Origin of the sequence: Tsukamurella ocularis (genome assembly GCF_024807615.1) — a bacterium.
GTDB classification, from domain to species: Bacteria; Actinomycetota; Actinomycetes; order Mycobacteriales; family Mycobacteriaceae; genus Tsukamurella; species Tsukamurella ocularis.
In genome coordinates this window covers 57,395-172,430 of sequence record NZ_JANUCJ010000004.1, presented here as the reverse complement: position 1 = coordinate 172,430, position 115,036 = coordinate 57,395, and the positions used below count along the sequence as shown (strand labels likewise).

Below are 115,036 nucleotides of genomic sequence, written 5' to 3'. Positions count from 1 at the left end.
ACCAGGGTCTGATTGCCCTCGCGGATCTTGCCGGTCAGCGAATCGATCTCGCGCCGGTGCATGAGCAGCTTCCGCGTGCGGCGCGGCGTGTGGTTGGTCCACGATCCGTTGCCGTACTCGGGGATGTGCAGGCCACGCAGCCAGACCTCGCCGTCGTCGATCGTCGCGTACGCGTCCACCAGGGAGGCCTTGCCCTCGCGGAGCGCCTTCACCTCGGTACCCACCAGCACGACGCCGGCCTCGAAGGTGTCGAGGATGGCGTAGTTGTGGCGCGCCTTGCGGTTGCTCGCGATCACCGAGCGCCCCTTCTCCTTCGCCATCGTCGTTTCCCTTCTCTTTCGGCCGCCGGAGCGGCTGGACAACCACTCCATCGTACGGGGATGCGACGGTGCGCGGAAAGCGACTTATCGGCGGGGCTACTCCCGCACGTAGAAGCGCAGCGTCACGTACGCGGTGATGGCGGCGAAGCCGGCGCCCACGAGGAGCAGCCATGGAGAGACCAGCAGCACGTCGGTGTTCGTGATCCGCGCCAGGATGTTCACGCCGTACATCTCGCGCAGGGCCCGGTCGAAGAACAGGGCCTTGCCCGCGAACAGGCCGGCGATCGCGAGGACCGCGCCGATGACAGCGCCGATCACCGCCTCCAGCAGGAAGGGCAGCTGGGTGTACCAACGGGACGCGCCAACCAGGCGCATGATCGAGACCTCGGTACGCCGCGTGTACGCGGCCACCTGCACCATGTTCGCGATCAGCAGCACCGCGGCGACGGCCTGGATCAGGGCCACGAAGAAGGCTGCGTTCCGCGCGCCGTTGAGCACGGAGAAGACGCGCTCCACCAGCTCGCGTTGGTCCTGCACTCCGGCCACGCCGGGCTGCCCCTTCACCGCGTCGATCACCGCGGAGAACTTCGTCTCGTCGCCCACGCGCACCTTGAAGGACGCGGGCAGCACCCCCGGCCGCACCAGCTCGGCGAGCTCGGGCTGGTCGGCGAAGGTCTTGGTCTTCGCGGTCTCCAGGGCCTTGTCCTGCGAGATGTAGTCCAGTGAGTCGACGCCCGGCTGCGCCTTGATCTTCGACTCGATCGCCTGGCACACGGCCTTCTGGCAGTTCGGATCGTCGGCGGCGACCTTGTCGTCGACGAACACCTGGATCTCGACGCGCTGCAGGAAGATGTCCTGGCTCTTGTCCGCCATCCGCACCACGAGCAGGCCGCCGCCGAACAGGCCGAGCGAGATCGCGGTGGTGAGGATCATGGCGATCGTCATGCTCACGTTCCGGCGGAGGCCCGTGAAGACCTCGCTGGTGATGAAACTGGCTCGCACTGGAATTCAGTCCTTCGGTTCGTCGTCGGCGGCGGGGGCGGCGGGCGCCGTCAGCGGCCCAGCCCGTACACGCCGGTGGCGTCGTCGCGCACCATCTCGCCCATGCGGAACTCGATGACGCGGCGACGCATCGAGTCCACGATGTGGCGGTCGTGCGTGGCCATGACCACGGTGGTCCCGGCGCGGTTGATCCGGTCGAGCACGTCCACGATCTCCGCGGACGTGTCGGGGTCGAGGTTGCCGGTCGGCTCGTCGGCGAGCAGCAGCAGCGGCCGGTTGGCGATGGCGCGGGCGATGGCCACGCGCTGCTTCTCGCCGCCCGACAGCTCGCTGGGCATGCGGTTCGCCTTACCGCCGAGGCCCACGTAATCGAGCACCTGCGGGACCGTCCGGTCGATAACATTGCGAGGCTTGCCGATGACCTCCAGGGCGAAGGCCACGTTCTCGGCCACCGTCTTCTGCTGGAGCAGGCGGAAGTCCTGAAAGACGCAACCCAGCGACTGCCGCAGTTGCGGCACGCGCCGCCCCGACAGCTTGTTGACGTGGTACTCACCCACGTAGACGTCGCCGCTCGTCGGCTTGTCCTCCTTGAGCAGGAGCCGGAAGAACGTCGACTTCCCGGAACCCGAGGGCCCGATCAGGAAGGCGAACTCACCCTTGCCGATCTCGAGCGACAGGTCGTGGAGCGCCGGCCGGGCCGACGCCTTGTACATCATCGTGACGTTCTGGAGCGTGATCACGAGCGCCCAGTCTACTGACGCCGCGGACTACCCCGGCGGAAGCGTCGTCGTCGGTGCGCCGCCGGTGGTGGGCGACTCGGTCGTCGTGCCCGGAATCCCCGACGGCGTCACCCCGCCCGGCAGCACGATCCCACCCGGCGCGGAGGTGGTCGTCGAGCCCCCGGTGGTGGCCGTGCCCGGTTCGCCCGAGCGCCCCGGCACCGTCGACGACGGTGCGCCGGACTCACCCGCCACGCCGCTGGACGGAACCGCGCTCGACGGTGCCCGCGGGGGCGTGGTCGTGACCGGCGCGTCGTAGGCGGGCTTCTCCTGCGCGGGCGCCGTCGTGGTGGCGACCGGCGTCTGCCCGGTGCGGCGCTGCTCCTCGGGAACGAACTGCGCGTACAGGTCGAGGTACCACCACATCAGCCCCAGGAACAACAGCCCCAGAACAACGGTGCTGGTGCGCGCGCGGGTGTGCGGGATCGTTTTCGGAATCCGCTCCCACGCGGTCGGGAGCGCGCGGGTGGGCTCGGACGGCGCGGGAAGCGGCACCTTCTGGGCGCGGATCTCCGTCGTGGCCTCGGCGTCGTTCTCAGACCTGTCCTGCGGCCCCTTCGGAACGTCGGTCACTGCGGCTTCACCTCCTCCTCGTCCTCGACGGTGTCGGTCACGGGCGCGACGTCGATGCCGGCTGTCGCGAGACTGCGGACGATGCGTTCGCGCAGGTTGCGCCCCACCTCGAACTGCTTGCCGGGCAGGGTGCGCGCGACCATACGCAGGTTCACCTGATCCAGATCGATCGACTCGATGCCCATCAGGGTGGGCTCGTCGAGCAGCAGGGTCGACATCGTCGGGTCGTGGTAAGCCCGTTCGCCGACGCGGTGCAACAGCGTGTTGACCTTCCCCATGTCGACGGTCTTCGGCAGCGGGATGTCGACCACAGCGCGTGCCCAGTCCTTCGAGAGGTTCGTGGCCTTGACGATCTGCCCGTTCGGCACGGTGATGACCTCGCCGTCGGTGTTGCGCAGCTTGGTCACCCGCAGCGTGACGTCGGAGACGGTGCCCTCCGCCGTCGAGCCGCCGGTGAGCGCGAGGTTGACCACGTCGCCGAAGCCGTACTGCCGCTCGGTGATGAGGAAGAACCCCGCGAGAAGGTCCTGCACGATCCGTTGCGCACCGAAGCCGAGGGCCGCGCCGATGACGGTGGCCGGCGCGACGAGGGCGTTGATCGGCACGCCGAGCGCCTTGACGACCTGGTACGTCGCGAAAAGGTAGATCGCGGCGATCGCCACCCAGCTGATCACCTGGATCAGGGCATGCTGGTGCTTCGCGGACTCCGAGCGCACCAGCGAGTCGCTGTTCTTGAACTGGGCGTCGATCCGCATGGTGACGCGCGCCGAGAACCAGTTGACGAATCGGTTCGCCAGGATAGCGGCGAGCGCCCACAGCACGATCGGCAGCAGCCGCTCGAACATGAGGAGCCGCCACCCGATGACGTCGGGGAGGATCGAGTTCGCGAGCAGCGCGCTACTCGTCATCGCCGCGCATCCGCCAGCGGATGCCCGCCTCGATGAATCCGTCCAGGTCGCCGTCGAGCACGGCCGACGGGTTGTTCACCTCGTACTCGGTGCGCAGGTCCTTGACCATCTGGTACGGGTGCAGCACGTAGGAGCGCATCTGGTTGCCCCAGGACGCGCCCTCGTTGGTCTTGAGCGCGTCCATCTGCGCGCGCTCCTCCTGGCGCTTGCGCTCGAGGAGCTTGGCCTGCAGGACCTTCATGGCCGAGACCTTGTTCTGCAGCTGGCTCTTCTCGTTCTGGCAGGTGACGACGATGCCCGTGGGGATGTGGGTGAGCCGCACCGCGGAGTCGGTGGTGTTGACCGACTGGCCGCCCGGGCCCGACGAGCGGTACACGTCGACGCGCACCTCGTTCTCGTCAACGTCGATGTGGTCGGTGGTCTCCACCACGGGCAGCACCTCGACCTCGGCGAAGGAGGTCTGGCGGCGGCCCTGGTTGTCGAAGGGGCTGATCCGCACGAGGCGGTGAGTGCCCATCTCGACGGAGAGGGTGCCGTAGGCGTAGTCGGTCTTGACCGCGAAGGTCGCGGACTTCAAGCCCGCCTCTTCGGCGTAGCTGGTGTCGTAGACCTCGACGCCGTAGCCGTGCTTCTCGGCCCACCGGATGTACATGCGCATGAGCATCTCGGCCCAGTCCGCGGCGTCGACACCGCCGGCGCCGGAGCGGATGTTGATCAGGGCGTCGCGGGCGTCGTACTCGCCCGAGAGCATGGTCTTGACCTCCATGGCCTCGATCTCGGTGCGCAGCTGGGCGCGGTCGCCGTCGGCGTCCTCGAGCGCCACCGCCTTGTCGTCGCCCTCCTCCGCGTCGGCCAGCTCATAGAGCACGGGCAGGTCGTCGAGGCGCTGTCGCAGGTCGGTGACGCGACGCAGCTCCGCCTGGGCGTACGACAGCTCGCTGGTGACCCGCTGGGCGTTGGCCTGGTCGTTCCACAGCTCGGGGTCGGACGCCTTGTGTTCCAGCTCGTCGACGCGCCGGCGCAGCTCATCGAGGTCGATCACCTTCTCCACCGTCTGCAGGGTGGTGTCGAGGCTCTCGATGTCTGCGGCTACGTCAGGATGCACAGTCACCCAGGATACTGCGCCGCCGCGCCCGACGAGGCCGGCGGCGTTCAGTCACCTTTCCGAAAGTCGGGTTCTACGAAGGTCCGTGGCAGGATTTGGCCTCGAATGCCCGTAGAACCCGCGTTTCGAAGGCGGGAAAGTGGTGTTGAGACCGGCGGCGATCGCTCAGATCGCGGGCGGCTGCAGCGAGCCGAGCTGCCAGGAGCTGTCGACCTTGCCCACCTTGTAGTAGACGGGCAGGCGGTCGCCGACCTCCGGCCAGCGCTCGGTGAAGTCCACGATCAGCCGCCGATAGACATGGGTCGGCGGGGTGGTCGGGCCCTCGACGGTGCCGGAGACCGTGACGAAGGCCTGCCCCTTCTGGTCGGGTTCGACGGGCCGCGGGCTCACGCCGCTGAGGGTGAGCATCCCGTCCTCCATACCGGGGCCCGCTGGCGCGGTCCCGAGCGTGCCTCGCTTGGAGCGCTGCCACATGACGACGAGCGCACCCAGCATGGCGGCGAGCATGAGCACCCAGATCCATTCCATATGTCCAGATTACCGACGGGGACCGCCCCGCGCCCGCGACTGGCCTCCGCTACCGTTCTCGCATGTCGAGCGCACCGTCGAACCCTGTGAATCCCGACCTCACCCTGGCCCTCGCCCTCGCGGACGAGGCCGACGAGCTGACCATGGCGCGGTTCGGCGCGCTGGACCTGAAGGTCGATGCCAAGCCCGATCTCACGCCCGTCTCCGACGCCGACCTCGCGACCGAGACGCTCATTCGCGAGCGGCTCGCCGCGGAGCGCCCTGGCGACGCGGTCCTCGGCGAGGAGTTCGGCGGCGAGGCCGTCTTCGAGGGCCGACAGTGGGTGCTCGATCCCATCGACGGCACGAAGAACTACGTGCGCGCAGTGCCGGTCTGGTGCACGCTGATCGCCCTGCTCGAGGACGGTGTACCCGTGGTGGGCGTGGTCTCGGCCCCCGCGCTCAAGCGCCGCTGGTTCGCCAGCGCGGGCGCCGGCTCGTTCGTCTCCTTCGACGGTGCCGAGCCGCGCCGTATCGCGGTCTCGGGCGTGCAAGAGATCGCGGACTCGTCGATCTCTTTCTCCGACCTCTCGTACTTCCCCGACGCAGAATCGCGCGGGCGCTTCCTGGCGCTGGCCGCCGACGCCTGGCGCCTGCGCGGTTATGGCGATTTCTGGAGCTACTGCCTGGTCGCGGAGGGCGCGGTGGACATCGCGGTGGAGCCGGAGGTCTCGCTGTGGGACCTGGCCGCGGTCGAGATCGTGGTCCGCGAGGCCGGGGGCCTGTTCACCGGCACCGACGGGACACCGGGTCCGCACGCGGGCTCGGCCGTGGCCGCGAACCCGGTGCTGCACCCGCAGGTGCTGGCACGTCTCACTCCCTGACACGCCGACACAGTTTTCGTCCCATCTCTTGGCACATAACTTACCGAGGAGTAAGGTCTCATCTGACTGATGAGTAAGTTGGCGGCGAAGACGCTGGGAACAGCCCCTCGACCTGCGCCGCCACGACGACGAGATGGTGGAGATGAGCACGTCAACCGATCCCCGGGACACCAGCGCCATCGGGAAGAACCCGATCCGGCGGAACCCCACGGGCCAGCTGATCCGCGCCCTGATGGCCGTGGTGCAGACGCCCTTCGTGCAGAACCGCGGTCTGCAGGACGTGGTGAACCGCGTCGCCTACGAAGGCACCAAGCACGGATTCAAGGCGCTCGGCGCTGCGAACCGGACCTTCAAGGTGGTCGCCGGCACCGGTAAGCCGAAGCGACTGAGCTCGAGCACGAAGTCGAACTACGACCTCACCCCGGACGACGAGCAGCAGATGATCGTCGACACGGTGCGGGACTTCGCGGCCGAGATCGTCCGCCCCGCGGCCTTCGACGCCGACGCGGCGACCGAGGCCCCCGCTTCGCTCCTCGGTCGCGCGACCGAGCTCGGCATCACCATGATCAACGTGCCTGAAGAGCTCGACGGCGCCGGCAGCGACCGCGGCGCGGTGACCAACGCCCTCGTGGCCGCGGCCCTCGCCCACGGCGACATGGGCCTCGCACTGCCGATCCTCGCCCCCAGCGGCGTCGCGGTGACACTGTCGCAGTTCGGTTCCGACGGCCAGCAGCAGACCTACCTCAAGGAGTACGCGGGCGAGTCCGTGCCGCAGTCCTCCGTGGTGATCGCCGAGCCCGGAGCGCTCTTCAACCCGTTCGCGCTGTCCACCAAAGCCACTCGCACCGCGGGCGGCTACGTCCTCAACGGCGTGAAGTCGATGGTGCCGCAGGCCGGTTCGGCCGAGCTGTTCGTGGTCGGCGCCGAGCTGGACGGCAAGCCCGCCCTGTTCATCGTCGAGTCCGGCACCGACGGCGTGATCGTCGAGGGCGACCCGAGCATGGGCCTGCGCGCCGCCTCGCTCGGCCGCCTGAACCTCACCAACGTCAAGGTCCCCGCGACCGCGCTGCTGGGCGAGGTCGACCTCGACACCGCCACCCAGAACTACACCGACGTGGTGCGCCTGGCCCGCCTCGGCTGGTCGGCGCTCGCGCTCGGCACCTCTCGCGCCGTGCTCGACTACGTGACCCCGTACGTCAAGGAGCGCGAGGCCTTCGGTGAGCCGATCGCGCACCGTCAGGCGGTGGCCTTCGCCGTGGCCGACATGGCGACCGAGATCGAGGGCCTCGAGCTGCTCGTGTGGCGCGGCGCCGCGCGCGCCGACCAGGGCGTGTCCTTCGGCCGCGAGGCCGCGCTCGCGCGGAAGTTCGCCACCGACAAGGGCATGCGGATCGGTCTGGACGGCGTCCAGCTCCTCGGCGGGCACGGCTTCACCAAGGAGCACCCCGTGGAGCGCTGGTACCGCGACCTGCGCGCCGTCGGCATCGCCGAGGGCGTCGTCGTCCTCTAGGCCCCTTCGACTTCAGAGCAGAAGAAAGAACCCTCATGGCAATCAATCTGGAACTCCCCAAGAAGCTGAAGGCATCGGCCGAGATGTCGCACCAGGGCGCGGCCGAGATCTTCCGCCCCATCTCGCGCAAGTACGACCTCGCCGAGCACGAGTACCCCAAGGAGCTCGACACCATCGCGGCCCTCTACGACGGGCTGGCGGATGCGGGCCAGGCCCCGTCTGCCGCCACGGGCGACCGCAAGAAGGGTGAGGGCGAGGAGAAGCCCAAGCCCAAGCCGGCCGACATCACCGCGGGCAGCCGCAACGGCGGCACCATGGAGTCGATCATCAATGCGATCGAGATGTGCTGGGGCGATGCCGGGCTCATGCTCGCCTTCCCGTACCAGGGCCTCGGGAACGCCGCCATCGCCGCGGTCGCGACCGACGAGCAGCTCGAGCGCTTCGGCAAGGTGTGGGCGTCGATGGCGATCACCGAGCCGTCGTTCGGTTCGGACTCGGCCGCCGTCACCGCGACCGCCACCCGCGACGGCGACGAGTGGGTCCTCAACGGCACCAAGATCTTCGTGACCTCGGGCTCGCGCGCCGACCACATCGTGGTCTGGGCGACCGTGGACAAGAGCGCCGGCCGCGCCGCGATCAAGTCCTTCGTCGTGCCCCGCGAGCACCCCGGCGTCACCGTGGCCCGGCTCGAGCACAAGCTGGGTATCCGCGCCTCGGACACCGCGGAGATCCGCTTCGAAGACTGCCGCATCCCCTTCGAGAACATCCTCGGCAGCCCCGAGGTGAACGTCGAGAAGGGCTTCGCCGGGGTCATGCAGACCTTCGACAACACCCGTCCGCTGGTGGCCGCCATGGCCATCGGCGTCGCGCGGGCGTCGCTCGAGGAGCTGCGCACCGTCCTCGAGAACGCGGGCATCGTCATCGACTACGACGCGCCGGTGAACACCCTGCCGCACGCCGCGGCGGAGTTCATCCGCCTTGAGTCGGACTGGGAGGCCGCCTACCAGCTGACGCTGAAGTCGGGCTGGATGGCCGACAACAAGCTCCCGAACTCGATGAACGCGTCGATGGCGAAGGCCAAGGCGGGCCGGGTGGGCTCGGACGTCACGCTCAAGGCCGTGGAACTGGCCGGCGCGCTGGGCTACTCGGAGCGCACGCTGCTCGAGAAGTGGGCCCGTGATTCGAAGATCCTCGACATCTTCGAGGGCACGCAGCAGATCCAGCAATTGATCATCGCGCGCCGCCACCTGGACCTCACGAGCTCGCAGCTCAAGTAACGGGGGAAGGTTCGATGGGGCGTCGTCGCGGGAGAGCCGCGGCGGCGCCCCGTTCGCGTGAGCAACCACAGTCCACGTGGCTGGCCTCCGACGAAAGTCGTAGGCGCCGGCGCTCCGGTCGCGACGTTCGACGGCTCCACTCCGGCTCCGTCCGCCAGTACCGTGGACGCATGGATTCGAGCGCGGCCGGGCCGCGGTGGCAGCGGTGGTGGATCGCACCGCGCCTCCGGGACGGCGCATGCGTGCTGCTGTCCATGCTGGTCGCGCTCGGCACGGCGGCGGTGGAGTGGCGGGGCGGCTCCATCGCCTACGGCAATCTCGCGCTCGTCGTGGGCCTGGCCGGTTCCGTGCTCCTGTGGTGGCGCCGGCGTTGGCCCCTCGAGATCACGGTGATCGGCGGGCTCCTCACCGCGGGCATCGGATTCCCCGGCGCAGCCCTTCTCGGCCTGTTCACCCTCGCGGTGCGGCGGCGTGACCGCGTGCTGGTGATCGCGACCGCCTTCGTCGCCGCCTGCCTCGCCGTGCCGCACCCGTGGTCGAGCGTCCCGTGGCAGCTCGGGGACACCCTCACCAGCGTGGCGCTCGCCGCGGCCTTCGCGCTCTGGGGGTCCTACGTCGGGGCGCGCCGGGACCTCATCGAGTCGCTGCGCGAGCGCGCCGTGCGGGCCGAGGCCGAACGCGAGCTGCGCGCCGTCCAGGCCCGCACCGCCGAGCGCTCCCGCATCGCGCGGGAGATGCACGACGTCCTGGCGCATCGGGTCTCGCTCATCGCTCTGCAGGCCGGCGCGCTCGAGGTCAACGCCGACGCGGCGTCCGGCACCGTCGAACGGGCGGCGGCGGAGATCCGCACCACGGCGCACGAGACCCTCGAGGACCTGCGGGGCGTGCTCGGCGTACTGCGCGGGACCGACACCGAGCCCCTTGCGCCGCAGCCGGACCTTTCCGACCTCGGTCGCCTGGTCGAGGAGTCTCGAGTGGGCGGCGCCACCGTCGATCTGCTGATCGACGAGGCCGCCGCCGCGCCGCACGCGGTGCCGGACACCCTGGGCCGCACGGCCTACCGCATCGTGCAGGAGAGCCTGACCAACGTCCGCAAGCACGCCGGTCCGGCCGCCGTCCGGGTCGCCGTGCGACTGCACGCGCACCGACTCTCGATCGAGGTGGTCAACGATCGCCCCCGCTCACCCGCGCCCCCACTGCCCGGGTCCGGCTCCGGCTTGATCGGCCTGGCCGAACGGGTGCATCTCGCCGGCGGCGAGATCAGCTCCGCCGCCACCGGTGCCGGCGGGTGGCGCGTGTACGCCGAGCTGCCCGTCCCCGTCGACCGGGCCTGACTCGCCGGGGCACCGTGGCAGGATGGTCACGACCCCAGGAGGCCTCGTGACCCGCATCGTCATCATCGACGACGACCCGCTCGTGCGGTCCGGCCTGCGCATGATCATCGAGTCCGCCGAGGACCTGACGATCGTCGGCGAGGGTGGCGACGGCACCGAGGCCGTGGGCCTGGTCCGCGAGTTCCATCCCGACGTGGTGCTCATGGACATCCGCATGCCGTCGGTCGACGGCCTGGCCGCCACCGCGCTGGTGCGCGCAGAGCCGGAGCCGCCGCAGGTCATCGTGCTCACCACGTTCGACCTCGACGACTACGTGATGCGCGCCCTGCAGGCGGGCGCCGCCGGCTTCATGCTCAAGGACACCCCGCCGCGCCAGCTGCTCGACGGCGTCCGCGTGGTCGCCTCGGGCGAGGCGATGCTCTCCCCCAGTGTGACCCGCAAGCTCATCGCGCGGTTCGCCGACGATCCGCGTGAGGACCGCCGCCGCACCGCGCTCGCCCGGATCGCGGTGCTCACCGACCGCGAGCACGAGGTCTTCCTCGGCATCGCCGGAGGCGGGTCCAATGCGCAGATCGGCCGCGAGCTGTTCATGAGCGAGGCCACCGTGAAGACCCATGTCTCGCGGCTTCTGGACAAGCTCGACGTGACCAACCGCGTGCAGCTCGCGATCCTCGCGCACGACGGCGGGCTCACGCCCCGCTAGGCCGACGGTGCCGCCTGTCCGACTTTCGTAGGGGGTCGCTGACGCCCCGGTCCGACCATCGTCTAGGAAGTAAACATCGGTCGTCCACAAGACCTTTCGAGGCCTACCGCAGGTCGCCCCCGGTCGTCACACTGGACGTCATGGCATCACTTCTCTACAAGGTCGGACGGTTCTGCTACCGGAAATGGTGGCTCGTCCTCGTGCTCTGGATCGTCGCCTTCCTCGCGATCGGAGCCGCGGGATCGTCGCTGTCCAAGCCCTTCAAGGACGACTTCAACCTCCCCGGCAGCCGAGCCGTCGAGGCGCAGAACGTCTTGCAGGAGAAGTTTCCCGAGACCGCCAAGACGCAGGCGCCCACCGCCACCGTCGTGCTGCAGTCCACGAACGGACAGCGACTGGACCAGGGCGGCAACGCCGCGGCGGTGAATGCCGTGGTCGACAAGCTACGCCAGGTGCCGCAGCTCACCACCGCCGAGAAGGCCTCGGTGCCCAACCCCACCATGGGGGCGGCCGCTGCCGAGAACCTCAGCAGCGACGGCCGGACGGCGCAGATCCACTTCTCCTTCGGCGACGTCAAAGAGGTCTCGGAGGAGTCCATCGAGGCCGTAGCGGCGGCGAAGAAGGCGGGCACCGATGCCGGGCTGAAGGTCGAAAGTGCCGGCTCGGCGAACGAGACGGAGGCCGAACCACCGGCGGAGATGATCGGCATCGCGGTGGCGGTGATCGTCATGATCATCACCTTCGCGGCGCTGCTCGCGGCGCTGATGCCGCTGGGGGCCGCACTCATCGGCATCGGCCTCTCGACGTCGATCATCGCGATCGGCACGTCCTTCCTCACGCTCAGCACCTCCACCACCGGCCTGTCGATGATGATCGGGCTCGCGGTGGGCATCGACTACTCGCTGTTCGTGATCTCCCGGTACCGCCAGGAGCTGATGACCACGTCCGATCGATCACACGCCGCCGGCCTCGCGGTTGGCACCGCCGGCAGCGCCGTGGTCTTCGCCGGCGCCACCGTGATCATCGCGCTGTGCGGGCTGTCGATCACGGGCATGTCCTTCCTCTCGCAGATGGGGCTCGGCGCCGCGGTCACTGTCGCGCTGGCTGTGCTCGTCGCGCTGACGGTGCTACCGGCCCTGCTGGGCCTCTTCAAGTCGAAGGTCTTCACGCCGCGACTGCCACTGCTGTGGACGCCCGAGCAGACCGAGCGCCGCCCCATGGGGCAGCGTATCGGCGAGCTCCTCACCCGCAAGCCGCTTCCCTTCCTCGTGGGAGCCGTCGCGATCCTCGCGCTCGCGGCCATCCCGATCGGCAAGCTCGAGCTCGGCCTGGACTTCGCGGCACCGTCGGACAAGGCGGCCGTGCAGATGCAGAGCGAGGCCTTCGGCGCCGGCAAGTCGTCGCCGCTCGTCGCCGTCGTCGACACGCAGGGTAAGGGCGACCTGAAGGCGGCGACGCAGCGCTTCGCCGAGCAGGCACGCGCCCTGCCCGGGATCGCCCACGACGGCGTGATCGGTCCCGTGCCCAACGTGACCGGCGATGCGGCACAGTTCATCATCGTCCCCGAGTCCGGACCGTCGACGAAGCAGACCGCGGCCCTCCTCGACGAGCTGCGGGACCGCGCCGAGACCGTGGGCGGCGCCACGTCCACCTACATCGGCATCGGTGGCGCCGCGGCGATCAATGCCGATTTCTCCGAGACGCTCACCTCGAAGCTGCCGCTGTACCTCATCGTGGTGGTCGGCCTGGCGATCCTGTTGCTGATGATCGTCTTCCGGTCGGTGATCATCCCCGTGATCGCATCCCTGGGCTTCCTTCTCTCGATCGCGGCCACGTTCGGCGTCACCGTCGGCTTCTTCCAGGACGGTTGGCTCGGCTGGATCGCGCCCGAGGAACGCGGCCCGATCCTGGTGTTCATGCCGATCTTCCTCATCGGCATCGTCTTCGGCCTCGCCATGGACTACCAAGTCTTCCTGGTGAGTCGGATGCGGGAGGAGCACTACCACGGCGCGCCGGCCCTGGAGGCGATCCGGATCGGCTACCGGTCGGGGGCCCGCGTCGTGACTGCGGCGGCGATCATCATGATCTCCGTCTTCGCCGGATTCACGCTCTCCTCCATGACCTTCCTGAAACTGATGGGCTTCTCGATGGCGGCGGCCATCGTCTTCGACGCCTTCCTCGTGCGGATGATCATCATGCCCACGGCGATGGCGGTGCTCGGCGAGCGCGCCTGGTGGATCCCGCGCTGGCTTGATAAGGCACTCCCCCGCATCGACGTGGAGGGCGACGGGCTGCGCGCGATGAACGTCGGCGCGGATGCGGACACCGCACCCGTGCAGCAGAACCCGGCGATCGCGGCCGCCGAGCGAACCGCGGATCCGACTCGCGTTCCGGCACCGCGCCCGCCGGCCGCTGGAGCCGCCCCGGCGCTGATTCCCACACGGGCGCGCACGGGCGCGGGAGCCGGTGCTCCGCAAGCCCGCCGGAGCACGGCCGAACTGGCAGAGCTGCGCGCGAGCAATCGCGCACTGGCGGCGGAGCTCTCCGAGCTGCGTTCGGACTATCGATCACTCTCCGCGCACGCCCGACTGCAGGCCGACTCCGTGACCGACCCGGTGCGCTTCGAGGTCACCGGCGGATCGGACGCCGCCCGATCGGGGACGCTGCACACGGCCCAACGGACGATCGCCACACCGGCTTTCGTGGCTTCAGCGCCGCTCGGCGCGATCCCGGGCGTCGATCCCGCATCGGCCGAGAGACTCGGCGCAGGCGCGATCACCGTCGACGGGGCCCGGCTGGCGCTCCACCCCGGCGCCGAAACCATCGAGGAGGCCGGCGGCCTCGCCGCGGTTACCGGCTCGGATCTGTCTCTGTTCGTGGATGTCTCGGCCCCCTCCTCCGATCCGGCGGCGGCAGTCACCGCTGCGTACCAGCTGGGCGGCGACGTCGTCTTCGCACCTGCGGCGGCAAGCGGCGTCCGGCGCGCCCTCGCCGAGCACAACTGGCTCACGGCGTTGCGGCGGGGCGAGATGTCACTGTGGGCCAGCGTCCCCGTGCGCCTCGTCCACGACCGGGCCGCGCTGCGCGATCTCCTCGCCCGCCACGAGGAAGACGTGCGTTCCGGCGGACTGGGATTCGGCGGCGTCCGGATCATCGGCGCCGCGAGCGATCCACAGGCCGGCGAGGCACTCGTGCAGCTCACCACGGCGCTGAATGCAGCACTGCCGCGGTACCTCACCGCAGTCCGCGGCCCCGAGGACCTCTTGCACGCCATCGGCGCGGGCGTCGACCTCGTCGAATCCGCTGCGCCGCAGGACCTCGCGAATCGCGGGATCGCGTTGACCGCCGAAGGCGCGATCGCGGTGTCGACCCCCGCCTTCCGCGACGACGTGCGCCCCCTCGACGCCACCCCCGTACAGGACAGGGTTGCACCGTCGCCGATCCGCGCGTACGTGCACCACCTCTACCGCACCGACGCCCCGTCGGCGGTGCAGGCGGTGACCCGCCACAACCTGCGGTTCCTGACTGCGCTCACCGAAGGTGCCCGACGGGCCATCGACGAGGGACGGTTCCCCGCGTACCGCGATGCCTTTCTGCAGCGGTTCAGCGGCGGTGACGCTACCCGCGACGGGCGTGTGGACGACCACGACGGCGACGTCGCGGCGACCGCGCACTAGCGACGGAGAGTAGCGCCACCGGACGGCGGCGGTGACGGCATGATTGCCGTCACCGCCGCCGTTCGTCGTCGGTCGAGACGCGAGCCGGCGCGCTCACGTACACCGTTTCGCAACCTCCTATCCGTGACGGGGACCACATTTGCGGTGTGATTGCCATCACTTTTCGCAGGTCATTGCCTATGCGAGCTATTGCTAGCGATCTCAGGCGTGACCTGGTCTTACGGTCCTCACAGCCGATCGTGACCGAAGCGTTATCAAACCGCGACCGTCCCGCAGCGGGGATGACACCGCGCCGATAGGCCCCTAGTGTTCTTCTCGACCCGGTCAACGGGAACACAATTGAATCCACGAACCACCGCGTATGTGTGGGCCCGCCGCCGAACGAGAGCATTTTCCTCGGGCGCCGGACCGCTTCCAGCGTGACGCACCACGTCGCCGAAGCCGGTTGAGCGATCGTCCTCAGCCCACCGCCGTGCCCGACAGAGAAGGCACGGTCCATGTCTTTCCCCGACACCTCCGCCCCAATCGGGCTGTGTCCTGGCATGCGCAACGGCGAAAGGAACACCTTGAAGAACATCCGTAAGACCCTGGGCATGATGGCCGTCACCGGCGCGATCGTCGCCGCTCCCGTTGCCTTCGGCACCGGTGCTGCGAACGCCGACAGCGTGAACTGGGACGCCATCGCGGCCTGCGAGTCGGGTGGCAACTGGAACATCAACACCGGCAACGGCTACTACGGCGGCCTGCAGTTCAGCCCGTCGACCTGGCGCGCCAACGGCGGCTCGGGCCTGCCGCACAACGCCTCGCGCGCCGAGCAGATCCGCGTCGCGGAGAACGTCCTCGCTTCGCAGGGCATCGGCGCGTGGCCGAGCTGCGGTGGGCGCGGCTAAGCCGCACCCATTGCACAGAGACTGACGCCTGTGGCGGTCGATTCCTCGTGAATCGGCCGCCACAGGCGTTTTCGCGTCCCGTCCGATGGGCCTCATCGCTCCTCCTCGGACGCGAACTGCCAGAATCACCGAGTGCGACTGCGCGTGCTCCTCCTACTGACGGGGCTTTACTTCGCCCAAGGGCTCCCGTTCGGCTTCTTCACGCAGGCGATCCCAGTCCTGCTCCGCGATGCGGGCCTGTCCCTCACCGCCATCAGCCTCACCTCCTTCCTCTACCTGCCCTGGGCACTGAAGTTCCTCTGGGCGCCCGCGGTCGACCGGATCGGCACGCGTCGGCAGTGGCTGCTCGCCACGCAGCTCGGTTCCGCGGGTGTCGCCTTCGCCCTGGCCGCCACTGACCTCACCGGGTCCCTGCGGTGGTTGTTCGTCGCCATCGCCGCCATCAACCTGCTCTCGGCCACCCAGGACGTCGCCACCGACGGCCTCGCCGTGCGGCTCCTCGGCCCCCGCGACCGCGGCCTCGGCAACGGCATCCAGACGGGCGCCTACCGGCTCGGAATGATCGCCGGCGGCGGCGGGCTGCTGTGGATCTACGCGGAGAGCGGCTGGCGTGTCCTCCTGCTCACCCTCGGCGGACTGATCCTGCTGTGCACGGTCCCCGTCGTCCTTCTGGCCCAGGACGAGCCCTCCGACAGTGCACCCCGCCCGGTCGAACTGGGCCGCCGCGGGGGCCTGAGCACGGCGTGGTGGCGCCGGCTGCGCCGACCCGGGGTGATCCCCCTGATCGGTCTCCTCGTGGCCTACAAGTTCGGCAACGCCATGGCGTCGTCAATCTCCGGCCCGTTCCTGCACGACGCGGGCCTGGGCCTGCGGGAGATCGCGGTGGTGAGCGGCGCGCTGAGCTCGGCGGGCGCCCTCGCCGGTTCGGCTGTGGGCGGTTGGCTGACCTTCCAGCACGGACGGCGCACGGCGCTGCTGTTCGGCGGCGCCAGCCAGAGCCTGGCGGTGGGGCTGTACGTGATCGCGGCGCTCGGGATCGGCGGTGGCGCCATGGTGATCACGGCGACGGTGCTTGAGCACGTCTTCGGCGGCGCCGCGCTGGTGGCGTTGTGCACGCTGATGATGGACGCGTGCGAGCGCGACGACGCTGGCGCCGACTACACGCTGCTTGCGAGCGCCGTGGTTGCGACACAGGGGCTCGCCGGATTCGCCGGCGGCGCCCTGGGCGACGCCCTCGGCTACTCCGCCGTGTTCACCGTCGGAACGGTGCTCTCGGGCATCGGCTGCGCCGTCCTCGTGCGCGGCCTCGACCGGGGCGTCGGGCCCACCACGATCACGACGTGGCGGCGGGGCTCGGCTCCCACACCATGAGCTCGTCCGCCGCGCGGAAACCCGTGCGGCGGTATAACGGAATCGACTCCGCGCTCGGCGAGAGCACCAGTCGCCGGTAGCCGCGGTCGCGGGCGGCGTGCTGCACCGCCTCGATCAGCGCCCGGTCGTGCCCCTCGCCCCGCGCCGCGGGCAGGACGAACAGGTGGCCGAGGTACCCCCACGCCGACGGGGCCGCGCCCGGCATCGGCATCCGGCGGTACTCGTGCAGGGTCGCCATCCCGGCGGCTCCGCCACCGGTGAGTGAGAACTCACCCGCCAGGAAGACGGTGCGCTTGTCGCGAATCCACCAGTCGCGGACCAGATCCACGAAATCGTCGTCCATGGGATCGGCGGTCGCTCCGGAGGTCCGCGCCCAGGCGTAGCGCATCGTCGCCACCAGGTCGGCGTCGCGCTGCGGGTTCGCGATCCAGACGTCCATGGTCTCCAGCCTACGGACGGAAGGACGAAGCAACGCGGTGGATCGCTCCCCGAGGAGAGGACACGATCCACCGCGCCGGGTTACGGCCATCAGGCCGGGACCGGCTCCTTCGGGTCCTCGGTCGCGCCGGCGTTGCGGGCAGCCAGATAGCTGATGGAATCGGCGGACTCGAGGACCGAGTCACGTCGGTACTGCACGAAGGAGTACGCGAACGCGGCGATCCAGCCTGCGACGATGAGGATGTACACGACGCGCTGCGTCCCCGGATCGAGCGCGAGGCCGCTCTTGCCGACGAGGGTCCGGGCGTTGGTGAGGATGATCAGGCCGCCGACCGAGGCACCGAGGAGGCGGGGCGGGAAGTGCCGCACCAGCCAGGCAGCGAAGGGCGCCGCGATGACTCCGCCGAGCAGGATGGCACCGGCATACGCGAAGTTCACACCCTCCCCGCCGAGGTTCGCCAGGAAGCCGAGCGACGCGGCGAGCGCGATGAGGAACTCACTGGTGTCGATCGTGCCGACCACCTTGCGGGGCTCCATCCGGCCCGAGGCCAGCAGCGCCGGCGTGCCGACGGGGCCCCAGCCTCCGCCACCGGTGGCATCGACAAAGCCGCCGAACAGGCCCAGCGGGGCGAGGAAGCGCGACTTGAGCGGCTTGCCCAGGTTCTTGGTGTCGATGCCACGGAAGGTGAAGCGCAGCAGCACGTACAGGCCGAGCAGCAGCAGGATAATGGACATCAGCGGCTTGGCGACCTCGGTAGAGAGATTCGAGAGCACCGTCGCACCGACGAAGGCGCCGATCGCGCCGGGGATGCCGATGCGGCGCACGACCTTCCAGTCGACGTTGCCGAAGCGCCAGTGCGAGGCGCCCGAGACGGCGCTGGTGCCGATCTCGGCGAGGTGGATCGTCGCACTGATGGCGGCGGGCGAGAGCGTCGTGAGCGCGACCAAGAAGGTCGTCGCCGTCACGCCGAAGGCCATCCCGAGGCTGCCGTCGACGAGCTGCCCGAGCAGTCCGACGAAGGCGACGATGACGAGGGTGGGCATGCTGGTCTCCTGCGGCTGAGGCGGACGAGGGGACTCGTCCGGATATGACAGGCCACTCTGCCGATCGCGTCACAGGATCGGAACTGTCCCGATCAACGTGATCCGAAACCGGCACTGTCCGGTTCGCACCGATCGCACGTTTGCAGAAGGACGAACCCGACATGCGCAAGCTCCTCGCCCGTTCCGCCGCAGCCGCAGCCGCAGCCGTACTCACCAGCTCGGTCATCGCACCGACGGCCTCCGCCCGGATCGACCTCTTCGGTCACGATCAGGTGCGGACGCTGCCCTGCAACGACGACGTCAAACTCGTCGGCTCCGATAACGCGATCGTCCTCACCTCCGCCTGCAAGCGCATCGAGGTCAACGGCCACGACAACACCATCACCTGCGGCGCCGGCAAGAAGCCCACCGTAAAGTCGATCGGCAGCGACAACTCCTACCGCTGCTGACCGGCGCGGCTACGCGGACCGTTCGCCGAGGAAGAACCAGGTCAGCTGATCCGGCTTGCCCTTGACGGCGATGAGGCCCCACTCCTCGAAGGCGAAGGTCGCCCGAGCCGGTCGTGCACCGACGAGGTCACCTGGATGCGGCCGACGATCCCCGTCGACTCCATCCGAGACGCGACGTTGACGGCATCGCCCCAGACATCGAAGAAGAACTTCTTCGATCCGACGATGCCTGCGACCACGGGCCGTCCGCGAGGCCGAGGCGGAGCGGCGTCGCCCGGCCGCCGGCGTTCGTCACTCCAGCCGCGGCGCCCTGGAGCGCCACCGCGAACCGAACCAGCTCCTCGAGGTGATCGGGGCGCGGTTCGGGGTCGCCGCTCACCACCACGTAAGAGTCCCCGGTGGTCTTGATCCTCTCGAGCCCGGGGCGCTCCACCAGCGCGTCGAGGGTGGTGTAGAGCCGGTCGAGGTACCGGACGACGTCCGCGGGCGCGGTGCGACTGGACATCTCGGTGAACCCGGAGATGTCCACGAACAGGACCGAGGCGTCGTCGTAAGAGTCCGCGTCCTCCGCATGGCCGGGCTTTTTGAGGCACTCCATGTCCGCCTGTGCCGACCGCCGCAGGACCACACCGGTAATGCGAAAGACCCCCGGATTTCTCCGGGGGCCTTCGATCTAGTAGCGGGGACAGGATTTGAACCTGCGACCTCTGGGTTATGAGCCCAGCGAGCTACCGAGCTGCTCCACCCCGCGTCGGGTAAACACCACGTTACTGGAATGCGCTCACGATGTGCAAATCAGTTGAACGTGACGCTCGTCTCCCTGACCGAGGCGGGCGTCGCCACCCCGGCCAGGGAGCTGAGATCAGTTGCCGCCCCGCGCCTTCGCCTCGGCCGCCTGCAGCTTGGTGATCGCGTCACCGAGCTGCTTCATTGCCTGGCCGACGGCGACCTGGTCACCGGAGCGCTGCGACGAGAGCACCGAACTCCAGGCGTCGGAGACAGCCTTCACCGCGGCCTGCACCTCGGGGGTGTCGCCGCCGGGCACTGTCGCCTGCGTGGGCGGTTGGTCCGGGCCCGGCTGCGTCGCCCCCGGCACCGTCTGGCCCTGGGTCGGGCCGGAGACGCCCGTCGCCGCCGTCGCGAGCGCCGCGTCGACGCCCCGGTAGCCCGCGTCGGTCAGCGAGGCCGCGACCGTCGTGCGGTAGCCCGCGCCACCCGTGACCGGATTGAGGCTGAGCACCTTGATCAGCTTCGGCGCCGTGTTCCCGCCCTGAGCCTGCGCGTACATCGGCCAGACGTACGTCAGCCCACCGTTGGCGAGACTGATCGCTTGCAGGTTGCCGAACTTCGGGTTGAGGGCCTGGATGTTGGCGTTGTCCGCCGTGTACGGCGGCGACCCCTTGATGAGGTCGACGGCCCAGACCGGTCCGGGCGTCTGCCGACCCGGCAACCCGCGAACGTCACGCACCACGAGCCGACCCGCGTCCCCGCCCTCCGACGCCACCGACACGTACGCCGCCATGTACGGCTGATCCTTCGCCTGCAGGATCGAGGACAGCTGGAACCGCGCGGCACCGCCGCCGGGTCCTGCCGCCACCGAATAGTAGGGCGACTGGAGGCCGTCCTTGTCGGGCGTCTCCTTCGGCGCCGCGGCGATCTGCCACAGGTCGTTCTGCTGCCGGAACGTGTTCGGGTCCGTCGTGTGGTACTTCTGCAGCAGGAAGCGCTGGACCTCGAACAGGTCCTGGGGATAGCGGAACTGCTGCGCCACCTCGGCGGGCACCGCGCTCTTCGGCTCGATCACGCCGGGGAAGACGTTCTTCCAGGCGTTGAGAACGGGATCGTTCTCGTCGACCTGGTACAGGTGCACGGAACCGTCGTAGGCGTCGACGGTGGCCTTGACCGAGTTCCGGATGTAGCCCACCTTCTCGTCGACCTGGCGGCGCTGCGCCTGCTGGCCGGGCGCGACCTGCTGCCTGCTCCCCGTGGCGTCCGACAGCGAGGTCTGCTGCGCGTACGGGTACTTCGGCAGCGTGGTGTAACCATCGACCACCCATAGAATCCGGCCCGTCCGGGAATCCACCATGGGGTAGGTCTTCGTATCCACCGTGAGGAAGGGCGCGAGCTGCTTGATCCGGTCGCGGGGGTCGCGCTGGTAGATGATCTTCGAGTCCGGCCCGATGTTCCCGTTGAGCAGGATGTTCCGCTCGGTGAACTTGATAGCGTAAGCCAGGCGGGTGAACCAGTTGCCGATGCCGACGCCGCCGTCGCCCTCGTAGCGCGAGCGCTCGGTGTCGCTGTCGAGCTCGCGCGGGTCGCCGGTACTGCCCACGACCGAGTAGAAGTTCGGATCCGAGCCGATGATCTCGCCGAAGTAGATGCGTGGCTGCGACACGGTGGCCTTGCCCGCGATGCCGTTGCGGGTGAACACAGGCTGGCCGCCCGCGTTGGCATTGGCGACCGCGTCCTTACCGCTCTCGCTGACCACCTGGTCGACCTGGCCGGCCGGCGCGGTGATCAGCCCGTTGCCGTGGGTGTAGACCATGTGCCGCGAGGTCCAGTCGGTGGGCGTCTTGTCCGGATTCAGCTCGATGGGCGCGAGCAGCACGTTGGTGAGGTTGCCGCCCACGTCGTAGCGGTCCACGGACAGGTTGTCGGTGAGCTTGTAGTAGTCCTTGAGCTTGCCGAAGTTGGAGAAGGCCGGCGAGACCACGTTCGGGTCGAGTAGTCGAACGTTCTGGAGCGACGGCGCATCCTGGGCCGTCAGGGTCTGCAGGGCCTCCGGGGAGGCCTTCGAATCGGAGGTCTCGTACTTCGCGTCCGTCAGCCCGTACGCCTCCCTGGTCGCGGCGATGTTGCGCGCGATGTACGGCAGCTCCTTCTCCGCGTTGGGACCGACGGAGAAGGTCTGCACCGCGGTGGGCCAGCCGACGCCGACCACCAGCGAGGAGAACAGCATCAGCACCGTCGCCACGGCCGGCACCCGCAGGTCGCGCAGCACGATCCCGAAGAAGAACGCGGCGGCGCAGATGATGGCGATGCCGGTGAGGATCGCCTTCGCCGGGAGCATCGCGTGGATGTCGGTGTAGCTAGCGCCGGTGAACATCGGTGACCGGTTCGAGTACACCAGCGCGTACCGGTCGAACCAGTACGCGACGGCCTTGGCCAGCAGGAAGACACCGGCGATCGCAGCGAGCTGGATGCGCGCGCCGCGCGACAGCGAGCCCTCACGTCCGGCGAGCCGGATGCCGCCGAAGACGTAGTGCGCGACCAGGTTCGCCAGGAACATGACGATCAGGCCGGCGAACAGGAAGCCGAGGACGAACTCGATGAACGGCAGCGTGAAGGCGTAGAAGCCGATGTCCATGCCGAACTCGGCGTCGGTCTCGCCGAAGGGCTGGCGATTGAAGAAGAGCAGCACCTGCTGCCACGCCGACTGTCCGAAGATGCCGGCGATAAGCCCGATCAACAGGGAGGGCACGATCGCGAAGGTCTTCAGCTTGCTCGTCACCACGGCGCGGTAGCGCACCACCGGATCGTCCGTCGGCGAGGGCAGGAACGCGGGCCGCACCCGGTAAGCCAGCCACATCCCGGCGAACGTGAACAGCGCCAGCACCACGCCCGTGATCACGAACAGGCCGAGGCGCGAGAGCAGCACCGTCCGGAGCACGCCGGCGTGGCCCAGCGAGCCGTACCAGAGGAAGGCGGTGATCACGTCCACCACCCGCGGTCCGATGAGCAGCAGCGCCAGGAGAACCACGGCGAGCGCGATGAGGATCTTTGCCCGGCGGGACAGCGTAGGAATGCCCGCGGCACGAGGTGTCGTCACGACAACCACTGTACGGATTGCCCGAGATGGGATCCGCGCGTGCTCACCGACGTGGTACCGCGCGCCCCGGGATGCGATCATGGGCGCCGTGACCTACGACGAGCCGGAGCAGGTATTCGACGAGGCGGCCCTGGGCCGCGCGGCCCGCGAGGCCATCGAGTTCGTGGAACCGCAGGGCTGGGGCCAGCCGCCCCAGCTGTTCGGGCTCGTCCCGACTTCGCTGCTCGCCACCAGTCAGCCGGAGTGGGCCGACATCCTCGACGACGGTGCCTCGCTCACCGTGATCGAGCAGGAGCCGCTGCCCGGTGACCCGCGGGGCGGTAGCACCGAGCTGAACCACGTCCTCGCCACCACCACCTGGCCCGATGAGGTCGTCGGGTGTGCGCTGGTGCAGGAGATCATCGTGCTGCCGCCGAACGCGGAGGCGGATCTCGACGGCGCGCTCGAGCCCCATCTGGCCGACGTGGACGCCGCGGACCGGGCCGGCCGCGCCGCCGCTGAGAGTCACCCGGGACGGCGCACGGCGCGGATGGTCGCGGCGGTGCTGCGCGACGGCCACCGGATCACGTTGCTCATGCTGCAGCCCGAGGACGACGATCCGTTCGCGGACTCCGACCTGCTGCGCGCCGATCAGCTCGCGCCGGGCCTGATCCAGGGGCTGCTCGCCACCTTCGACGAGGACTGACCCCGCTCCGCAGCTGGCGGGGCGCTCAGCAGGACGGCGCGGGGCGCCCCTCGCGGACGTCCGCGAGGGCCTGGATCGCGCCGTCGAGCGTCTCGACCTTGACCAGCTGCAGGTCCGCTGGCGGCGAGGACTTCGCGGCGTCGCAGTTGGCGGCCGGCACGAGGAAGACGGAGGCACCGTCGCGTTTGGCGCCCTGGAGCTTGTGCTCGATGCCGCCGATGGGCCCGACCTTGCCGTCCGAGGCGATCTCCCCGGTCCCGGCGACATTCTTTCCGCCCGTGAGGTCGCCCGGTTCGACCAGGTCGACGATGCCGAGCGAGAGCATCAGGCCCGCCGACGGCCCGCCGACCTGCTGCACGCCGAAGCCGATGCGGATCTTCGGGTCCGCGGGGACCTGCCCCACGACGATCCCCAGGCGCGGCTTACCCTCGGACTCGGCGAGCGTCACGGGGACCTGCGCGGCACCGTCGGCGCGCCGCACGGTAACGGTGACGACGTCGCCCTTCTTCTTGCCCTCGAGGGCCTTGGCTACCTGGTCGGGGGCGGCGACGGGCGCACCGTCGACCGCCTCGAGGACGTCGCCCTCCCGCAGCTTGCCCTGCGACGGTCCGCCCGCGCTGAGGCCGACGACGCCGACGGCCGTCGGGATCTTCAGGTACCGCAGGGCGGCGACGGTGGCGGAGGATTCGGAGCCGGTGAACTGCTCGCGATTGCCGGCCTCGATCTGCTCGCGGGTGGCGCCGGGCGGGTAGTACGCGTCGCGGGGCGCGATCTGCGCGCCGCCCACCCACTGGGCGAGCGCACCGTAGAGATTGAGGCCGTCGGTCACGGCGATGGTGGTGAAGCGCAGCTGTCCGGCGGGCTGATGCACGGGCAGCCCGTCGATGGTGATGACCTTGCGGTCGACGACCTTGCCGTCAGGGTCGCGCTCGGCGTAGGTGGTGAGCGTGTCGGCGGTGTCCCCCGGGCCGACGGCGACGTACGGCACCGTCACGAACATCCCCAGCAACGCGAGCACCAGAAGCGGCACCAGGGCGGCGAGAGCTGTCGTGATCCTGCGTTCCGTCACGGGCCACAGCGTAGTCGCCGCTCGCACGGGGTGTTCGCGCAGAGCGTGACGGACGGAACGGCCCGGAGTGGACCGGCGCAGTACCGTGGAGTCATGAATGACCTGCCCTTCGGATTCTCCTCCGGCGACGACGGCGGTGACGACGGCAAAGGCCGACGGGACCAGCCCTTCGGCGCCGGTCAGCCCTTCGACATGTCGCAGCTGGGCGACATGCTGAGCCAGCTCGGCCAGATGATCTCCGGCATGGGTGCCGGCATGGCCGGACCGGGCGCCGGCACCGGCGAGCCCGTCAACTACACCCTCGCGGCGCAGCTCGCGCGCCAGACGCTCGGCAAGCACGAGCCCGTCTCCGAGGGCCAGCGCAAGGCGGTCGAGGAGTCGATGCACCTCGCGCAGCTCTGGCTCGACGGCGCCACCGTGCTCCCGGCCGGCCCGCAGAAGACGGCGGCGTGGACCCCCGTCGACTGGCAGGAGAAGACCCTGCCCACGTGGAAGCGGCTCGTGAACCCCGTCGCGGAGAAGATCTCCGGCTCATGGATGCAGAGCATGCCCGAGGAGGCGCGCGAGATGGCCGCGCCAATGATGGGGATGTTCAGCCAGATCGGCTCGATGTCCTTCGGCACGCAGCTCGGCCAGGCGCTGGGCTCGCTGTCCAAGGAGGTGCTCACCAGCACCGACATCGGCCTGCCCCTCGGCCCGGAGGACACCGCGGCGCTGCTGCCCGAGGCGATCGAGGCGTTCAGCAAGGACCTCGACGTCAAGGACCAGGAGATCCTCGTCTTCCTCTCGGCGCGCGAGGCCGCGCATCAGCGGCTGTTCTCCCACGTGCCGTGGCTGCGCGCCCGGGTGCTCGACACCGTCGAGCAGTACGCCCGCGGCATCACCATCGACATGTCGGGCATCGAGGAGCTCTCCCGCAACCTGGACCCGACCGCGCTGCAGGACCCGTCGAAGCTCGAGGAGCTGATGGCCGCCCAGGGCGCCGCGCTGCAGCCCAAGGCCACGCCGGAGCAGACCGCCGCCCTCGAGCGCCTCGAGACGCTGCTGGCTCTCATCGAGGGTTGGGTCGAGGCCGTCGTACACGCGGCGATCGCCGACCGGCTGCCCAGCGCCGCCGCGCTGCGCGAGACGATGCGCCGCCGGCGCGCGTCGGGTGGCCCGGCCGAGCAGACCTTCGCCACGCTCGTCGGCCTGGAACTGCGCCCCCGCAAGGTGCGCGAGGCCGCCGACCTGTGGGAACGGATCCTGAACGCCACCTCGATGGACGAACGCGACGGCATCTGGGCCCACCCCGACCTGATCCCCGACGCCGCCGACCTGGACGCGCCGGCAGCCTTCATCGACCGCCTGCTGGGTGACGCGTCCAGCGCGGAGCCGTCTGACCTCGACGATCCGATCGCCGCGATCGAGCGGCTGGGTCGCGAGTCCGGCGAGGAGTAGTTCCCGCGGGCGTGCATCATGCCCGGTCAGGCCCGGTATCCCCCTGTGGATAACCGGGCCTTCCGGCGCTCCGCCCACCGGGCGACGTGGTCGACTGGAACCATGCGGCATCGTCTGAACCCGTACCTCACCGTGGCCGTCCGGCCGCCCACGCTGGTCCAGTTGGGCGCCTCGGCGACCGGCGCGCCCGTCCTGCAGCCGCCGCCTTGGCTGGCGCCGGACGCGACCGCGGGACTGCTGCGCTGGCTGCAGTCCTTCCGCACCGCCCGCGAGCTGGAGCGCCGCGCCGCCGACCTGGGCATGACGCCGTCCGACGTCACCGACCTGCTGGACGCGCTCCGCGGCCACGGACTGCTGGAGGCGGAGCCGCCGCACGCACCCCTGCAGGTCCACCTGCACGGTCGGGGGCCGGTCTCGGACACGGTGCTCGGCGAACTCGCCGCCCTCGACTCAGTCCGGGTGACCGCGGGGACCGCGCGGAGTTGGACTCCGGCAGGCCGCGGCGTCGACCTCGTCGTGCTGGCGGACGCCCTCGCCCCCGATCCCGTACTGGTGGCGCGGCTGATGCGGGAACGGGTGCCGCACCTGCCGGTGGTCCTGCGCGACGGCGCCGGGATCGTCGGGCCGCTGGTCCTGCCGGGCGCAGGCCCGTGCTTGCGGTGCCTGGACCGCGCCCGGGCCGACGCTGATCCCGGGTGGCCGACGCTCGCCTGCCAGCTGTTCGGCCGTGCAGGACGGGCCTCGGCGCAGATCCTGCGGATCACGGGTGCTGTGGCCGCACACCAGGTCGAGGCCGTCGCCGCCGGGCGGTGGGACTCGGCGGAGCCGCCAGACGCCCTCGGCTGTACGTTGGAGGTCGAGGGCAGCGCGATCGCCGTCCGACGATGGTTCATGCACCCCGGGTGCGGATGCGGGGTCCCCGCCCCCGCGGCCGAGGCGGCAGGCTGACTCCAGGGGGCCAGATGTCCGAGATCACCCGTGGCAGTGCGAAGCGCACGGCCAAGCTGGCAGGGCTGCCGCTGGGGATGGCCAGCCGTACCGCGGTGGGCTGGGGCAAGCGGCTCGCCGGCGCCGACAGGGACGAGGTGAACGCTGAGCTGCAGGCGAAGGCCGCGGAGCAGCTCTTCGAGGTCCTAGGGCAGCTCAAGGGCGGCGCGATGAAGCTCGGCCAGGCCATGAGCGTGATGGAGGCGGCCGTGCCGGCGGAGTACGCCGCCCCTTACCGCGACGCCCTCGCGAAGCTGCAGAACGAGGCGCCGCCCATGCCGGCGGCTACCGTGCACAAGGTGCTCGACCAGCAGTTGGGCACGGGCTGGCGGGACCGGTTCATCTCCTTCGACGACGAGGCCGCGGCGTCCGCGTCCATCGGCCAGGTGCACCGCGGCGTGTGGTCCGATGGCCGGGAGGTCGCGGTCAAGGTCCAGTACCCGGGTGCCGACGAGGCTCTGCGCGCCGACCTCAAGGCACTCGGCCGGCTCAGCTCCGTGCTCAAGCCGCTCACGCCGGGCGCCGACGTGAAGTCGCTGGTGCAAGAGCTCACCGACCGCACCGAGGCCGAGCTCGACTACCGGTACGAGGCCACCAACCAGCGCAAGTTCGCCAAGGCCTTCGACGGTGACCCGAACGTCCGGGTGCCCAAGGTGTTCGCCAGCGCTCCCACCGTAATCATCAGCGAGTGGGTCACCGGTCGGCCGCTGCGCGACGTGATCGCGAACGGCACCCAGAAGGAGCGGAACGACGCCGCGTCGAAGCTCACTGAGTTCGAGGTGAGCGCACCCGCCCGCACAGGCCTGCTACACGGCGACCCGCACCCCGGGAACTTCATGATCGCGCCCGACGGGCGGCTCGTCGCCCTCGACTTCGGCGCCGTCGCCGAGTACCCGGGGGGCATCCCACCAGCGGTCGGCAAGATCCTGCGCCTCGCCCGCGACGAGGACTACGAGGCCCTGTTCCCGCTGCTGCGCAGCCAGGGCTTCATCCCACCGCGGCTCGAGATCACGCCCGAGGACATCCGCGGCTATCTCGCGCCGTACGTGGATCCGCTGCGGTCCGAGAGCTTCCACTTCACCCGCAAGTGGTTGATGAAGGCCGCGTACACCGCGACCGATGTGCGCGGTGAGCAGTTCCAGACCGGGCGCAAACTCGCGCTGCCGCCCGAGTACGTGATGCTCTTCCGCGTCCTGCTCGGCATGGTCGGCATCTGCTCGCAGATGGAGGCTGAAGCGCCTTACCGCGCCATCGTCGAGCACTGGGTGCCGCTACTCGACGGCGACGAATGATCATCCCTTAAGCAGGTACCTGAACACCGGCAGCACCGTCGCGAGGTCGACAGCGCCGAGCTCCGCGGACCTACGGGCCGCCCACTCCGCGCGGCGGGCTCGATCTCCCCGAAGGTCGCCCGCCCCCGGTCCCGGGCGGATGCCCTCCGCCAGGACTTCGGGCACCCTGGAATCACCACCGGGCGGCAGAGCCGCGCTTCCCCGGAAACGAGTGAGCCCCGATCCTCTCGGATCGGGGCTCACTGCGCTCAGGCCGCATTCTTCCGCGGCCGGCCGCGCGGGCGCTTGCGCGCGATCACGACGCCCTGCTCGAAGATCTGGCCGCCCCACACGCCCCAGGGCTCGCCGCGCTCGAGGGCGGCGGCCAGGCAGGCACGCTGGAGGGGGCAGGTCTCGCAGAGGGTCTTGGCCCGCTCGAGGTCCGACGGGGCCTCGGCGAACCAGAGGTCGGGATCCCCGGCCCGGCAGGGCACGCGGCTCTCGATACTGGTCGTCCTGGTGATACTGATCGAATCGATGGTGCGGACGACTGGTCGTTCGTCCATGATGGTCGGCACTTCTGGTCACCATTCCACCTGTGGTTCAGGTGGCCTCGGTAGCGGCGCCCGGTCAGGCGCACGGAATGTTTCTTCCGGGTGGGTGCGCGAACCGTGTGGCGGTCCTCGATCCCCGACAGGGCGGGGGTGACGAGAAACCGCGAATCCACGGGTTCCGCGCTGCTGCGGGTCCCGTGGTGAATGTGAAGAGGTGGGTCTTGAGACCTAACCTCGTCGCGAAAGACACACGGGGCGCGTGAGCGGTTCGTGATCGACGGCGTACGTCGCCCGCTCCTGGCGCAGTCGCCACAAACGTGGCGACATGCCGGGCAGGGCGTGGGAGGCCTCGATACGAACCGCTACTGCAGCGAACACTCCACCCTCTGCTGCGGTGAACTGCTTGCTTGCGTTGATGATTGCGTTGTTCATTTCGTTTGCCTCCTTTCGCGCGCTGGTCAATCACGTTCCGGCGGCGAGGCAGTACCTCGCGCGTCATCCCGTGCGGTCGTGTTCCACAGTATGCGCACGAAACTATTCGCACAAGTTATTTTTGACCTGCGCGTTTCCGGTTTCCGCGCAGCTAGTGTGCGGACTATCGAAATGATTTAGGGTAGCCTTTGTTCTGAGCTGCTCCATCACGACGAGAGGACCCCCGATGACGGACCGCCCCGATGACGCCGGCGAGCTGACCGAGGATCGCGCCCGCGCCGTCCTCGCGAGCGAGGGCCACGCCACCCGCGAGATCCAGGCGCTCACCCTGGCGGTCCTCGCCGTCACCGAGGCAGCCGGCCCGTTCGTCCGGATCCGGGGCGCGCTGCGCGGCACCGTCGTCCACTCGGACTGGACGCTGCCCAATCTCGCGGTGCGGCTGACCGTACCCGCGCTCGACGGCGGCGAGCCGGCGTCGCGCATCTACACGGTCCGCACCTTCGACCCGGCCACCGAGACGATCGAGCTCGACGTTCTGCGGCACGGCCACGACTCCCCCATGATGCGGTGGATCGAGGCGGTCCGGCCCGGCGACGTGGTGCCGCTCGTCGGGCCGCGGCCGCATTTCGTCCCCGACCACGAGTCCGGGCGTCCCGCCCTGCTCCTCGCCGACGACTCCGCCGTCGCGGCGCTGTACTCCATCTTTCGCCAGTGGCCCGACGGTGCCCACGGCATCGCATACGTGCGCACCGCGGACCAAGAGGTGATCGACGAGATCGACGCACCCGCGGGCGTCGAGGTGATCCGCATCGGCGGCCCGCTGCTCGACGCGGCGCGGGAGGCACCGTCGGGCAGCACTCTGTGGGCGGCCGGCGAGAGGACGGAGATGCGCGCCATCCGCGACCACTTCCGGGGCGAGCGTGGGTTGCCGCGCGGCGAGGTGCGGCCTTACGGCTATTGGCAAGCCGCCACGGATTCGACGGCGGTGGACAAGCGGCGGCTCGCGCACTTCGGCGTGCTCATGGAGCGCGGCGAGTCCTTCGCCGAGGTCGACGACCTCGACATCTGAACCCGCCCGACGGGCCGGACGCCGCCGCGCGTCAGGCGTGTTCAGAGACGAGCGCGAGTACCTCGTCGCCGTACTTGTCGATCTTCGTCGACCCGATGCCGTTGATCCGCACCAGCTGCGCGCGCGTGCGCGGTAGGTGCTCGGCGATCGCGAACAGGGTGGCATTGGAGAAGATCGTGTACGGCGGGACCTGCTGGTCGCGAGCCTGCCCGGTGCGCCAGATCTTCAGCGCCTCCACCAGCGCGTCGTTGAGGTCGGACGGGCAGTCCTCGCAGCGCGAGCGGAGCTTCTCCTCGCGGGTGTCGAGGATGCCGCCGCACACGCGACAGACGTCCGAGGTGCGTCGCTTGCCCTTGCTCGGCCCGGACTCGGTGCGCGGCCGGCCCGCGTCGGCCTGGCCGGCGACGACGTCGAGAAAGCGGGTGCGCTTGCGGGTCTTGCGCCCGCCCTCGTTGCGGGCCAGCGCCCACGACAGGTGCAGGTGCTCCCGGGCGCGGGTGACGCCGACGTAGAGCAAGCGGCGCTCCTCCTCGATCGGCTCGGGATCGCCCTTCGCGATGGCCTGCGAGATCGGCACCGAACCCTCGGTGAGGCCGACGAGGAAGACCGCGTCCCACTCCAGGCCCTTCGCCGCGTGCAGCGACGAGAGCGTGACCCCTTGCATCGTGGGCGGGTGCTTGGCCTCGGCGCGGGCACGGAGTTCACCGATCAGCTCGGCCAGCGTGAGGCCCGGCCGCTCCTTCGCGAGGTCGGCCGTCAGCTCGACGAGCGCGCCGAGCGCCTGCCAGCGCTCGAGGGCGCGCGCACCGTCGGGCGGCTCCGGGGTGAGACCCAGCGGCTCGAGCGCGCCCTTCACCAGGGCGAGCAGTTCCTCGCCCGCGACGCCACCGAACTGGCTCGCGCGTTCCATGAGCGCGCGCACGGCCTGGCCGATCTCGGGCCGCTCGAAGAAGGCGCTGCCGCCGCGCACCTGGTACGGGACGCCCGCCTCGGTGAGCGCGGCCTCGTGGACGGCCGAGTGGGCGTTGATGCGGTAGAGGATGGCGATCTCGCTGGCGGGGACGCCGCGGGCGAGCAGCTCGCGGATCCGCTTCGCGACGAGCTTCGCCTCGGCGGGCTCGTCGTCGACCTCGGCGTAGATCGGGGCGGGCCCCTCGGGGCGCTGGCCGATCAGTTCGAGGCGGGTGCCGGCGACGCGGCCCTGCGCCGCGCCGATCACCTTGTTGGCGAGCGCCACGACCTGCGGGGTGGAGCGGTAGTCGCGCTGCAGCCGGACGATGGTGGCGTCCTCGAAGCGGCGGGTGAAGTCGAGCAGGTAGTTCGGGGTGGCGCCGGTGAAGGAGTAGATGGTCTGGTTCGCGTCCCCCACTACGGTGAGGTCGTCCCGCTCGCCGAGCCAGGCGTTGAGCAGCTGCTGCTGCAGCGGCGTGACGTCCTGGTACTCGTCGACGACGAAACTGCGGTAGCGGTCGCGGAACTCCTCGGCGATGAGCTGGTTGTCCTCGAGGATGGCGGCCGTGACCAGGATCAGGTCGTCGAAGTCGAGTAGCCGGTTGCCGTCCTGATCGGTCTTGCGCCGCTCGTACGCCGCGTAGACGTCGGCTACGGTGCCCGGCGCCATGGGGGCGGTGCGGCCCGCGTCCTCGACCGCCTTCGCGTACGTCTCGGGCGTGACGAGGGAGGCCTTCGCCCAGTCGATCTCGCTGAGCAGGTCGCGGATCGTGTCGGTCTCGGGCCGCAGATCGCAGTCGCGGGCGGCGCGGCCGATCACCGGGAACTTGTTGTCGAGCAGCTCCCAGCGGGTGTCACCGATCGCACGGGGCCAGAAATAACGCAGCTGCCGCATCGCGGCCGCGTGGAAGGTGACGGCCTGTACGCCCGGGTTCCCGTCGCCACCGCCGATGCCGAGCCCGCGCAGCCGCGCCCGCATCTCCCCCGCGGCCCGGGACGTGAAGGTGACGGCGAGGACCTGACCTGCGGCGACATGCCCCGTAGACACCTGGTGCGCGATGCGGTGGGTGATGGTGCGGGTCTTGCCCGTGCCCGCGCCCGCCAGCACGCACACCGGTCCACGCGGCGCGAGAACCGCCTCCTGCTGTTCCGGGTCCAGTGCTTCGATCACACCGTCGAGTATTCCAGCCGGGTCCGACAGGTCGGGGCCGGGGAAGAAGTGCGGGCGCGGCGTGGTTGAGTCAAGGCATGAGCCAGCTGACGATGTACACCACCACGTGGTGCGGTTACTGCAACCGCCTCAAGACGGGCCTCAAGGCCAACGGGATCGAGTGGACCGAGATCAACATCGAGGAGGATCCCGCGGCCGCCCAGTTCGTGGAGGGCGTCAACGGCGGCAACCAGACGGTGCCCACCGTGAAGTACGAGGACGGTTCCACCGCGACCAACCCGTCCCTCGCCGACGTCAAGCGCAAGCTGTGCGTCTGACCCTCCGGCCGACTTTTCTCGTTCCGTGCTCACGCAGCCGCGAGCACGGCCCGTCGCGCGCCGATCCGCGCGACGTAGGCCCGCGTGAACAGCGCCGGCAGGGCGAAGCCCAGCGCCTGGACCGCGATCCGCACCGGCTCCGGCTCGCTCAGCGCAACGCTCGCCGCGCCCAGCAGCGCGGTCGTCGCGAAAGACACCGCCCAGACAGCGGTGAGCACTGTGTTGACGTGCAGAAACATCGGATGCCGCGCGGTCTCCTCGTCGACGGACCGGCGTGCGACGGCCAGGGTGAACGGGCGGCCCGTGGCCAGCCCGATCCCGGCGACCACAGCGAGCCACGCCGACGAGAGCGCACCGTCGTAGGCCTCGAGGGGCGAATGCGGCGCGACGAAAGCGAGCGCCGCGAGTGCGACGAAGTAGGCGGCGCCGCCGAACTCGAGCGCGCCCGCCTCCCGCCCGGCGCGCCGGTCCTGCGCCAGCAGCGCGACGGCGGCCCCCAGCGCGGCCACGGCGCCCCACCACCAACCGAGGGTGAACGAGGCGATCGCCAGGACGATCCAGGGGAGGAATCCGCGTAGGTAGTTCATGGGAGGAACGCTACGAGCGCGGAGGCCGGACGGCCTCGGCCCGCGGGTGGAGATCCGGGTGGAGACCACCCGTCGGGAAATCAGCGGATTCTCGCTTCGCGATCCCCTGAGAGCATCGCCGATCGGAGATCGGCCGATTTCACTACAGCGCGGCGAGCACCACCGGGATGAAGGGGTCGCTGTTCAGTGCGCTATTGCTGACACGCACCGCGACCTCGGTATGAGGGGCGAACTCGACGGAGAGCTGCGCGCCCACGACCTACTGCTCCGCCCAGGCCTCGGTGATCGCGCGGGCGATGGAGATGGAGTTGGGCAGCAGCAGGGGCGCGTCGGGGGCGTCGGTGCTCCAGTCGCCGACGGCCAGCGCGTCGCGGACCTCCCTGCGGCTGAACCACCGCGCCTCGGCGATCTCGCCGTCGCGGAAGTCGAGCGCCGCGTCGCGGGAGGCTCGGGCGGTGAAGCCGAGCATCAGCGAGCGCGGGAAGGGCCAGGGCTGGCTGGCGACGTAGGTGATCTCGTCGACCTCGATGCCCGCTTCCTCGTGCAGCTCCCGCGCGACGCACTGTTCCAGCGATTCGCCCGGCTCGACGAACCCGGCGAACAGCGAGAACAGCCGCTCCGGCCACTGGTGCTGGCGGCCGAGCAGAACGTGATCGCCGCCGTCGTGCACCAGGGTGATCATCGCGCCGTCGGTGCGGGGGAACTCCTCGCGGCCGTCGGCGGTGGCGCGCACCCAGCCGGCCTTGCCGGGGCGCGTCGGCGCACCGTCGACGGGCGAGAACCCCGCGGTGGCGTGCCAATTGAGGATGCCGAGGGCCTGCGCGAGCAGTGCCGAGTCGACCGCGGAGAGCAGGTGTCCGCGCATGCGCAGATCGGCGCCGTCGAAGACGTCGACGCGCAGCGCGAAGACGACCGCCCCGTCGACCCGGCCGAGCAGCACCGCATCGGCCGGGCGCGACGGCGCGACCTCGTGGCCGCGGGCGAAGACGAGGGCGGTGTCGTCGAGGTCGAAGCGCCCGCGCGGGTCGATGCGCAGCACCTTCGCGGTCGCCCACGCCGAGTCGAGCGCGGTCTCGTCGGCGCGCAGTTCGTCGGCGCGGTCGACGTGATAGCGCGAGAGGAGCGGGGGCACGGTCAGACTGAGCTTCGCCACGCTCATCATCGTAGGCTGACCGCATGATCGAACCGTTCGTGGACGCCGCATGGGTGCGGACCAACCCCGGCGTGGTCCTGGCCGACACCCGCTGCTACCTCGATGGGCGCTCCACCCGCGAGGCCTACGACGCCGGACACCTGCCGGGCGCGGTGTTCGTCGACCTCGACGGCTACCTCGCCGCGCCCGCGTCGTCCGCCGAGGGCCGGCACCCGTTGCCCACCCCGGAGGCCTTCGCCGCGGGGCTCTCCGCGGCGGGCATCGGCGACGGCGCGACGGTGGTCGCCTACGACGACGCTGGCGGCGTCATGGCCGCGCGCCTCGTGTGGCTGCTGCGCGCGCTCGGCGAGTCCGCCGCGCTGCTCGACGGTCCGCTCGGCCCCCTCGACGACACAGGCACCGTCGAGCCCGCGCCCGCGCACTTCACGCCGCGACCGTGGCCCGCGGACCGTCTAGCGTCGATCGATGAGGCGGCCGGCGGCACGGTCCCCGTGATCGACGCCCGCCCCGCGGACCGGTTCCGCGGCGAGAACGAGTCCGTCGACCCGCGCGCGGGCCACATCCCCGGCGCGGTCAGCGTGCCGTGCCGGGAGAACGTGTCCGACGGTGCGCTGCTGCCCCGCGCGACCCTCCGTGCGCGGTTCGAGGAGGCCGGCCTGCGGCCGGGCGAGGACTTCATCGCCTACTGCGGCTCCGGCGTCACGGCGTGCCACGACCTGCTCACCTCGGAGCACGCGGGCTTCCCCGGCGGCCGGCTCTACCCGGGCTCGTGGTCGCAGTACGCGGCCACCGAGCGGCCCGCCGCGACCGGCGACTGACGCGCTACACCGCCTTGAGCGTGCCGCCGTCGGCGATCACGTCGGCGCCGGTGAGGTTCGCCGCGCGCGGCGAGGCGAGATAGGTGATCAGGGCGGCGGTCTCCTCCGGCTCGCTGAGCCTGCCCAGCGCGATGGACATCGCGTCGGGCACGCCGGCGAGGAAGTCGTCGAGGGGGACGCCCGCCTGCCCGGCGAGGTGCGCCGCGTAGCCCTGCGGATCGCCCCAGTTGGCGGTACGCGTCGGTCCGGGCGAGACCGTCAGGGAGCGAAGCCCGACGGAGCCGAACTCCTCCGCAAGTGCCTTGCTCAGATTCGTGAGAGCCGCCTTCGCCGCGCCGTAGTCGACCGGCTGGTACGGGGCGCGGGCGCCGATCGACGAGACGTTGATGATCACGCCCCGGCGGTCCAGCAAGGACGGCAGCAGAGCGCGGGTGACGCGCACGGTGGCGAACAGGTTCAGCTCGAACGTGCCGAGCCAGGCCGCGTCGTCGATCCCGAGGAAACCCTCCGCGAGCATGCTGGCCGGGAGCACTGCGCCGACGTTGTTGACCAGGATGTCGACGGGGCCGACGTCCTCCGCCAGACCGGCCGCGGCAGACGGGTCGGTGAGGTCGCGTGCCAGGAAGGTCACGCCCGGCACCGGTTCGGGGACAGTGCGGGCGACGCCGTGGACCGTCGCACCCTCCTGCGCGAGGAGCCGCGCGGTCTCGAGCCCGATCCCCTTGCTGGCGCCAGTCACCACCGCAGTCTTGCCCGTGAGCTGCAGGTCCATGATTCGTCCTTCGTGTCGTCGGTTCGGATCGGGCGGATTCAGGGCGCGTCGGGGGCGAGCCCGCGGAGAGCGGTGTCCGCGAGCGCAGCGAGGCGAGCTTCGGACGGGTCGATCCGGGCGAGCACCCGGATCCCGTTGAGTGCCGCGACGAGGAAGCCCGCGGTCGCCGCCGCGTCGACGCCGGCCGCGATCTCACCCGTGCGCCGGCCGGCTTCGATCGCGTCGGCGAACGCCGCGGTCTGCTCATCCAGGACGCGCTGCAGGAGCGCGCGCACGGCGTCGTCGTCCCGCGCGCGTTCGATCGCGGCGTTCGTGACGAGGCATCCGCGGTGCTCTGCATCGCGCAGCGAGAGCGCGACCACGTGGTCGATGACGGCGCGCAGCCGGGGCAGGACCGGGCCCTGCGCCGCGAGGATCTCGACGACCTGCCGCGATTCCTCACGGGCGTAGTGGTCGAGGGCGCGCAGGTACAGCTCCTGCTTACTACCGAAGGAGTTGTAGAGGCTGCTGCGGCCGATCCCCATCGCAGCCTCGAGGGTCGCGGGCGTCGCGCCCGCGTACCCCTGCCGCCAGAAAACCTGCATCGCAGCGTCGGTCGCGGCATCCGGGTCGAACGTCATCGGGCGGGGCATGCGCTCACCGTAGCAGTTATGTACCTCTAGATCTAAAATCGTCGGTGTCTGCGCTTGCGGGCGGGGCCCGCGTCATCGAACCGATCCGCGGCTAGCCGGAAGCCTTCACATCGGCGTTGCGGACGAACAGCAGCCGGTCGCCGGCCTCGACGACCGCGACCGCAGGTGAGTCGACGCGGTACAGGTTGCCCTTGCGGACCACGCCCAACACGATGTTCGGCAGGTGCCGCGGCGAGCGGCCCACCTCGACGCGGGTCACCTCGCGCTCGGCGATGTTGAAGCCGTCGCCGGGCGAGAGGAGATCCTCGATCATCTCCACCACCGACGGGGTGGTAGTCGCCATGCCGAGCAGGCGGCCTGCCGTCTCCGAGGAGACGACCACCGAGTCGGCGCCGGACTGGCGCAGCAGATGGGTGTTCTCGGACTCGCGGATCGAGGCGACGATCTTGGCGCGCGGCGCGAGCTCGCGGGCGGTCAGCGTGACCATCACCGCGGCGTCGTCGCGGTTGGCGCCGATGATGATCGACGCGGCGCGCGGGGCGCCGGCGAGCCGGAGCACGTCGGCCTTCGTGGCATCGCCGCGGACAGTGACCAGCCCGTCGATCTCGGCGACCTCGAGTGCGGCCTGGTCGGTGTCGACGACGACGATCTTGCTGGGCTCAATGCCGTCGTTGATCATCGCGCTGACCGCTGTGCGGCCCTTCGTGCCGTAGCCCACGACGATCGTGTGGTTGTGCACCGCTGACCTCCAACGTTGGATCTTGAATGCCTGGCGGGACCGCTCCGTGAGCACCTGGAGCGTGGTTCCGACCAAGACGATGAGGAAGAGAATGCGCAGCGGGGTGATCAGCAGGACGTTGATCAGGCGCGCGGATTGGGTGACCGGGGTGATGTCGCCGTAGCCCGTGGTCGAAAGGGAGACGGTGGCGTAGTAGAGGCAGTCGAGGAAGGTCAGCGTCGTCTTGCCCTCGAGCCCCGCTTCGATCGCGGAGTCCCGGTAGCCGTCGCGCTCGACGTAGACGATGAACACCGCCAGGAAGAGCGCTCCCAGCGCGACCAGGACCCGGGCGCCGATGGCGCGCCACGGGTTGGTGGAGTCCCCCGCGGGGATGCGCAGGACGCTGACCAGCGCGTGGTCGGGGAGATCCGTCAGTTCGGATTTGCTCCGTCTGCGGAACGTGGTGCGTGCGGACATACCTACCTGGACGATTCCTCGCGAGAATTGCTGGTCGTTACCCGTCCGGTCTAGCACGTCCGGCGGAGCCGACGAGCAATCTGCCACAATCTGCAGATGCTGTCCACACACGGTCCCGCCCGTCGCACCGACAAGCTCGCCCGCGGCATGGCCCTGTCCCTCGCCGGGATGGGCGCCCTGCACTTCGTCGCGCCGAAGCCCTTCGATTCAATCGTGCCGCCGAATCTTCCGCTGGGCCTGACGCCCCGGCGCGCGACACAGCTCTCGGGCGTCGCGGAGCTGACCACCGCCGCGCTGCTGGCCGCGCCGAAGACCCGCCGGCTGGGCGGCGTCGCCGCGGCCACGCTGTTCGCCGCGGTCTTTCCCGCCAACGTGCACATGGCGCAGCAGTGGTCGGACAAGCCGCTGCCGCTGAAGCTCGGTGCCTACGCCCGCCTGCCGCTGCAGCTGCCGATGATCGTCTCGGCCGTGAAGATCGCGCGCGACAAGGGCGCCGCCGCCTAGCTCTCCCCCGCGACGCCCCGGTCCTCGCCGGCGCTCGTGATCAGGTCCGCGAGGCCCTGGTGCTCGATCAGGTCAGACGGTGCCACCGTCTCCCCGGAGCGCACGTAGAAGAAGGCCGCACGCACGTCGTCAACGGGCACGTCCCGCAGCCGGGCCCACGCCAGCCGGTACGCGGCGAGTTGCACCGCGGCGGCGCGTTCGTCGGCGGGCTCGGTGGGCCGCACGCCCGTCTTCCAATCGACGACGGTGAATCCGCCGCCCGGGTCGCGGAAGACGGCGTCCATCCGGCCGCGGACGACGGTGCCCGCGGCGGCGATCTCGAAGGGCACCTCGATGTCGACCGGGGTGCGCGCCGCCCACTCGCTCTCCTCGAACCGCCGCTGCAGCAGCGCGAGGTTCTCGTCGGCGCCGGCGTCGCCGTCGGCCGCGCCGGGCAGCTCGTCGAGGTCGAGCAGCCGTGACGCCCCGTACCGGCGCTCGAGCCAGGCGTGGAAGGCGGTGCCGCGCCGCGCGTACGGGTTCGGCTTGAACGGCACGGGCCTGCGCAGGCGACTCGCGAACGTCGCCGGGCTGCGCCGCAGCTCCACCAGCTGGCTCACCGAGACCTCGCGGGGAACGGCGACTTCCAGCTCCAACTGCGCCTGCCGGGCGCGCTCGGCGAGGAGGGCGGTGACCTCGGCGGCCCAGCCGTACGGGTCGGCCTCGTCCGGATCGGGCTCGTCGGCGCCGCGGCCGAGCTCGGCGAGCACCAGTTCCGCGCCGGCGTCCACGTCGGCGCGGTGGGCGCCGAGGAAGTCACGCGGCCAGGCCAGCCGGATCGGCTCGGTCTCCAGTGGGTTGGGCGCGTCCTCGAGGGGCTCGGCGGCCCACCCGGTGACGGCCTCAGGCGCGTGGTCGCGCGCCGCGACCAGGAAGCGCGACGGTGCCTTCGGCGTCTTCACGTCCTCGCTCCAGTAGTGCCCGGAAAGCAGGAGCACCGACTGGGTGCGCGTGACCGCGACGTAGAACAGGCGCTCGTCCTCATGCATGTTCATGCCCTTGAGCGCCTTGCGGTGCGCATCCAGGGCGTCCTCGAGGTCCTTGCGGTTGTTGCAGCCGTCCAGGTCGAGCCGAGGCACGCCGTCACCGGCGCCGGGAGCGGAGCGAGCGGGCCCATCGTCAACGGAGCCGCCCGGTTCGGCGAGATCGCCGCGTAGGTCCGGCTGCAGCTCGGCGGGCGTCGACAGCCAGGTGGGCAGCGCCCGGTTCGACGGGAAGATGCCCTCCGACAGGTGCGGCACGGCCACCACGTCCCATTCGAGGCCCTTGGCGGAGTGCACCGTGAGCACCTGCACCCGGTCGGTGGCGACCTCCACGTCGCCCGGAGTAAGGCCGCCCTCGACCTTCTCCGCGGCGGCGAGGAAGGCGAGGAGCCCGGGCAGGGTCGCGGTGGGCCGCTCGGCGTAGGAGACGACCACGTCGGCGAAGGCGTCGAGGTGCTCTCGGCCGGTGGCGCGGCCGCCCAGCTGCCGGGACGCGCGGATGCGGGTCTCGATGCTCACGCCCAGCACCCGCTCGGCCTCGGCCACGACCTCGGGCAGCGGGTGCCCGAGGCGTTCGCGGACGTGCCGCACCTCGCGGTCCAGCGAGCGGATCTTCGCCAGGCCCGCGGCCGAATAGTCGGCGTCCGGCCCCGGATCGGCGATCGCGTCGCCGAGGCCCGCAGCGTCCAGGCTCTCCGAGGGCAGCGCGGCGTCGAGGGCAGCGTCCAGCTGCTCGGGGGTGGCGACGGCGCCCGCGGCCGCCCGACCGGTGGTGTGCGCGATCCGGCGCGCGCGGTTCCACAGGGCCCGCAGGTCGGCGGCGCCGAGCTGCCACCGCGGGCCGGTCAGCAGCCGCATCGCGGCGGTGCCGGCGAGCGGTTCGACGGCAAGCCGCAGCAGCGCGACCACGTCCTGCACCTCGGGCGTGCTCAGCAGCCCGCCGAGGCCCACGACCTCGACGGGCACGCCGCGCTCGCCGAGAGCGGCGGCGATACCCGCGGAGTCGGCGTTGCGGCGCACGAGCACGGCCACCGTCGGCGGCTCCTGCCCCGCCTCGATGCGGCCGCGCCACTGCTCGGCGATCGCGTCGGCGGCCCAGTCGCGCTCGTCGATGACGGTGGAGTGCAGGGAGATCCGCAGGTCGCCCTCCGGCGCGTCCGGCCGCGCCTTGAGCTCGGAGACGGGGACGCCGCGGCTGCGCAGGTCCTCGGAGACGGCGTTGGCGAGGTCCAGCGCGCCCGTCGGATTGCGCCAGCTGGTGAGCAGCTCGCGGCGCGGGGCGGGGCTGCCGTCGGCCTGCGGGAAGTCCGTGGCAAAGCGCGGCAGGTTCGCCGCCGACGCGCCGCGCCAGCCGTAGATCGACTGGATCGGATCGCCCACGGCGGTCACGGCGGCGGCGCCCGACGGTCCGCCGAACAGGGACGCCAGCAGCATGCGCTGCGCGTGCCCGGTGTCCTGGTACTCGTCGAGCAGGACGGCGCCGAACCGTGCCCGTTCGAGGCCCGCGACGTCGGGATTGGCGAGCGCGAGCTGCGCGGCGAGCCCCATCTGGCTGCCGAAGTCGAGTACCTCGCGGGCCCGCATCTCCGCGGCGACGGCCCGCACCAGCGGGATCAGCCTGCGCCGCTGCTCCTGCACCTCGGCGGCCTTGAGCAGCGCCGCGTTCGGCGCGGCCCGCTGCCGCGGCCCGGGCGGCAGCAGCCCGATCAGGCGCTCCAGCTCGTCGTCGTCGGCCTCCAGCTGATCGGGCGTGACGAGGTGGTCGGCGAGCGCGCCGGACAACCCGAGCACCCACTCCGTGAGGTTCGCCGGATTCCGGTCCAGCTCCAGCGCCTCGTCCCACCCGGTGACCACGTCGTACGCGATCTGCCACCGCTCGGTCTCGGAGACGAGGCGCACTGACGGCTCGACCGGCAGCAGCATGCCGTAATCGCCGAGTAGTCGCCCCGCGTAGGCGTGGTAGGTGCCGATCTCGGGCTCGACGGTGCGCAGTGACGCCCGCAACTCCCCCGACGGGTCGATCCGGTCGACGACGGGCGCCCCGGCGAGGCGAGCGAGGCGCTTGCGCACGCGGATCATCAGCTGCTGCGCGGCCTTCCGGGTGAAGGTGAGGCCGAGGACTTGGTCGGGCGTGACGTAGCGGTTGGCGATGAGCCACACCACGCGCCCGGCCATCGTCTCCGTCTTGCCCGCGCCCGCCCCGGCGACGACCAGGCACGGCCCGAGGGGCGCCTCGATGACGGCGCGCTGCTCCTCGGTCGGCGCGAAGGCCTGGCCCAGCTCGTGCGCCAGGTCGACCGCCGAGATCAGCGGCGCGTGCGGGAATACCTCAGTCATCGACGACGCTCCTCCCCTTGTCCACGACCGGACAGCACGACGCCACCGCGCAGTACTGGCACGACGCGTTCAGGGTGGCGGGGAACTCCGGCCCCCGGGTGCGGCGCGCGGCCTCGCGGATCACGCCGAGCCATTCGTCCACGTCGGCCGGGGTGAGCGCGTCCTGCTCGCGGACGGTGGCGCCGGTCTTGTTGTGCGCCTTCGCGACGTACACCAGCTTGCCGCCACCCGGGGTCTCCGGGACGCCGCCGATCCCGCCGTGCGCGAGGGCCACCTGGTACGTGCGCAGCTGCGCCTGGGCCTGCCCCTCCGCCTGCGTGGGGAGGGTGCGACCGGTCTTGACGTCCACCACGACGGCCCTCCCGAGAGGGTCGCGTTCCAGCCGGTCGATCCGGCCGCGGATCCGCACGTCAGGATCGTCCCCCGAACCCTCGATCACTGCGTCGACGCCGATCTCCACGCCGGCCTCGGTGAGCTCGCCGCGGCTGCCCGCGAGCCAGGATCGGAAGGACTCCAGCATCTCCTCGGTGCGCGCCAGCTCCCGCTGCGCGAACCAGTCGGCCTCCAGATCCACGCGGTCCCAGACCTTCTCCAGCGAGCGGGTCACCTCGTCCTTGGGGATGCGGCCCGCCACCGCCTGCACCAGGGTGTGCACCAGGTTGCCCGTGGCCTGTTTCGCGGAGTCGCCGTCGCTGCCGCCGAAGCGCTCCAGCATCCAGCGCAGCGAGCACGCCGAGAGCGCCTCCACGTTCGACGGGGACAGCGCCACCGGCCCGTCCTCCGGCGACCACAGCGGATCGTCGGTGCTGGCGCCGGCCACGCCGTACCAGCTGTCCGGGTGCGCTCCGGGGACGCGGTCGGCCGCGAGCCGGGCGAGCTGCCGCGCCGCGTGAGCGCGCTCCTCCGGTTCGCGCGCGGGATCGCAGGCGGCGGTGCGCAGCACGGCCACGAGGGTGCGCAGGTCCAGCGAGGCCGACGGGGAGCTCTCCACCGCCGGCGTATAGGTCTCGGGATCGTCGCCGCCCGACGGCGCGATGCCCTGCAGGAACCTCGAGGGCACCAGGTCGCCGTCGCCGTCCGCGGTGTCGACGGCGGTGATGAGCAGCGTGCGGCGGGCTCGCGAACAGGCGACGAGCAGCAGCCGCCGCTCCTCCGCGAGCAGCGGCAGCGACCGCGAGACCGTGGGCAGCGCCGCGGGATCCATCCCGTCGAGCGCGTCCAGCAGCTCGTCAGTGCCGAGCAGGCCGCCGCGGCGACGCAGGTTGGGCCAGCGCCCCTCCTGCACCCCGGCCACGGCGACGACCTCCCACTCGCGCCCGACGGTGCTGTGCGCCGACAGCAGCGTGACGCCGGGGACGGTGGCCTGCCCGCTGCGCCCCCGAGCGCGGTCGGACCGCGGGATCTGCAGCTGCTCCAGGTATTCGACGAAGGCGCTCACGGATGCGGTGGGCAGGGTGTCGGTGAAGTCGGCGGCGGAGTCGAACAGGCCCATCACCGCGTCGAGGTCGCGGTCGGCCTGCCCGCCGAGGGTGCCGCCGCGCAGGGCGAGCGCGCCCCACCGGGCCGCGAGGCCGGTGGCCGCCCACGCCGACCACAGCACCTCCTCGACCGTGCCGTGCTCGGCCGTGGCGCCGGCGGCCCGGACCGCGGCGAGCACTCGCTCCACGGGTTCCGCCTCGAGCTCGGTGAGCATGGCCTTGTACGGCGCGAACTCGGCCGCGCCGGTGAGCACCGCGGTGAGGATCTCGGCGGACCCGCGGTCCTCCGCCGGATCGGCGCGGCGCACCGCGCGCCGCACGCGGCGCACGGTGAGCGGGTCGCCGCCACCGACGGGGCCCGACAGCAGCGAGACAGCCTCCGCCGGATCGAGCCCCTGCGGCGCGACGGCCGCGCGCAGCACGAGGAGCAGCGCGTGCACGGCGCGCTGCCGGGCGAGCGGCACGTCGTCCGCGGGCACGGTGACCGGCACGCCGGCGTAGGCCAGCGCGCGGCGCAGAGGCGCGATCGAGGCGGAGACGGACCGCACGACGACGGCCATGTCCTCCCACGGGACGCCGCCCAGGACGTGCTCGCGGCGCAGCATCGCGGCGATCGCGTCGGCCTCTTTCGCGGCGGTGGAGAACAGCCGGACGGCGGCGGTACCGGGACGCGGCCGCTCGGGCGCGACCGCCCCGAAGCGGTGCGGCAGCCGCGCGGAGACGCGGTTCACGGCGCCCGCCACCTCCTCGCCGAAGCGGAAGCTCCGCTCGAGCAGGACTTCCCGCTCGGGCGTGACGTCGAGGTTCTGCAGGAAGCGGGTGCTGGCGCCGCGGAAGGAGTTGACCGCCTGATCGGGATCGCCCGCGATCACGGTGAGCTCCGTACCCGTGCCCAGCAGCCGGATCAGCGCCGATGCCAGCGGATCGAGGTTCTGTGCGTCATCGACCAGCAGGAACCGGATGCGCTCGCGCTGCTGGGCCAGCAGCGCATCGTCCGAGGCCAGCGCCGTGACGGCGGCGTCAATGAGCTCGGCCGCGTCCACCGCCGGGGCGACGGCCTGCGGGCCGGCGAGGCCGACGGAGCCGCGCAGCAGCGTGGTCTCCTGGTACTCGCGCAGCGCGTTCGCCGCCGCGAGCCACTCCCCGCGGTTGTACCGCCGCGCGAGGTCCTCGATCTCCTCCGGGCCGGCGCCGCGCTGCGCGGCCTGCGCGAACAGGTCGCGGAGCGCGCCCGCGAAGCCGTGGGTGACGAGCGCGGGCCGCAGCCGCTCCGGCCAGTGGGCACCGCCGTCCTCCACGTTGCCGCGCAGCAGCTCCCGCACCACCGCGTCCTGCTCCGAACCGGTGATGAGGCGCGGCGGCGGGCTGCCGGTGCTGGACGCCTGCAGCCGCAGCACCGCGAAGGCCAACGAGTGCACCGTGCGCACCAGCGGCTCGCCCGAGGCGTGCACGCCCTCGTTGCCCGCGAGCACCCGGGCGGAGAGCTCGCGCCGCAACGCGCCGGCGGCCCGCTTGTTGCCGGTGAGGAGCAGCACCGACTCCGGCTCGACGAACGGGTCGGTGAGCTTCGCCACCGCGATGTCGACCAACGCCGAGGTCTTGCCCGTGCCCGGCCCACCCCGGATCCGGTACGGCGCCCAGCCACCCACGTCCAGGGGCAGCTCGCCCGTGGCGGGCGAGGCGAGCGCGGCGATCGTGCCGCCCCATTCGCGGACGGCGGGCGGCTCCGGGGGCGTGTACTGCAGCCGCAGGCGCGGCCGGCGGTGCTTCCCCGCACCGTCGGTCCCTCGATTTCCGGTTCCGGCGTTCACGCGCGCACCCCCTCTCCGACCGCGTCCGTCGATCACATCACAGCCCACCGACAGCTTCGCGGGGGCACCGCACAGGGCATGATCGAGTGCATGCTCAACACCCACGTCTACGGCCCGGACGCGCCGGGCACGCCCACCGTGCTCGCGATCCACGGCGTCACCGGCCACGGTGCGCGCTGGCGGCGGTTCGCGGACGACGAGCTGCCGGGCGTGCGCGTGCTGGCCCCGGACCTGCGCGGCCACGCCCGCTCGACGTGGGCGCCTCCCTGGCATCTGGAGCAGCACGTTGCGGATCTGGCCGAGGTGGTCGAGCGGCACGGCGGCGGACCCGTCACAGTGATCGGCCACTCGCTCGGCGGCGCGCTCGCCTGCCGGCTGGCCGCCGCCCAGCCCGACCTGGTGCGCGCGCTCCTGCTGCTCGATCCCGCGCAGGAGCTCGACCCCGAGATGTGCGGCACCATCGCCGCGCAGACCATCGAATTCTTCGACTTCACTTCGCCCGAGGAGGCGAAGCAGGAGAAGCGGTCCGGAGCCTGGGCGCAGGTGCCCGAGCCGGTGATCGACGACGAGATCGCCGAGCACCTGGTGCGGCGCGACTCCGGCCGCTGGGAGTGGGACATCAGCTGCGCCGCGGTCGCGGCGCTGTGGGGCGAGCTGGCCCGCCCCGCCGTCGGCGCACCGTCGTCGATCCCGACGGTGCTGCTGCGCGCCGAGCGCGCCCACTTCGTCACCGACGCGCAGCTGGCGGCGATGCCAGGCGCCGTCGAGGTGATCGCGGTGCCGTCGGACCACATGGTGGCGCAGGAGATCCCGATGACTGTCGGCGAGTACGCGCGCCGCCTGATCGGATAGGCCGATGGCGAAGGTCACCGAGGAGCAGGTCGAGGCGGTGCGGGCGCTGATCGAGGCGATCCCGCCCGGCCGGGTGCGCACCTACGGCGACATCGCCGGGGAGCTGGACCTGAGCTCGCCGCGGATCGTCGGCTGGGTGATGCGCACCGACGCCTCCGACCTGCCGTGGCACCGGGTCGTACCGGCCAGCGGGCGGCCCGCGGCACACATCGCGACGCAGCAGCTGGAGCGCCTGCGCGCCGAAGGCGTGCTCGCCGACGGCGACCGGATCCCCCTGCGCGACTACCGCCTCTGAGCGAACCTCTCGACGAGCAGGTCGATCACCTCGGGCGCGGCCCCGAGCGGCGCGGCCACCCCGTCGGCGCCCGCCGCCGCGAGCCGGTCGTGGAACAGCCCCTCCGCCAGCTGGTACGCGGCGAGGAAGATCCGCCGCCCCGGGACCCGCGCGGCTGCGACCGCGTCCGCCACCGTCGGGCTGCCGGCGGCGAGGAAGCCCACCTCGACCACGCCACCCACGGCCTCGCCGAGGTACCCGGCCATCGTCCGCACATCCGCGCGGGCGTGCGGGTCCGACGAGCCGGTCGCGCCGAGGACCACGACATCGCCGGACCGCCACCCCGCCTCGCGGAGCCGGCGCAGCAGCGCCCCGACCAGCGCGCGGTCCGGGCCCAGCGCCGCGCTGACGGTGACGGCGGGATGCCCGCTCGCCGCGACGTGCCGGGGCACGTCGGTGCGCACGTGGTAGCCGACGGCAAGGAAGGCGGGTACCAGCACCGTCGGGCGTGCGGACTCGCGCAGCAGGTCCGACGGTGACGGGCCCCGCACGTCGACGAAGGCGACGTCGACCGGGCCGGTGCGCGCGCCGACGGCATCGGCGATCGCGTGGGCCGTGGCGATGCCGGACGCCGAACGGGTGCCGTGCGCGACGAGGATCCGCCGCTGCGCCGAGGCACCGGTCAGAGCAGCCACCGGCCGATCTCGACGATGTGCTCGAGGCCGGGCAGCGCCTCGGCCTCGGAGCGCGGGTGCACGGCGTGCACGGCGAGCCGGAAGATCAGGGCGCGCAGCACCATCTGCGGCCACTCGGGCAGGTCCGCCCACCGCATGAGGAGGCCGTCGTCGGCGCCGCCCCAGGAGAGCCCGTCGACGGCGACGACCGCCGCGGCCCACGTGGGCGGGCGCCAGTACGGCGTGAAGTCGGTGATGCCCGGCGCGGCGGCGCCCGCGAAGAGCACGGAGCTGGCGAGATCGCCGTGGACCAGCTGCGGCGCCTCCTGCACCGGCGTGCGCAGCGCGGCGAGCTCCATCACCAGCTCGACGGCGCGCTCCCGGTGCTCCACCGTCTCGTCCAGGGCGCCGAGCTTGCGCGCCATGGCAAGCGGCTTGTCCTCCCACGCGGCGCGATCGGCGAAGCCGAAGTAGTCGACGTCCGTGAACGGTGCCACGGTGGGCGAGGCGAGGAAGCGCGGCCGCTCGAGCTTGGCCGTCACCTCGTGCAGGCGGTTCGCCATGGAGATGATCTCGTCGAAGCGCGGCTCGGCCGAGCCGGCGATGAACGTATCGGCCCGCCAGCTCGAGACCACGTACCGGCCGTCGGTGGCGCGGAAGGGCCGGGCCAGGCGCATGCCCTCGACGTAGAGGTCCTCCCGTACCTGCGCCGACCACGCGGCGCGGGCGTGGTCGGCGATGAGCGAGAGCACCACTTCGCCGCAGCGCCAGCCGCCGTCCCACTCGGCGCCGAGTGCGATCGGCTCGGTCTCGTCCAGGCCGAAGGTGGACAGGACGTGCGCGGGAGGTTCGACGGGGCTCACCTCATGAAATCTACCCGCGCGCGGGCGATGGGGCCGCTAGGCGCGGCCAGGCTCGACCAGGAGGACGGGGATCACACGGTCCGTCTTCTCCTGGTACTCGGCGTAGGGCGGGTAGGCGGCGACGCCGCGCGCCCACCATTCGTCGCGCTCGGCGCCGTGGATCTCGCGCACCGGACCGGAGACCACGGTGGTGCCGTCCTGGACGTCGACTTCGTCGTTGGCGAGCAGCGATGCGTACCAGACGGGGTTGTCGGGCGCGCCGCCCTTCGACGCGAACGCGGCGTACGCGCCGTCGTGCTCGACCCGCATCAGCGGACGGCGATAGAGCTTGCCGGACTTGGGGCCGCGGTAAGTGAAGACCACCACTGCCATCCCCGCGACCGACACCGCATCGGTGGTCCCGGTCTCGTCGATCTTCGCCAGCTGGTCCGCGACCCAGCCGGCCTTCTCAGTTGCGTATTCACCTTCGAGGGCCATGCCCCCACCCTAGAACGAACTCCGGGACAATGGAGGGCGTGCCAGACTCCCGCCCCGTCGTGACCGTCTCCGTTCAGTTCCCCGACCTCACTGTCGCCGAGTTCGACGGTGTCCGCGCCCGCCTCACGGCGGGGCGCCCGGGCCGGATCGTGGTGCCGCACGAGGCGCACCGCTGGTACGCGGCGTCGTCGGATCCGGAGACCGTCCGCGCGCTGGTCTCGGCGCTGCGGGCCGCCGTCGAGGGCCGGAAGCTCTCCTTCGATGACGAGGAGGCCCTGGACGACCTGAGCCAGGAGTACGCGGACTGGCTCGAGGAGTCGGCGGACCGGGACGACGCCGAACCCGGCCCGGTCATGAGCTTCTCGGTGCACCTGCCAGCGCTGGACCGCGACGAGTTCGCCGCGCTCACGGAGTCGCTGCGCGGCGCGCACTCGCGGCGGATCGTGCTCGGCGAGCAGCGGGGCCTGAGCCATCACGAGCTCTCCGAGCGCGCCCGGATCGCTGCCCGCGTGCCGGGGATCCGCGCGGCGCTGCGGGGCGAGCCCGTCGGGAACGTCGACGTCCTGCCCCTAGTGGCGCTGCTCGACGACTACGCGGGCTGGCTCTCGGCCGCCGACGAGACGCGATAGGAGCCCCCTTCGCGATCGCAATGACACGCTTGGTCGACGACTTCGCTTGAAGCCCTTCGGGCGCCCCGCTCCGGCGCTACCGTGAGACCACCTCGAAGTTAAAGGCGGTTCTCATGTTTCCAGGAGCGTTCGCAGAGCTCTCCCCCGGCAAGCCCGCAGCGATCGACGCCGCCACCGGCGAGATCCTGAGCCACGCCCGCCTGAGCGAGGAGTCCACCCGGCTCGCGCACCACCTGCGCGCCCTGGGGCTGCGTCGCGGCGACACCGTCGCGATCGTGGCGGGGAACGATCTGCGCATTTTCTCGGCGTACGCGGCGGCCATCCGGAGCGGCCTGTACGTGACGGCGGTGAACGTCCACCTCACGCCCGGCGAGGTGAACTACATCCTCGCTGATTGCGAGGCCAAGGCCCTGTTCGCGGGCGCCGATGTGGCCGAGGCGGTCTCGGAGGCGCTGCAGCTCGCCGCCCTCGCCGGGCCGGGGCACGCGATCGCGTGGGGCGGCCCGATCGCGGGCTTCGCCGACTACGACGCGGTGCTCGCGGCGGCCGATTCCGCCCCGCTCACCGATCAGCCCCGCGGCACCGACATGCTCTACTCGTCCGGCACCACGGGCCGCCCCAAGGGCATCCGGATCCCGCTGCCGGAGGGACAGGTGGACGCCACTCCCGACGCGTACACCGCGATCTTCGCGCCGATGTACGGCATGGATGCCGACACGGTGTACCTCTCCCCCGCGCCGCTGTACCACGCTGCGCCGCTGCGCTTCTGCGGCGTGACCATGTCCGTGGGCGGCACCGTGATCATGATGCACCGCTTCGATCCGGAGGAGGCACTGGCGCTGATCGCGAAGTACCGCGTGACCCACAGCCAGTGGGTGCCGACGATGTTCGTGCGGATGCTCAAGCTGCCCGAGGAGACGCGGGCACACTACGACACGAGCAGCCTCAAGGTCGCGATCCACGCCGCGGCGCCGTGCCCCGCCGAGGTGAAGCAGTCGATGCTCGCCTGGTGGGGGCCGGTGATCCACGAGTACTACGCCTCGACCGAGGCGGCCGGCGCCACCTTCATCAGCCCACAGGAGGCACTGGAGCGCCCCGGGTCCGTGGGGCGCGCCGGGCTGGGCATCGCCCGGATCTGCGGGGAAGATGGCGCCGTCCTCCCCACGGGTGAGGTGGGCACCATCTACTTCGAGCGCGAGCAGATGCCCTTCGCCTACCACAACGCGCCTGAGAAGACCCGCGCCGCAAAGCATCCGGAGCACGAGAACTGGGCCACCACCGGAGATGTCGGGTACCTCGACGAGGACGGCTACCTGTACCTCACCGACCGCAAGGACTTCATGATCATCACCGGCGGGGTGAACGTCTACCCGCAGGAGTCGGAGAGCGCGCTGATCATGCACCCCGCCGTCGCCGATGTCGCGGTGATCGGTGTGCCGGACGACGAGCTCGGCGAGACCGCGCTCGCCTGCGTGCAGTTGGCGCCCGGCACGGCACCGTCGGACGCGCTGGCGCAGGAACTGATCGACTACGCGGGCCGGGAACTGGCCCGCTACAAGCTCCCCCGCGCCGTGCGCTTCGTCGACTCCCTGCCCCGCACCCCCACCGGGAAGCTGGTCAAGCGCCTGATCGAGGTGTGATCAGTACACGGGCAGCGACGGATCGACCTGCTTCGCGTAGGCGGTGATGCCACCCTGCAGGTGCACGGCGTCGCGGTAACCCGCGCCCTGCACGGCGGCGAGCACCTCCGCGGAGCGGATCCCGGTCTTGCAGTACAGGACCAGCTTCTTGTCGCCGGAGACCTGGGCGAGCCCCTCGCCGGTCTCGAAGGAGCCCTTGGGTACCAGCTTCGCGCCGTCGAGGTGCACGATCTCCCATTCGACGGGCTCGCGGACGTCCACCAGCTCGTAATCGACGCCGGCGGAACCCATCCCGACGAGTTCCTTCGGCGTGATGGTGCTGCCGGCGGCGGCGCGCTCGGCCTCATCGGAGACCAAGCCGCAGAACTCGTCGTAGTCGATGAGCCCGGTGATGCGCGGGGCGGCGGGGTCCTTGCGGATCGACAGGGTGCGGTAGCTCATCTCGAGGGCGTCGTAGACCATGAGCTGGCCGAGCAAGGACTCGCCGATACCGGTGATCAGCTTGACCGCCTCGGTGCCCATGATCGCGCCGATCGAGGCGCACAGGATGCCGAGCACGCCACCCTCGGCGCACGAGGGCACCATGCCGGGCGGCGGCGCCACGGGATACAGGTCGCGGTAGTTCAGGCCCTGCTTCTCGCCGTTCGGCCCGTCGGGCGCGTCCTCCCAGAAGACGGAGGCCTGGCCCTCGAACCGGAAGATCGAGCCCCACACGTAGGGCTTGTGCGCCAGCACCGCGGCATCGTTGACGAGGTAGCGGGTGGCGAAGTTGTCGGTTCCGTCGAGGATCAGGTCGTACTGCTCGAAGAGCTCGACCGCGTTGTCAGGCTCCAGCCGGATCGGATGCAGGTTGACGGTGACCAGCGGGTTGATCTCCGCGATGGAAGCGCGCGCGCTCTCGCCCTTCGGCCGGCCGAGGTCGGAGACGCCGTGGATCACCTGGCGCTGCAGGTTGGACTCGTCGACCTCGTCGAACTCGACGATCCCGATGGTGCCGACGCCCGCGGCGGCGAGATACAGCAGCGCGGGGCTGCCGAGCCCGCCGGCGCCGATGAACAGCACCTTCGCGTTCTTGAGGCGTTTCTGCCCCGTGACCCCCATCTCGGGGATGATGAGGTGCCGCGAGTAGCGCGCGACCTCATCGCGGGTCAGTTCGGCGGCGGGTTCCACAAGCGGGGGCAGGGTACTCACCTCCTGCTCAACGACGGTGCGCCCGCCACCATTCCCGAGGGTCCGCGGCCCGGTCGGGTAGTCGCCGTCAGGCGGGAGGGGCCGTTACTTGAGGACGGGTGCGACCCAGGAGTTGGGCCGGCAGGCGAGGTCGTTGCCGAAGCCCTCGGACTTGTCGAGGTCGAAGATGTCGCGGTTCTTCACGCCGAAGGACTGCTGCATCATGATCGGCGCCAGCGCTCCCTGCGCGGGGCACGGGACGTGCTGCGGGTAGCCGATGGCGTGACCGACCTCGTGGTTGATCGCGTACTGCCGGTAGCCGGTGAGGTCACCCTCGAAGGCGGTAGCGCCGCGCACCCAGCGGGCCAGGTTGAGGACGACGCGCCCCAGCTCGCCGTTGTAGCAGGACGACTCCAGCTGGATGGTGTAGCCGCAGGCCGATCGGGTGGTCATCGGCGAGGTCAACGAAATGGTGAAGGTGGGCGTGCCCTTGTCGATCCGCTGGAAGGCGACGGCGGGGTCATGGATCCAGCTGCGGGGGTCCGCAAGGGTGCGGTCGATCATCGTGGCGAAGGGCTGGTCGCCGCCGAGCGCGCCCATGTCGACGCCGTCCTCGACGGCGATCATGTAGGTGAAGAGCTGCTGCTTGCCCTCGTCCTGTTTGCCGATCCGGGGCGTGGCGCCGGGGACGACGTGCCAGATGCCCTGGCCCTTCTCCGTGAAAGGCCCACCCTCGGGCAGCACGCCGGCCTGGGGCACGGGGCCCGGCACCGTCTTCGACGGTGCGCCGACGATGGTCTTACCGGGCGTCGGGTTGCGGGAGAGCTGCCCCTCGGGCGAGGTCTCGGCGGTGTTCTTCGTACGGAAGGTGTCGCCGCCGAAGGTCAGGACCAGGGCGACCACGGTGAGCACTGCGAGAACCGGGACCGCATAGGCGCGCCAGCCGTAGGTGCGCAGCAGCCGGCCGAGACGGCCCTGCTTCGCGTAGACCCGCTCGCGCGGCGGGCGATTGCGGTGATCGCCCGAGGTGGCGGCGGAGGAGTTGATCGGGTCCCATTCGGCCCGCAGCGGCGCACGCCCGTCCGGACGGGGACGCCTCGGGTTCGAAGGACTACTCACGTCGTCAAGAATTCCACGATCGGGGCGGTCGGAGTGGAACCGACACGCGCCGGACGCCGTCAGCCGGGCGTTCGGGCCGGAGGAGCGTCCCGTCGCTCGACGGCGGCGATGAGGTCGGCGACGATCCGTGCGGTCTCGGCGGGCTTCTCCATCTGCGCCACGTGACCCACGTCCTCGAACACGGTCAGCGTGCTGCCCCGGATGTGGCGCACCACCTTCGGCGCGACCCCGACGCTCACGAGCAAGTCCCGCGCGCCCCAGACCACCGCGGTGGGCACCGATACCGACCGGGCCGCCGCCCAGTGCGTCGCGCCGAAATCGACGATCCAGCTGCGGACCAGCGCGTTGAAGCTCGCCGCGAGCGCGTCGGGGGCCCAGGTCATCGACGCGCGCGCCGCGGCCTGGTCAACGGCCTGCTGCCGCCGCACCGGCCCCATCACCCGCGGATCGACGAGGATCTCCCGGAAGGTCTGATCCACCTGCCGCTCCGGGTAGGCGCTAGCGATGAGCCGGAATCCCGCGGGACCGACCCCGGGGAGCCGCACCAGCGAGAGCGGGAGGAACTGCAGCCGCCGCACCCGCGGCCGCAGGTCCGGGAACGCCGGGGAGATCAGCGCCAGCGATCGCAGCAGGTCGGGCCGGAGCATCGCGACCCGCACCGCGATCGCGCCGCCGAGCGAGTTGCCGAGCAGGTGCACTCCCCTGCCGCGCACCGCCACGAGCGTCTCCAGGTAGGCGATGACGGTCTGCGCGAACTCCTCGATGGAGTAGTCGCCGTCGGCGGGTGGGTCCGAGAGGCCGAAGCCGGGCAGATCCAGTGCGTAGGAGGCGGCCACCGGGGCCAGCACCTGTCCCAGGTCCGTCCAGTTGATCGACGAGCCGCCGAGGCCGTGGATCATCACCGCCGTGGGCCGCGGATCCAGCTGCGCGGTGATCGCCGCCCGCGCGTCGACGTGCCGGGCGAACACCCGTCGCCCGCGGAGGGTGAGGAATTCCCCGGGCCAGACTTCACTGGTCCGATTCACCGCTGCGAGTACCGACACACCGGGCAGCTTGCCAGAGCAAGCGGGGGTCAGCTCGACGGTCGGGAGTATTGTCGACGGGTCAGGGCCGCGCACGGCTCTGGGAAACGATGAGGTGGAGCACATGGCGGACCTGGGCGCGACGACCGCGGCGGGCGATACCCGCGGCGGGACGAATCCAGCGCCGCGCCGCACGGCCCGCCTACCGCGGAGCGCACGGCGCATCCAGCTGTTGGAGGCCGCGAGCAGCGTCTTCGTCGACCTCGGGTACCACTCCGCCGGCATGGACGAGATCGCGGTGCGGGCCGGCGTCAGCAAGCCGGTGCTCTACCAGCACTTCCCCGGCAAGCTCGAGCTCTACATCGCGGTCCTGGCCGCGCACAGCGAGGCACTGGTCACCGGCGTCCGCGAGGCGCTGATCAGCTCCACCGACAACCACGAGCGCGTGATCGGCGCGGTCCGGTCCTTCTTCGACTTCGTCGACCGCGACAGCATGGGCTACAAGCTGATCTTCGAGTCCGACGTGCTCGAGCCCGTCGTGCAGGAGCGGGTCGAGGGCGCGGTGGACGCGTGCATCGACGCCGTCTACGACCTGGTCTCCGAGGACTCGGGCCTCGACCCGTACCGCGCGCGGATGCTCGCCGTGGGGCTCGTGGGCGCCAGCCAGGTCAGCGCTCGGTACTGGCTCTACGCCGACCGCCCCATCCCCAAGGAGGAGGCGGTGGCCACCACCGTCGAACTCCTGTGGGGCGGGCTCAGCCACGTCCCGCTGCAGGCGCAGCGACGCTCCCCGTAGCGCGGCGTCCCAAGCCCTCGCCAAGGCCGCGTCACCCGCTCCCCTTGCGGCCGTGAACGCTGCATGAAGTCCTTCGAAAGCCGCAGTATCATGTCCGGGTTTGCCCGATTGCCGCTGGCTAGCGTCGACGGGTGCCAACTCCGGGACGGTGGGTCGCGCCCACCGCGTTCACGCTTGCCGCGGTCGTCGCCGCGGCCGGCGGCACGTACCTCCTGACGGCACCCGGCGCCCCGGGCGAGGCCGCCGCACCGCGCGGCACGATCGCCGTGCCGGCGCGGCTCGACGGCTGCGTCGCGCCGGCCGGCACCGTCGACCCCGGGAACCGGACTTTCGCGGTCACGAACACGTCGACGCGGTCCCTCGAACTGGCCCTCGCCGGTCCCGACGGTGCCGTGTACGCCGAACTCGACGCGCTCGCGCCGCGCGCCACCCGGCTCCTCCGGGTCGCGCTCGGATCCGGCGACTACCACTTCGAGTGCTACTTCGCGGAGACCGATGCCGTCACGGGGACCGCCTTCCGAGTCCCGGGCGACGTGCCCCGCGGCCCCGCCGTGATCCCGACCTCGACGCAGGATCTCACGCCCGCGACCCTCGATTACCAGGCCTGGGTCGGCGGCCGGCTGCCCGCGCTCCGCGACGCCGTCGCCACGCTCGCCGCCGCGCACGGCATCGACGCGCAGCGTGCCGCGTGGCGCACGGCGCACCGGCTCTACGAGACGCTCGGTGCGGCCTACGACGCCTTCGGCGAGTGGGACGGCAAGATCAACGGCCGCCGCATCTCCGGGGACGCGTCCGGATTCCACGCGATCGAGGCCGCGCTGTGGGCACCGTCCGCGACGGTCCCCGCGGCGCTCGAGCAGGGGCTCGTCCGAGACGTCGACAACCTGCTCGCGGATTACCCCTCGCTCGCGGTGAATCCCCTCCAGATCGGGCTGCGCGCGCACGAGATCACCGAGAACACCATCGAATTCACACTGACGGGCGTGGACGACGCGGGTTCCCACACCGGGCTCGACATCGCGCGGGCCAACCTCGAGGGCACCCGCCGCGTCCTCGACTCGCTCGGCGCCGTCCTGTCGACGCGGTACGCCCGGCTTCCGGAGACGCGGGCCGCGCTCGATCGCGCCGATGCGGTGAGCGCCGATCTCGCGGCCGTATTCCCCGACCGCCCGCTCGCCGAGATCCCGCTCGCCGACCGGCAGCGGCTGAACACGGCCTTCGGTGGCCTCGTCGAACTCCTCGCCCCGATCGCCGCGATCGCCGACGTCAGGCGGACGAAATGAAGGCGTCGCGGCGCGGCTTCCTGGCCGGCGCCGCCGCGGCGGGCGCCGTCGCGGGCGCCGCGGCCTGCTCGCGGTCGGCCGCTCCGTCGACCCCGGCGGCGGTGCCCGAGCAGCGTCACGCCAGCTACGCCGCGTTCGACGTGACCTGCGGCTCCGTCCAGGAGACCGACGACCTCCTGCGCACACTCACCGAGCGGATCCGGGCACTCAAACAGCCGCACACGCCCGTCGCCACCGCGATCACCGCGCCGCCCACCGACTCCGGCACACTCGGCCCCGAGCTCGACGGCGGCGCCGACCTCACCGTGAACATCGGCTACGGCGCGAGCTTCTTCGACCGCTGGCACCCCGACCGGCGCCCCACGGGCATCCGGCCCATGCGCGAGTTCGACGACGACCGGCTCGATCCCACCCGCTGCCACGGCGACCTGCTGTTGGAGATCCGCGCCGCCGATCAGGACACCGTCTTGCACGCGCTCCGCGACCTCAGCCGCGCAGGACGCGGCGGTCTCGCGCCCCGGTGGCGGCAGGACGGGACCCAACCGGCGCCCAGGCCCGACGGCGCGCCGCGCAACCACTTCGGGTTCAAGGACGGTACGTCGAACGTGCGGCCCGAGGAGTTCGACCGGCTGGTATGGCTCGACGATCCCGCCCAACCCTGGACCCGCGGCGGCACCTTCCTCGTCGTCCGCCTGATCCGGATGCTCACGGAGTTCTGGGACCGGATCTCACTCGCCGAGCAGGAGAACATCTTCGGCCGCGACCGCGCGAGCGGCGCCCCGCTGGACGGGAGCGCCGAAACCGACGTACCCCAGTACGCCGACGATCCCGGCGGCGACGTCATTCCGCTGACCAGCCACATCCGGCTCGCGAACCCGCGCACGGCGGAGACCGACGGCTCGCGGATCTTCCGGCGCGCCTACAACTACGCGGGCGGCCTCGACATGAACGGGAACCTCGATCTCGGGCTGGTCTTCACCTGCCTGCAGCGCGATGTCGTCGCCCAGTTCGAGGCGGTTCAGGAACGGCTGAGCGGCGAGCCGCTCACCGACTACATCGCCCCGTTTGGCGGCGGCTACTTCTATCTTCCGCCCCGCGACGCGGGAACGGACTGCTCCACGACAGGAGGCCTACTGTGAAACCCCTCAGCCCGCTACTTACCCGCGTCGCAGCCCTCACCGGCGCAGCCGCGATGGCAATCACCGCCGGTGCGGTCGGCGCACCGGCGGCCTTCGCCGATCCCGGAGACACCGCTACCCCGATCAAGCACGTGGTGGTGATCTTCAACGAGAACGTCTCCTTCGATCACTACTTCGGCACCTACCCGATAGCTGCGAACACGGCCGGCGAGAAGCTCCAGGGATCGGGGCTCGATGCCCCGCGTTTCACCGCAGCACCCGGTACGCCCTCCGACGTCGCGACGTTCACGCGAGCCGGCCTCGCGGGTGATGCGAATCCCAACAAGTACAAGCCCTTCCGCTTCACTCCCGGTCAGGCAGTCACCTGCGACCAGAACCACGAGTACACGGCGGAGCAGGAGGCCGCCAACGGCGGTGCGATGGACAAGTTCGTCGAGTTCACCACGAAGGACAAGTGCGCCTCGTCCGGTCCCGGGATGTTCGAACACCCCGGCTCGGTCATGGGCTACTACGACGGCAACACCGTGACCGGCCTGTGGAACTACGCCCAGAACTACACGCTCAACGACAACTTCTGGTCGACGCAGTTCGGCCCCTCGACGCCCGGCGCGATCAACCTCGTCTCCGGCCAGACCTACGGCGTGCAGTCCCACGACGCGGCGACGGGCGCGAAGACCGCGACGCCGGACAAGTACACCGTCGGTGCCCCCGGCGCCGACGGCGTGGGCACGATCTACGAGGACCCCGATCCCCTCTTCGACGACTGCTCGAACAAGAACCGCACGGGCAAGGATCCGCTCGCGTCGATGCAGGGCAAGAACATCGGCGATCTGCTCACCGAGAAGTCGGTGACGTGGGGATGGTTCCAGGGTGGCTTCCGCCCGTCCACCGCGGCGTCCGGCCCGCAGCGCGCGCTGTGCAATACGACGCACAAGAACGTCGCCGGCAACGCGTCGGTCGACTACAGCCCGCACCACAACCCGTTCGCGTACTACCGGTCGACGGCGAACGAGCACCACGTCGCCCCGGCGAACGTCCACGAGATCGGGCGCGGCGGCGCCGCCAACCACAACTACGACCTCACGGACTTCGACGCCGCGCTCGGCGCGGGGAGCCTGCCCGCCGTCAGCTTCCTCAAGGCCGGCGAGTACCAGGACGGCCACGCCGCCTACTCGGACCCGTTGGACGAGCAGACCTTCGTCACCACCTACGTGAACCGGCTGCAGCAGTCGAAGGACTGGGCCTCGACCGCCGTGATCCTGGCCTACGACGACTCGGACGGCTGGTACGACCATCGACCGCCGGTCATCCTCTCCGGCAGCAAGGATCCCACGCTCGACCGGGCCGTCTGCGCCGACGCCGCCGCGCCCGCCCTCGCCGGACAATCGGTGCGGTGCGGACCCGGCACCCGGCAGCCCTTCCTGCTGATCTCGCCGTTCGCGCGGAAGAACTCGGTGAACCACGACGCCATCGAGCAGGCGTCGATCACCAGGTTCCTCGAGGACAACTGGCGCACCGGCCGGATCGCCGGATCGGCCGACGAACGGGCCGGAAAGCTCGACGGCCTCTTCGACTTCGGGGCGGCGCGCGCCGACAAGGTGTGGCTGAACCAGGTCACCGGCGCCGTCGTCGACGCGCCACCGCCCGCCGACCAGGGGGCACAGGCCGCAGCCGTGAAGGGCTCGCCGTCCAGCGCGGCTCCCGCCTCGCCGTCGACCACGCAGGCCGCGGGCGACGCGCAGGGCTCCTCGTCGAACACGTGGCTGTGGGTCGCCGTCCCCGTGGTCGTCGCGGTGCTGGTCGGCGTGGGTGTCTGGGCGGTGCGTAGCCGGCGATCGGAGGCGTAGCCGAGTGCGGTCGGTCTCCCGCGGTATCCGCGGGGGACCGACCGCACTGCCCCCCCCTACGCCGCGCGGTGCATCAGCATCTCGATCGGCCCGCGGGAGAACCGGCGGGTCCACAGCGCCGAGACCGCGAGCAGGCAGGCCATCACCGCGACGTAGACCGCCACCGTGAACGCGAGCCTGTGCTCCGCGCCGTACCGCGCGGCCAGCCCGAGGCCCCAGCCGTAACAGAGCACCGAGGCGATCACGTTCTGCAGCACGTAGCAGCTCAGCGCGGTCTTCCCCACGTTGCTCAGCGCGGCGCCGATCCGGCCGACCGTCCGCCGCTGGTAGAACTCCGCGATCAGCGCGAGCAGACCCAGCGCCACCAGCGGGGCCACCGCATACCGTCCGACGAAGACCGCCGGGCCCGCGAGTCCCAGTGGCGCACCGGCGATCCCGATCGCGAGGTCGACGGGCGCCGCGATCCCGCCGACCCACATCATCCGGCGCCGGAGGGCGGCACCGTCGGGTCCGAAGAGCCCGCCCTGGAACAGGGCCGCGCCCGTGAGGAACATCGCGATCGTCAGCGGGATCATGAAGATCGTCTCCGCGCGGAACAGCAACGCGTGGTCGGCGCGGAAGAGCACCAGGTCCCAGAACGAGCCCTCGGCGTACGGATTCGCCCGCGCCGTCGCCGGGCCGGTGCCCACACCGGTCCCCTCCAGCATCATCCCGACGGACACCAGCGCGACGACCGACAGGTGCAGCGCGGCGCAGCCGACGGCCCAACGCAGCCGCACGCGCGGCCGCAGGATCAACATCGCCGAGACCACGAAGGACACGAGGGCGTAGCCCATGAGCACGTCGAATTCGGCGACGAGCAGGAAGTGCACCAGGCCGTCGAGGAAGAGCACCAGCGCGCGGCGCCAGTACCGGCCCGGCCACGGCCGGTCGTGGCGCGCCGCCGAGGCCTGCTGGATCGCCAGGCCCACACCGAACATCAGGCTGAGCAATCCGAGGAACTTGCCCTGCGCGAGGGTCTGGAGCACCCGGATCGGCACCGATTCCGCGCCGACGGAGTCCAGGTAGCCCACCATGCCGTGGGGCTCGGTGAAGATCCACACGTTCGTACCGAACGTGCCGAGGATCGCGATGCCGCGGGCAACGTCGAGCGCGGCGATGCGGCGCGTCGTGAGCGCCGGGGTACCGGCGGTGCAGGCCGGGACGGGGGGCGAGGTCATGCCCCTACCCTCCCGAACGCACGAGGACCCCACGACCGCCATCCGGCGGGAGCGGAGTCCATCGTTCGGGGGATGTTGCTGTCACAGCTACCTATCTGCGTGTGATCACCTGATAAGTGGTGCGGTGCCCTCAGGCACAAGGAGCACGAAGTTGGGTCCACCGTCGTTACCGGCACTCGTACACTTGACTGTCACGGGCGCGGGAGGTGCCGGCGCCGACAGAACAAACTTGGTGTACCAGAGAGTAGCTCCATCGCGTGTTTCCGAGACGTCGCTTGCCGATGGGCCAAGCAGTGCGATCGAGGCCCCTGACGCTTCACGCGCCTCGCACTGAATCTGCTTACTCAGTGCCTCATCTCGGGAACCTCCCTAGACCGTGATCGCGACAACCGCGTCAGCAGGCATCGGCACCTTCGGCGCCTCACCGAATTCCACTTTGCCGTGCTCCCTGAATCCCTGGAGCTATCGAAAGCGAAGGAACTGTGCTCGAACTGCCCACGTGGACACAGCTGCTCGAGTCGCTCGCAGATACGGCGGGAGTAGTCGATAGGCCGGCACAGCACGCGATCATCGCCGACCCAGCAGCGAAAAGAGCCCCAGCAGGCTGGCCACGTACGTTCTCGGCCGAGTACCCGACGAATTCAGAGGGTGTGAGCTGGTGCAGCTGTCACGGGCCCGTCAGGCAGAATCTGGATCACCTGTGCCGACGCGATATCGAAGAACAGCCCGGTGATCCGGAGTTCGCCCGCGGTCACGCGCTCCGCGAGGAGGGAATGCGTCGCCAGGTTCCGCATCTGCTCGGCGACGTTGACGATGCCGAGCTGATCGACTTCGTCGTACCCGGCGCGTGCGGCGGCCTCCTGCGCCGGGTCGCCCGACTCGAACGCATGCAGACTCGGCCGCGCGTGCGCAAGCCAGCTCGACAGCGGGGAATCATCGCCAGCTGGCTCGTCGGCGGACCCGAGTAGTGCCTTCATCGCGCCGCAGGCCGAGTGGCCGCAGACCACGATCGAGGCCACGCCGAGCGATCCGACAGCGAATTCGAGCGCGGCATCCACCGAGACGTCGGCGCCGGTGTCCACTGGGACGAGGTTTCCCACGTTGCGGATGGTGAAGAGGTCGCCCGGCCCGCTGGAGGTGATCACGTTCGGCACGATCCGCGAATCGGCGCAGGTGAGAAACAGGATCTCCGGGTTCTGGGTATCGGCGAGCGGGCGAACGTGCGGCAGGAGATCCCCGGCGACGGTGCGGTGGTAGTGCTCGATGCCGCGGCCGACGGACTCGCCTGTCTGAACGCCCGGCTCTGGGCGCTGTCCGCCCTGCCACGATTTCCATGGCGCGACGCCGGCCACCCGCGTGGCGGTGTGCCGCTTGGGCGGTGCAGTCGGTGCGTGTTCCAACCGGGCACTTCCGGTCTCCTCGATCACGACGGTGCCGCCGTTGTCGGTGTGCGCCCGGGTCCAGTCCTCGATCATCTCGGATGCGGCATGGTCGACGAAGTCGGTGTCCAGCGAGATCGTCACGTGCGCCTGGGGCGGCACCGCGGAGAGCGCCTTGTGCAGGCGCGGCAGGGCGAGGAAGCTGAGCGACCCGGCGATGGTGACCCGCCACTGTCGCGATCCCTCAGTGCCGAACGGCTCGGCGTGCACCTCTGCGCGCACGACCCGCCAGAGGACCACGGCGATCGCCACGAGGAGGCCGATTGCGACGCCCTCGAGCAGGTTGAGGAAGACGACGGCCACCAGGGTGATCATGTAGACGCCGAGGTCTCCGGTTCGGCGTGCCAGTTTCATGTGGGCGAGTTTGACCAGCTGGATGCCGATCACCACGAGCAGGCCTGCCAGCGCCGCTTTGGGGATCTGTTGCACCAGCCCGGTGAGAACGACCGCGAAGAGCAGGATCCACACGCCGTGCAGGATGGCCGACGCACGGGTGCGGGCCCCCGCGTTCACATTGGCCGTGCTGCGCACGATCACGCCGGTCACCGGGAGCCCACCGATCAAGCCGGAGAGCGCGTTGGCGCCGCCCTGCCCGATGAGCTCACGGTTGAAATCGGTGCGCGGACCGCTGTGCATCTTGTCGACGGCAACGGCGGAGAGCAGGGATTCGACGCTGGCGATCAGCGCGACGGTGAGCACTCCGAGAGCCACGGCACCCCAGTTGCCGTCTGGCAGCGCGGGTAGCGTGAGCGCGTCGAAGAAGCTGCCGTCAATGGCGATCCGCTCGGCGCCGATCGGGAAGATCACCGCGACGACGGTCGCTGCGACGATCGCGACGAGCGGTCCGGGGACCTTGCGCACCCGCGCCGGCAGGCGCGGCCACGCGAGCAGGACGGCGATCACGATCGCTCCGACCAGCAGGTCGGGCGAATGGATGTGCGTCAGCTGCTGCGGCAGTGCGACGAGGTTGGCCCAGGCGGAGCTGGCGGAGGTGCCGCCGAGGAGCACGTGGACCTGCTGCAGGGCGATGGTGATGCCGATGCCCGCGAGCATTGCGTGCACGACGATCGGTGCGATCGCGAGCGCCGCCTGGGCGATTCGGCTGAGGCCGAAGACGATCTGCAGCAGACCGGCGCCGACGGTTATGAGGCAGGTGACCTGCCAGCCGACGCTCTGCACGAGGCCGGCGACGACGACGGTGAGCCCCGCGGCCGGCCCGCTGACCTGTAGTGGTGAGCCACCGAAGGCTCCCACCACCACGCCGCCGACGACGGCGGCGATCAGCCCCGCCATCAGCGGCGCACCGGATGCGATCGCAATACCGAGCGACAGCGGTAGGGCGACGAGGAAAACCACCAGTGAGGCAGGAAGGTCGTAGCGGGCGATGTCACGGACAGCGGACTTCGTCAACGGCATCACCCCACCGTGCCCACCGCACGTTAAAGATCGATTAACTTAACAAGTAAGTGTGATTAAATACACATCCTCCTGCGCCTCTCGCGGGCGAGCGTTCAGCTGCAGCGATTCCCGCGCGGCCGCCGAGCTGATCTTCGATCAGGGCCTGGGCGGCACGTTCGTGGTCGCACCGCCGGGGGCTGGCGCGAAGAGCCCCCGAGGTCGACGAGTTCACCGCGCAGCACGTCGAGGAGGCCACGCAGCTGCTCCGGGAGCACCCTCGGATCGTCGGCGACCACGTCGCGGACGGCCGCGTGGGCGTACCGGTCGGAGACTGCTCGCCTGGCGCGATTGGTGGACCTTGCGTACCCTCGGTCATGGCAAAGTAAAGTCAACGTAAGGAGCACTCAATGTCTACGATCGTGCAGATGATGACTCAGGATGCCAACTGGTCCAAGTGGCTCGAAGCGAACGGTGCAGCGTCTGAGGGCTGCATTTCGAAGCCCGGTTGCATCTCCAAGCCCGGTTGCATCTCGGACAAGTGAATTCCGAGGACTGCGGCGGCGCTCTGAGTGCGCCGCCGCAGTTGCAGCCACCGCACACTCAGGTCCGCCCGATCGCGTCGAAATTCCTCGACGCTGTTCGCGACGTGCCATTCTATCGCGGTAGAATCGTCGATGGCAATGCGGCGATCATCACCAAACGTGAAGTCGCGAAAGAATTCCCCGAATCCTTCATGACCGCCGCGACCGCATCGGCGCTTGATACGGGCGAAGCCCAAATAGTCTTCAGCACCGGGACCAATCATGCCCGAATGGCGTTGATTCGCCCACCACTATTTCTGCTCAAAAGCTACTACTCCATCTGGCAAGCGCACCCGATGATCGGTGAGAGTTTTCGCCGAGGAATGCCCCGAGTGTCGATCACCACACGCCTCGCGACCGATCATGTAATGAGGGTCAACTCCGAATCAGGCGCGGAAGAACTGCGTTCCAGCCGCTGGCTCGACTCGCGAACACTGTACATTAACCGTGTTCTCGATCCGGCGGACTGGACCGACTCCGATGTGGCCGAGATGGTCGAAGAGATCACTCAAGCGCGGCGAACGACGGGCGGATACCACCTCGATTGTTCGGCGAATCACCTCGCACATCTTCTCCTACGCGCCGATATTCCCGATCCCGACAGTATCGTCAACGCCTACGAGATGATGCCGACGAATACGCGTCGATTCATCGAACGCAGGTTGAGCAGGTCCGTCGTGGATCTGTTCGGTAGCACTGAACTCGGCTACATGTTCTACAGCGACAGCTCTCAGGGTTATGTCCCCTATCTTGAAGACATGGAAGCCGAGCTAATTCCTATATCCGGTGGCCGAGGGATTCATGTCCTGGTCGTCTCGTCGATACGCAATCAGTTCATGCCACTGATTCGATATCGAACAGGTGATTGCGTGCTCACCGACGACGGATCGGCGGACCCGAACAAGATCGTCAAGTTTGTCGGCCGCGAACCGGAGCTCTTTTCTGGGCCGGTAGGACTGATCGCGCACGGCGAGCTCGATGAGGTGATCGCCGCCCACGCCCCGGATGTGTTCTTATACAAGCTCGACGTGACCGATAGCGACGCCGTACTCGCCTACACCACGTTCTCGGGTGAGCCCCTGATGCAGGAGACCTCGCTCGAGCTGCGTGCAGCGCTGTCGAATCTCACGGGCCTACAGCCGATGACAGCAGAACACCATTCTCGAATAGACATAGGAATATCCGGAAAGTACCGATGGTTGAATGATGGACGCACAGATGTCACCTCCGAATGATGCGCTTTTCCTGGGAGATCTCTACCAAGAGACAGTGAGCTACACCCAGCATCACAACAATGTGTCAGCCGAAACAGCGGCCGGTGAGACCCGAGAGGCATTTCGCTATCTCTATCTAGTTTCCATGTTTCGCGAAGAACTGGCGGGATTATTCCTGCCAGTGATTCAAGACGTGGACGAGGTGTGGCACTACTGGATTCTGCAAACCCGCGAATACACCGAGTTCTGCGAACGGCTTCCGGGATCATTCTTCATTCATCACCGCAGCATTGGATACTCCGAGTTCGGTGCGGAACCGTCGCGTGAAGAACTCGCTGAGCAGGCGCTCAGGTGGGTTCCGCTTTACGTGCGTTGTTTCGGTGAGATTGATGAAACCACGGCCGAATGCTGGAAGATCGTCAAGTTCTTGATCGATATCACGGGCCTGACGCCGAGCCACATAGCGGACCTGTGCGGAGCAGGCGAGATGCGCACCTCGGTGCCGACTGACGGTCCGCGCGGGCAGAATCACGAGCCGAGCGGCGGCGAGATGTCGACTGGTCCACGACTCTGAATAGTCCGGGAGGCCAACTGTGGATGCCTACGTGCACCGCCGGAGGATTTCCATGCTGCAACGTTGTTCCACAAGGGAACTACCGTGAGAGTAGATCAGATGCCACACAGGCTGAGCTCGACCGGGCTGGCAGTCGTACTACTGGCGGTGCTGCTGCCGATGGCGGATTCGTTCATCGTCAATATTGCGCTCGCCGAGATCGACGCAGACCTCACCGCCGGTCCGGGAACACTCGAGCTTGTTGTGGCCGGCTACGTCGTGGCCTTCACGGTTCTGCTGGTCCTCTGTGGTCGGCTTGGTGATATCTATGGGCGCAAGCGAATCCTGGTGGCGGGCCTGGCGTTGTTCACTCTTGCCTCACTCCTCTGTGCCCTGGCCCCCACGGCTCCAGCGCTCATCGCGGCCCGTGTAGCGCAAGGAGCCGCAGCTGCGATGATTCCGCCGCAGGTGCTCGGCACGATCGCCGCCGCCGTCGAGGACGAGCGCCGGCCACGGGCGTTGAGCCTCTTTGCAATCGTCAGTGGACTCGCCGCCGTCGTTGGGCTGGTACTCGGCGGAGTGCTCGTACAAGCCGATTTGCTGGGCGCCGCGTGGAGGCCGATCTTCGTGATCAACCTACCGATCGGCATCGTGGCCATGGCCCTGGTGCTGCGACACGTTCCTGAGACACGTTCGCCGCGCCCCCTGCGCGTCGACCTACGCGGCACTGTGGTTCTAGGTGCACTGATCGTGACACTGCTCATTGTCCTCAATCGCGGTAGCTGGTCATTCGCTCTGCTCCTGGCCGTACCTCCCCTAGCACTGATCCTGTGGCGCATTGAGAAACAGCAACCATCGCCTCTGCTGCCCCCTGAAGTGCTCACCCATCCACGTGTCCGCCGCGGTCTGGTGCTCCTCATTCCGTTCCTTGCGGTGTGGGCCGGATACCTGTTCGCGCTACCGTTGGCGCTTCAGCAGGGCTTCGGGCTCAGCCCCGTCGCGGCCGCCGGTGTCGTCGCTCCGATGCCGATCGCCTTTATCGTGGGTTCATTGGCTGTGCCCGCCCTTCGGGGTAGGAGTGGTGACCGGACGTTCTCATTAGGCTTGATGATTCAGGCGGTAGGCGTCGCGTGGCTGATTGTCGCGCTGACGCTCGGTGCACCGATCCCCGTCCTTGTACCTGGGATATCTCTCATAGGGTTCGGCCAAGCACTTGCGATCGGATCATCACAAATCTCGATCATCGGTGCAATGCCCAAAGACCATGCCGGAGTAGGTGGCGGCATCCTCGTCACTACCCAACAGGGCTCCATGGCTGTCGGAGTTGCGGCAATCGGTGGAGTGTTTACAGGACTGTTGAGCAGCGGGCACACCACCGCTTTCATCGTAATTCTGAGTCTCCAACTCGTGACCTTGCTGGTGATCGCCGCCGCCAGTTTTCACGGGGATGATCCACGCGCCGAGGGAAACAACGCTACACTCGCCAGCGACCTGGCCCCGCCGTAGAGGACGGCTACCTCCACCGCGCCCGGTCGGGAATCTCCTCGCCAGCGCCGATGGTCTATGCCAGATTGAGCGCGCTTCGACGCATCCCGGTTCCGTTGCGACTCGCCAGTCCCAATGCGACAGGGAGATCCGGCCCCCATCCTGCTTTTGCTCGGGTGCGACTCCGGCCTTGCGCAGCTCGTGCTTCCGGGCGGGAGGTCCTGACCGCTCACCGCTTCCGAAACGCACGAGGACCCCGCGTCCGCCATGCGGCGGGAGCGGGGTCCATCGTTCGGGGGACTACTCGGCGGAGGTCTCCGCCACGGCGCCCTCGGCCTTGGCGGCGCCGGAACGGCGGCGACGACGGCGCCTGCGGGCCGGGGCGTCGCCCTCGGCACCGTCGTTCGACGGTGCCTGCGACTGCGGCGCGGCGGTCGCGGGCTTCGCCTCGGCGGGGGCACCGTCGGCCTTCTGGCCGCCGCGGGTGCGCGTGCGCGACCGGGTGCTCTCGCGCCTCTCGCGAGGCTTGCGCTCCACGACCTCGCCCTCGGCGCGCTTGCGCACGCCGGGCAGGCTGCCCTTGACCTTGGGGTCGATGCCCAGGTCGGTGAAGAGGTGCTCGCTGGAGCTGTAGGTCTCGGCGGGCTCGGGCTGGCCGAGTCCGAGCGCCTTGTCGATGAGCTGCCAGCGGTGCAGCTCGTCCCAGTCGACCAGAGTGACGGCGATGCCGGTCTTGCCCGCGCGGCCGGTGCGGCCGATGCGGTGCACGTAGGTCTTGTCGTCCTCGGGGCACTGGAAGTTGATGACGTGCGTGACGTCGTCGATGTCGATGCCGCGGGCGGCGACGTCGGTCGCGACCAGCACGTCGATCGAGCCGTCACGGAACTTGCCGAGCGCCTTCTCACGCGCGACCTGACCCAGGTCGCCGTGCACGGCGCCGACCTTGAAGCCACGCTCGGCCAGCTCGTCGGCCACCTTCTGCGCGGTGCGCTTGGTGCGGGTGAAGATCATGGTCGCGCCGCGGCCCTCGGCCTGCAGTACCTTCGCGACGAGCTCGACCTTGTCGAGGGCGTGGGCGCGGTAGACGTACTGCGTGGTGCGCTCGTGCACCGCGGAGTCGTCGTGGTGCTCGGCGCGCACGTGCGTCGGCTGACGCAGGAACGTGCGGGCCAGCGTGATGATCGGGCCGGGCATCGTGGCCGAGAACAGCATCGTCTGCCGGTCGGTGGGGACCATCGTGAGGATGCGCTCGATGTCGGGGAGGAAGCCCAGGTCGAGCATCTCGTCGGCCTCGTCGAGCACCAGGATCTGGATCTTGCCGAGCACGAGGTGGCCCTGCTTGGCCAGGTCGAGCAGGCGGCCGGGGGTGCCGACGACGACGTCGACGCCCTTCTGCAGCGCCTCGATCTGCGCCTCATAGGGGCGGCCGCCGTAGATCGAGGTGATCCGCAGATCGCGTTCGCCCTTGGTGGTCTGCACGCGAACGCTGTCGGAGGCCTGCTCGAGGTCGTCAGTGACCTGCACACAGAGCTCGCGGGTGGGGACGATGATGAGCGCGCGCGGCGTTCCGTCGAGCGCGCGGAGGCCGTCCTCGCCGACGTCGGCGCGGGCCTGCGTGATCAGGCGGTTGAGCAGCGGGACGCCGAAGCCGTAGGTCTTGCCCATGCCCGTGCGGGCCTGGCCGATGAGGTCGTTGCCGGCGAGCGCGAGCGGGAGCGTCAGCTCCTGGATGGCGAAGGTGCGCTCGATGCCACGCTTGCCGAGCGCGTCGACGATGCCCTGGTCAACGCCGAGCTCGGCGAAGCTGGGCGAGACGTGATCGTCGCCGATCACGTGGACGTCGGGCAGTCCCTCGGCGGCGGCGGGCTCGGTGTGGATGTCGTTGTTCGCGGTGGTGATGGTTCTGCCTTTCATCGGCGGCGAATGCGTCGCGTTCATTTCTCACGCGCGCACTGTTCCGGCCAATGAATCCCCGGCCCGTGTCTCGGACCGTCATCGTCGCCTCGACGCCCTCGCCGTCAGGCGGTGGGGCGGAGTGCGCGCACAACTACCGGCGACCGAAGTCGATCGCTGGCGACCATCCTACCCCGCGGAGCGGGCCGCACTAGCATGTGCACCATGAGCGAACAGTCGCAGGACCGGGGAATCACCACCGAGCACCCGGGAGTCGCGGCCCTGTTCGCGGTGCTGGCGTACGGCGAACTCGCCGCCTTCGAGCGGCTCGCCAAGGAGGCCGAGATGGCGCCGGACCTCCGCGGCCGGATCGCCGTCTCGTCGATGGCCGCGGCGCAGATGCGCAACTTCGAGCGGCTGGAGACCGAGCTCGACCGTCGCGGGCAGGACGTGGCGACGGCGACCGCCCCCTTCGTGCCGGTGATCACCCGCTACCACGAGCGGACGGCGCCCCGGAACTGGAACGAATCGCTGGTCAAGGCCTACATCGGCGACGGGCTCGCCGCCGACTTCTACTCCGAGGTGGCGCGCGCGCTCCCAACCGAGCCGGCCGCGGTGGTCGCGGCGGTGCTCTCCGACACCCGCGAGTCCGACTTCGCCGTCGAGCGGGTGCGCGCCGCGGTGACCGCGAACCCGGCGTTGCGCTCCCCGCTCACACTATGGGGCCGGCGCCTGCTGTCGGAGGCCATCACGCAGGCGCAGGAGGTGCTCGCCACCCGTGACGAGCTGGCCGCGCTGCTCTTCGAGCATTCCGGGGACCTGCCGGGCGTGGCGCAGTTCTTCGAATCACTGCAGACCCGGCACGCCGAGCGGATGGCGACCCTCGGCCTGGGCTGACTGCCCTCAGCAGAAACAGCGGCCTCGGCCCGCACGACCGCGGCCCCTGCGGATAGCCTCGTGGCATGGAGATCAAGATCGGTATCGCGGACTCGAACCGCGAACTCGTGGTGCAGAGCAAGGACTCGTCGGAAGACGTGAAGAAGGCCGTCGCCGACGCGCTGGCCGGCCGCACTGACCTGCTGGAGCTGACGGACGAGAAGGGCAAGCAGTACCTGGTGCCCGCCGCCCGCGTCTCCTACGTCGAGGTCGGCACCAATGAGAGCCGCTCCGTCGGCTTCAACGCCAGCTGACGCAGGCCCTCACGGCGCTGTTCGGTCCGCCGCCGCGACCGCCGGGTCCGGTGTTCCCGCGTCGGCGGGGGACGTCCCCGCTGCCGCGCGGCGGTCGAGCAGCGACACCAGCACGAAGCTGAGACTCACGAGCAGTACCCAGGAGCCGAACTTCCCCGCGTGCACCATCCGCCACGCGTCGCCCTGGTCCGGGTAGCGCCACGCGCCGAGGAAGGTTGCCATGTTCTCGGCGATCCACAGGAAGAACCCGATCAGCACGAACGAGAGCGGCAGCGGCATCCAGTAGCGCTGTGCGCCCACCGTGAACCACACGCGGCTGCGCGCGGTGACCACCAGGAAGCCCAGTGCGATGACGACCCTCAGGTCGGGCAGGACGTGGTGGGTGAAGAAGTTCGCGTACGCGGCCAGCGCGAGGACGAGCACCGCCCCGGTCCGGTAGTGGCTCACCGTCAGGTCGAAGCGCCGGAATGCCTGGCAGACGTACGACCCCACCGCGGCGTACATGAAGCCCGCGTAGAGCGGCACCCCGGCGATCTTGGTCAGTGCGGCGTCGGGGTACTCCCAGGACCCGACGGCGACCTTGAACACCTCCAGGGCGAAGCCCGCCAGGTGAAAGGCGCAGACCACCCCCAGCTCGCGCCACGACTCCCGTTTGGTGGCGACGAACAGCACTTGCACCGCGATGACGTAGAGCAGCAGCGCGTCGTAGCGCGCCAGCGGCGGGTCCCAGCGAGACCAGATCAGCGCCGACCCGGCGAGCCCCACGAAGACGGCGATCGCGAACGCGCAGCACTGCAGCTCGATCCACGCGAACCGCAGCAGCTGCCCGAGGAAGCCCTGCGCGCGGGTCAGCGGGAGGCGCGCCGTCGACATGCCCCGAGTATGCATGCGGCCGGCCCGGCGTCGTCGCCGCTAGGCTCGGGCGCGTGGTGAAACCCGAACGCAGGACCCGCGTCGATCTCGCGGTCTCGGCCGCGATCCTGGTCGCGGTCGTCGTCGCGGGCTTCGTGGCCTGGAGCGTCGGATCCGCGAGCAAGGCGGTCAGCGAGACGGCGCCGGCACCGTCGACCGTGCCTGGCTCGCTCGTCGAACTGCCCGCCGCGCTCGCCGAGGCGTGGACCGCGCGGTCCGACCGCCCCGCTCTGACGCTCAACGGCGCCCTCGTCCTCACGCGCGGCGGCGAGGTCGCCGGACACGACCCCGCGACCGGGCAGCGCACCTGGCGGTACCAGCGCGAGACCGACGTCTGCGGGCTCACGGCCAACGCCGGCCTCGTGCTCGCGTTCTACCGCGACGTCCGCGGCTGCGGCGAGGTGATGGCGCTCGACCCCGGTACCGGGCAGCGGCGTGCCAGCCGGACCAGTCGCGAGGACCACGACGTCACCCTCACCGGCGACGGCAACTACGCCGTCGTGCAGGGGCCGACGCGGGTCGACGTCTTCCGCTCGGACCTCGTCCGCACTGTCGAGTACGGCAAGCCCGACGTCCCGGTGAACCCAGGCGTCCAGCCGCGGTCCGGGTGCACGATCGGTTCCGCACTGCCGGCAGGAGCGTCGATCGCGATCCTCGAGACGTGTCCCACCGAGCCCTTCCCCCGGCTCACCGTGATCGGCGCCTCCCCGAAGGAGGCGTCCGAGCCGCAGGAGACCTCCTCGGTCGTCAGCCCGGATCTCGGGGACGCGGCGCCGGAGGGCGGCGAGCGCGCCCGGCTCATCACCGCGACGGCACACGGCGCGGTGGTCTACGTACCCGCCCAGCAGGGGCGCTCCGCGCGGGTGACCACCGTGGACCCGCAGGGCCGCGCGCTGTTCTCCGTGGACGTGACCACCGGTCCCGGCGGCGCCCCGCGCGACGTGCCCGTCGTGACCGAGGCCGGCATCGCCTCGTTCTACACCGGCACCGCGACCGTGGTGGTCGACGCCGCCTCGCTCGCCGCGGAGATGGTGATCCCGGGGACGCTCGGGCCCGGCGCGGTGGTCGGCGGCCAGCTGGTGGTACCCGGCCCCACCTCCCTCGACGCGTACGACCTGACCACGCGCGCTCGGAGCCGGTCGACGCCGGTCACCCGGCCCGGCTACACCGACGGTCCGGTGCTGCTCGCCGAGGCCGGCACCACACTGATCGCGCAGTGGGGATCGACGGTCCAGGCGTACCGCGCGGCCTGAACCCTCTACTCGGCCGCCCAGGTGACCAGCGGAGCACCGTCGGAGACGTGGGCCTTGATGCTCTGCGCGAGCTCGCGATAGGCGGTGGCGCCCTTGTTCTTCCGGCCCGCGAGCACGGTGCGGCCGGCGGCGTTCGCCTCGGCGAACCGGACGGTGCGCGGAATGGGCGGCGACAACACCGCGAGGTCGTAGCGGTCCGCGACGTCGGAGAGGATGTCGCGGCTGTGCGTGGTCCGCGCGTCGTAGAGGGTCGCGATGGCGCCGAGCATGCCCAGCTCCGGATTCGTGATGGCCTGCACGTCGCGGACGGTCTTGAGCAACTGCCCGACACCGCGGTGCGCGAGGGTCTCGCATTGCAGCGGGATGGCGACGGCGTCGGCGGCGGTGAGGCCGTTGAGGGTGAGCACGCCCAGGCTGGGCGGGCAGTCGATGATCACCACGTCGAACCGGTCCGCGACGTCGGCGAGGGCCCGCTTGAGCGCGTACTCGCGGCCCGCCCGCATGAGCAGCAGCGCCTCCGCGCCGGCCAGGTCGAGGGTCGCGGGCAGGACGGTGACGCCGTCCTCCGTCTCGAGCAGCACCTCGCCGATCGTCGTATCGCCCAACAGCACGTCGTGCACGCTGCGTTCGATGCGGTCCGGGTTGTGGCCGAGAGAGAAAGTCAGGCAGCCCTGCGGGTCGAGGTCCACGACGAGCACGCGCGCGCCGAGCTCCGCGAGCGCTGCCCCGAGACTGGCGACGGTGGTGGTCTTCGCGACGCCACCCTTCTGATTGGCGACGGCGAGGACGAAGGGCGAGTCACCGGTCATGCTGCGAGGGTACCCACCGATACGGAACGATGAGCGGATGAGCACCGGACACCGCCTCGTATACATCCGCCACGGCGAGACCGCCTGGTCGCGCTCGGGACGCCACACCGGCGCCACCGACATCCCGCTGACCGAGACGGGCGTCGAGCAGGCGCAGGCCCTGGGCTCGGTCCTGCGCGACCTGGCGCTGGGGAACCCGACCGTCCTCGTGAGCCCGCGCACGCGGGCGGCGACGACCGCGGAACTCGCGGGACTCACGGTGACCGCGGTCGACCCCGACCTCGCCGAGTGGGACTACGGCGACTATGAGGGCCGCACCAGCGCGGAGATCCGGGTCGACGATCCGGGGTGGACGGTGTGGAACTCCGGCGCGCCCGGCGGCGAGTCGATGGCGCAGGTCTGTGCGCGGGTCGACCGGGTGCTGGCGCGGGCGCGGGCCGCCATGGCCGACGGTGACGTCGTCCTCGTCGCGCACGGCCACCTGGGCCGGGTGCTCACCGCGCGGTTCCTGGGCCAGGCGCCGGAGTTCGGGCGGCACGTGATGATCCTGCCCGCCTCGGCCGCAGTGTTCGGATTCGACCGCGACGACGTCCCGCAGATCACCCGTTTCGGCCTGACCGGCTACGCGGCCGCGCACTACTCCGGGCGGTAGGCCCGATCAGTCCCGGCGGTACTCACCCTCCAGCCAGGCCACCGTCGGCGGGGCGAACAACAACCCGAGCGCCGCGACCGAGACCACGATGAGCGGGATGAACAGCTCGGGGCGGCCCTGCGAGACCGCGCCGCTGATGCCGGCGAAGCCGAGCAGGAGGTTCGTCAGCACGCCGACCGTGCGTCCCCAGCGCAGGCCGCGCAGGAGGGCGATGCCGCCCGCGAGCACGCCGAGGCCCATCGGAATCATCCAGAAGGCCATGCCGTAGGCGCCGGTCGTGGTGTCGGCGGAGCCGGTGATACCGCGGATCAGCTCCACCACGCCGAGTACCAGCGCCGCGAGGCCCTCGAGCGCGACGATCACGCCCGCGGCCCGGACGGTGCCGGGAGCGGCGGTGCGGGTATCGCCGGAGCGCTTGCTGCGGGAGCGGGTGGCGGCCGGGCGGGGTTCGCCGCCGCTTCCGTTGGTCGATGTCACGACCCCAGGGTATCGGGGCGGCCTGGGTAGGCTGCTCGGTGTGCGCGCCCTGTTGATCGTCAACCCCAACGCCACGTCCATTACCGCTGCGGGCCGAGACCTCGTGGCGATGGCGTTGGCGTCCACGCTCGATGTCACCCTGGCGCAGACCGAACGGCGCGGTCACGCTGCCGAGCTCGCCGCCGCGGCCCGCGACGACGGCACCGAGCTGGTGATCGTCCACGGCGGCGACGGCACCGTCAACGAGGTGGTGTGCGGCATCCTCGGCCGAGAGGGACTGCCGGGCGGCGCCGACCCCGTGCACCCCGACACCCTGCCCGCCGTCGCCGTGATCCCCGGCGGCAGCGCGAACGTCTTCGCGCGATCGCTCGCGGTCCCGCGCGACCCGCTGCAGGCCACCGTGCACCTCACAGATCTGTTGGCGCGCCGCAGTTTCCGGACCATCGGCCTGGGATGCGCGGACGAGCGCTACTTCCTCTTCAACGCCGGCGTCGGCGTGGACGCCGAGGTGATCGCGAACATGGAGGCGCTGCGCGACAAGGGCAAGGCCGCCACCCCGTCGCGATACGTGCGCACCGCCGTGCGCACCTTCTTCTCCGCCGCACGCCGCGAGCCGCAGCTCACCGTCCACCTGCCCGGCGAGGAACCCGGGACGTGGCAGGACATCGACGGGGTGCACTTCGCCTTCGTCTCGAACGCGAGCCCCTGGACGTTTCTCAACAACCGGGCGGTGTTCACCAACCCGGGGACGGATTACGGCACCGGGCTGGGGGTGTTCGCGTCGCGCTCCATGCGCACGATCCCGAACCTGATGCTGGTGCGGCAGATGCTCTCGGCCCGCCGCACCAAGGGCCCGACGGTGCGCCACCTCGTCCGGCACGACGACCTGCCCGAGCTGCGCGTGAGCAGCGCGGTCCCCGTCCCCGCGCAGGTCGACGGTGACCATCTCGGCGACCGCACCGAGGTGCGGTTCTGGTACTCGCCGGAGCGGATCCGCGTGCTGGCAGACTTGCCGCCGCTGCCGCGCGTGCGCTGATCCCCGCTGCCCGCCGGGAGCCCGTCCGCCGGGCCGATTCCCGCCGACTCGGCGTGACGCGATCGGATGGGCGAAGTGAGCGATTCGTCACGACCGCGCAGAAACCTATTGCAAACCTGCAGCGTGTGCGGATATATTTGCGGGCACGCCGCTGAACCGGCAGCAGTGTAGTACACCCCTCGGAAGACGGTTCTCACCGCCCCCGCTGTGAGATCCCCCACCTCTGAGTCGGAATCTATTGACTCCTGCTGGGAACGTGGAAATATTCATGACGTAACAGCGCGGAAACAGTTCGGTTCCCTCCGCGTTAACAGCCTGGAAATTCGGTGCCGGATCGGCGCCTGCGATGAGTGGCGCGCGAGCGCGCCTGAAGGAGTGTACTGACATGGATTGGCGCCACAAGGCCATCTGTCGCGACGAGGATCCCGAGCTGTTCTTCCCCGTGGGCAACAGTGGTCCGGCCATCGCGCAGATCGCGGACGCCAAGCTGGTCTGCAACCGCTGCCCCGTGACCGCCGAGTGCCTGTCCTGGGCCCTTGAGTCCGGTCAGGATGCCGGCGTGTGGGGCGGCATGAGCGAGGACGAGCGTCGCGCGCTGAAGCGCCGCAACGCGCGCACCCGCACGCGGACCGCTGTGTGACACGTTCCGCTTTCGTCGAAGGCCCGGTGGATCCTCCACCGGGCCTTCGTCGTGCGCGGGCCTAAACGGGCTGCAGCGGCACCCGCACCACCGCGTCCGTGCCGCCGTCGCGCGAGGTCAGGGTCAGCTCCCCGGCCAGCTCCGATGTCACGAGCGTCTGCACGATCTGCAGGCCCAGGCGGTCCGAGCCCTCGAGGCTGAATCCGGGGGGCAGGCCGGCGCCGTCGTCCCGGACGGTGACCTCGAGCATTCGAGTGGACCGGTGCGCCAACAGTTCGATCGTGCCCGACTCCCCCGGCTCGTAAGCGTGCTCGACCGCGTTCTGGATCAACTCGGTGACAACCATCACCAGCGGCATCGCCCGGTCCGCGTCGAGCAGGCCCACGTCGCCCCGTCGGACGACGGTGACCGCCGCCGACCCGCCTGCCGGGGCCACGTCGGCCATGATCGGGATCAGCCGGTCGATCACCTCGTCGATGTCGACGTGCTCGTCGACGCTCATGGACAGGGTCTCGTGGACCAGCGCGATCGACGCGACCCGGCGCACCGACTCGGTCAGCGCGCGCTTGGCCTCGTCGTTGCGGGTGCGCCGCGCCTGCAGTCGTAGTAGCGCGGAGACCGACTGCAGATTGTTCTTCACCCGGTGATGGATCTCGCGGATCGTCGCGTCTTTCGAGATGAGGGCGCGGTCGCGGCGCTTGAGCTCGGTGACGTCGCGCAGCAGCACCGCCGCTCCTCCGGGGTGCCCGCCCGGGTGGAGGCCGAGCACGCGGAGCACGACGGTGACGCCGCCCTTCGTGAGCTCGATCCGGGAACCCTCGCCACGCTCGAGCGCACCGTCGAGCGCGATCGTGAGGTCCTCGGACTCGAAGGTGTCGCCCACCAACTCGGCGGTCACCTCGGACAGGATGCTGCCCTCGAGGTCGGTGGGCGCGCCCATGCGACGGTACGCCGACTGCGCGTTCGGGCTCGCGAACACCACACGCCCCTGCGCGTCGAGGCGGATGAAGCCGTCGCCCGCGCGGGGCTCGGCCTCGCCCGTGGGCAGGTCCTCCGGCTCGGGGAAGGCGCCCTCGGCGACCATCGTGCACAGATCGTCCGCGCACTCCTTGTACGCCACCTCGAGCGGGCTCGGCGTGCGCGGGTGCGTGACGTTGAAATCGCGGGTCAGCACGGCGATCACCGCGCCGTTCGACGGCACCGGGACGGCCTCGCGCCGCACGCGTGCGGGCCCCGTCCAGGCCGGGGTGACGCCCTTGACCACGTCGGCGCCCTCGAACGCGGCGTGCAGGGTCGGGGCCTCCCACGGCGGCACGACGACGCCGACGCCGTCGGTGTCGTACACGGTGGGCGTGGTGTTGGGCCGGCACTGCGCGATGCAGATGTACGCCGGATCGGTGGTGTCGCCCTCCGGATCGTTACGCACCCAGAGGCGCAGGTCGGCGAACGAGAGGTCGGCGAGCAACTGCCACTCCCCGGCGATCCGCTGCAGGTGCCGAGCGGCACGGCCCGGGAGGTCCGTGTGGATCGCCAGGAGGTCGGCGAGGGAGGCCATGGGACCGCCTTTTTGTCGTCGTCGGTGCCGTCGTGAAACAATAGCGGGTACTGCGAAGAAGCTTCAGGACAGGAAGGAGACCGCCATGGGAAAGCGTGGACGTAAGAAGCGCGCGCGGAAGAAGAACGCCGCGAACCACGGCAAGCGCCCGAACTCCTGACCTTCAGGTTTCACGTGACTTGCGCACGAGGGCCCGTCGACATCACGTCGACGGGCCCTCGTCATGTTCGCGCGGGTTCTGCCCCTGCTACTCGGGGCGGAAGCGCACCTCGGTGTGCCGGATGCTGATGGTCAGCCGCTCCCGCAGCCCCTCGGGGGCACGGTCGCCGCCGCACTTGCGGTTCACCAGCGACTTGATCTGCTGCTCGATGCCGTAGTGCGACAAACACTGCGAACAACCGTCGATGTGGGCCTTGAGGCGCTCCTTGGCGGCCGAGTCGCACTCGTTGTCCAGGAGCAGCCAAATGTCCGCCATCACGGCGGAACAGTCGAGCTCCAGGTCCGGGTTGCCGTCCGACGAGTACGTCACTTCTCGACCTCCTGAGCGACGGCGCCCTCGGCACCGTCGGAATCCTGCCCCCGGAGGAAGCCGCGCTCGCGCGCGACGCCCTCGAGCTCGGCGCGGAGCTGCCGCCGGCCGCGATGCAGCCGCGACATGACCGTGCCGATGGGGGTACCCATGATCTCGGCGATCTCCTTGTAGGGGAATCCCTCCACGTCGGCGTAGTACACCGCCATGCGGAACTCCTCGGGGAGCTTCGCGAGAGCTTGCTTGATCTCGTCGTCCGGCAGTGCGTCCAGCGCCTCGATCTCCGCGGAGCGCAGGCCCGTGGAGCTGTGCTCCGCCGTGGCCGCGAGCTGCCAGTCGGTGATCTCGTCGGTGGGGTACTGCGCGGGCTGCCGCTGCTTCTTGCGGTAGCCGTTGATGTAGGTGTTGGTGAGGATCCGGTACAGCCAAGCCTTGAGGTTGGTGCCCTTCTTGAAGCTCCGGAAGGCGCTGTACGCCTTCACATAGGTCTCCTGGACCAGATCCTCCGCGTCGGCCGGATTACGGGTCATCCGCAGCGCGGCGCCGTACAGCTGGTCGAGCAGCGGCAACGCCTCGGCCTCGAACCGTGCCGTGAGCTGCTCCGGCGTCTCGGTCACCTCGTCGGGGGCCGAGTCCAGATCCGCTACGTGCGTGATGTCCCCGTCCGTCATACCGACGAAGGCTACCGGTCGCTCGAGGACCGCTGCGCCACTACCTGCACTCACGACCTCTGCAACAGCACAGTGCGTCGGCTTGTTCCCGCGGTGTCCGGTTCGATGCACGCGGAGCGGGACCGTGGGCAGACCCTCGACGGTGTGCCCCACAGCGGGCTCGATGGCGCAGGGCAGCCGCGCGCGCCCCGCGAGCATCCGCGCACGCCGTGCGGCTGCGCGCACGCGGCACGTGCGCACGGGCGCGGCTGGTCCGCGGGAGCTTCCCGCGCGCGCGGCACGGGCGCATCTGGGACAGTGACCGGTCTGATTGACTGGCGCCATGGCGAAGAAGAACGCTGCGGCGACGCCGGCGATTGCGGCGCTGCAGGCCGCAGGGATCGAGTTCCGGGTGCACGAGTACGCGCACGACCCGCGAGCCGAGTCCTTCGGCGGCGAGGCCGCGGAGGCGCTGGGCCACGACCCGGCGCGGGTGTTCAAGACGCTGGTCATCGGCGACGGGAAGCAGCTCGCCGTGGCGATCGTGCCCACGTCGGGCAAGCTCAGCCTCAAGGCCGCGGGCGCCGCGTTGAGCCTGCACCGCCCGGCGATGGCCGACCCCGCCGACGTGCGGCGCGTGACCGGCTACGTGCTCGGCGGCGTCTCCCCGCTGGGGCAGCGCAAGCGCCTGCCGACAGCGATCGACGAGTCCGCGCTCGGCTTCGAGACCGTCTTCTGCTCCGCCGGCCGACGGGGCCTGGAGGTCGAGTTGGCACCGTCGGACCTGGTGGCCGCGACGTCGGCGACGGTGGCGCCGCTCGCCGCACCGTGATAGTCAGGGGGTGACTGGCGGCCCGCCCGGGTTTGGAGGCGGACGCAGCGGAAAGTAGGTTTGTGGTATGGCCAGCTACTTCGTCACGGGCGGGACGGGCTTCATCGGCCGTGCCGTCGTGGCGCGGCTCGCCGCCGCGGACCGGGACGCCACCATCTACCTGCTCGTGCGCGACGCCTCCCTCCCCCGGTTCGAGCGACTCATCGCCGACCTGGGCCACGACCTCGCCCCCCAGGTGGTGCCGGTCGCCGGCGACATCGTGGAGGCGGGCCTGGGCATCGCGCCGGGCGACCTGCCCGAGCACGTCGACCACGTGATCCACCTCGCCGCCGTCTACGACATGGAGGCCCCCGCGGAGTTGCAGGAGCTGACCAACGTCGAGGGCACCCGAAACGTCCTGGAGCTGGCGGGCCGGCTCGGCGCCACGATGCATCACGTCTCCTCGCTGGCCGTCGCCGGCAACCACGAGGGGTGGTTCTCGGAGACCGACTTCGACGTCGCGCAGTACTTCCCCACCCCGTACCACCGCACCAAGTACGAGGCCGAGCGCCTGGTCCGTGAATCGGCGGTGCCGTGGCAGATCTACCGACCGTCCATCGTGGTGGGCGATTCGATGACGGGCGCGATCGACAAGATCGACGGGCCGTACTACTTCTTCCCGTTCCTGCGGATCATGGGCACCATCCCGCACCACCTCCACGTGCCCTTCGCCAACCTCGGGTACACGAACATCGTGCCCGTGGACTTCGTCGCAGCGGGCATCGTCGCGCTGGTCACCGCGCCGCCCGCGCCGGGCACCGTCTATCACCTGGCGGATCCCAAGGGCCAGAGCATGGCCACGATCTACGACGCGATCGCCCCCGCCTTCTCCGGCCCGAAGACGCTGCCCGTTCCGAGCGCGCCGCTGGGCGAGTTCGCGGCACGGATCGGCCGCCGGGGCGAGGTGCGCGCCCTCCGGGACACCATCGCCCGGCAAATCGGGATCCCGCCGACGATCCTGGACCACCCGTTCTACAACACCCGCTTCGACTCGGAGGCCACGCACCGCGCACTGAGCCGCTACGGGGTGGCCCTGCCGCGCCTGAAGTCCTACGGGCCGAGGCTGTTCCGCTACTGGGCGGAGCACCTCGACCCGTCGCGCAATCGGCGCGACGACCCGCGCGGCCCGCTCGTGGGCAAGCACATCCTGCTCACGGGCGGCTCCTCCGGCATCGGCCGCGAGGCCGCCAAGCAGGCGGTCCTCAAGGGCGCCAACGTCTTCATCGTCGCCCGCAAGCCCGAGGACCTCGCTGACGCGGTCCTGCGGATCGAGGCCGAGCCCGGGATGCCCGGCGTGCCCAAGGGCATCGTCCGGGCGTACCAGTGCGACGTCACCGATCCGGAGGCCGTGCGCACGACCGTCGCCCAGATCCTGGCCGAGCACGGCCACGTGGACGTGCTCGTCAACAGCGCCGGTCGGTCCATCCGGCGGGCCACCGTCGATTCCGTGGACCGCGCGCACGACTACCAGCGCACCATGGCCGTGAACTACTTCGGCGCCGTCTACCTGATCCTGGAACTGTTGCCGCACATGGTCGCCCGCAAGTCGGGCCACGTGGTCAACGTCTCCTCCATCGGCGTGCAGGTGCGCGGCCCACGGTTCGCGGCGTACATCGCCTCGAAGTCGGCACTGGAGGCCTTCAGCGACATCACGGCGGCCGAGACCATGTCGGACCACGTGACCTTCACCAACATCCACATGCCACTCACCCGCACGCGCATGATCGAACCGACCGACGCCTACGACAACGCGATGGCGCTGTCGGTGGAGAAGGCCGGCCAGATCGTGGTGCGCGCCATCGTCGAGCGGCCCCGCCGCATCGACACCCCGCTCGGCACCCTGGCCCAGTTCGGCCAGTTCCTCTCCCCGCGCATCGCCGCCGCGGCGCAGCACCAGGGCTACTTGCTGTTCCCGGAGCCCGAGGGGGACCTCGACGGCGCGGCCGAGATCGTGGAAGTCGATGTCGCCGAGGTTGACACGCCACGGGGCAGGCTCGCTGCGGCCGGCGCGGCGACCAAGGATCTCTCCAAGGACATCTCCACCGCCGCCGTCAGCCCACTGTTCGGTATCTCGGGCGATCAGGGCCTGCGCCGGATCGCGCGCAAGACCCTCAACCGGATTCCCGGCATCAACTGGTAACCACGCGCAGCGCCGTGGGCGTGGCACCCGTGAGCGCGCGGACCTCCCGGGTCAGGTGGGCCTGGTCGGCGTAGCCCGACGCGGCCGCGACCTCCGCCATAGCGCGGCCGGCGCGGATCGGACCGAGAGCGCGCTGGAAGCGCTGGATCCGCGCAAGGGTCTTGGGGCCGTACCCGAAGGATCGCCGGGCCAGGCGGTGCAGCGCCCGCTCCGCGAGCCCTGTCTCCGCCGCGACATCCCCGACGGTGCGTCCCGCCCTCAGCCGCGCGGCGACCGCACCGATCCGCCGATCCAGGTCGACCCCGTCGAGCAGAGCCGCCGCGATCCCTTCCGGATCGGAGATGCGCGGAATCCTTCTGTGCGACACTATATCCGACAGGCCGACACGCCTCCCGGTGAGCTCGTCGGCGGCGATCCCCAGCAGCTGGGGCAGCATCCCGGAGGGGAAGCGCAGGCCGTCGATCCGCGCACCGTCGAACCCGGTGGTGCGGGCTGCGACGGCGTCCGGGCCCGCGACGATCGGCGCACCGTCGACGACGATGACATCCATGCACCCGTCCGGCAGGATCAGCGCCGGCTCGGCGCCGCCCACCGAGGTCCACCGGATCGCCCCGGGGACCGGCGACGGCCACTCGCTGTACACGATTCGAGTATGTCCGAAACGTTCAAGACACGGGCCGCGGCGCGACATACGGTGGCGGCATGACAGAGCGACTGCGTTTCGACGCCATCGGGATGGTGACCGAGGACCTACCCGCATCCCTGGACTTCTACCGCCGGCTGGGACTCGACATCCCCGACGGCGCCGAGGACCAACCGCACGTGGAGGCGGAGCTGCCCGGCGGGATGCGGCTGATGTGGGACTCCGTCGCGGTGATCCGCTCGATGGAGCCCGACTGGGTGAAGCAGCCGGGCCAGAACGCGACGCTGTGTGTGAAGTGCGCCTCGCCGGCGGTGGTCGACGAGGTGCACGCGGACCTCGTCGCCGCGGGCAGCCCGAGCGCCATGGACCCGTTCGACGCTCCATGGGGACAGCGCTACGCGGGCGTGCTCGACCCCGACGGCTACCAGGTGCAGCTCTTCGCCTGGCAGTAGTCGCGGTCCGGGCGCGGACGCCGTCGAAGGTGCCTATCGTGGGAGGCGAACCGTTCCCGTCCCCCACAAGGAGATCCGACGATGCCCGACATCCAGTACGCCGTGACCGACCCCGCCACCGGCGAGGTGCTGCAGACGTACCCCACCGCGGAGCCTTCCGAGGTCGAGGCGGCCATCGACGCGGCGTCCCGCGCCGCCCGGACGTGGCCGCGGGAGTCGACGGTCTCCGAGCGGGCCGCCCTGGTGCGGCGCGTCGCGGAACTGCACACCGAGCGCCGTGAGATGCTCGCCGGGATCATCCAGCGGGAGATGGGCAAGCCGCTCGAGGACGCGCTCGGCGAGGTGGACTTCTCCGCCGCGATCTACACCTACTACGCCGACAACGCGGAGAAGTTCCTCGCCGACCAGCCGCTGGATCTGCTCGAGGGCGACGGCACCGCGGTGATCCGCCGCTCCCCCATCGGCGTGCTGTTCGGGATCATGCCGTGGAACTTCCCCTACTACCAGGTGGCGCGGTTCGCCGGGCCGAACCTCGCCGCGGGCAACACGATCCTGCTCAAGCACGCGCCGCAGTGCCCCGAGTCGGCAGAGGCGATGCAGCTGATCTTCGACGAGGCGGGCCTGCCCTCAGGCGCGTACGTCAACATCCGCGTCAGCAACGAGCAGGCGTCCGACATCATCGCGGACCCGCGGGTCGCCGCGGTCTCGCTGACCGGCTCGGAGCGCGCCGGGGCTGCGGTCGCGGAGGTCGCCGGCCGCAACCTCAAGAAGTGCGTACTGGAACTGGGCGGCTCGGATCCGTTCATCGTGCTCTCGACCGACGACCTGGACGCGACCGTCGATGCCGCCGTCGCCGGGCGCCTCGACAACACCGGCCAGTCCTGCAACGCGGCGAAGCGGTTCATCGTGCACGCGGACCTCTACGACGACTTCCTCGCGAAGTTCACCGGCAAGCTGCTCGCCGCGGGCGACGGGATCGCGCCGCTGTCCTCCGAGCGAGCGGCGATCGGGCTGGAGCAGCAGGTCAATCAGGCCGTGGAGGCCGGGGCGAACCTCGCCATCGAGGGCCGCCGCGACGGCGCCTTCTTCCCGCCCGCCGTGCTCACGAACGTCACCGAGGACAACCCGGCGTTCCGGCAGGAGCTGTTCGGGCCCGTCGCCACCGTCTACCGCGTGGCGGGCGAGGGCGAGGCGCTGGCGCTCGCGAACGACACCCCGTTCGGCCTCGGCTCGTACGTCTTCACCACCGACCCGGAGCAGGCGGCCCGCATCGCCGACGGCATCCAGGCCGGCATGGTCTTCGTCAACGGAGTGCTCGCCGAGGGCGCCGAGCTGCCCTTCGGCGGCGTGAAGCGTTCCGGCTTCGGCCGCGAGATGGGCCCGCTGGGCATCGAGGAGTTCCTCAACAAGAAGCTGATCCGCACCATCAAGTAGGTCTGCGGGGCGGTCCTTCGGCGGAACCGAGGACCGCCCGTCGCGACCCCAGCGTGCCCTTCTTCGCGCCGTGACTGCCACTTTAGCGATACGTACAATCAGGTGAGTACACCCTGATCATGCGAGGAGGCAAAGATGAGTTCCGGCGGCGGCTTCTTCACCCCGACCACCGGCGCGGTGGTCGTCTTCGCGGTGACGGCGATCGCGGCGCCCTTCCTCGGCCTCCTCCGCGCCCGGTTGCCCGGCTGGAGTGCGTGGGCGGGCTTCGTCGCGGGCGTGCTCGCGGGAATTGTCACTACCGCCCAGCAGATGTCCGTCCTGCAGCCGCTGAGCATCCTGGTCTACTCCCTGATCGCACTGGTCGGATGGGCCAGGGCGGAGCACTGGGCAGGCCGGTTCGACGCCGGTCCCCTCGGCCGCGGGGCTCTCTTCCACGCGTACGGACTCGGCGCGTTCTTCGCGGCGGTGACCGGCGTCATCGTGCGACTGCTCTGAACCACCGCGACGAAGCGAGGCGGCGCGCACCGACGTCGTCGGCGGCGAACCCCCTGTGTCGTTGGACACGGATCACCCACAGCGCGCGGTTCACGTTGAACCTGCGTCCCGGTTTCCGCTACAAACAATGAGTGACTGATAGAAACATTGGAACGCCCTCTCATGACCGATGGGATGTGTGGTACCCCAGCGCCTTCGAAGTCACGACCGAGGGCGTACGAGCATTCGGGCGCGCGACGCGGTGCTGGCACACGCCATGGGAGAGCCTCGGCGTGCCACCCCGGGACACCCCGGTTCCCGCCACGCTGGTCGCCGCACCGATGCTCCACGCGGTGGCCGCACTCGTCGCCGCGTCCATCAGCAGTCCCAACATGTCCCGGATCCTGCACGCCGGGCAGTCCTACCGCTATCACGGGCACCCACTCATCGGCGAGCGCATCGACATCGGCGCGCGGATCACCGATCACGGACAGCGCGGCGGTGCCGACTTCTTCACCGTCGAGAGCGGTGCCGTCGTGGATGGCGAGACCCGGATCATCGGGACCAGTCACATCGTCTACCTCGGAGACGCCGTCGAGGGACCAGCGCTCGACGAAGCAGTGGTCGAGAACGTCATGCTGTTCGGCACGGGGCCGCTCACCCAGCAACTGACCTGACGCCGTCGCTACAGGAGACTGAGCTGGCCTGGTTCACTGCCGGGCTCGACGCGCTCGATCAGTTCGGGGCCGGTGTTGGCGACGGCATTGACCAGAGCGGACACCGGCCGGATCTCGATCCGCTCCGCCACCTCGAGCGCGGGCGGAGACAGCAGCGCAGGGTCGACCGGGCCGTCGGGGTTCAGCCATTCGTCGAAGGCGTCGGGTGTGAGGACCAGCGGCATCCGGTCGTGCACCGTGCGGAGCGGGCCCACCGCGTCGGTGGTCAGCACCGTCGCCGACAAGGTAGGCGGCACGTCCAGCCCCGCGCCGGCGGGCCGCCAGACGGACCACAGCCCGGCGATGTACATGCGTGTCCCGTCGACCGGGGTGAGGTACGTGGGCTGCTTGCGCGGCTTCTTCGCGTCTGGGTCGAGCACCTGCCACTCGTACCAGCCATCCATCGGGATCAGGCAGCGCTTGGACTTGATCGCGGTGCGGAAGGCCGGCTTCTCGTCGACGGACTCCGCCCGCGCATTGAACAGCGGCGGGCCGCCCAGCGCCTTCTGCCAGTGCGGGAGCAGACCCCACCGCATGGCGCGCAGCCGACGCGTGGCGGGGTCGTCCGGCGCCTCCCGCGAGTGCCTGGAGACGACGGTGACGATGTTCGTCGTGGGCGCGACGTTGAAGCCCGGCACGTCCAGCTCCGTGCCCTCCGTCTCGTTTTCCGCGTCGATCTCCGCCGCCAACAGCGCCGGATCGGTGGTCACCGCGTAGCGTCCGCACATGCCCTCAGGGTACGACGGGGCACTGACAGGTTCGGGCCGTGCGTCAGGCCTGGAACTCGTCGAACACACGGCGCGGACCGGCGCCAGTGGTGGCGAGGGCGTCGTGGGGGTTCGCGAGGGCGCAGGAAGCCATGGACAGGCAGCCGCAGCCGATGCAGTCGGTGAGGTTGTCACGCAGCCGGGTGAGTTCGTCGATCCGGTGCGAGAGGTCGTCGTGCCAGTGCTGCGACAGCCGCTCCCAATCCGCCTTCGTTGGCGTGCGGCCGTCGGGCAGCTCGGCGAGGGCGTCGCGGATCGTCGCGAGGGGGATGCCCACGCGGTGGCTGATCCGGATGAAGGCGACCCGGCGCAGCATCTCCCGCGGGTATCTGCGCTGGTTGCCGGAGGTACGCCGCGCGGAGATCAGGCCCTCGCGCTCGTAGAAGTGCAGCGCGGACACCGCGACGCCGCTGCGCGCCGACAACTGGCCGACGCTGAACTCCCGGGTGGTCTCCACCCCGTCGAGACTACCTGAACGTTAGTTCAGGGATCAGCGCGCGGGCTTCGCCGCGGACGACGACGCCGCGGCCGGCTTAGCGGCCGGGGCCGCGGGCTTCGCCGACGGGGCGCCCGGCTTCGCGGACGCGGCCGGGGCGGCCGGCGTGGCGGAACCGCTCGCGGCGGGCGCAGGGGCGGCGACCGCGGGCTTCGGCGGGTTCTTCAGGATGGCGATCTGCACGCCCAGCAGGTCGACGGCCAGCTGGTCGTCGGCACCGACGAACGGCGCGGGCTCGCGGGACTGACGGCCACCGCGCAGCGACATGGTGACGCCGTTGACGACCGCCGTGTACTGCCGCGACTGCAGGTACTCGACCTGATTACCGCGCTTGGTCTTGGTGGTGAACTCGAGGCCCAGGCCGTCGGGCGCGCCGGTGACCGCGATCGAACGCACGCTGACCTCGGTGGAAACGCCGTCGCGGACGGCCTTGAAGGTGCCGCACTTGGGCAGGGCGGCGCGCAGGGGCGCGACGTCCATGGCGAACTTGGAGACCACCATCGACCAGTTCACACCGCGGATGGAGCCATTGGTCTGCGCGGTGTCGGTGCCCTTCGGGATGGGCAGGCCCGCGTACAGCACCTTGCACTCGGCCGGCGTGACGGCCGCGCGGTTCAGCGACGCCCACGCGCCATTCCAGCCCGCAGCAGCGCCGGAGAGCACTGCGCCGCCGAAGCTCATGCCATCGGGGAGGTTGCCGGAGCCGATGATCAGTTCGCCCGCCCTGTTGGTCGGCGCGGCAGCCGGCTTCGGATCGCCGGGCTTGGGATCGGCCGATGCGACCGGAGCCAGAACACCCGCAAGGGTGGCGACGGCGGCGACCGACACGACGGTCCTGCCCACGAACGTGCGAGTGCGCTTCATCGAGATCTCCCGGCGGTGATGACCTGACCTGTTCCGCCCAGCAAGGTAGCACGCGGTGAGGCCACCCTCATGTGCAAGGATGTGCGCGTGGAGCAGTTGGAGCTATGGCCCGCGCCCTTCGCCGCAGGTCCGGTGACGGGCACTGTCGCGCTCCCCGGCTCGAAGTCGATCACCAATCGCGCGTACGTCCTTGCGGCACAGGCACAGTCGCGATCGACGCTGACGAACACCCTCCGCAGCCGCGACACCGACCTCATGGCACGCGCGCTCGAGACGCTCGGCGCACACGTCAACGTCGTTACCGACACCACAGTTGAGGTCACCGGCGCTGCAATGCACGGTGGCACCGTCGACTGCGGCCTCGCCGGCACCGTCATGCGCTTCCTCCCGCCGCTCGCCGCGGGGGCCCGCGGCACCGTCGCCTTCGACGGTGACCCGCAGGCCAGGACACGGCCCCTGGGCACCGTGCTCGACGCGCTGCGCGGGCTCGGCGCGCGCATCGACGGCGACGGCCTGCCCTTCACCGTCCACGGCCACGGCCCGATCCGGGGCGGCGCCGTCACCATCGACGCCTCCGCGAGCTCGCAGTTCGTCTCCGGCCTGCTGCTGAGCGGCCCGAGCTTCACCGAGGGCGTCACCGTGCACCACGACGGGAAGCCCGTGCCGTCGATGCCGCACATCGAGATGACCGTCGACATGCTGCGCGCCGCCGGCGCCGAGGTCGATACGTCCGAGCCGAACACCTGGCGCGTCGCGCCGGGCGGGCTCGGCGCGCACGACTGGATCGTTGAGCCGGACCTCTCGAACGCCACCGTCTTCCTGGCGGCGGCCGCGGTCACGGGCGGCACCGTGACCGTGCCGCATTGGAACCCGGACTCCACCCAGCCGGGCGTCCAGTTCGCGGACATCCTCGCCGCGATGGGCACCGACGTCACGCAAGCCGACGGTGCGCTGACGGCCCGCGGCACCGACGCCCTTCACGGCGTCGACTGGGACCTGCGCGACATCGGCGAGCTCACGCCCACCGTCGCGGCGCTGGCCGCCCTCGCGGATTCGCCGTCGCACCTGCGCGGCATCGCGCACCTGCGCGGCCACGAGACCGACCGCCTCGCGGCCCTGACCACCGAGATCACGAACCTCGGCGGGCGCTGCACCGAGACCGAGGACGGCCTGCACATCGAGCCCGCGACGCTGCACGGCGGCGTCTGGCACAGCTACGCGGACCACCGGATGTCTACTGCGGGCGCGATCCTCGGCCTGGTCACCGCAGGCGTGCAGGTGGAGGACATCGCCGCCACGTCCAAGACGATGCCCGACTTTCCGGCCCTCTGGCACACGCTGCTCGGCCGCGAATCGTGAGCCTTGGGTAAGCGCGAGTACGACGAGACCGATGTCCGGGTGCGCCCGGGCAAGAGCAGTCGGCCGCGCACCAAGAACCGGCCCGACCACAGCGACGCCGAGACGGCGATGGTGGTCTCCGTCGACCGCGGTCGGTGGGGTTGCGCCCTCGGCGGCGATCCCGAGCGGATCATCACCGCCATGCGAGCCCGCGAGCTGGGCCGCTCCCCCATCGTGGTGGGCGACTCCGTGGGCGTCGTCGGCGATCTGACGGGCCGCAAGGACACTCTCGCGCGGATCGTCCGCGTCGACGAGAGGTCGACGGTGCTGCGACGCACGGCCGATGACACCGACCCGTACGAGCGGGTCGTGGTGGCGAACGCGCACCAACTCCTCATCGTGACGGCCCTGGCCGACCCGCCCCCGCGGACCGGCTTCGTCGAGCGCACCCTCATCGCCGCCTACGCGGGCGGCCTGACGCCCGTGCTGTGCCTGACCAAGGGCGACCTCGCCGATGCGGAGGAGTTCACCGCCGCCTTCGCGGACCTCGACCTCACGGTGATCGCCGCCGGCCGCGACGATCCGCTCGACGCAGCACACGAGCTGCTCACCGGGCGGGTCACTGCGCTCATCGGGCACAGCGGAGTCGGCAAGTCGACGCTGGTCAACCGCCTCGTCCCCGACGCCAACCGGGCGACCGGCGTGGTGTCCGGGGTCGGGAAGGGGCGACACACGTCCACCCAGTCCGTCGCACTGTGGCTGCCGGACGGCGGCTGGGTCGTCGACACCCCAGGTATCCGCAGCTTCGGCCTCGCGCACATCTCCATCGACGACGTGGTCGCCGCGTTCCCCGACCTCGCAGAGGCTGTGGAGGACTGCCCGCGCGGCTGTACCCACCAGGGGCCGCCCGCCGATCCCGAGTGCGCGCTGGACCGGCTCGACGGGACCGCGCACCGTCGGGCGATGGCGGTCCGCGGCCTGCTGGCCGACCTGACCGCCACGCCCGACTGGGCCTGAGCCGCTACTCCGCTCTCACGCCGAGGCGCGCTTGGGCAGCTTCCAGCCGGGGCGAGGGAAATGGCAGGTGTAGCCGTCCGGGTACTTCTCCAGGTAGTCCTGATGCTCCGGTTCGGCCTGCCAGAACGGGCCCGCCGCCTCGATCGTGGTCACGGCCTTGCCCGGCCACAAGCCGGAGGCGTCGACGTCGGCGATGGTGTCGCGGGCGACGCGCTCCTGCTCGTCGCCGAGCGGGAAGATCGCCGAGCGGTAGCTCGAGCCCACGTCGTTTCCCTGCCGGTCGACGGTCGACGGGTCGTGGATCTGGAAGAAGAACTCCAGGACGTCGCGATAGCTGGTCGTCGCGGGATCGAAGACGATCTCAACAGCCTCCGCATGGCCCGGGTGATTGCGGTACGTCGCGTGATCGTTCGCGCCACCCGTGTACCCCACGCGGGTGCTCTCAATGCCCGGCTGCTTACGAATCAAATCCTGCATGCCCCAGAAACATCCGCCCGCCAGGACCGCGGTCTCGCGGCCGGGGACCGTCGTGATGGTGCCGTTGTCAGTCATGCGCAGCTCCTTCCGCCGGGAGACCAGTGCTCCCGCTAGTCGCTTCAACACCGCCGTGCCTCGCACGATGCCGACGGTACTCCCAGCACCCGAGTGAGGTACGTGCTGTTCGGGTCGTCGACGTAGCTCCCGAAGGGGCCGCAAGGGACGAAACCGTGGGCGGCGTACAGCGCCCGCGCGGGGGCGAAGAAGTCCTGGCTGCCCGTCTCCAGCGATATCCGGTCCACGCCGCGGGACCGGGCATCGTCGAGCGCGAAGGTCAGCAGACGGCGCCCGATCCCCCGCCCGCGCGCTTGCGGCGCGGTGCGCATCGACTTCAGTTCCTCGTGACCGGGCTCCAGCGCTGCCAGAGCGACCGTCCCCACGAGTGCGCCGTCGTCGTGACAGGTCCACAGCCGGACGTGGGGCGCGCGCAGCTCGTCCAGGCCGAGCGCGTGCTGGCTCTCCGGCGGCGCCGTCGGCGCCATGTCGGCGTGGTGGGCGGCGAGGAACGCGGCGAGCGCCGGGTCGGCGAAGTCCGCGCGAGCGATCACTCTGCGGCGGCCTGCGCCGCGTCGATCATGGCGTCGACGCTCGTCAACTTGACCCGCGGGCGCGCGTCCTCCTCGGCGAGGGCGGTCTCGTGCGCGTCGATGGCCATCCAGCCGTCGTACTCCACGAGGTTCGGCGCGCGGCCGACGATGAGCTTCTCGACCTGCGCGCCGTCGAAGTCGCTGCGCGCGAGCTTGCCGGCAGCGACGTCGGCGAGCAGCACCGAGACGGTGTCGCGCGCGCAGTCGCGGTTGGTCGGAATCACGCCCGACGGCCCGCGCTTGATCCAGCCGACGACGTAATGGCCCGGCAGCGGCGCACCGTCGTAGCCGACGATCCGGCTGTCGGCGTTGCGGAAGACGCCCCGCTCCGTGTCGAACGGGATGCCCGGGATGGGCGTGCCGTGGTAGCCGACGGCGTGGATGACCAGGCCGGCCTCGTGCTCGGCGACGGCGCCGGTGGGCTGCGCCTCGACGCAGCCGTCCTCGCCGGCGACGAGCTCGTTGGTGGCGACGGAGACGGTGCGCACGCGCCCCTCGCCGCCGATTCCGACCACCGAACGCAGGAACCTCAGCACGATCCGGCGATCCGCTCCCGTGGGCTCCTGAGCGGCCAGCTTGCGCAGCTGCTTGAGATTGTTGCGCTCGACCGGCGGACGGGCCTTGTCGCGCTCCTTGTCCTCGGCGGGCACATCGGCGGGGTCGACGATCACGTCGACGCCGGGCAGCTTGCCCAGCTCGGCGACCTCGGAGGGCGTAAACGCGGCGTGTTCGGCGCCGCGCCGGCCGAGGACGACGACCTCGCGCACGGAGGAGCCGTGCAGTGCCTCAAGGGCATGCTCGGCCATGTCGGTGCCGGAGAGCTTGTCGGTGTCGGTGACGAGGATGCGCGCAGCGTCCAGCGCGACGTTGCCGTTGCCGATCACGACGGCCCGTTCGACGCCCAGGTCGACGTCGAGATCGCGGCGGTCCGGGTGGCCGTTGTACCAGCCCACGAAGTCGCTCGACGGATGGTTGCCGGGGAGCCAGGCACCGTCGACCTCGAGGCGGCGGCCGCCCGACGCGCCGATCGCGTAGATCACGGCGTCGTACCACTGGGCCAGCTCGGCGGCCTGGATGTCCGTGGCCACCTCGACGTTGCCGAAGTAGCGGAAGTTCTCGTGCTGCGCGGTGCGGTCGAAGATCTTCGTGACCGACTTGATCGCGGGATGATCGGGCGCGACGCCGTAGCGGACCAGGCCGAAGGGCGTGGGCAGTCGGTCGAAGACGTCGACCTGTACCTCGACGTCGACCTGCTCCAGCAGGTTCCCGGCGGCGAAGAATCCCGACGGCCCTGAACCCACGATCGCGACGCGCAAGGGTTTCATCAACAACACTCCCGAAACGGACGGCGCGACAACCTTCTTAGGCTGCCCAAAGTACGAAGTCTACGCCACACCCGAGCGGCGACGACGCGCGCGACGCGCCCGCTTCGCCTCGACCTCGAGCCGCTTCTGCTCGACCTTGTGGCGCGCGGCCTCGGCGATCGCGGACCGCAGGCCTACGCGCTCGACCTCCTCCTGGGCGGCGTGCGCGGCCTCGCGAGCATGCGCCAGCCGCTCATGAGCGTTCTCCTGCGCATGGGCGAGCCGCTCCTGGGCCGCCTCCTGCGCATGGGCGAAGCGGTCCTGCGCCGTCTCCTGCGCGTGCTGCAGGCGCTCACGCACCGCGGCGAACCGCAGCTCGGACGCCGTCTCCGGCGCGTCGTCGGACGTGGCGCGCAGCCAGCGATCCGGCAGCGAGAGCTTCGCGATGGTGCGCTGCGAGAGGTAGTACTGCCGCAGCAGCGGCCCCTCCGTGTAGGGGATGTCGTACTTCTCGCAGATCGCGCGCACCTTGACGGCGATCTCGGACAGCCGGTTCGACGGCAGGTCCGGGAACATGTGGTGCTCGATCTGGTAGCTGAGGTTGCCCGTCATGAAGTCCATGGCGGTACCGCCGGAGATGTTCGCACTGCCCAGCATCTGCCGCAGGTACCACTCGCCGGGCGTCTCGTCGACGATCGACTCCGTGGTGAACTTCTCCGCACCGTCGGGGAAGTGCCCGCAGAAGATGACCACATACGTCCAGATGTTGCGGACCACGTTCGCGGTCAGGTTCGCCGACAGCGTGCGCCCGAAGGAGCCGCCGACGGCCTTGCTGATCGCCGGGTAGAGCAGGAAGTCCTTGCCGAGCTGCCGCGAGGCCTTGATCCCGAGCTCGCGGAGCTGCTTGCGGGTCTGCGGCCACGGCTTGTTGCCGGCGATCGCCTCGGCCAGCTCGATGTCGTGCAGGGCGATGCCCCACTCGAAGGTGAGCCCCAGGAAGAGATTGTTGAGGAACTGCGCGGAGCGCTTGGCCTCCCACTGCTCGTCGCGGGTCACGCGGAGCACGCCGTAGCCCACGTCGAGATCCTTGCCCACGACGTTGGTGTACTTGTGGTGCAGGAAGTTGTGGGAGTGCTTCCAGTGCGCGCCCGGGCACGCCATGTCCCACTCCCACGTGGTGGAGTGGATCTCGGGATCGTTCATCCAATCCCACTGCCCGTGCATCACATTGTGCCCGAGCTCCATGTTCTCGATGATCTTCGCGACCCCGAGCATGCCCGCGCCTGCGGCCCACAGCCATCGGCTCTTCGAGCCGAGTATCGTGAGCCGGCCGGCCGCCTCGAGGGCGCGCTGCGCCCGGATCACGCCACGGATGTACCGGGCGTCCCGCTCGCCGCGCGACGCCTCGACCTCGGCGCGGATCGCGTCGAGCTCGGCCGCGAGCCGCTCGATGTCAGCGTCATCCAGATGGGCGTATTCGCCGACGTCAGTGATTGCCACGTCTTCAGGCTACGCGCAGTCGGGCCGGCCGCGTTACTTCGCGGCCGCCAGCTCCTCGACGTGCGAGACCAGCCCGCGACGGTTGCCTTCTGCATCGATCTCGCCCTTGACCACAGTGGTCACGCCGTTCTCGTCGTAGAAGCGCTTGTTCGAGTGCGTCTCGGGCGCATCGTCGACCGTGTCCTTGAGGAAGCGGTCCGGTAGCGAGAGCTTGATGACGGTGCGCCACGACTCCGCGTATTGCTTCCACATCGGCCCGGTGTTGTAGGGCAGGTCGTACTTCGCGCAGATCTCGACGAGGCGCGAGTTGATGTAGTTGTAGCGGTTCGACGGCAGGTCGGGGTACAGGTGGTGCTCGATCTGCCGGCCCAGGTGACCGGTGATGAAGTGCAGCGCGTCGCTGCCCTCGAAGTTGGCGGTGCCCAGCATCTGGCGCAGGTACCACTCGGGGAGCGTCTCGTTGTCGATGTCCTCGATGGTGAACTTCTCGGCATCGTCCGGGAAGTGACCGCAGAAGATGGTCATGTGGTCCCAGACGTCGCGCACGGTGTTCGCGACGTAGTTAGCCGAGGCGGCCTTCTTGTAGCCCCGGGCGCCGGTGAACGGCACGGCCATCGCGGGGAAGAGGACGTAGTCCTTCGCAGTCTGCTTGGTGATCTTGGTGAGGACCACCTTGAGCCGGCTGCGGAACTCCTCCCAGTCGTAGTTCGCATACTGCTCGCCGCCGTTGAGCGCCGCCTTCATGGCGTTCATCAGCTCGAGGTGCTGCACGGCCTTGCCGTATTGGAAGCCGATCATCAGGGTGAAGTTGTAGATCGGGTTGAAGAGCATGTACGGCTCCCACGGCTGATCACGCGTGACGCGCAAGATGCCGTAGCCGATGTCGTCGTCCATGTCGGTGACGTTGGTGTACTTGTGGTGCATGTAGTTGTGGGTATGCCGCCAGAACTTGCCGTCCGAGGCGCTGTCCCACTCCCAGTTGGCGGAGTGGATCTCCGGATCGTTCATCCAGTCCCACTGGCCGTGCATGATGTTGTGGCCGAGCTCGTTGTTCTCGATGACCTTGGCGTACGACAGGCACGCGGCGGAGGCGGCCCAGGCGGCCTTGCCCTTCCAGCCCTTCATGCCGGCGCCCAGGCCGAAGACGCGGCCCGCGGTCTCCGCGATGCGCTGACTCTTGATCACGCGGCGGATGTACTTGGCGTCCTCCTCGCCGCGGCTCTCCTCGATCTCGCGACGCAGCGCATCCAGCTCAGCACCGAGGGCCTCGATGTCGGCGTCGGTCAGGTGCGCGTACTCCGCGATGTCAGTGATAGCCACGAGGCGATCCCCAATCGGTCGGACCGCATGCAGCGGCCTAGAACAGAACGATTCCACTGTAGCAGCGGATTGGGACAAAGTCACCGATCTTGTTCCAGGAGTGACGAAGACCGCAGAGAACGCACGATGCCCGACGGTGCGGCGCACCGTCGGGCATCGAAAGAGCGAGGTCAGGGGTGGCGACGGCCCCGTCGGGCGTGGACGGCGGCGCGGGCGGCCTTGAGCCCGAACCGACGGCCGGTGCGCTCGTCGATGCGTGGCTCGGCGAACTCGGTGCCGGCGAACATCGCCTCAGAGGCGGTCTCCGGGGCGTCGTCGGCGGTGTCGCGGAGATACTTGTCGGGCAGCGAGAGCTTGGCGATGGTCCGCCACGTCTTGTAGTACTGCACGTGCAGCGGGCCGATCGTGTACGGCAGGTCGTACTTCTCGCACAGCGCGCGGACGCGGACACCGATCTCGGACAGCCGGTTCGACGGCAGGTCGGGGAACAGGTGGTGCTCGATCTGGTAGCTCAGGTTGCCGGAGAGGAAGTCGATGACGGGGCCGCCGGAGAGATTGGCGCTGCCCAGCATCTGGCGCAGGTACCACTCGGCCTGGGTCTCGTTGTCGACGTCCTGCTTGGTGAACTTCTCGGCACCGTCGGGGAAGTGCCCGCAGAAGATGACCGCGTTGGTCCACACGTTCCGGATCACGTTGGCGGTGATGGTGGCGGTGAGCGCCTTGCGCCAGCCGCGCGCGCCGCCGAAGGGCACGCCGACCAGCGGAGCCGCGACGTAGTCCTTGAGCACCTGCCGGCCGATCTTGCGCCCCACATCCGAGGCGTCGGCCTTGAAGCCCTCGCGGTCGAACCAGGACTTCTTCCACTTGGTGGCCGCGCGCCCCAGCTCGAGATGCTGGATGGCCACGCCGTACTCGAAGAGCAGCATGAGGATCGTGTTGTAGACCAGATTCCCCGAGTTGAACGGGGTCCACGGCTGGTCCCGGGTCACGCGGAGGGTCTTGTAGCCCACGTCGTCGTCCATGTCGAGGACGTTGGTGTACTTGTGATGCACGTAGTTGTGGGTGTGCTTCCACAGGCGCGACGTGCCGGCGTTGTCCCACTCCCATGTCGTGGAGTGCACCTCGGGATCGTTCATCCAATCCCACTGCCCGTGCATGATGTTGTGCCCGAGCTCCATGTTCTCGATGATCTTCGCCAGGCCCAGTGAGACCGCCGACCCCCACCAGAAGCCGCGTTTGTGCGCGCCGAGCAGCATGAGCCGACCGGCCACCTCGAGCCCGCGCTGTGCGGCGATGGTGCGCTGCAGGTACTGCACGTCGGTCTCGCCGCGAACCGCCTCGATGTCGCGCCGGATCGCGTCCAGCTCTGCGCCGAGCGTCTCGACGTCGGCCTCCGTGAGGTGTGCGTACTCGGGGATGTCGGTGATCGCCATGCGGCCGCCCTTCGTGGTCGGTCTCGAATCTCTAACCTACGCAACCGTAAGTTACGGCCTCGTAGGTGTCAATCGGAGTCGGCCCGAAGGGTGGAACGCCCTGTTCAGACGTCGAGGGTGCAGTCCCCGACCGCACGGAAATGCAATGGGGGACGGCTCCGGACTAGACGTCGAGAGTGCAGTCCCCTACCGCGACAGAGATACAGGTCTGAATGCGCTCCCCCTCGGTGTGCAGATCGCCGCTGCGCAGGTCGCGGACCTGGCCGTCGGCGAGCTGCACCACGCAGGTCTGGCAGATGCCCATGCGGCAGCCGAAGGGCATCTGCACGCCGGCGGCCTCGCCCGCCTCGAGGAGGGTGGTGGCACCGTCGACGTCGGTCGTCTTGCCGGCCTTGAGGAAGGTCACCTCGCCGCCGCTCGCGGAGACGTCCGCGCGCTCGACGGTGAACCGCTCCTGGTGCAGGCGCGACTCGATGCCGCGGTCCTTCCAGGCCTTCTCCATGTCGCCCAAGAAGACGCCCGGGCCGCAGATCCAGGTCTGCCGCTCCTGCCAGTCCGGCGCGGCCTCGGTGAGGTTCGCGGGCGTCAGGCGGCCGGCGTCGCGCGTGTAGCGCAGCTGCACCGTGACGTTGTCGTGGTTCTCGTCGAAGGCCTCGAGCTCGTCGCGGAACAGCGCGGAATCGGCGTTCGGCGCGGAGTGCACGGCCACGATGTCGGTGGACGCGGGGATGCCGCGCCGCTCCAGCGTGCGGAGCATCGCCATGACGGGCGTGATGCCGCTGCCCGCGGTGAGGAAGAGAACCTTGGGCGGCAGGGGGTTCGGGAGCGTGAAGTCGCCCGACGGTGCCTGCAGGCGCACGATGGTGCCCTCCTGCACTCCCGTGACGAGGTGGTTCGAGAGGAAGCCCTCGTTCATCGCCTTGACGGTGATCGACACCTCGCGGGGCGCACGGCCGTGGCCCATGTCCGGCACGGACGTGAGCGAGTAGGAGCGCCAGGTCCACTTGCCGCCGACGAGGACGCCGATGCCCACGTACTGGCCGGCCTCGTACTTGGTGTTGAAGCCCCAGCCGGTCTCGATGGTGAGCGTGACCGACTCGTCGGTCTCCTGCTCGACCTTCACGATCTTGCCGCGCAGCTCGCGCGCCGACCACAGGGGGTTGATCAGATGGAGGTAATCGTCCGGCAGCAACGGCGTGGTGAGCCGTGCGACCGCGCCGCGCACCAGGTTGGTGCGGGGATGCTCGGCGGAGACGTTCTTGGCCGGGGCCTCGAGCCAATCACGGAAAGCGCGGAAGGAGTTGCTCATGGGGTGAGCCTACGGTGCCGTAGCTTGTTGGGACAATTTCTGTGAGGTTGTCCTATCCGGGTGCGGCGCAGCTACCGCTTCGCGGGGCCCGCGGCGACGAAGTTCCAGTAGCCGCGCGGACCGTCGGAGATCGTGAGCCGGTCACCCGTGACCCGGACCGTGCGCGCGCCGTCGAAGGCCCGGCGGAACTGCTCGCCCGCGTCGGGGACGTCACACATCCTCAGGGTGGAGAAGAGGCCACTGAAGGTGGCGTGGTCACCCTTGACGTCTGCGTTCATGCCGAAGACGTTGCAGCCGTCGTTGCCGCCGCCCCGCTTGCCGTCGATGCTGACATGCGCGGGCGATCCGGTGTACTTCACCGGCGCGGTGCGCGCGAAGCCGCTCGACTCGAGCGCCCACCGCGTGCCGGCGAGGGGCACCGGCGCTGCTGACGCCACCGGCGCGGACGCAACGAAGCCCGCCCCCGCGAGGAGGACCGCCGCCAATCGGGTACCGCGCGCCGTCATGCCCCTACCGTAACCCCGCCCGCGACCCGGATCAGAGCAGTTCGAGCAGGAAGGGCAGTTCCTGCGTGGCGTACCAGGCCAGATCGTGGTCCTCCGCATCGCCGACGGCGAGCTCCGCGTCCTCGTCGCCGAGGTCCGCGGCGTCGACCACCTGCGCGGCGCGGGTCACGGCCGCCTCCGCCTCGGAGACATCGACGTGCACGGCGAGAACATTCTTCAGCCGGATGGGCTCGGTCACCTTGAGGACGGCGTCGTCGAGGTCAGGACGCTCCTTCGCGGCCGCGACGTCAGCCGTGATCACCACGCGCCGAACGGGATCCGGTGCGACACCGTCGGCACCGTCATGCTTCGGGGCCTCGTCGTCGACGGCGAGGAGCCGCAGCGAGGCGCGGGCCGCCTGGCGCATGGCGGCCTCGGCGAGCTCCTCGTCATCGCCCGAGGTGTACGCCTCGCGCAGCGCAGGCGTCACCCCGAAGACGGTGCCGCCCAACGGGAACAGCTCCCCGTCGCGCTGCAGGACCTGTAGCCCCGCCAGCGTGCTGGGCACGTACACGCGGACCGTCATCTACTCCCCCTTCGCGGACGCGGCGAGCTCGTCCAAGGCCTCGTACAGGAACTCCGTCATCGAGATCACATCCCACATGCCGTCGCGATCGGCGTTGAGCCCGATGTATACCGTGCCGTTGTACGACGTGATGCCGATGGACACGACCTGGTTGGCGATGAGCGGCGGCACCGGATACACCTCCTGCACCTCGATGCCGGCCAGGTACACCGGCGCCTGCGGGCCGGGGGCGTTGGTGACCAGGGTGTTGAACGAGCGAGGCGAGACGCTCATCGCGGTACGCGCGCCCAGCGCGTGCAGCGTCGGCGGGGTGAAGCCACCGCTGGCGGCCAGGGCCCGCGCCGCGACCTGCCGATTCCGATCCACCTGAGCGGCGGCGCCGTGCGCGATCTGGCGCAACCGGACCACCTCGTTGCTCTCGGCCACGGGTAGTCGCACGATGTACGCGCGCACCTGCTCTCCGACGCCGAGGCCCACGTCGTCGACGGCGATCGGCTCGAGCACCCGTACCTCCGTGCCGGCGCTGATCGGCTCGCCGCGCGAGACCAGCCAGGTGCGCAGGCCGCCCGCGATCACCGACAGCAGCAGGTCGTTGACGGTGCAGCCGTAGGCCGCCCGCAGCCGGCGGAACTCGTCGAGATCCATGCGGGCGACGGCGAACCGGCGGCTCCGCGAGATCGGCACGTTGAGCGAACGCACCGGGGTGACCGCGGTGCGGGCCCGCACCAGGCTCGAAGCGCGCTCGATGACGTTGGCGGCGTCCTCCTGCAGGCCGGTGATCGACTCGGCGACCTCGCCGACCAGGCCCTGGATCATGGACGCGGTCCGCGCGGGGCGCGAGAGCATGTCGATGACGGCACCCATCACGAGCTCACCGTCGCTGGGCTCGTGCTGCCCCATCCACAGGTCCTCGGGCGGCTCCGGCGTGTGCGGGGTGTCGGTGAGCAACAGCTGCATCAGGTCGACGTTGGCGCGGCCGTCGACGAGCGCGAGGTGGGTCTTGGTGAACACCGCCAGCCGATCGTCGGCCAGACCCTCGATGAGGTAGACCTCCCACAGCGGCCGCTCGCGATCCAGTGGCCGCGAGTTGAGGCGCGCGACCAGGTCGTGCAGCTGGTCGTCGCTGCCCGGCTGAGGCAGTGCGGAGATCCGCACGTGGTACGTGATGTCGAAATCGCGGTCCTCGACCCAGACGGGGCGGGCGATGCCGAGCGGTACCGCTCGGACCTTCTGCCGGTACCGGGGCACCTCCGCGAGGCGCTCCTCGATGGTGTCGAGCAGGCGCTCGTACTCCAGCCCCTCGTCAGGCCGGCCCACGATGACGAGCGACCCGACGTGCGTGGGAGTGGTGGAATCCTCCAACGCATAGAACTCCGCGTCGGACTGGCCGAGCCTGCCCTTCACTGCACCTCCCCGGGACCGATCGTCGGCGTCAGCATACGGGATCGATCGAACGGAGCCGGTTGGAGTTCGCGGGATCCGAACCGCTTCCTGATGCGTCTAATCAGTATGGGGGCGATCATTCTCGCGACCGACGGGGCACGGTCCCGCGCGCCGCACACACCGGAACCGGGCTTCGTCGTGCTGCGCGCACCGAACGCCGAACCCCCAGCCCGGCCGCTCGTGCGCGTCCGGGCCCCTCGAGCCGCTCCTCCGCTGCCGGCACCGTCGGAATCCGACCCGCCCGAGCCGATCATCCTGCCCGGACCGGTGGCGGCGGTGCATCCCGACGCGCACCGCTTCGTGCTCTCGACACTGCGGCCCGTCTTCGAGGTGCTGGACCGTCGGCGCCCGGCGAAGCACCTCACGACGATCGCTTCGGGCACCGTGGTCGACGTGCTGCGGGCCCTCGCGGAAACGGGGCCGGCCGCCACGGTCTCCGGGTGGGGCGACGTGCACGTGGGCACTCCGCGAGCGCTGTCGCAGCGCGCCCGCCGTCCGCGCGGCCCCGAGGTGGGTTCCGAGATCTTCCTGACCTACACCCGCGGGGAGCGGGTGCTCGCCGCGGCGGGCCGGGTCGAGGCCGCGGCCGGACGGTGGCGGTGGGTCGCGTTCACCACGGCGGCGTGATGCGGGTTACCCCTGTGTTTGTGCAAATCACGAGCACCCGGCGCGGCCGAGCGGTACACAAGGGACATGTCGCTGAGTTCGCTGCGTGCCGCGTTCCGTTACCGGGTGGCCCGCCACCTTCTGATTGGCCCCGCGTTGTGGGCCTGGGGACGCCCCGCCTACACAGGGCTGGGGAACATTCCTCGCACCGGTCCGGTGATCCTGGCCGCCAACCACCTCGCGATCTCGGACTCCTTCTACGTGGTGCAGAGCGCGCGGCGGCCCGTCAGCTTCCTCGCGAAGGCGGACTACTTCACCCAGCCCGGGCTCAGAGGCCGGTTCAAGAAGATCTTCTTCTCCGGCATGGGGCAGATACCCGTGGACCGGCGCGGCGGCTCGGTCTCGGCGCCCGCGCTCGAGGCGGCGACGAAGATCGTCGAGGACGGCGGCGCCTGGGGCATCCACCCCGAGGGCACCCGCTCCCCCGACGGTCGGCTGTACAAGGGCAAGACCGGTGCGGTGCGCGTTGCGCTCGCCACCGGCACCCCGCTCATCCCGATCGCGCTGGGCCGCACCGACAACCGGACCCGAAAGAACTTCTGGAAGAGCCGCGTCACCGTCGACGTGCTGCCGCCGCTGGACCTGGGCGACGCGAGCCTCGACGATCAGGACTCGATCCGCCGCGCCACCGACCGCCTGATGGACGTCATCGGCGAGCACACCGGCCAGCCTCGCGTGCCCGAGTACGCCAAGAAAGGCGGCAAGTAGCCGTATGGCCCCGCCGCGGCAAGCGTCCTGATTCACGCACTTCTGCGCAGACGCGTGGCCCGGGAAGTGCCGAGCACGGACGTCGGGCGCCGGAGGACCCGGTGAAGGGCCCTCCCGGCGCCGCTCCGCGGGGTATTACCGGCGGTGCTTGCCCCGCGCGGCGGCGGCCTTCTGGGCGGCCTTGTCGGCCTCGCGCTTGGCGGCGCGACGCTCCGACCGGGAGCCCTGCGGCTCGTCGGCGTTCTGCGAGATCTCGGTGAGCTCGCCCTGCTCGGAAGGGCCGGAGAGGGTGATCTTCTCCGGGTCCACATCGGCGACGGGGCTGCTCACCTGCGCGGCGGCGTCCGCGTCGGCGGCCCCGGGCGTGCCCTCCTCGGGCTCCTGCACCTGGACCTTGAACAGGGTCGCGACCGACTCCTCCTTGAGGCCCTCGAGCATGCCGTTGAACATGTCGTAGCCCTCGCGCTGGTACTCGACCACGGGATCGCGCTGAGCGATCTGGCGCAGGCCGATGCCCTCCTTGAGGTAGTCCATCTCGTAGAGGTGCTCGCGCCACTTCTGGTCCAGGACCGACAGCAGCACGGACCGCTCGACCTGGCGCATCGTGCCCTCGCCCGCAGCCTTCTCGATCGACTCCTGGTGCTTGTCGTACGCCGCATGGATGTCCTTGAGCAGGACGTCCTTGAGTTCGCCGCTCGTGATCTCGTCGCGGTCGCCGTTCTCGTCCTCGCCGACGACCTGCTTCCAGTCGAGGTCGATCGGGTACAGCGTCCGCATGGCCGTCCACAGTTCGTCGAGGTCCCAGTCCTCCACGTAGCCGGTGGACGTGGCGGCGCCGACGTACGCGGAGACAACGTCGTCGGTCATGTGGTTGACCTGGTCGAAGAGGTCCTCGCCGCGGAGGATCTTGCGACGCTCGTCGTAGATGACCTTGCGCTGCTCGTTCTGCACGTCGTCGTACTTGAGCACGTTCTTGCGGATCTCGAAGTTCTGCTGCTCGACCTGCGTCTGCGCGCTGCGGATGGCGCGGGAAACGAACTTGTTGTCGATCGGCACGTCATCGGGCAGGTTGACACGGTTCATCCACGCCTCGATCTGCGCGCCGTTGAAGCGCCGCATCAGCTCGTCGCCGAGCGAGAGGTAGAAGCGGGACTCGCCCGGATCGCCCTGGCGGCCGGAGCGACCGCGCAGCTGGTTGTCGATACGCCGCGACTCGTGCCGCTCGGTGCCGAGCACGTAGAGGCCGCCGGCCTCGCGCACGTCGTCGCCGGCCTCCTTCGACTCCTTCTTGACCTGTTCGATGGTCTCGTCCCACGCCGCCTCGTACTCCTCGGGCGTGGTCACGGGGTCGAGGCCGCGCTCGCGCAGCGCGAGGTCGGCGAGGATGTCGGGGTTGCCGCCGAGCACGACGTCGGTGCCGCGGCCGGCCATGTTGGTGGCGACGGTGACGGCGCCCGGCGTGCCCGCCTTGGCGATGATCGCCGCCTCCTGCTCATGGAACTTCGCGTTGAGCACCGTGTGCGGGATCTTCTTGCGCTCGAGCTGGCGCGAGAGGTACTCGGACCGCTCGACCGAGGTGGTGCCGATGAGGACCGGCTGGCCGGCCTCGTGGCGCTCCTCGATGTCCTCGACGATGGCGGCGAACTTCGCCTCCTCCGTCTTGTAGATCAGGTCCGTCTGATCCTTGCGGATCATCGGCCGGTTCGTCGGGATCGGGATGACGCCCAGCTTGTAGATCTGATGCAGCTCGGCGGCCTCGGTCTCGGCCGTACCGGTCATGCCGGAGAGCTTGTCGTAGAGACGGAAGTAGTTCTGCAGCGTGATCGTGGCCAGGGTCTGGTTCTCGGCCTGGATCTCGACGTTCTCCTTCGCCTCGAGGGCCTGGTGCATGCCCTCGTTGAAGCGGCGACCCGCGAGCACACGTCCGGTGAACTCGTCGACGATGAGGACCTCGCCCGAGCGGACGATGTAGTCCTTGTCGCGCTCGTAGAGCTCCTTGGCCTTGATCGCGTTGTTCAGGTAGCTGACCAGCAGCGAGTTGGTCGCGTCGTACAGGTTCTCGATGCCCAGCTGGTCCTCGACGAGCTCGACGCCGGCCTCGTTGACACCGATGGTCTTCTTGCGGATGTCCACCTCGTAGTGGACGTCCTTCTCCATCAGCGGGACGATGCGCGCGAACTCGGTGTACCACTTCGAGGAGGCGTCGGCGGGGCCGGAGATGATGAGCGGCGTGCGGGCCTCGTCGATGAGGATCGAGTCCACCTCATCGACGATGGCGTAATTGTGCCCGCGCTGCACCAGCTCCTCTTCGCTGTGCGCCATGTTGTCGCGCAGGTAGTCGAAGCCGAACTCGTTGTTGGTGCCGTAGGTGATGTCGGCGCTGTAGGCCGTGCGGCGGCGGTCCGGGTCCTGCCCGGAGAGGATGCAGTCCACCTCGAGCCCGAGGAAGCGGTGCACGCGGCCCATCCAGTCCGCGTCGCGCTTGGCGAGGTAGTCGTTGGTGGTGACCAGGTGCACGCCCTTGCCGGTGAGCGCGTTGGCGTAGGCCGCCATCACCGAGGTCAGGGTCTTGCCCTCACCGGTCTTCATCTCGGCGATGTCGCCCTCGTGCAGGGCGCCCGCGCCCATGATCTGCACGTGGTACGGCTTCTGCCCGAGCACGCGCCACGCGGCCTCACGAGCGGTGGCGAAGGCCTCGGGGAGGATCTCGTCGAGGGACTCGCCCTTCTCCAGGCGCTTCTTGAAGAGCTCGGTCTTGGCCTGGAGCTTCTCGTCGGAGAGCGCCTCGTACTCGTCGTTCAGGCTCTCCACGTAGGAGGCCAGGCCGTCGAGCCGCTTGACCATCCGGCCTTCGCCGAACCGCAGCACCTTGGAGAGAACCACTGAGCAACCTCAATCCGTTAACGAGTCAAGTGAGCGCGCGCACACACGAATCCCGGCCGCGTCGTCCGCGACCGGGATCCATGGTAGGCGAAACGTCAGGTCAGGCGGAGAAGGCCGTAGTCGAACGCCTTCCGGCGGTACACGACGGAGGGCTTCTCGGCCTCCTTGTCGAAGAACAAGAAGAAGTCGTGGCCGACCAGTTCCATCTGCGAGAGGGCGTCGTCCACCGTCATCGGCGTGCCGGGATGGTCCTTGATACGGACGATCTGGCCGGGCAGGTGATCCTCGACGAGGGCGGCGTACGGATCGTCGTCCGCCTCGCTCGCGGACGGCGCGTCGGGCAGGGCCGACGGTGCCGTCGCCTCCGCCACGGAGACCGGGGTGCGGTTCCCGTAATGCACCTTCTTGCGGTCCGATGCCTTCCGCAGGCGGCTCTGTAGACGGGAGAGGGCCGTCTCGAAGGCGGCGTAGAAGTTCTCCGACGCCGCCTCTGCGCGGGCGACGCCGCCCTTGCCGCGGACCGTCAGCTCCAGCCGCTGGCAGGACTTGGACTGGCGCGGATTGGGTTCGTGGAAGAGGTTGACCTCGAACAGCGTGATGGTGGATCGGAACTTCTCGAGGCGCGCCAGCTTGTCACCCAGGTAGACGCGGAAGTGCTCGGGCACCTCCACGTTGCGGCCGTCGATGGCCACGGGGGCATTGGGCGTGAGGTAGTCCTTGTCGCGCTCGTCAGTCACATGGCTGGGTTCGCGGAAGGGGTCGACCTCGACGTTGGGGGTCGCGTGAGCGCGATTCGTGTCGCGCGGGGACAGAAGGGTCATGTGGAACCTTTCATGCAGGCCCGAATCCCTTGCGCTCGTACGGATCACCAGTCCGTCACTTCGGTCAGCGCGCGTGGGAGCAGGCTCAGATTCGAACGGCGGGCGGACTGCCCGACGCCTGGGAAGGTGTGCCATCACCTCCTCTTTCTCGAACCGGGAAAGGTACCCCCGAAGATAGCCCCGGTTCCCGGATCGCGCCAGGATTTGGTCACCGCGAGTTCACGGACGAGTCACGCCGCGGCGAGGGTGAGCGCGGCGGCGACTGGCACGCCCCGTCGGGCCAGTGCAGCGACGGACTCGGCCAGGGTGGCCCCCGTGGTCACCACGTCGTCCACCAACACGACGGTGCCGGCCGCGGGCAGTGACCGCACCCGCACAGCGCCGCGCACATTGGCGGCGCGGGCCGCCGCGCCGAGCCCGACGGACTCCGCGGCGCCCACCGTCCGCAGAACCGGCGAGACCGTCACCGCGCACACGGGGGACGCGGTGCGCGCGCCGGCGCGGCACACCGCGGTCACCACGTCGCCGCCGCGACGTCGAGCGGCCCACGTAGTGGTAGGGGCGGGTACGAGGACCGGATCGGCACCCAACTCGCCCCAGGCCCGAAGGCGCAGCAGCGCATGCGCGAGGGCGCGGCCCAGCGGGACGGCAAGATCGCCCCGCCCGCGCTCCTTGAGCTGAAGGACGGCGCGGCGCCGCGCACCGTCGTACCGGCCCAGCGTCCAGACGGGCACCCCCGGATCGACGGTGGTGTGGATCAGCGCCGGAACGTCGTGCAGAGCCGCCTCACAGCGGGCGCACCAGCGCACGCGGGGGAAGCCGCAGCCGCCGCAGGTGCGAGGCACAGCGAGTTCCACCAGGTCGTCGACGCCGCCGACCACCCCGCGGACGACGTCCCGCACCATGCGCACGGCTCCCCCGTTCCAGGTGCGCGCTACCCGGGCAGCACCGGGTTCGCCCGGCCCCCCGCCAGACGATCCACCTGACTCCAGTATTGCTCGTCGGCGTCCGGGCCGATGCCGATCTCCCACACCCCTGACGAGTCCGTCGCGTACACCGCGGACGTCGACACCGCGACGTTGTAGACGGGCGGTGAGAGGTTGCGGCTCGGCAGCGCCGAGACATCACCGAAGTCGTAGCGGACCGACAGCACCGGCGAGTCGGACGTATTGCGGCCGATGAAGATGGTGTCGCCAGTCTGCCAGTCCACCGACGAAGCGACCAGTTCCCGGTCCGTGGCGACCGACATGAGGTTGGCGAGCTTGGTCTGCCCGTTCGGCTGCGTCTGCACCACGCCGACCAACACCCGCCCGCCCACGACGAGCGCTGCCCGCACACCGTCGCGCGAGAGTCGCAGCTCCGTGATCGGGCCCGGCGCGGCCGCCGCGACCTCGCTCGCGTCGATATCCGTGGTCGAGACCTCGCCCGTGGTCTGATCCTGCCGGACCCGGACCACGCGCGTCCCGTCGAGCACCGTCCACACGCCGGCGTCGTCGGGCGTCCACGAGGGCCTGGTCATCGAACCGGCGGTGAGCACCTGGGTGGGCACGCCACCGTAGGGCGCCAGCGCGAGCGCGGTCCCCGGGCCGCCCCGGCCGCCCGCATCGAGCACCGCGGCCACCTGCCGCCCCGAACCCGAGAGCCCGACGGACCGGATCGACGTCGATGCCCCGAGGGGCCCCGCGACGGCGGTGACCTGCCCCCCGGTTCCCTGGCCGCCGGTGATCTTGACGAACCTGCCATCGAGCACCCCGTGGAGGCCGACCGCGAGGTCCGAGGAGGCGTTCGGGCTGATAGACGCGACGTCGTTGGGGTTCCAGCCGGACTGGTGCTTGTCGTCGAGCGGCGAGCCATCGATGGTGATCACGTACGGGCCCTGCACGTCGGCGCCGGCGAGGCTCCACACGATCTGTCCGGCGACCAGCCGCGCCACGTCGGGCTCGACGCGCGGCAGGCCGGTCAGGTCCACCCGCACGCCCGCGAAGCCGACGCCCGGGTCGCGTTGATTGCCCTGCGCGTCGGTCACGGGGCCGCGGACGGCGGCGTTGGGGCCGAACGGATTGAAGACCGCGCCCTTGAGGGTGTCGCGCGGGCCACGGACCAACAGCAGCAGGTCCGAGGCGAGCTTGGAGCGCGGTCCGGCGAGCCACCGCGCATCCGGCACCAGGGTGCGTCCCGTCGGATCCGGGAAGTACAGCAGGTAGCGACGGTAGACGAGGCGGAACTGCTCCGTGTCGATCACCAGCATCGGGGTGTCGCCCACCGAACTGATCCCCTGCAGACGCCACTGCCCGTCGACCTGGACCAGCTGGACGTTCTGCGTGATCGACTGCGACGCGGGCTCGAAGGTGCCGTCCGTGCCGAGGAAGCCCGTCGCCTGCGCGCGGATCGTCGCCTTCATGAAGTTCGCGCTGCGCTCGGTCGGCAGCACGTCGATGTCCTTGACCACGACGGCCCGCTGCGGCACGTCCCAGTTCGCGTTCGGCATCAGGAACTTGCGGGAGGCGGCGTAGTTCCCGTCGGCTACCGCGTTCGCCTTGAGGAAGTCGCGGACGATGACCTCGGGCTGCGAGTCGCGGCGCGGCGCGAGCCCCCGGTCGGGCGCCGAAGTCTCGCCGCCCAGTTCGCCGATGACGCGCGGGTTCGTCGACTCGGGGATGTTGGCGCAGCCGGAGAGCGCGACCAGCGCGGCGAGGAGGACCACGAGGGCCCTGCCGGCGGACGTACGCAGTGCCCTAGGCATCGTCGGCACCCCCGTCCGTGCCGCGGCGCGTCATCGACTTCAGGGGCAGGGGGCTGACGGTGACGCGGCCCCCGCGCGTGCGGGGCAGGGTGAGCCGGAAGCAGGAGCCGCTGCCGGGCTCGCCCCAGGCTTCGAGCCGGCCGCTGTGCAGTCGCGCGTCCTCGATGGAGATCGCCAGGCCCAGGCCGGTGCCGCCGGAGCGCCGTACTCGCGACGGGTCGGAGCGCCAGAAGCGGTTGAAGACCAGCTTCTCCTCGCCGGGCCGCAGGCCCACGCCGTAGTCGCGGACGGTGACCGCCACGGCGTCGTCGTCGGCACGCATGGTGAGGATCACGGGCTTGCCCTCGCTGTGGTCGATGGCGTTGGCGAGGAGGTTGCGCAGCACCCGCTCGACCCGCCGGGTGTCGGCCTCGACGATGACCGGGTCGTCCGGCATGTCGAGGATCAGCTCTGTCTCGGACTGCTCGGCGAGGTGCCGGACGGTGGCCATCGCGGAGGCGATCGGCACCTCGATGTCGATCTGCTCGGAGTGCAGTTCGGCGACGCCGGCGTCGTGCCGGGAGATCTCCAGCAGCTCCGCGAGCAGCGTCTCGAAACGATCCAGTTCCTTCTGCATGAGCTCGGTCGTGCGGCGCAGGCCGGGGTCGAGCTCGTCCACGGAGTCGGCGATCATGTCGGCCGCCATCCGCACCGTGGTCAGCGGGGTACGCAGCTCGTGCGAGACGTCGGAGGTGAACTGCCGCTGGAGGTTGCCGAACTCCTCCAGTTGCCCGATCTGTTTGGACAGCGATTCGGCCATGTCGTTGAAGCTCATCGCCAGGCGCGCGATGTCGTCCTCGCCGCGCACGGGCATCCGTTCCTTGAGCCGGCCCTCGGCGAAACGCACCGCGATCCTCGCCGCCGACCGCACCGGCAGCACCACCTGCCGCGCGACGAGCAGGCTCACCGCCGCCAGCAGGATGAGCAGCACCGCGCCGCCCGTGTACAGCGTGCCCTGCATCAGGTTGAGGGTGTTCTCCTCCTGCGTGAGCGGGAACACCAGATACAGCTCCAGCCCCGCGATCGTCGACTGCACGGGGGTGCCGATCACCAGGACCTTCCCGTACCGGCCCGTACTGTCGGTGACCGTCGCGTGCTGGAAGGCGGTCTGCCCGCCGCGGACGAAGGTCTGCAACGACGGCGGGACCTCGCTCTCGCTGCCGATCACGATCGGCGGGCGGCCCGCGCCGTGCGGGACGATCAGCACCGGGTCGTAGTTACCGGATCGCGCGGCCGTCGGGCCCACGTCGAGGCCCTGGCTCACCAGGCTCCCGCGGACGCCGCGCAGCACCGCCTCCACGCCCTCGGTGCGGGTCTCCGCGCGGCTGAGCGAGAGCTCGACGCTCTGCTTGACCCGGGCGGTCTCCTCCTTACCGGCGGCCAGCTTCGCATCGATCAGCTGGTTCGCGATCTGCGAGGTGAGTACGAAGCCCAGGAGCAACAGCACTGTGAGGCTGAGCACCAGGGTCTGCGTGACGACCCGCAGCTGCAGGGAGCGGCGCCACATCCGGCCCGCGTACGACAGGCCCATGCCGGTGAGCCGCGCACCGTCGCGCAGGGCGATCGTGGGGTCGGCCAGGAACGTGCGCACCGCGCCGCGCACCCAGTCCACCTGCCGGGCCGCCCCGGCCCGGTCGTTCACGATTCGATCGGCCCGCTCACGCCGGACCCGCCTTGTAACCGACGCCGCGCAGCGTGAGCACGATCTCGGGGTTCTCCGGATCCTTCTCGATCTTGGCGCGCAGGCGCTGGATGTGGACGTTCACCAGTCGGGTGTCCGCCGGGTGCCGGTAGCCCCACACCTGCTCGAGCAGGACGTCGCGGGTGAACACCTGCCGCGGCTTGCGCGCCATGGTCACCAGCAGGTCGAACTCGGTGGGCGTGAGCGAAACCACTGCCCCGTCGCGAGTCACCTTGTGCGCGGGGACATCGATGATGACGTTGCCGATCGACAACAGCTCACTGGGTTCGTCGTCGGTACGACGCAGCCGGGCCCGCACACGCGCGACCAGCTCCTTCGGCTTGAAGGGCTTGATCACGTAGTCGTCGGCGCCCGACTCGAGGCCCAGCACCACGTCGACCGTGTCCGCTTTCGCCGTGAGCATCACGATCGGCACCGACGAATCGGCACGCAGCACGCGGCACACGTCGATGCCGTTCATGCCGGGGAGCATCAGGTCGAGCAGCACCAGGTCGGGGCGGAACTCACGGGCCGCGCTCAGCGCCTGCGTGCCGTCGCCCACCACCGTCGAGTCGAAGCCCTCGTTGCGCAGGACGATGGTGAGCATCTCCGCCAGGGCGGGATCGTCGTCGATCACCAGGATCCGGGGTTTCATGCTGTCCATATTGTCACTGCTGTCGGCGTTCCTGCTCTTACGACACCTTACGATCCTCTCCATGGGACGACTCGTCGCGATCGAAGGCCTCGACGGGGCCGGCAAGAACACGCTCACCCGGGCTGTCACCGCGCGGCTGCAGGCGTCGGGCCGGACGGTGACCGCGCTCGCCTTCCCCCGCTACGGCACGCAGTTCGCGGACCTCGCCGCCGAGGCGCTGCGCGGCGGCAACGGCGACCTCGCCGAGTCCGTGTACGGCATGGGCCTGCTGTTCGCGTTCGACCGACAGGCCGCGGCGCCGGACATCCGGACAGCCCTCGCCGCGCACGACGTGGTGCTCCTGGACCGGTACGCCGCCTCCTCCGCCGCGTACAGCGCGGCGCGGCTGGGCGAGGGCGCCGACGGTGCCGTGGCCGGCTGGGTGCGCGAGCTCGAGTTCGAGCGGTTCGGGTTGCCGGTGCCGGATCTGCAGGTGTACCTCGACGTGCCGGTGACCGTCGCGGCCGAGCGCGCGCGGTCGCGCGCGGCGAGCGACGCGGCGCGCGAGCGCGACGCCTACGAGCGGGACGGCGACCTGCAGTCCCGCACCGGCGCGGTTTACGCCGGGCTGGCCGCGGCGGGCTGGGTATCGCCGTGGCGCGTGCACGGCGTGGACGACGCCCCGGAGCTGCTGGCCGACGCGATCGCGGCGCTTTCCTGAAGATCAGGCCTGTTATTCACTGAAGTCCCACCCGCAACGGTGCTGTGGCGCAGTAACGTGCGCCACGAAACTGACTCGTCAGTAACCGGAAGGGACGACCGTGCGCATCCTCGGGGCCACCGCCGCGGCAGGCGCCGCTGTGCTGCTGCTCGGCGTCGCGGGCGGCGACACCACCGCGCTCGACGCTCCGGCCGACCACCGTTCTCCCGGTCCGGAGTTGGTCGCCCAGGCCGCGATCGGCCTCGCCGAGCTGCGGCCGCCGGCCCCGTCGGACGCCCCGGCCGCCCCCGCGGCGCGGCACGTGCCGATCCCGCCGCGCCCCGAGGCCGTCAAGGTCGCGCCCGGACCGCTCGGCATCCCCGGATCCGCGTACGCCGCCTACCAGGGCGCCGCCGACCGGATGGCCCTCGAGGCGCCCGGCTGCGGAGTGGAATGGAACCTGGTCGCGGCGATCGGCCGCATCGAGTCGGGGCACGCGGACGGTGGCAACGTCGACGCCGCGGGCAACACCCTCACTCCCATCCAGGGCCCCGTGCTCGACGGCTCGCTCGCCGGCAACGCCGTGATCCGCGACGGCGAGGGCTTCGCCCGCGCACTCGGCCCGATGCAGTTCCTCACCACCACCTGGGCCCTGTTCGGCGGCGACAACTCCGGCGACGGCAAGGCCGACATCAACAACGTCCGCGACGCGGCGTACGGCGCCGCGCGGTACCTGTGCTCCAGCGCGACGGGGCTGCAGGCCGAGGCCGCGCAGCGCGTCGCGGTGTTCGCCTACAACCAGTCGAACTCCTACGTCGACAACGTCGTGGCCTGGTCGAAGGCCTACCGCGACCGGGCGATCCCCGTCGGCGGGATCCCCGACATGGCAGCTCCCGTCGCGCCGCCGTCGACGCTGCCCAAGCCGCTGCCGCCCGGCACGGTGGTCGTCGTCGGTTGCGGGACGCCCGACGGTGCGCCGTCGCGCCCTGGTCCATCCGCTGCGGCGGCACCGTCCGGGCCGGGGAAGCCCTCGTCGGCCGCGTCCTCGGCGAAGCCCGGACCCGCGACGACGACCCCCGCCAGGCCCTTCGCGACGCCGTCGGGACCGGCGAGGCCGTCCGCACCGTCGTCGGCGTCGAGCGCGCAGCGCCCGCCCGACGGCGCGCCGCTCGCGACCACCGTGACCCAGTGCGCGCCCCCGCCGCCCAGCGGCCCGAGCACGCCCGGCGCACCGTCGGGCCCGCCCCGGCCCACGCCGCCCGGCGCGTCCGTTCCCGCGGGTCCCGCCGGCCCCGGCGGCGCGTTGGCGATCCCATCAGGCGGACCGTCGACCAGCCGCCCGGCGCCGCCGTCAGCGTCCCGTCCCGCGGCTCCCTCGGCGCGGCCCGCCCCGTCGAGCGGGCCCGCACCGTCGTCCTCGCCGACGGTGCCCCGTCCCCCGAGGTAAGGCGGATTTCTCGCGCCCGGGCCTGCGGATACGATGGAGGGCGTTATGAGTGTGGTGACGGAAGACGCGATCCGGTCGGCCCTGGCCACCGTGAACGACCCCGAGATCGGTAAGCCGATCACCGACCTGGGGATGGTGAAGTCGGTCGCGGTGCAGGCCGATTCGTCGATCGACGTCGAGGTGTACCTGACCACCTCCGCCTGCCCGATGCGCACCCAGATCGTGGACCGCGTACGGACCGCTGTCGCCGACGTGCCGGGCACCGGCGAGGTACGCGTCGAGCTGGACGTGATGAACGACGAGCAGCGCGCGGAACTGCGCAAGACGGTGCGCGGCGACAAGGCCGAGCCCGTGATCCCCTTCGCCCAGCCCGGTTCGCTGACCCGCGTGTACGCGGTCGCGTCGGGCAAGGGCGGCGTGGGCAAGAGCTCCGTGACGGTGAACCTCGCGGCGTCGCTCGCCGCGCGCGGGCTGTCCGTGGGCGTGCTCGACGCCGACATCTACGGCCACTCCGTGCCGCGCATGATGGGGACGGACGCGCGGCCCACCCAGGTCGATTCGATGATCATGCCACCGCAGGCGCACGGCGTGAAGGTCATCTCGGTGGCCATGTTCACCACCGGCAACACCCCCGTCGTGTGGCGCGGGCCGATGCTGCACCGCGCGCTGCAGCAGTTCCTCGCCGACGTCTTCTGGGGCGACCTCGACGTACTGCTTCTCGACCTGCCGCCCGGCACCGGCGACGTCGCGATCTCCATCGCGCAGCTCATCCCGGGTGCGGAGATCCTCGTGGTCACGACCCCGCAGACTGCGGCCGCCGAGGTCGCCGAGCGGGCCGGTGCCATCGCGCTGCAGACCCGCCAGCGCGTGGCCGGCGTCATCGAGAACATGTCCGGGCTGACGCTGCCCGACGGGACCGTCCTCGACGTCTTCGGCTCCGGCGGCGGCGAGCAGGTCGCCGCGCGGCTCACCCGCGCCGTGGGCGCCGACGTGCCCTTGCTCGGCCAGATCCCGCTCGACCCGCAGCTGCGCGAGGCCGGTGACTCCGGGATCCCCGTTGTACTCTCCGCGCCGGACTCCCCCACCGGCTCCGCCCTGCGCGCCATCGCCGACAAGCTCGCCGTCCGCAAGCGCGGCCTGGCCGGCATGTCGCTGGGGATCGACACCACCCGCCACCTCTAACCCGACGGTCCGCCGTCCGCCCGCGCTTCACCAGGCGGGCACCGTCGGACGAACCGGCGTCGCAGATGCGCGCGGCGTGCGCAGGTAGTTCCCGCGCATCCGCCACGGCTGTGCGCACGTGCCGCGTACGCACAGCAGCGCCGGATGCGCGAATGACCGCGAGCGGTACCCGGATCCATTGGAAGTGCGCGGGACCGAGGTCACGCGGCCACCCGGAAGCCGTGCCGCTCCAGCGCGGGCACCAGCAGCTGTCGGAGCGCCCCCTCGGTGTTGAGGGCGCGCCACCGCCAGCGGACCACCTCGAATCCCGCCCGCTCGAGCAACTCCTGACGCGCCTTCTCCCGCTCGAGCGCGTCGTCGACCTCGTCGCCGTCGTCGCCGTACTTGCCGCGGCCGTCGAACTCCCCGACGAGCGTGCCCCATTCGAAGTCCGTGAAGTGCAACGTCCCGTCCAGCACGTGTTCGGTCTGGAGCGCCGGGGCCGGCAGCCCCCAGGTGAGCATCCGCATCCGCGACAGCGACTCCCCGGCCGACTCGCTGCAATCCACCGACAGCTCGATCGCGCGACGAGCGCTCGCGGCCCCACGGCGCCGACCGAGGGTCGCCAGCCCTTCCCTCAGATCAGCGAGAGAGACGGGCTCGGGGTCGCTCGGCACCGGGTAGCGCCGCCGCAGGCGCACCGCGTCGACCGCACAGACGCCGCGCTCAAGATTGCGGAGCAGGGCGACGTCGAGGGCCGTGCGGCGGCGGCTGGTGACGCGGACACCGTCGATGATGGTGACATCCTCGGGCGAGAGCGGACGGGCATGGACATGAACGTCGCCACGGACGCATCCGCCTCCCTCCCGATCTACGGTGAAGTGGATCGTGCGGCGGGTCGGCTGCAAGAACGGGATGTCGTGCAGCGCCGCGGCACTCTCGTGGCTGACCACGCCATTCCAGTTGTGGGCGAACGCAAGAACCTTGGTCCGATACGCCGCCCAGGCCGCCTCCTCCACCGGGACGCCGTACATCGCCGTCGTCAGTCTGGTCAGGCGGCCGCCGCGCACCGCTGCGGTGATCATGTCGCTGGTCCACCCCGTCGCGATCAGATGCGCACGGGTCAGAATTCTCCCCATGCCGGTAGTCGACCACGACGGTGCGGCACAGCCGCCGGTCGCGCCCGGCAGAGGCTGCGGTTCATCCACAGATCCCCGGTTTTCCACAGAGGCGCATGCGCTGCGTGCGCAGGTTGTTCCCGCGCACCCCGAGCGGCTGTGCGCACGTGCGGCGTACGCACAGCAGCGCCGCGTGCGCGGAGGGCCGCGCAATGTGCGCGGATTCGCGTCCGATGCGCAGAAGCGGCGAGCTACGTAGCGTCGACGTCGAAGGGCGGGCGCTCTTCGGGGGCCAGCGGCTTGTGCATCCGCGGCATGGTGGGCGTCGGGCCGGCTGGGACCACGGGCTGCGCCTGCTCCAGCGAGGGCGTCGTGTCCAGCGAGGCGACGGGGGCGATGGGCGCGGCCGCGTCGACCGCCTTGCGGAGGTTCAGCGCATCGGCGGTGGAGCGCACCTGGTCGCTCATCTCGCGGATCACGGAGTCGTCGCCGTTCAGCAGATGCTTGGTGACGATGGCCGTCGGCGTCATGCCACGCAGGTTCTGGATCTGCTGCAGCGGTTCACGGATCGAATCGAAATCGCCACCCATTTC

General features: G+C 70.4%; 105 protein-coding genes, 1 tRNA gene and 1 pseudogene (2 of these 107 cut by a window edge). 48 read left to right on the top strand and 59 right to left on the bottom strand.

All coding sequences use genetic code 11. The annotated features are described in order from the left end of the window. From smpB to HNP44_RS17175, 7 genes are all read right to left on the bottom strand, one after another. Positions 1-320 carry the 5' portion of an SsrA-binding protein SmpB gene (gene smpB / locus HNP44_RS17205; protein WP_224648840.1) on the bottom strand. The gene continues 160 nt to the left of window position 1, outside the view, so the window shows 320 of its 480 coding nt (coding positions 1-320); the start codon lies at positions 318-320; the stop codon falls past the left edge of the window. A 96-nt stretch (positions 321-416) separates the two neighbouring features. Further along, positions 417-1,322: a permease-like cell division protein FtsX gene (gene ftsX / locus HNP44_RS17200; RefSeq protein ID WP_259142477.1), complete on the bottom strand. Its 906-nt coding sequence runs from the start codon at positions 1,320-1,322 to the stop codon at positions 417-419. A gap of 50 nt (positions 1,323-1,372) precedes the next feature. Further along, a complete protein-coding gene (gene ftsE, locus HNP44_RS17195; protein ID WP_259142476.1) occupies positions 1,373-2,062 on the bottom strand; it encodes a cell division ATP-binding protein FtsE in 690 nt (229 codons plus the stop codon). 27 nt (positions 2,063-2,089) lie between these two features. Next, positions 2,090-2,674, bottom strand: a complete 585-nt coding sequence (locus tag HNP44_RS17190) for a hypothetical protein (protein ID WP_259142475.1) — start codon at positions 2,672-2,674, stop codon at positions 2,090-2,092. Next, the gene (locus tag HNP44_RS17185) at positions 2,671-3,519 is read right to left on the bottom strand and encodes a mechanosensitive ion channel family protein (protein WP_259142949.1); all 849 of its coding nucleotides are present in this window, start codon (positions 3,517-3,519) and stop codon (positions 2,671-2,673) included. The genes HNP44_RS17190 and HNP44_RS17185 overlap by 4 nt, the downstream gene beginning before the upstream one ends. A gap of 52 nt (positions 3,520-3,571) precedes the next feature. Beyond that, positions 3,572-4,687 carry a peptide chain release factor 2 gene (gene prfB / locus HNP44_RS17180; RefSeq protein WP_259142473.1) on the bottom strand — a complete coding sequence of 372 codons (1,116 nt, stop codon included), beginning with the start codon at positions 4,685-4,687 and terminating at the stop codon, positions 3,572-3,574. Between the two features lie 165 nt (positions 4,688-4,852). Then, positions 4,853-5,215, bottom strand: a complete 363-nt coding sequence (locus tag HNP44_RS17175) for a hypothetical protein (protein ID WP_224648852.1) — start codon at positions 5,213-5,215, stop codon at positions 4,853-4,855. A gap of 62 nt (positions 5,216-5,277) precedes the next feature. On the opposite strand from HNP44_RS17175, the gene hisN reads away from it, so the two are divergent. The 8 genes from hisN to HNP44_RS17135 all read left to right on the top strand — a co-directional run bounded on the left by hisN (position 5,278) and on the right by HNP44_RS17135 (position 16,840). Continuing rightward, complete coding sequence (hisN, locus tag HNP44_RS17170) at positions 5,278-6,078, top strand: histidinol-phosphatase (RefSeq protein WP_259142472.1); 801 nt, start codon at positions 5,278-5,280, stop codon at positions 6,076-6,078. 133 nt (positions 6,079-6,211) lie between these two features. Next, entirely contained in the window at positions 6,212-7,588 is a 1,377-nt protein-coding gene (locus HNP44_RS17165; RefSeq protein WP_259142471.1) for an acyl-CoA dehydrogenase family protein, read from the top strand. 35 nt (positions 7,589-7,623) lie between these two features. Beyond that, complete coding sequence (locus tag HNP44_RS17160) at positions 7,624-8,865, top strand: acyl-CoA dehydrogenase family protein (protein WP_259142470.1); 1,242 nt, start codon at positions 7,624-7,626, stop codon at positions 8,863-8,865. 170 nt (positions 8,866-9,035) lie between these two features. Continuing rightward, positions 9,036-10,199 carry a sensor histidine kinase gene (locus tag HNP44_RS17155; protein ID WP_259142469.1) on the top strand — a complete coding sequence of 388 codons (1,164 nt, stop codon included), beginning with the start codon at positions 9,036-9,038 and terminating at the stop codon, positions 10,197-10,199. A gap of 46 nt (positions 10,200-10,245) precedes the next feature. Next, the gene (locus HNP44_RS17150) at positions 10,246-10,902 is read left to right on the top strand and encodes a response regulator (RefSeq protein ID WP_259142468.1); all 657 of its coding nucleotides are present in this window, start codon (positions 10,246-10,248) and stop codon (positions 10,900-10,902) included. A gap of 140 nt (positions 10,903-11,042) precedes the next feature. Then, the gene (locus HNP44_RS17145; protein WP_259142467.1) at positions 11,043-14,579 is read left to right on the top strand and encodes a tRNA-guanine transglycosylase; all 3,537 of its coding nucleotides are present in this window, start codon (positions 11,043-11,045) and stop codon (positions 14,577-14,579) included. A gap of 566 nt (positions 14,580-15,145) precedes the next feature. Further along, on the top strand, positions 15,146-15,469 hold the full coding sequence (locus HNP44_RS17140; RefSeq protein ID WP_259142465.1) for a transglycosylase family protein: 324 nt from the start codon (positions 15,146-15,148) through the stop codon (positions 15,467-15,469). A gap of 132 nt (positions 15,470-15,601) precedes the next feature. Next, positions 15,602-16,840, top strand: coding sequence for an MFS transporter (locus HNP44_RS17135; protein ID WP_259142464.1), 1,239 nt, complete (start codon positions 15,602-15,604; stop codon positions 16,838-16,840). On the opposite strand, the gene HNP44_RS17130 is transcribed toward HNP44_RS17135, so the two are convergent. Both HNP44_RS17130 and HNP44_RS17125 read right to left on the bottom strand, forming a co-directional pair. Beyond that, complete coding sequence (locus HNP44_RS17130) at positions 16,803-17,279, bottom strand: GNAT family N-acetyltransferase (protein ID WP_259142462.1); 477 nt, start codon at positions 17,277-17,279, stop codon at positions 16,803-16,805. The genes HNP44_RS17135 and HNP44_RS17130 overlap by 38 nt on opposite strands. 89 nt (positions 17,280-17,368) lie before the next feature. Beyond that, the gene (locus HNP44_RS17125; RefSeq protein ID WP_259142461.1) at positions 17,369-18,322 is read right to left on the bottom strand and encodes a sulfite exporter TauE/SafE family protein; all 954 of its coding nucleotides are present in this window, start codon (positions 18,320-18,322) and stop codon (positions 17,369-17,371) included. A 161-nt stretch (positions 18,323-18,483) separates the two neighbouring features. Between HNP44_RS17125 and HNP44_RS17120 the strand changes: the two genes are divergently transcribed. Further along, complete coding sequence (locus tag HNP44_RS17120; protein WP_259142460.1) at positions 18,484-18,771, top strand: DUF3060 domain-containing protein; 288 nt, start codon at positions 18,484-18,486, stop codon at positions 18,769-18,771. A gap of 41 nt (positions 18,772-18,812) precedes the next feature. Here the strand turns inward: HNP44_RS17120 and HNP44_RS17115 are convergent. The 3 genes and pseudogenes from HNP44_RS17115 to HNP44_RS17105 all read right to left on the bottom strand — a co-directional run bounded on the left by HNP44_RS17115 (position 18,813) and on the right by HNP44_RS17105 (position 22,600). Next, positions 18,813-19,276: pseudogene (locus HNP44_RS17115) on the bottom strand (adenylate/guanylate cyclase domain-containing protein). A 172-nt stretch (positions 19,277-19,448) separates the two neighbouring features. Beyond that, positions 19,449-19,522, bottom strand: a tRNA-Met gene (locus HNP44_RS17110). A 111-nt stretch (positions 19,523-19,633) separates the two neighbouring features. Further along, positions 19,634-22,600, bottom strand: coding sequence for a UPF0182 family membrane protein (locus tag HNP44_RS17105; RefSeq protein ID WP_259142459.1), 2,967 nt, complete (start codon positions 22,598-22,600; stop codon positions 19,634-19,636). Between the two features lie 79 nt (positions 22,601-22,679). Between HNP44_RS17105 and HNP44_RS17100 the strand changes: the two genes are divergently transcribed. Then, positions 22,680-23,285, top strand: coding sequence for a PPA1309 family protein (locus tag HNP44_RS17100; RefSeq protein ID WP_259172183.1), 606 nt, complete (start codon positions 22,680-22,682; stop codon positions 23,283-23,285). Positions 23,286-23,310: 25 nt separating this feature from the next. Here HNP44_RS17100 and HNP44_RS17095 read toward each other — a convergent pair whose 3' ends face one another. Beyond that, the gene (locus HNP44_RS17095) at positions 23,311-24,354 is read right to left on the bottom strand and encodes a YlbL family protein (RefSeq protein WP_259142457.1); all 1,044 of its coding nucleotides are present in this window, start codon (positions 24,352-24,354) and stop codon (positions 23,311-23,313) included. Between the two features lie 93 nt (positions 24,355-24,447). On the opposite strand from HNP44_RS17095, the gene HNP44_RS17090 reads away from it, so the two are divergent. The 3 genes from HNP44_RS17090 (at position 24,448) to HNP44_RS17080 (ending at position 28,073) form a co-directional block, all read left to right on the top strand. Next, entirely contained in the window at positions 24,448-25,794 is a 1,347-nt protein-coding gene (locus HNP44_RS17090) for a zinc-dependent metalloprotease (protein ID WP_259142456.1), read from the top strand. A 102-nt stretch (positions 25,795-25,896) separates the two neighbouring features. Beyond that, on the top strand, positions 25,897-26,742 hold the full coding sequence (locus HNP44_RS17085; RefSeq protein ID WP_259142455.1) for a hypothetical protein: 846 nt from the start codon (positions 25,897-25,899) through the stop codon (positions 26,740-26,742). Positions 26,743-26,756: 14 nt separating this feature from the next. Then, positions 26,757-28,073, top strand: coding sequence for an ABC1 kinase family protein (locus tag HNP44_RS17080; protein ID WP_259142454.1), 1,317 nt, complete (start codon positions 26,757-26,759; stop codon positions 28,071-28,073). Between the two features lie 248 nt (positions 28,074-28,321). On the opposite strand, the gene HNP44_RS17075 is transcribed toward HNP44_RS17080, so the two are convergent. Then, positions 28,322-28,618: a WhiB family transcriptional regulator gene (locus HNP44_RS17075; protein ID WP_224647934.1), complete on the bottom strand. Its 297-nt coding sequence runs from the start codon at positions 28,616-28,618 to the stop codon at positions 28,322-28,324. Positions 28,619-29,264: 646 nt separating this feature from the next. On the opposite strand from HNP44_RS17075, the gene HNP44_RS17070 reads away from it, so the two are divergent. Beyond that, the gene (locus HNP44_RS17070; RefSeq protein ID WP_259142453.1) at positions 29,265-30,107 is read left to right on the top strand and encodes a siderophore-interacting protein; all 843 of its coding nucleotides are present in this window, start codon (positions 29,265-29,267) and stop codon (positions 30,105-30,107) included. Positions 30,108-30,138: 31 nt separating this feature from the next. Here the strand turns inward: HNP44_RS17070 and HNP44_RS17065 are convergent, their stop codons facing one another. Continuing rightward, positions 30,139-32,229: an ATP-dependent DNA helicase UvrD2 gene (locus tag HNP44_RS17065; protein WP_259142452.1), complete on the bottom strand. Its 2,091-nt coding sequence runs from the start codon at positions 32,227-32,229 to the stop codon at positions 30,139-30,141. 77 nt (positions 32,230-32,306) lie between these two features. On the opposite strand from HNP44_RS17065, the gene HNP44_RS17060 reads away from it, so the two are divergent. After that, positions 32,307-32,546 (top strand): mycoredoxin, encoded by a 240-nt coding sequence (locus HNP44_RS17060; protein ID WP_259142451.1) that lies wholly within the window; start codon positions 32,307-32,309, stop codon positions 32,544-32,546. A 29-nt stretch (positions 32,547-32,575) separates the two neighbouring features. Here the strand turns inward: HNP44_RS17060 and HNP44_RS17055 are convergent, their stop codons facing one another. Together HNP44_RS17055 and nudC are read right to left on the bottom strand one after the other, a co-directional pair. Next, on the bottom strand, positions 32,576-33,133 hold the full coding sequence (locus tag HNP44_RS17055) for a hypothetical protein (RefSeq protein ID WP_259142450.1): 558 nt from the start codon (positions 33,131-33,133) through the stop codon (positions 32,576-32,578). Positions 33,134-33,392: 259 nt separating this feature from the next. After that, positions 33,393-34,286, bottom strand: a complete 894-nt coding sequence (gene nudC, locus HNP44_RS17050; protein ID WP_374758798.1) for an NAD(+) diphosphatase — start codon at positions 34,284-34,286, stop codon at positions 33,393-33,395. A gap of 23 nt (positions 34,287-34,309) precedes the next feature. On the opposite strand from nudC, the gene HNP44_RS17045 reads away from it, so the two are divergent. After that, positions 34,310-35,104 carry a sulfurtransferase gene (locus HNP44_RS17045; RefSeq protein WP_259142448.1) on the top strand — a complete coding sequence of 265 codons (795 nt, stop codon included), beginning with the start codon at positions 34,310-34,312 and terminating at the stop codon, positions 35,102-35,104. A 4-nt stretch (positions 35,105-35,108) separates the two neighbouring features. On the opposite strand, the gene HNP44_RS17040 is transcribed toward HNP44_RS17045, so the two are convergent. From HNP44_RS17040 to HNP44_RS17030, 3 genes are all read right to left on the bottom strand, one after another. Then, positions 35,109-35,876: an SDR family oxidoreductase gene (locus tag HNP44_RS17040; protein ID WP_259142447.1), complete on the bottom strand. Its 768-nt coding sequence runs from the start codon at positions 35,874-35,876 to the stop codon at positions 35,109-35,111. 38 nt (positions 35,877-35,914) lie between these two features. Continuing rightward, on the bottom strand, positions 35,915-36,508 hold the full coding sequence (locus HNP44_RS17035) for a TetR/AcrR family transcriptional regulator (RefSeq protein WP_259142446.1): 594 nt from the start codon (positions 36,506-36,508) through the stop codon (positions 35,915-35,917). A gap of 91 nt (positions 36,509-36,599) precedes the next feature. Then, a complete protein-coding gene (locus tag HNP44_RS17030; protein ID WP_259142445.1) occupies positions 36,600-37,703 on the bottom strand; it encodes a potassium channel family protein in 1,104 nt (367 codons plus the stop codon). Positions 37,704-37,799: 96 nt separating this feature from the next. Here HNP44_RS17030 and HNP44_RS17025 point away from each other — a divergent pair, with 96 nt between their 5' ends. Beyond that, positions 37,800-38,207, top strand: coding sequence for a DoxX family protein (locus HNP44_RS17025; protein WP_259142444.1), 408 nt, complete (start codon positions 37,800-37,802; stop codon positions 38,205-38,207). Here HNP44_RS17025 and HNP44_RS17020 read toward each other — a convergent pair. Together HNP44_RS17020 and HNP44_RS17015 are read right to left on the bottom strand one after the other, a co-directional pair. Further along, complete coding sequence (locus tag HNP44_RS17020) at positions 38,204-41,566, bottom strand: ATP-dependent DNA helicase (RefSeq protein WP_259142443.1); 3,363 nt, start codon at positions 41,564-41,566, stop codon at positions 38,204-38,206. The genes HNP44_RS17025 and HNP44_RS17020 overlap by 4 nt on opposite strands. Then, positions 41,559-44,855: an ATP-dependent helicase gene (locus HNP44_RS17015; RefSeq protein WP_259142442.1), complete on the bottom strand. Its 3,297-nt coding sequence runs from the start codon at positions 44,853-44,855 to the stop codon at positions 41,559-41,561. The genes HNP44_RS17020 and HNP44_RS17015 overlap by 8 nt, the downstream gene beginning before the upstream one ends. A 90-nt stretch (positions 44,856-44,945) precedes the next feature. Here HNP44_RS17015 and HNP44_RS17010 point away from each other — a divergent pair, with 90 nt between their 5' ends. Together HNP44_RS17010 and HNP44_RS17005 are read left to right on the top strand one after the other, a co-directional pair. Beyond that, complete coding sequence (locus HNP44_RS17010) at positions 44,946-45,707, top strand: alpha/beta hydrolase (RefSeq protein WP_259142441.1); 762 nt, start codon at positions 44,946-44,948, stop codon at positions 45,705-45,707. 4 nt (positions 45,708-45,711) lie between these two features. Then, on the top strand, positions 45,712-46,002 hold the full coding sequence (locus HNP44_RS17005; RefSeq protein ID WP_259142440.1) for an MGMT family protein: 291 nt from the start codon (positions 45,712-45,714) through the stop codon (positions 46,000-46,002). On the opposite strand, the gene HNP44_RS17000 is transcribed toward HNP44_RS17005, so the two are convergent. From HNP44_RS17000 to HNP44_RS16990, 3 genes are read right to left on the bottom strand one after another with little or no spacing between them, the layout of a single operon-like run. After that, positions 45,990-46,676 (bottom strand): sirohydrochlorin chelatase, encoded by a 687-nt coding sequence (locus tag HNP44_RS17000; protein ID WP_259142439.1) that lies wholly within the window; start codon positions 46,674-46,676, stop codon positions 45,990-45,992. The two genes, HNP44_RS17005 and HNP44_RS17000, sit on opposite strands and share 13 nt — an antisense overlap. Further along, entirely contained in the window at positions 46,664-47,518 is an 855-nt protein-coding gene (locus HNP44_RS16995) for a TIGR02569 family protein (RefSeq protein WP_259142437.1), read from the bottom strand. The genes HNP44_RS17000 and HNP44_RS16995 overlap by 13 nt, the downstream gene beginning before the upstream one ends. Positions 47,519-47,554: 36 nt before the next feature. Next, positions 47,555-47,995: a nitroreductase family deazaflavin-dependent oxidoreductase gene (locus tag HNP44_RS16990; protein ID WP_259142435.1), complete on the bottom strand. Its 441-nt coding sequence runs from the start codon at positions 47,993-47,995 to the stop codon at positions 47,555-47,557. A 38-nt stretch (positions 47,996-48,033) separates the two neighbouring features. Here HNP44_RS16990 and HNP44_RS16985 point away from each other — a divergent pair, with 38 nt between their 5' ends. Together HNP44_RS16985 and HNP44_RS16980 are read left to right on the top strand one after the other, a co-directional pair. Beyond that, a complete protein-coding gene (locus tag HNP44_RS16985; RefSeq protein ID WP_259142434.1) occupies positions 48,034-48,624 on the top strand; it encodes a hypothetical protein in 591 nt (196 codons plus the stop codon). A 113-nt stretch (positions 48,625-48,737) separates the two neighbouring features. Continuing rightward, positions 48,738-50,264 (top strand): acyl-CoA synthetase, encoded by a 1,527-nt coding sequence (locus tag HNP44_RS16980; RefSeq protein WP_259142433.1) that lies wholly within the window; start codon positions 48,738-48,740, stop codon positions 50,262-50,264. Here the strand turns inward: HNP44_RS16980 and moeZ are convergent, their stop codons facing one another. The 3 genes from moeZ to HNP44_RS16965 all read right to left on the bottom strand — a co-directional run bounded on the left by moeZ (position 50,265) and on the right by HNP44_RS16965 (position 53,596). Continuing rightward, positions 50,265-51,455 carry an adenylyltransferase/sulfurtransferase MoeZ gene (gene moeZ / locus HNP44_RS16975; RefSeq protein ID WP_259142431.1) on the bottom strand — a complete coding sequence of 397 codons (1,191 nt, stop codon included), beginning with the start codon at positions 51,453-51,455 and terminating at the stop codon, positions 50,265-50,267. Positions 51,456-51,539: 84 nt separating this feature from the next. Next, positions 51,540-52,553 carry a DUF3152 domain-containing protein gene (locus tag HNP44_RS16970; protein ID WP_259142430.1) on the bottom strand — a complete coding sequence of 338 codons (1,014 nt, stop codon included), beginning with the start codon at positions 52,551-52,553 and terminating at the stop codon, positions 51,540-51,542. 59 nt (positions 52,554-52,612) lie between these two features. After that, on the bottom strand, positions 52,613-53,596 hold the full coding sequence (locus HNP44_RS16965) for an alpha/beta fold hydrolase (protein WP_259142428.1): 984 nt from the start codon (positions 53,594-53,596) through the stop codon (positions 52,613-52,615). 103 nt (positions 53,597-53,699) lie between these two features. On the opposite strand from HNP44_RS16965, the gene HNP44_RS16960 reads away from it, so the two are divergent. From HNP44_RS16960 to HNP44_RS16945, 4 genes are all read left to right on the top strand, one after another. Continuing rightward, positions 53,700-54,371, top strand: coding sequence for a TetR/AcrR family transcriptional regulator (locus tag HNP44_RS16960; protein ID WP_259142426.1), 672 nt, complete (start codon positions 53,700-53,702; stop codon positions 54,369-54,371). 131 nt (positions 54,372-54,502) lie between these two features. Next, positions 54,503-55,654: an EfeM/EfeO family lipoprotein gene (locus HNP44_RS16955; protein WP_259142424.1), complete on the top strand. Its 1,152-nt coding sequence runs from the start codon at positions 54,503-54,505 to the stop codon at positions 55,652-55,654. Further along, positions 55,651-56,793, top strand: coding sequence for a Dyp-type peroxidase (locus HNP44_RS16950; RefSeq protein WP_259142422.1), 1,143 nt, complete (start codon positions 55,651-55,653; stop codon positions 56,791-56,793). The genes HNP44_RS16955 and HNP44_RS16950 overlap by 4 nt, the downstream gene beginning before the upstream one ends. Then, the gene (locus HNP44_RS16945) at positions 56,790-58,640 is read left to right on the top strand and encodes a phospholipase C (RefSeq protein WP_259142421.1); all 1,851 of its coding nucleotides are present in this window, start codon (positions 56,790-56,792) and stop codon (positions 58,638-58,640) included. The genes HNP44_RS16950 and HNP44_RS16945 overlap by 4 nt, the downstream gene beginning before the upstream one ends. A 56-nt stretch (positions 58,641-58,696) precedes the next feature. Here the strand turns inward: HNP44_RS16945 and HNP44_RS16940 are convergent, their stop codons facing one another. Next, entirely contained in the window at positions 58,697-59,860 is a 1,164-nt protein-coding gene (locus tag HNP44_RS16940) for a DUF418 domain-containing protein (RefSeq protein ID WP_259142420.1), read from the bottom strand. Between the two features lie 641 nt (positions 59,861-60,501). Continuing rightward, positions 60,502-62,715 (bottom strand): bifunctional SulP family inorganic anion transporter/carbonic anhydrase, encoded by a 2,214-nt coding sequence (locus HNP44_RS16935; RefSeq protein WP_259142419.1) that lies wholly within the window; start codon positions 62,713-62,715, stop codon positions 60,502-60,504. Positions 62,716-63,235: 520 nt separating this feature from the next. Here HNP44_RS16935 and HNP44_RS16930 point away from each other — a divergent pair. The 3 genes from HNP44_RS16930 to HNP44_RS16920 all read left to right on the top strand — a co-directional run bounded on the left by HNP44_RS16930 (position 63,236) and on the right by HNP44_RS16920 (position 66,551). After that, a complete protein-coding gene (locus tag HNP44_RS16930; RefSeq protein ID WP_259142417.1) occupies positions 63,236-64,513 on the top strand; it encodes a hypothetical protein in 1,278 nt (425 codons plus the stop codon). 34 nt (positions 64,514-64,547) lie between these two features. Next, positions 64,548-65,066, top strand: coding sequence for a hypothetical protein (locus HNP44_RS16925; RefSeq protein WP_259142416.1), 519 nt, complete (start codon positions 64,548-64,550; stop codon positions 65,064-65,066). Between the two features lie 63 nt (positions 65,067-65,129). After that, on the top strand, positions 65,130-66,551 hold the full coding sequence (locus HNP44_RS16920; protein WP_259142415.1) for an MFS transporter: 1,422 nt from the start codon (positions 65,130-65,132) through the stop codon (positions 66,549-66,551). A gap of 279 nt (positions 66,552-66,830) precedes the next feature. Here the strand turns inward: HNP44_RS16920 and HNP44_RS16915 are convergent, their stop codons facing one another. Further along, a complete protein-coding gene (locus tag HNP44_RS16915) occupies positions 66,831-68,444 on the bottom strand; it encodes a DEAD/DEAH box helicase (protein WP_259142414.1) in 1,614 nt (537 codons plus the stop codon). A gap of 204 nt (positions 68,445-68,648) precedes the next feature. Between HNP44_RS16915 and HNP44_RS16910 the strand changes: the two genes are divergently transcribed. Beyond that, the gene (locus tag HNP44_RS16910; RefSeq protein ID WP_259142413.1) at positions 68,649-69,320 is read left to right on the top strand and encodes a ferritin-like domain-containing protein; all 672 of its coding nucleotides are present in this window, start codon (positions 68,649-68,651) and stop codon (positions 69,318-69,320) included. Positions 69,321-69,385: 65 nt separating this feature from the next. Beyond that, on the top strand, positions 69,386-69,613 hold the full coding sequence (locus HNP44_RS16905; RefSeq protein WP_259142411.1) for a DUF3107 domain-containing protein: 228 nt from the start codon (positions 69,386-69,388) through the stop codon (positions 69,611-69,613). A 9-nt stretch (positions 69,614-69,622) separates the two neighbouring features. Here the strand turns inward: HNP44_RS16905 and HNP44_RS16900 are convergent, their stop codons facing one another. Beyond that, positions 69,623-70,486, bottom strand: a complete 864-nt coding sequence (locus tag HNP44_RS16900) for a DUF817 domain-containing protein (RefSeq protein WP_259142409.1) — start codon at positions 70,484-70,486, stop codon at positions 69,623-69,625. 53 nt (positions 70,487-70,539) lie between these two features. On the opposite strand from HNP44_RS16900, the gene HNP44_RS16895 reads away from it, so the two are divergent. After that, positions 70,540-71,778 carry an Rv3212 family protein gene (locus HNP44_RS16895; RefSeq protein WP_259142407.1) on the top strand — a complete coding sequence of 413 codons (1,239 nt, stop codon included), beginning with the start codon at positions 70,540-70,542 and terminating at the stop codon, positions 71,776-71,778. A 5-nt stretch (positions 71,779-71,783) separates the two neighbouring features. Here the strand turns inward: HNP44_RS16895 and HNP44_RS16890 are convergent, their stop codons facing one another. Then, complete coding sequence (locus tag HNP44_RS16890; RefSeq protein WP_259142404.1) at positions 71,784-72,587, bottom strand: ParA family protein; 804 nt, start codon at positions 72,585-72,587, stop codon at positions 71,784-71,786. 37 nt (positions 72,588-72,624) lie between these two features. Between HNP44_RS16890 and HNP44_RS16885 the strand changes: the two genes are divergently transcribed. Next, complete coding sequence (locus tag HNP44_RS16885) at positions 72,625-73,239, top strand: acid phosphatase (protein ID WP_259142401.1); 615 nt, start codon at positions 72,625-72,627, stop codon at positions 73,237-73,239. A gap of 6 nt (positions 73,240-73,245) precedes the next feature. Here the strand turns inward: HNP44_RS16885 and HNP44_RS16880 are convergent, their stop codons facing one another. Continuing rightward, positions 73,246-73,716 (bottom strand): hypothetical protein, encoded by a 471-nt coding sequence (locus tag HNP44_RS16880; RefSeq protein WP_259142400.1) that lies wholly within the window; start codon positions 73,714-73,716, stop codon positions 73,246-73,248. Positions 73,717-73,756: 40 nt separating this feature from the next. Here HNP44_RS16880 and HNP44_RS16875 point away from each other — a divergent pair, with 40 nt between their 5' ends. Then, on the top strand, positions 73,757-74,752 hold the full coding sequence (locus HNP44_RS16875; RefSeq protein ID WP_259142398.1) for a diacylglycerol/lipid kinase family protein: 996 nt from the start codon (positions 73,757-73,759) through the stop codon (positions 74,750-74,752). A gap of 385 nt (positions 74,753-75,137) precedes the next feature. After that, positions 75,138-75,392, top strand: a complete 255-nt coding sequence (locus HNP44_RS16870) for a WhiB family transcriptional regulator (RefSeq protein WP_013125780.1) — start codon at positions 75,138-75,140, stop codon at positions 75,390-75,392. 61 nt (positions 75,393-75,453) lie between these two features. On the opposite strand, the gene HNP44_RS16865 is transcribed toward HNP44_RS16870, so the two are convergent. Then, positions 75,454-76,947, bottom strand: a complete 1,494-nt coding sequence (locus HNP44_RS16865; RefSeq protein ID WP_259142389.1) for a sensor histidine kinase — start codon at positions 76,945-76,947, stop codon at positions 75,454-75,456. 85 nt (positions 76,948-77,032) lie between these two features. Here HNP44_RS16865 and HNP44_RS20915 point away from each other — a divergent pair, with 85 nt between their 5' ends. Further along, positions 77,033-77,107, top strand: a complete 75-nt coding sequence (locus HNP44_RS20915) for a 50S ribosomal protein bL37 (protein WP_370452957.1) — start codon at positions 77,033-77,035, stop codon at positions 77,105-77,107. 87 nt (positions 77,108-77,194) lie between these two features. On the opposite strand, the gene rsrA is transcribed toward HNP44_RS20915, so the two are convergent. Both rsrA and HNP44_RS16855 read right to left on the bottom strand, forming a co-directional pair. Continuing rightward, positions 77,195-77,476 (bottom strand): mycothiol system anti-sigma-R factor, encoded by a 282-nt coding sequence (gene rsrA, locus HNP44_RS16860; protein WP_259142387.1) that lies wholly within the window; start codon positions 77,474-77,476, stop codon positions 77,195-77,197. After that, the gene (locus HNP44_RS16855; RefSeq protein WP_259142385.1) at positions 77,473-78,147 is read right to left on the bottom strand and encodes a sigma-70 family RNA polymerase sigma factor; all 675 of its coding nucleotides are present in this window, start codon (positions 78,145-78,147) and stop codon (positions 77,473-77,475) included. The genes rsrA and HNP44_RS16855 overlap by 4 nt, the downstream gene beginning before the upstream one ends. Before the next feature lie 322 nt (positions 78,148-78,469). Between HNP44_RS16855 and ybaK the strand changes: the two genes are divergently transcribed. Together ybaK and HNP44_RS16845 are read left to right on the top strand one after the other, a co-directional pair. Beyond that, positions 78,470-78,958 carry a Cys-tRNA(Pro) deacylase gene (ybaK, locus tag HNP44_RS16850; RefSeq protein WP_259142383.1) on the top strand — a complete coding sequence of 163 codons (489 nt, stop codon included), beginning with the start codon at positions 78,470-78,472 and terminating at the stop codon, positions 78,956-78,958. Between the two features lie 67 nt (positions 78,959-79,025). After that, the gene (locus HNP44_RS16845; RefSeq protein WP_259142381.1) at positions 79,026-81,137 is read left to right on the top strand and encodes an SDR family oxidoreductase; all 2,112 of its coding nucleotides are present in this window, start codon (positions 79,026-79,028) and stop codon (positions 81,135-81,137) included. Here HNP44_RS16845 and HNP44_RS16840 read toward each other — a convergent pair. After that, positions 81,127-81,780 (bottom strand): helix-turn-helix domain-containing protein, encoded by a 654-nt coding sequence (locus HNP44_RS16840; RefSeq protein ID WP_259142379.1) that lies wholly within the window; start codon positions 81,778-81,780, stop codon positions 81,127-81,129. The two genes, HNP44_RS16845 and HNP44_RS16840, sit on opposite strands and share 11 nt — an antisense overlap. 59 nt (positions 81,781-81,839) lie before the next feature. On the opposite strand from HNP44_RS16840, the gene HNP44_RS16835 reads away from it, so the two are divergent. The 4 genes from HNP44_RS16835 to HNP44_RS16820 all read left to right on the top strand — a co-directional run bounded on the left by HNP44_RS16835 (position 81,840) and on the right by HNP44_RS16820 (position 84,817). Next, the gene (locus tag HNP44_RS16835) at positions 81,840-82,232 is read left to right on the top strand and encodes a VOC family protein (protein WP_259142377.1); all 393 of its coding nucleotides are present in this window, start codon (positions 81,840-81,842) and stop codon (positions 82,230-82,232) included. 81 nt (positions 82,233-82,313) lie between these two features. Continuing rightward, positions 82,314-83,666 (top strand): NAD-dependent succinate-semialdehyde dehydrogenase, encoded by a 1,353-nt coding sequence (locus HNP44_RS16830; RefSeq protein ID WP_259142375.1) that lies wholly within the window; start codon positions 82,314-82,316, stop codon positions 83,664-83,666. Positions 83,667-83,801: 135 nt separating this feature from the next. After that, on the top strand, positions 83,802-84,161 hold the full coding sequence (locus HNP44_RS16825; protein ID WP_259142373.1) for a hypothetical protein: 360 nt from the start codon (positions 83,802-83,804) through the stop codon (positions 84,159-84,161). A gap of 131 nt (positions 84,162-84,292) precedes the next feature. Beyond that, complete coding sequence (locus HNP44_RS16820; protein WP_310437695.1) at positions 84,293-84,817, top strand: FAS1-like dehydratase domain-containing protein; 525 nt, start codon at positions 84,293-84,295, stop codon at positions 84,815-84,817. Positions 84,818-84,825: 8 nt separating this feature from the next. Here HNP44_RS16820 and HNP44_RS16815 read toward each other — a convergent pair whose 3' ends face one another. The 3 genes from HNP44_RS16815 to HNP44_RS16805 are packed head-to-tail and all read right to left on the bottom strand — an operon-like array spanning position 84,826 to position 86,983. Continuing rightward, positions 84,826-85,584: an SOS response-associated peptidase gene (locus HNP44_RS16815; RefSeq protein ID WP_259142367.1), complete on the bottom strand. Its 759-nt coding sequence runs from the start codon at positions 85,582-85,584 to the stop codon at positions 84,826-84,828. 43 nt (positions 85,585-85,627) lie between these two features. After that, a complete protein-coding gene (soxR, locus tag HNP44_RS16810) occupies positions 85,628-86,080 on the bottom strand; it encodes a redox-sensitive transcriptional activator SoxR (RefSeq protein WP_259142364.1) in 453 nt (150 codons plus the stop codon). A 33-nt stretch (positions 86,081-86,113) separates the two neighbouring features. After that, on the bottom strand, positions 86,114-86,983 hold the full coding sequence (locus HNP44_RS16805; RefSeq protein ID WP_259142362.1) for a hypothetical protein: 870 nt from the start codon (positions 86,981-86,983) through the stop codon (positions 86,114-86,116). A 69-nt stretch (positions 86,984-87,052) separates the two neighbouring features. Here HNP44_RS16805 and aroA point away from each other — a divergent pair, with 69 nt between their 5' ends. Next, positions 87,053-88,342 carry a 3-phosphoshikimate 1-carboxyvinyltransferase gene (aroA, locus tag HNP44_RS16800; protein ID WP_259142360.1) on the top strand — a complete coding sequence of 430 codons (1,290 nt, stop codon included), beginning with the start codon at positions 87,053-87,055 and terminating at the stop codon, positions 88,340-88,342. A 3-nt stretch (positions 88,343-88,345) separates the two neighbouring features. Further along, positions 88,346-89,338, top strand: coding sequence for a ribosome small subunit-dependent GTPase A (rsgA, locus tag HNP44_RS16795; protein WP_259142357.1), 993 nt, complete (start codon positions 88,346-88,348; stop codon positions 89,336-89,338). Positions 89,339-89,353: 15 nt separating this feature from the next. Here the strand turns inward: rsgA and msrA are convergent, their stop codons facing one another. From msrA to HNP44_RS16745, 10 genes are all read right to left on the bottom strand, one after another. Then, a complete protein-coding gene (msrA, locus tag HNP44_RS16790) occupies positions 89,354-89,890 on the bottom strand; it encodes a peptide-methionine (S)-S-oxide reductase MsrA (protein WP_259142355.1) in 537 nt (178 codons plus the stop codon). A 44-nt stretch (positions 89,891-89,934) separates the two neighbouring features. Continuing rightward, complete coding sequence (locus tag HNP44_RS16785; RefSeq protein WP_374758797.1) at positions 89,935-90,423, bottom strand: GNAT family N-acetyltransferase; 489 nt, start codon at positions 90,421-90,423, stop codon at positions 89,935-89,937. Next, on the bottom strand, positions 90,420-91,787 hold the full coding sequence (locus HNP44_RS16780; RefSeq protein ID WP_259142354.1) for an FAD-dependent oxidoreductase: 1,368 nt from the start codon (positions 91,785-91,787) through the stop codon (positions 90,420-90,422). Before HNP44_RS16780 ends, HNP44_RS16785 begins: the two co-directional genes overlap by 4 nt. Before the next feature lie 60 nt (positions 91,788-91,847). Beyond that, positions 91,848-93,266, bottom strand: coding sequence for a fatty acid desaturase family protein (locus HNP44_RS16775; protein ID WP_259142352.1), 1,419 nt, complete (start codon positions 93,264-93,266; stop codon positions 91,848-91,850). Between the two features lie 33 nt (positions 93,267-93,299). Further along, the gene (locus HNP44_RS16770) at positions 93,300-94,586 is read right to left on the bottom strand and encodes a fatty acid desaturase family protein (protein ID WP_259142350.1); all 1,287 of its coding nucleotides are present in this window, start codon (positions 94,584-94,586) and stop codon (positions 93,300-93,302) included. Between the two features lie 170 nt (positions 94,587-94,756). Next, positions 94,757-96,019, bottom strand: coding sequence for a fatty acid desaturase family protein (locus HNP44_RS16765; protein ID WP_259142348.1), 1,263 nt, complete (start codon positions 96,017-96,019; stop codon positions 94,757-94,759). 163 nt (positions 96,020-96,182) lie between these two features. Continuing rightward, complete coding sequence (locus tag HNP44_RS16760; RefSeq protein WP_259142346.1) at positions 96,183-97,328, bottom strand: ferredoxin reductase; 1,146 nt, start codon at positions 97,326-97,328, stop codon at positions 96,183-96,185. A 71-nt stretch (positions 97,329-97,399) separates the two neighbouring features. After that, positions 97,400-97,834 (bottom strand): META domain-containing protein, encoded by a 435-nt coding sequence (locus HNP44_RS16755; protein WP_259142344.1) that lies wholly within the window; start codon positions 97,832-97,834, stop codon positions 97,400-97,402. Positions 97,835-97,865: 31 nt separating this feature from the next. Beyond that, a complete protein-coding gene (locus HNP44_RS16750; protein ID WP_259142341.1) occupies positions 97,866-98,399 on the bottom strand; it encodes a DUF6912 family protein in 534 nt (177 codons plus the stop codon). Continuing rightward, positions 98,400-99,803 (bottom strand): WS/DGAT/MGAT family O-acyltransferase, encoded by a 1,404-nt coding sequence (locus HNP44_RS16745; protein WP_259142338.1) that lies wholly within the window; start codon positions 99,801-99,803, stop codon positions 98,400-98,402. 105 nt (positions 99,804-99,908) lie between these two features. Between HNP44_RS16745 and HNP44_RS16740 the strand changes: the two genes are divergently transcribed. Beyond that, positions 99,909-100,469, top strand: a complete 561-nt coding sequence (locus tag HNP44_RS16740; RefSeq protein WP_259142335.1) for an Rv3235 family protein — start codon at positions 99,909-99,911, stop codon at positions 100,467-100,469. A gap of 66 nt (positions 100,470-100,535) precedes the next feature. Continuing rightward, complete coding sequence (locus HNP44_RS16735) at positions 100,536-101,216, top strand: lysophospholipid acyltransferase family protein (protein ID WP_259142332.1); 681 nt, start codon at positions 100,536-100,538, stop codon at positions 101,214-101,216. 135 nt (positions 101,217-101,351) lie between these two features. On the opposite strand, the gene secA is transcribed toward HNP44_RS16735, so the two are convergent. The 6 genes from secA to mtrA all read right to left on the bottom strand — a co-directional run bounded on the left by secA (position 101,352) and on the right by mtrA (position 110,047). Next, on the bottom strand, positions 101,352-104,099 hold the full coding sequence (gene secA / locus HNP44_RS16730; protein WP_259142331.1) for a preprotein translocase subunit SecA: 2,748 nt from the start codon (positions 104,097-104,099) through the stop codon (positions 101,352-101,354). A 95-nt stretch (positions 104,100-104,194) separates the two neighbouring features. Next, positions 104,195-104,920 (bottom strand): ribosome hibernation-promoting factor, HPF/YfiA family, encoded by a 726-nt coding sequence (gene hpf / locus HNP44_RS16725; RefSeq protein ID WP_259142330.1) that lies wholly within the window; start codon positions 104,918-104,920, stop codon positions 104,195-104,197. Between the two features lie 230 nt (positions 104,921-105,150). Further along, the gene (locus HNP44_RS16720) at positions 105,151-105,825 is read right to left on the bottom strand and encodes a ComF family protein (RefSeq protein ID WP_259142942.1); all 675 of its coding nucleotides are present in this window, start codon (positions 105,823-105,825) and stop codon (positions 105,151-105,153) included. Between the two features lie 29 nt (positions 105,826-105,854). Beyond that, on the bottom strand, positions 105,855-107,663 hold the full coding sequence (gene lpqB / locus HNP44_RS16715; RefSeq protein ID WP_259256915.1) for an MtrAB system accessory lipoprotein LpqB: 1,809 nt from the start codon (positions 107,661-107,663) through the stop codon (positions 105,855-105,857). Beyond that, positions 107,656-109,266, bottom strand: a complete 1,611-nt coding sequence (gene mtrB / locus HNP44_RS16710; protein WP_259142940.1) for an MtrAB system histidine kinase MtrB — start codon at positions 109,264-109,266, stop codon at positions 107,656-107,658. The genes lpqB and mtrB overlap by 8 nt, the downstream gene beginning before the upstream one ends. Before the next feature lie 94 nt (positions 109,267-109,360). Continuing rightward, complete coding sequence (mtrA, locus tag HNP44_RS16705) at positions 109,361-110,047, bottom strand: MtrAB system response regulator MtrA (RefSeq protein WP_224649371.1); 687 nt, start codon at positions 110,045-110,047, stop codon at positions 109,361-109,363. A gap of 52 nt (positions 110,048-110,099) precedes the next feature. On the opposite strand from mtrA, the gene HNP44_RS16700 reads away from it, so the two are divergent. From HNP44_RS16700 to HNP44_RS16690, 3 genes are all read left to right on the top strand, one after another. Then, positions 110,100-110,738, top strand: coding sequence for a dTMP kinase (locus HNP44_RS16700; protein ID WP_259142328.1), 639 nt, complete (start codon positions 110,100-110,102; stop codon positions 110,736-110,738). Between the two features lie 100 nt (positions 110,739-110,838). Then, positions 110,839-112,164, top strand: a complete 1,326-nt coding sequence (locus HNP44_RS16695) for a lytic transglycosylase domain-containing protein (protein WP_259142327.1) — start codon at positions 110,839-110,841, stop codon at positions 112,162-112,164. Between the two features lie 45 nt (positions 112,165-112,209). Next, positions 112,210-113,346 (top strand): Mrp/NBP35 family ATP-binding protein, encoded by a 1,137-nt coding sequence (locus HNP44_RS16690; protein ID WP_259142325.1) that lies wholly within the window; start codon positions 112,210-112,212, stop codon positions 113,344-113,346. Positions 113,347-113,546: 200 nt separating this feature from the next. On the opposite strand, the gene HNP44_RS16685 is transcribed toward HNP44_RS16690, so the two are convergent. Both HNP44_RS16685 and tatB read right to left on the bottom strand, forming a co-directional pair. Continuing rightward, positions 113,547-114,464, bottom strand: a complete 918-nt coding sequence (locus tag HNP44_RS16685; protein ID WP_259142323.1) for a hypothetical protein — start codon at positions 114,462-114,464, stop codon at positions 113,547-113,549. A 230-nt stretch (positions 114,465-114,694) separates the two neighbouring features. After that, positions 114,695-115,036, bottom strand: partial view of a Sec-independent protein translocase protein TatB gene (gene tatB, locus HNP44_RS16680; RefSeq protein ID WP_259142321.1) — the 3' portion only. The gene runs 159 nt beyond the window's last position; 342 of the gene's 501 nt are visible here — the last part of the coding sequence; the start codon falls outside the window, past its right edge; the stop codon is at positions 114,695-114,697.

Coding starts and splice junctions, on each gene's coding strand:
- HNP44_RS17145 (WP_259142467.1), top strand. CDS start 11,043: ATGGCATCACTTCTCTACAAGGTCGGACGGTTCTGCTACCGGAAATGG.
- HNP44_RS17080 (WP_259142454.1), top strand. CDS start 26,757: ATGTCCGAGATCACCCGTGGCAGTGCGAAGCGCACGGCCAAGCTGGCA.
- HNP44_RS16935 (WP_259142419.1), bottom strand. CDS start 62,715: ATGCCGTTGACGAAGTCCGCTGTCCGTGACATCGCCCGCTACGACCTT.
- HNP44_RS17120 (WP_259142460.1), top strand. CDS start 18,484: ATGCGCAAGCTCCTCGCCCGTTCCGCCGCAGCCGCAGCCGCAGCCGTA.
- HNP44_RS16735 (WP_259142332.1), top strand. CDS start 100,536: ATGTCGCTGAGTTCGCTGCGTGCCGCGTTCCGTTACCGGGTGGCCCGC.
- HNP44_RS16855 (WP_259142385.1), bottom strand. CDS start 78,147: ATGACGGACGGGGACATCACGCACGTAGCGGATCTGGACTCGGCCCCC.
- HNP44_RS16765 (WP_259142348.1), bottom strand. CDS start 96,019: ATGGCGATCACCGACATCCCCGAGTACGCACACCTCACGGAGGCCGAC.
- HNP44_RS16690 (WP_259142325.1), top strand. CDS start 112,210: ATGAGTGTGGTGACGGAAGACGCGATCCGGTCGGCCCTGGCCACCGTG.
- HNP44_RS17060 (WP_259142451.1), top strand. CDS start 32,307: ATGAGCCAGCTGACGATGTACACCACCACGTGGTGCGGTTACTGCAAC.
- HNP44_RS17020 (WP_259142443.1), bottom strand. CDS start 41,566: ATGACTGAGGTATTCCCGCACGCGCCGCTGATCTCGGCGGTCGACCTG.
- HNP44_RS17025 (WP_259142444.1), top strand. CDS start 37,800: ATGCTGTCCACACACGGTCCCGCCCGTCGCACCGACAAGCTCGCCCGC.
- HNP44_RS17155 (WP_259142469.1), top strand. CDS start 9,036: ATGGATTCGAGCGCGGCCGGGCCGCGGTGGCAGCGGTGGTGGATCGCA.
- HNP44_RS16940 (WP_259142420.1), bottom strand. CDS start 59,860: ATGACCTCGCCCCCCGTCCCGGCCTGCACCGCCGGTACCCCGGCGCTC.
- HNP44_RS16910 (WP_259142413.1), top strand. CDS start 68,649: ATGAGCGAACAGTCGCAGGACCGGGGAATCACCACCGAGCACCCGGGA.
- HNP44_RS16720 (WP_259142942.1), bottom strand. CDS start 105,825: ATGGTGCGGGACGTCGTCCGCGGGGTGGTCGGCGGCGTCGACGACCTG.
- HNP44_RS17030 (WP_259142445.1), bottom strand. CDS start 37,703: ATGTCCGCACGCACCACGTTCCGCAGACGGAGCAAATCCGAACTGACG.
- HNP44_RS16990 (WP_259142435.1), bottom strand. CDS start 47,995: ATGGCCCTCGAAGGTGAATACGCAACTGAGAAGGCCGGCTGGGTCGCG.
- HNP44_RS17130 (WP_259142462.1), bottom strand. CDS start 17,279: ATGGACGTCTGGATCGCGAACCCGCAGCGCGACGCCGACCTGGTGGCG.
- msrA (WP_259142355.1), bottom strand. CDS start 89,890: ATGACTGACAACGGCACCATCACGACGGTCCCCGGCCGCGAGACCGCG.
- HNP44_RS16700 (WP_259142328.1), top strand. CDS start 110,100: ATGGGACGACTCGTCGCGATCGAAGGCCTCGACGGGGCCGGCAAGAAC.
- HNP44_RS16905 (WP_259142411.1), top strand. CDS start 69,386: ATGGAGATCAAGATCGGTATCGCGGACTCGAACCGCGAACTCGTGGTG.
- HNP44_RS17085 (WP_259142455.1), top strand. CDS start 25,897: ATGCGGCATCGTCTGAACCCGTACCTCACCGTGGCCGTCCGGCCGCCC.
- HNP44_RS16830 (WP_259142375.1), top strand. CDS start 82,314: ATGCCCGACATCCAGTACGCCGTGACCGACCCCGCCACCGGCGAGGTG.
- HNP44_RS16915 (WP_259142414.1), bottom strand. CDS start 68,444: ATGAAAGGCAGAACCATCACCACCGCGAACAACGACATCCACACCGAG.
- HNP44_RS17100 (WP_259172183.1), top strand. CDS start 22,680: ATGGGCGCCGTGACCTACGACGAGCCGGAGCAGGTATTCGACGAGGCG.
- HNP44_RS17045 (WP_259142448.1), top strand. CDS start 34,310: ATGATCGAACCGTTCGTGGACGCCGCATGGGTGCGGACCAACCCCGGC.
- HNP44_RS16950 (WP_259142422.1), top strand. CDS start 55,651: ATGAAGGCGTCGCGGCGCGGCTTCCTGGCCGGCGCCGCCGCGGCGGGC.
- HNP44_RS16750 (WP_259142341.1), bottom strand. CDS start 98,399: ATGACGGTCCGCGTGTACGTGCCCAGCACGCTGGCGGGGCTACAGGTC.
- HNP44_RS17040 (WP_259142447.1), bottom strand. CDS start 35,876: ATGGACCTGCAGCTCACGGGCAAGACTGCGGTGGTGACTGGCGCCAGC.
- HNP44_RS17090 (WP_259142456.1), top strand. CDS start 24,448: ATGAATGACCTGCCCTTCGGATTCTCCTCCGGCGACGACGGCGGTGAC.
- HNP44_RS17070 (WP_259142453.1), top strand. CDS start 29,265: ATGACGGACCGCCCCGATGACGCCGGCGAGCTGACCGAGGATCGCGCC.
- HNP44_RS16825 (WP_259142373.1), top strand. CDS start 83,802: ATGAGTTCCGGCGGCGGCTTCTTCACCCCGACCACCGGCGCGGTGGTC.
- HNP44_RS16815 (WP_259142367.1), bottom strand. CDS start 85,584: ATGTGCGGACGCTACGCGGTGACCACCGATCCGGCGCTGTTGGCGGCG.
- aroA (WP_259142360.1), top strand. CDS start 87,053: ATGTGCAAGGATGTGCGCGTGGAGCAGTTGGAGCTATGGCCCGCGCCC.
- HNP44_RS17165 (WP_259142471.1), top strand. CDS start 6,212: ATGGTGGAGATGAGCACGTCAACCGATCCCCGGGACACCAGCGCCATC.
- lpqB (WP_259256915.1), bottom strand. CDS start 107,663: ATGCCTAGGGCACTGCGTACGTCCGCCGGCAGGGCCCTCGTGGTCCTC.
- HNP44_RS17160 (WP_259142470.1), top strand. CDS start 7,624: ATGGCAATCAATCTGGAACTCCCCAAGAAGCTGAAGGCATCGGCCGAG.
- HNP44_RS16760 (WP_259142346.1), bottom strand. CDS start 97,328: ATGAGCAACTCCTTCCGCGCTTTCCGTGATTGGCTCGAGGCCCCGGCC.
- HNP44_RS16805 (WP_259142362.1), bottom strand. CDS start 86,983: ATGAAGCGCACTCGCACGTTCGTGGGCAGGACCGTCGTGTCGGTCGCC.
- HNP44_RS16835 (WP_259142377.1), top strand. CDS start 81,840: ATGACAGAGCGACTGCGTTTCGACGCCATCGGGATGGTGACCGAGGAC.
- HNP44_RS17075 (WP_224647934.1), bottom strand. CDS start 28,618: ATGGACGAACGACCAGTCGTCCGCACCATCGATTCGATCAGTATCACC.
- HNP44_RS16740 (WP_259142335.1), top strand. CDS start 99,909: ATGGGGGCGATCATTCTCGCGACCGACGGGGCACGGTCCCGCGCGCCG.
- HNP44_RS16780 (WP_259142354.1), bottom strand. CDS start 91,787: ATGAAACCCTTGCGCGTCGCGATCGTGGGTTCAGGGCCGTCGGGATTC.
- HNP44_RS16755 (WP_259142344.1), bottom strand. CDS start 97,834: ATGACGGCGCGCGGTACCCGATTGGCGGCGGTCCTCCTCGCGGGGGCG.
- HNP44_RS16980 (WP_259142433.1), top strand. CDS start 48,738: ATGTTTCCAGGAGCGTTCGCAGAGCTCTCCCCCGGCAAGCCCGCAGCG.
- mtrA (WP_224649371.1), bottom strand. CDS start 110,047: ATGGACAGCATGAAACCCCGGATCCTGGTGATCGACGACGATCCCGCC.
- HNP44_RS16685 (WP_259142323.1), bottom strand. CDS start 114,464: ATGGGGAGAATTCTGACCCGTGCGCATCTGATCGCGACGGGGTGGACC.
- HNP44_RS16885 (WP_259142401.1), top strand. CDS start 72,625: ATGAGCACCGGACACCGCCTCGTATACATCCGCCACGGCGAGACCGCC.
- HNP44_RS17175 (WP_224648852.1), bottom strand. CDS start 5,215: ATGGAATGGATCTGGGTGCTCATGCTCGCCGCCATGCTGGGTGCGCTC.
- HNP44_RS17055 (WP_259142450.1), bottom strand. CDS start 33,133: ATGAACTACCTACGCGGATTCCTCCCCTGGATCGTCCTGGCGATCGCC.
- hpf (WP_259142330.1), bottom strand. CDS start 104,920: ATGACCCTTCTGTCCCCGCGCGACACGAATCGCGCTCACGCGACCCCC.
- ybaK (WP_259142383.1), top strand. CDS start 78,470: ATGGCGAAGAAGAACGCTGCGGCGACGCCGGCGATTGCGGCGCTGCAG.
- HNP44_RS17005 (WP_259142440.1), top strand. CDS start 45,712: ATGGCGAAGGTCACCGAGGAGCAGGTCGAGGCGGTGCGGGCGCTGATC.
- HNP44_RS16870 (WP_013125780.1), top strand. CDS start 75,138: ATGGATTGGCGCCACAAGGCCATCTGTCGCGACGAGGATCCCGAGCTG.
- HNP44_RS16890 (WP_259142404.1), bottom strand. CDS start 72,587: ATGACCGGTGACTCGCCCTTCGTCCTCGCCGTCGCCAATCAGAAGGGT.
- HNP44_RS16845 (WP_259142381.1), top strand. CDS start 79,026: ATGGCCAGCTACTTCGTCACGGGCGGGACGGGCTTCATCGGCCGTGCC.
- HNP44_RS17185 (WP_259142949.1), bottom strand. CDS start 3,519: ATGTTCGAGCGGCTGCTGCCGATCGTGCTGTGGGCGCTCGCCGCTATC.
- HNP44_RS17010 (WP_259142441.1), top strand. CDS start 44,946: ATGCTCAACACCCACGTCTACGGCCCGGACGCGCCGGGCACGCCCACC.
- HNP44_RS16900 (WP_259142409.1), bottom strand. CDS start 70,486: ATGTCGACGGCGCGCCTCCCGCTGACCCGCGCGCAGGGCTTCCTCGGG.
- HNP44_RS16960 (WP_259142426.1), top strand. CDS start 53,700: ATGGCGGACCTGGGCGCGACGACCGCGGCGGGCGATACCCGCGGCGGG.
- HNP44_RS16865 (WP_259142389.1), bottom strand. CDS start 76,947: ATGGCCTCCCTCGCCGACCTCCTGGCGATCCACACGGACCTCCCGGGC.
- HNP44_RS17035 (WP_259142446.1), bottom strand. CDS start 36,508: ATGCCCCGCCCGATGACGTTCGACCCGGATGCCGCGACCGACGCTGCG.
- HNP44_RS17125 (WP_259142461.1), bottom strand. CDS start 18,322: ATGCCCACCCTCGTCATCGTCGCCTTCGTCGGACTGCTCGGGCAGCTC.
- hisN (WP_259142472.1), top strand. CDS start 5,278: ATGTCGAGCGCACCGTCGAACCCTGTGAATCCCGACCTCACCCTGGCC.